The sequence below is a fragment of the Acinetobacter sp. MYb191 genome, from assembly GCF_037572605.1.
Taxonomy (GTDB): domain Bacteria; phylum Pseudomonadota; class Gammaproteobacteria; order Pseudomonadales; family Moraxellaceae; genus Acinetobacter; species Acinetobacter johnsonii.
Genome location: NZ_JBBGZP010000006.1, coordinates 1 through 115,343, shown reverse-complemented (window position 1 = coordinate 115,343; position 115,343 = coordinate 1). Strand labels below are relative to the sequence as shown.

96 protein-coding genes, 2 rRNA genes and 1 pseudogene (1 of these 99 running past the window's edge) are annotated in these 115,343 nt (G+C 43.3%); 43 read left to right on the top strand and 56 right to left on the bottom strand.

The window, feature by feature from the left end:
- Positions 1-432: the 5' portion of an orotate phosphoribosyltransferase gene (gene pyrE, locus WH214_RS02140; protein WP_004691742.1), read on the bottom strand. The gene continues 219 nt to the left of window position 1, outside the view; the window shows 432 of its 651 coding nt (coding positions 1-432); its start codon is at positions 430-432; its stop codon lies off the left edge, out of view.
- Positions 433-471: 39 nt separating this feature from the next.
- On the opposite strand from pyrE, the gene WH214_RS02135 reads away from it, so the two are divergent.
- Together WH214_RS02135 and WH214_RS02130 are read left to right on the top strand one after the other, a co-directional pair.
- Positions 472-1,290 (top strand): exodeoxyribonuclease III, encoded by an 819-nt coding sequence (locus WH214_RS02135; protein ID WP_339422011.1) that lies wholly within the window; start codon positions 472-474, stop codon positions 1,288-1,290.
- A gap of 452 nt (positions 1,291-1,742) precedes the next feature.
- Positions 1,743-2,093: a Spx/MgsR family RNA polymerase-binding regulatory protein gene (locus tag WH214_RS02130; RefSeq protein ID WP_087011903.1), complete on the top strand. Its 351-nt coding sequence runs from the start codon at positions 1,743-1,745 to the stop codon at positions 2,091-2,093.
- Between the two features lie 49 nt (positions 2,094-2,142).
- Here WH214_RS02130 and WH214_RS02125 read toward each other — a convergent pair whose 3' ends face one another.
- Positions 2,143-2,580, bottom strand: coding sequence for a DUF2147 domain-containing protein (locus WH214_RS02125; protein WP_004691748.1), 438 nt, complete (start codon positions 2,578-2,580; stop codon positions 2,143-2,145).
- Positions 2,581-2,735: 155 nt separating this feature from the next.
- Here WH214_RS02125 and WH214_RS02120 point away from each other — a divergent pair, with 155 nt between their 5' ends.
- Entirely contained in the window at positions 2,736-3,647 is a 912-nt protein-coding gene (locus WH214_RS02120) for an alpha/beta hydrolase (RefSeq protein ID WP_238893253.1), read from the top strand.
- Between the two features lie 72 nt (positions 3,648-3,719).
- On the opposite strand, the gene WH214_RS02115 is transcribed toward WH214_RS02120, so the two are convergent.
- Entirely contained in the window at positions 3,720-4,286 is a 567-nt protein-coding gene (locus WH214_RS02115) for an FMN-dependent NADH-azoreductase (RefSeq protein WP_339422010.1), read from the bottom strand.
- 226 nt (positions 4,287-4,512) lie between these two features.
- Between WH214_RS02115 and WH214_RS02110 the strand changes: the two genes are divergently transcribed.
- Positions 4,513-5,745: a GGDEF domain-containing protein gene (locus tag WH214_RS02110; protein WP_339422009.1), complete on the top strand. Its 1,233-nt coding sequence runs from the start codon at positions 4,513-4,515 to the stop codon at positions 5,743-5,745.
- Here WH214_RS02110 and WH214_RS02105 read toward each other — a convergent pair.
- From WH214_RS02105 to WH214_RS02085, 5 genes are all read right to left on the bottom strand, one after another.
- Positions 5,742-6,380 carry a glutathione S-transferase family protein gene (locus WH214_RS02105; RefSeq protein ID WP_339422008.1) on the bottom strand — a complete coding sequence of 213 codons (639 nt, stop codon included), beginning with the start codon at positions 6,378-6,380 and terminating at the stop codon, positions 5,742-5,744. The genes WH214_RS02110 and WH214_RS02105 overlap by 4 nt on opposite strands.
- 17 nt (positions 6,381-6,397) lie before the next feature.
- Entirely contained in the window at positions 6,398-8,224 is a 1,827-nt protein-coding gene (gene dsbD, locus WH214_RS02100; RefSeq protein WP_339422007.1) for a protein-disulfide reductase DsbD, read from the bottom strand.
- Between the two features lie 19 nt (positions 8,225-8,243).
- The gene (locus WH214_RS02095) at positions 8,244-9,014 is read right to left on the bottom strand and encodes a transporter (RefSeq protein WP_104221638.1); all 771 of its coding nucleotides are present in this window, start codon (positions 9,012-9,014) and stop codon (positions 8,244-8,246) included.
- Positions 9,015-9,028: 14 nt separating this feature from the next.
- Positions 9,029-9,571 (bottom strand): hypothetical protein, encoded by a 543-nt coding sequence (locus tag WH214_RS02090; protein ID WP_004978318.1) that lies wholly within the window; start codon positions 9,569-9,571, stop codon positions 9,029-9,031.
- Between the two features lie 139 nt (positions 9,572-9,710).
- The gene (locus WH214_RS02085; RefSeq protein WP_004691760.1) at positions 9,711-10,085 is read right to left on the bottom strand and encodes an HPF/RaiA family ribosome-associated protein; all 375 of its coding nucleotides are present in this window, start codon (positions 10,083-10,085) and stop codon (positions 9,711-9,713) included.
- A 330-nt stretch (positions 10,086-10,415) separates the two neighbouring features.
- Between WH214_RS02085 and WH214_RS02080 the strand changes: the two are divergent.
- The 3 genes and pseudogenes from WH214_RS02080 to WH214_RS02070 all read left to right on the top strand — a co-directional run.
- Positions 10,416-10,623 (top strand): annotated as a pseudogene (locus WH214_RS02080) (purine permease); the annotation flags it as partial.
- 153 nt (positions 10,624-10,776) lie between these two features.
- Entirely contained in the window at positions 10,777-11,526 is a 750-nt protein-coding gene (locus WH214_RS02075; protein ID WP_339992770.1) for an outer membrane protein OmpK, read from the top strand.
- A 49-nt stretch (positions 11,527-11,575) separates the two neighbouring features.
- A complete protein-coding gene (locus tag WH214_RS02070; protein WP_339422006.1) occupies positions 11,576-12,130 on the top strand; it encodes a GNAT family N-acetyltransferase in 555 nt (184 codons plus the stop codon).
- Here the strand turns inward: WH214_RS02070 and WH214_RS02065 are convergent.
- Positions 12,119-12,625 (bottom strand): DUF1877 family protein, encoded by a 507-nt coding sequence (locus WH214_RS02065; protein ID WP_339422005.1) that lies wholly within the window; start codon positions 12,623-12,625, stop codon positions 12,119-12,121. The two genes, WH214_RS02070 and WH214_RS02065, sit on opposite strands and share 12 nt — an antisense overlap.
- 196 nt (positions 12,626-12,821) lie before the next feature.
- Between WH214_RS02065 and WH214_RS02060 the strand changes: the two genes are divergently transcribed.
- Positions 12,822-13,544, top strand: a complete 723-nt coding sequence (locus WH214_RS02060) for a hypothetical protein (RefSeq protein WP_339422004.1) — start codon at positions 12,822-12,824, stop codon at positions 13,542-13,544.
- 73 nt (positions 13,545-13,617) lie between these two features.
- On the opposite strand, the gene urtE is transcribed toward WH214_RS02060, so the two are convergent.
- From urtE to WH214_RS02025, 7 genes are all read right to left on the bottom strand, one after another.
- Complete coding sequence (urtE, locus tag WH214_RS02055; protein ID WP_339422003.1) at positions 13,618-14,316, bottom strand: urea ABC transporter ATP-binding subunit UrtE; 699 nt, start codon at positions 14,314-14,316, stop codon at positions 13,618-13,620.
- Positions 14,317-14,326: 10 nt separating this feature from the next.
- On the bottom strand, positions 14,327-15,145 hold the full coding sequence (gene urtD / locus WH214_RS02050) for an urea ABC transporter ATP-binding protein UrtD (protein WP_004691767.1): 819 nt from the start codon (positions 15,143-15,145) through the stop codon (positions 14,327-14,329).
- The gene (gene urtC / locus WH214_RS02045; RefSeq protein WP_339422002.1) at positions 15,142-16,215 is read right to left on the bottom strand and encodes an urea ABC transporter permease subunit UrtC; all 1,074 of its coding nucleotides are present in this window, start codon (positions 16,213-16,215) and stop codon (positions 15,142-15,144) included. The genes urtD and urtC overlap by 4 nt, the downstream gene beginning before the upstream one ends.
- A 4-nt stretch (positions 16,216-16,219) precedes the next feature.
- A complete protein-coding gene (urtB, locus tag WH214_RS02040) occupies positions 16,220-17,851 on the bottom strand; it encodes an urea ABC transporter permease subunit UrtB (RefSeq protein ID WP_339422001.1) in 1,632 nt (543 codons plus the stop codon).
- 96 nt (positions 17,852-17,947) lie between these two features.
- Positions 17,948-19,231: an urea ABC transporter substrate-binding protein gene (gene urtA, locus WH214_RS02035; protein ID WP_339422000.1), complete on the bottom strand. Its 1,284-nt coding sequence runs from the start codon at positions 19,229-19,231 to the stop codon at positions 17,948-17,950.
- 376 nt (positions 19,232-19,607) lie between these two features.
- Positions 19,608-21,488, bottom strand: a complete 1,881-nt coding sequence (gene parE / locus WH214_RS02030) for a DNA topoisomerase IV subunit B (protein WP_159152751.1) — start codon at positions 21,486-21,488, stop codon at positions 19,608-19,610.
- A 14-nt stretch (positions 21,489-21,502) separates the two neighbouring features.
- A complete protein-coding gene (locus tag WH214_RS02025; RefSeq protein ID WP_201701906.1) occupies positions 21,503-22,078 on the bottom strand; it encodes a YqiA/YcfP family alpha/beta fold hydrolase in 576 nt (191 codons plus the stop codon).
- Positions 22,079-22,318: 240 nt separating this feature from the next.
- On the opposite strand from WH214_RS02025, the gene WH214_RS02020 reads away from it, so the two are divergent.
- Positions 22,319-23,650, top strand: coding sequence for a PGAP1-like alpha/beta domain-containing protein (locus WH214_RS02020; RefSeq protein ID WP_339421999.1), 1,332 nt, complete (start codon positions 22,319-22,321; stop codon positions 23,648-23,650).
- A 56-nt stretch (positions 23,651-23,706) separates the two neighbouring features.
- On the opposite strand, the gene WH214_RS02015 is transcribed toward WH214_RS02020, so the two are convergent.
- Complete coding sequence (locus WH214_RS02015; RefSeq protein ID WP_058870537.1) at positions 23,707-24,222, bottom strand: disulfide bond formation protein B; 516 nt, start codon at positions 24,220-24,222, stop codon at positions 23,707-23,709.
- Positions 24,223-24,241: 19 nt separating this feature from the next.
- Positions 24,242-25,819, bottom strand: a complete 1,578-nt coding sequence (gene gshA / locus WH214_RS02010; protein WP_339421998.1) for a glutamate--cysteine ligase — start codon at positions 25,817-25,819, stop codon at positions 24,242-24,244.
- A gap of 225 nt (positions 25,820-26,044) precedes the next feature.
- Between gshA and WH214_RS02005 the strand changes: the two genes are divergently transcribed.
- From WH214_RS02005 to WH214_RS01985, 5 genes are all read left to right on the top strand, one after another.
- A complete protein-coding gene (locus WH214_RS02005) occupies positions 26,045-26,584 on the top strand; it encodes a DUF924 family protein (protein WP_201952922.1) in 540 nt (179 codons plus the stop codon).
- A 38-nt stretch (positions 26,585-26,622) separates the two neighbouring features.
- Positions 26,623-27,192 (top strand): CC0125/CC1285 family lipoprotein, encoded by a 570-nt coding sequence (locus WH214_RS02000; protein WP_339421997.1) that lies wholly within the window; start codon positions 26,623-26,625, stop codon positions 27,190-27,192.
- Between the two features lie 16 nt (positions 27,193-27,208).
- Complete coding sequence (locus WH214_RS01995; protein WP_339421996.1) at positions 27,209-28,516, top strand: DUF445 domain-containing protein; 1,308 nt, start codon at positions 27,209-27,211, stop codon at positions 28,514-28,516.
- A 112-nt stretch (positions 28,517-28,628) separates the two neighbouring features.
- Positions 28,629-29,786 (top strand): methionine aminotransferase, encoded by a 1,158-nt coding sequence (locus WH214_RS01990; RefSeq protein ID WP_339421995.1) that lies wholly within the window; start codon positions 28,629-28,631, stop codon positions 29,784-29,786.
- Between the two features lie 124 nt (positions 29,787-29,910).
- Complete coding sequence (locus tag WH214_RS01985) at positions 29,911-31,278, top strand: MATE family efflux transporter (RefSeq protein WP_131230859.1); 1,368 nt, start codon at positions 29,911-29,913, stop codon at positions 31,276-31,278.
- 97 nt (positions 31,279-31,375) lie between these two features.
- On the opposite strand, the gene WH214_RS01980 is transcribed toward WH214_RS01985, so the two are convergent.
- Positions 31,376-32,215, bottom strand: coding sequence for an SDR family NAD(P)-dependent oxidoreductase (locus tag WH214_RS01980; RefSeq protein WP_087011941.1), 840 nt, complete (start codon positions 32,213-32,215; stop codon positions 31,376-31,378).
- Between the two features lie 203 nt (positions 32,216-32,418).
- Here WH214_RS01980 and WH214_RS01975 point away from each other — a divergent pair, with 203 nt between their 5' ends.
- From WH214_RS01975 to phoR, 3 genes are all read left to right on the top strand, one after another.
- Positions 32,419-33,117 carry a TetR/AcrR family transcriptional regulator gene (locus tag WH214_RS01975; protein WP_339421994.1) on the top strand — a complete coding sequence of 233 codons (699 nt, stop codon included), beginning with the start codon at positions 32,419-32,421 and terminating at the stop codon, positions 33,115-33,117.
- A 214-nt stretch (positions 33,118-33,331) separates the two neighbouring features.
- Positions 33,332-34,042, top strand: a complete 711-nt coding sequence (gene phoB, locus WH214_RS01970) for a phosphate regulon transcriptional regulator PhoB (protein WP_004691794.1) — start codon at positions 33,332-33,334, stop codon at positions 34,040-34,042.
- A gap of 9 nt (positions 34,043-34,051) precedes the next feature.
- Positions 34,052-35,410 (top strand): phosphate regulon sensor histidine kinase PhoR, encoded by a 1,359-nt coding sequence (gene phoR, locus WH214_RS01965; protein ID WP_004691795.1) that lies wholly within the window; start codon positions 34,052-34,054, stop codon positions 35,408-35,410.
- 96 nt (positions 35,411-35,506) lie between these two features.
- Here the strand turns inward: phoR and asd are convergent, their stop codons facing one another.
- From asd to pncB, 3 genes are all read right to left on the bottom strand, one after another.
- Positions 35,507-36,358: an archaetidylserine decarboxylase gene (gene asd, locus WH214_RS01960; RefSeq protein ID WP_339421993.1), complete on the bottom strand. Its 852-nt coding sequence runs from the start codon at positions 36,356-36,358 to the stop codon at positions 35,507-35,509.
- Complete coding sequence (locus WH214_RS01955) at positions 36,355-37,203, bottom strand: sulfurtransferase (protein ID WP_339421992.1); 849 nt, start codon at positions 37,201-37,203, stop codon at positions 36,355-36,357. The genes asd and WH214_RS01955 overlap by 4 nt, the downstream gene beginning before the upstream one ends.
- A gap of 163 nt (positions 37,204-37,366) precedes the next feature.
- Positions 37,367-38,578, bottom strand: a complete 1,212-nt coding sequence (gene pncB, locus WH214_RS01950) for a nicotinate phosphoribosyltransferase (protein ID WP_339421991.1) — start codon at positions 38,576-38,578, stop codon at positions 37,367-37,369.
- A gap of 299 nt (positions 38,579-38,877) precedes the next feature.
- On the opposite strand from pncB, the gene dtd reads away from it, so the two are divergent.
- Positions 38,878-39,318 carry a D-aminoacyl-tRNA deacylase gene (gene dtd, locus WH214_RS01945; RefSeq protein WP_332476279.1) on the top strand — a complete coding sequence of 147 codons (441 nt, stop codon included), beginning with the start codon at positions 38,878-38,880 and terminating at the stop codon, positions 39,316-39,318.
- A gap of 105 nt (positions 39,319-39,423) precedes the next feature.
- Here the strand turns inward: dtd and WH214_RS01940 are convergent, their stop codons facing one another.
- The 3 genes from WH214_RS01940 to serB form a co-directional block, all read right to left on the bottom strand.
- Entirely contained in the window at positions 39,424-39,903 is a 480-nt protein-coding gene (locus WH214_RS01940; protein ID WP_004691804.1) for an SCP2 sterol-binding domain-containing protein, read from the bottom strand.
- 150 nt (positions 39,904-40,053) lie between these two features.
- Complete coding sequence (aciT, locus tag WH214_RS01935; RefSeq protein WP_004691806.1) at positions 40,054-40,389, bottom strand: ciprofloxacin tolerance protein AciT; 336 nt, start codon at positions 40,387-40,389, stop codon at positions 40,054-40,056.
- 410 nt (positions 40,390-40,799) lie between these two features.
- Positions 40,800-42,020, bottom strand: coding sequence for a phosphoserine phosphatase SerB (serB, locus tag WH214_RS01930; RefSeq protein ID WP_131230867.1), 1,221 nt, complete (start codon positions 42,018-42,020; stop codon positions 40,800-40,802).
- Between the two features lie 77 nt (positions 42,021-42,097).
- Here serB and WH214_RS01925 point away from each other — a divergent pair, with 77 nt between their 5' ends.
- Complete coding sequence (locus WH214_RS01925) at positions 42,098-43,351, top strand: hypothetical protein (protein ID WP_004691810.1); 1,254 nt, start codon at positions 42,098-42,100, stop codon at positions 43,349-43,351.
- A gap of 54 nt (positions 43,352-43,405) precedes the next feature.
- Here WH214_RS01925 and ppk1 read toward each other — a convergent pair whose 3' ends face one another.
- The 3 genes from ppk1 to pncA form a co-directional block, all read right to left on the bottom strand.
- Positions 43,406-45,469: a polyphosphate kinase 1 gene (ppk1, locus tag WH214_RS01920; protein WP_339421990.1), complete on the bottom strand. Its 2,064-nt coding sequence runs from the start codon at positions 45,467-45,469 to the stop codon at positions 43,406-43,408.
- Positions 45,470-45,614: 145 nt separating this feature from the next.
- A complete protein-coding gene (locus WH214_RS01915; RefSeq protein WP_339421989.1) occupies positions 45,615-46,589 on the bottom strand; it encodes a bile acid:sodium symporter family protein in 975 nt (324 codons plus the stop codon).
- A gap of 70 nt (positions 46,590-46,659) precedes the next feature.
- A complete protein-coding gene (gene pncA / locus WH214_RS01910; protein ID WP_339421988.1) occupies positions 46,660-47,298 on the bottom strand; it encodes a bifunctional nicotinamidase/pyrazinamidase in 639 nt (212 codons plus the stop codon).
- Between the two features lie 520 nt (positions 47,299-47,818).
- On the opposite strand from pncA, the gene dapA reads away from it, so the two are divergent.
- The 7 genes from dapA (at position 47,819) to WH214_RS01875 (ending at position 53,582) form a co-directional block, all read left to right on the top strand.
- Complete coding sequence (gene dapA, locus WH214_RS01905; protein WP_004691815.1) at positions 47,819-48,718, top strand: 4-hydroxy-tetrahydrodipicolinate synthase; 900 nt, start codon at positions 47,819-47,821, stop codon at positions 48,716-48,718.
- A 13-nt stretch (positions 48,719-48,731) separates the two neighbouring features.
- A complete protein-coding gene (locus WH214_RS01900; RefSeq protein ID WP_005401459.1) occupies positions 48,732-49,340 on the top strand; it encodes a hypothetical protein in 609 nt (202 codons plus the stop codon).
- Between the two features lie 36 nt (positions 49,341-49,376).
- Positions 49,377-50,096, top strand: a complete 720-nt coding sequence (gene purC / locus WH214_RS01895) for a phosphoribosylaminoimidazolesuccinocarboxamide synthase (protein WP_004691818.1) — start codon at positions 49,377-49,379, stop codon at positions 50,094-50,096.
- A gap of 431 nt (positions 50,097-50,527) precedes the next feature.
- Positions 50,528-51,313 (top strand): ABC transporter substrate-binding protein, encoded by a 786-nt coding sequence (locus WH214_RS01890; RefSeq protein ID WP_004691819.1) that lies wholly within the window; start codon positions 50,528-50,530, stop codon positions 51,311-51,313.
- An 84-nt stretch (positions 51,314-51,397) separates the two neighbouring features.
- Positions 51,398-52,087 (top strand): ABC transporter permease, encoded by a 690-nt coding sequence (locus tag WH214_RS01885; protein WP_339421987.1) that lies wholly within the window; start codon positions 51,398-51,400, stop codon positions 52,085-52,087.
- The gene (locus WH214_RS01880) at positions 52,084-52,797 is read left to right on the top strand and encodes an ABC transporter permease (protein WP_004691821.1); all 714 of its coding nucleotides are present in this window, start codon (positions 52,084-52,086) and stop codon (positions 52,795-52,797) included. Before WH214_RS01885 ends, WH214_RS01880 begins: the two co-directional genes overlap by 4 nt.
- Positions 52,798-52,805: 8 nt before the next feature.
- Positions 52,806-53,582 carry an ABC transporter ATP-binding protein gene (locus WH214_RS01875; RefSeq protein ID WP_004691823.1) on the top strand — a complete coding sequence of 259 codons (777 nt, stop codon included), beginning with the start codon at positions 52,806-52,808 and terminating at the stop codon, positions 53,580-53,582.
- 143 nt (positions 53,583-53,725) lie between these two features.
- On the opposite strand, the gene WH214_RS01870 is transcribed toward WH214_RS01875, so the two are convergent.
- The gene (locus WH214_RS01870) at positions 53,726-54,193 is read right to left on the bottom strand and encodes an Lrp/AsnC family transcriptional regulator (RefSeq protein ID WP_339421986.1); all 468 of its coding nucleotides are present in this window, start codon (positions 54,191-54,193) and stop codon (positions 53,726-53,728) included.
- An 86-nt stretch (positions 54,194-54,279) separates the two neighbouring features.
- Here WH214_RS01870 and WH214_RS01865 point away from each other — a divergent pair, with 86 nt between their 5' ends.
- Positions 54,280-54,900, top strand: coding sequence for a LysE family translocator (locus tag WH214_RS01865; RefSeq protein ID WP_339421985.1), 621 nt, complete (start codon positions 54,280-54,282; stop codon positions 54,898-54,900).
- A 98-nt stretch (positions 54,901-54,998) separates the two neighbouring features.
- On the opposite strand, the gene WH214_RS01860 is transcribed toward WH214_RS01865, so the two are convergent.
- Both WH214_RS01860 and WH214_RS01855 read right to left on the bottom strand, forming a co-directional pair.
- Positions 54,999-56,276 (bottom strand): replication-associated recombination protein A, encoded by a 1,278-nt coding sequence (locus tag WH214_RS01860; protein ID WP_339421984.1) that lies wholly within the window; start codon positions 56,274-56,276, stop codon positions 54,999-55,001.
- A 99-nt stretch (positions 56,277-56,375) separates the two neighbouring features.
- Positions 56,376-56,828 carry a YcgN family cysteine cluster protein gene (locus WH214_RS01855; protein ID WP_004691829.1) on the bottom strand — a complete coding sequence of 151 codons (453 nt, stop codon included), beginning with the start codon at positions 56,826-56,828 and terminating at the stop codon, positions 56,376-56,378.
- Positions 56,829-57,030: 202 nt separating this feature from the next.
- On the opposite strand from WH214_RS01855, the gene WH214_RS01850 reads away from it, so the two are divergent.
- The 8 genes from WH214_RS01850 to ahr all read left to right on the top strand — a co-directional run bounded on the left by WH214_RS01850 (position 57,031) and on the right by ahr (position 62,197).
- Positions 57,031-57,189, top strand: a complete 159-nt coding sequence (locus WH214_RS01850) for a DUF1328 domain-containing protein (RefSeq protein ID WP_004647174.1) — start codon at positions 57,031-57,033, stop codon at positions 57,187-57,189.
- Between the two features lie 166 nt (positions 57,190-57,355).
- Positions 57,356-58,096 (top strand): dienelactone hydrolase family protein, encoded by a 741-nt coding sequence (locus tag WH214_RS01845; RefSeq protein ID WP_234950961.1) that lies wholly within the window; start codon positions 57,356-57,358, stop codon positions 58,094-58,096.
- A gap of 74 nt (positions 58,097-58,170) precedes the next feature.
- Positions 58,171-58,533: an HIT family protein gene (locus WH214_RS01840; RefSeq protein ID WP_004691832.1), complete on the top strand. Its 363-nt coding sequence runs from the start codon at positions 58,171-58,173 to the stop codon at positions 58,531-58,533.
- A gap of 108 nt (positions 58,534-58,641) precedes the next feature.
- On the top strand, positions 58,642-59,676 hold the full coding sequence (gene mutY / locus WH214_RS01835) for an A/G-specific adenine glycosylase (RefSeq protein ID WP_339421983.1): 1,035 nt from the start codon (positions 58,642-58,644) through the stop codon (positions 59,674-59,676).
- Between the two features lie 84 nt (positions 59,677-59,760).
- Positions 59,761-60,303, top strand: a complete 543-nt coding sequence (locus WH214_RS01830) for a M23 family metallopeptidase (RefSeq protein WP_171304179.1) — start codon at positions 59,761-59,763, stop codon at positions 60,301-60,303.
- Positions 60,304-60,318: 15 nt separating this feature from the next.
- The gene (locus WH214_RS01825) at positions 60,319-60,564 is read left to right on the top strand and encodes a hypothetical protein (RefSeq protein WP_004691836.1); all 246 of its coding nucleotides are present in this window, start codon (positions 60,319-60,321) and stop codon (positions 60,562-60,564) included.
- 19 nt (positions 60,565-60,583) lie between these two features.
- Positions 60,584-61,138 carry a DNA-3-methyladenine glycosylase I gene (locus WH214_RS01820; RefSeq protein ID WP_339421982.1) on the top strand — a complete coding sequence of 185 codons (555 nt, stop codon included), beginning with the start codon at positions 60,584-60,586 and terminating at the stop codon, positions 61,136-61,138.
- 36 nt (positions 61,139-61,174) lie between these two features.
- Positions 61,175-62,197 carry an NADPH-dependent aldehyde reductase Ahr gene (gene ahr, locus WH214_RS01815; protein WP_339421981.1) on the top strand — a complete coding sequence of 341 codons (1,023 nt, stop codon included), beginning with the start codon at positions 61,175-61,177 and terminating at the stop codon, positions 62,195-62,197.
- 29 nt (positions 62,198-62,226) lie between these two features.
- On the opposite strand, the gene WH214_RS01810 is transcribed toward ahr, so the two are convergent.
- Positions 62,227-63,678, bottom strand: coding sequence for an aminotransferase-like domain-containing protein (locus WH214_RS01810; protein WP_339421980.1), 1,452 nt, complete (start codon positions 63,676-63,678; stop codon positions 62,227-62,229).
- 99 nt (positions 63,679-63,777) lie between these two features.
- On the opposite strand from WH214_RS01810, the gene WH214_RS01805 reads away from it, so the two are divergent.
- On the top strand, positions 63,778-64,179 hold the full coding sequence (locus WH214_RS01805) for a hypothetical protein (protein WP_339421979.1): 402 nt from the start codon (positions 63,778-63,780) through the stop codon (positions 64,177-64,179).
- A gap of 48 nt (positions 64,180-64,227) precedes the next feature.
- On the opposite strand, the gene WH214_RS01800 is transcribed toward WH214_RS01805, so the two are convergent.
- The gene (locus WH214_RS01800) at positions 64,228-64,875 is read right to left on the bottom strand and encodes an START domain-containing protein (RefSeq protein ID WP_224467963.1); all 648 of its coding nucleotides are present in this window, start codon (positions 64,873-64,875) and stop codon (positions 64,228-64,230) included.
- Positions 64,876-64,934: 59 nt separating this feature from the next.
- Positions 64,935-65,756 (bottom strand): 4-hydroxy-tetrahydrodipicolinate reductase, encoded by an 822-nt coding sequence (gene dapB / locus WH214_RS01795; protein WP_339421978.1) that lies wholly within the window; start codon positions 65,754-65,756, stop codon positions 64,935-64,937.
- Between the two features lie 197 nt (positions 65,757-65,953).
- Here dapB and WH214_RS01790 point away from each other — a divergent pair, with 197 nt between their 5' ends.
- Positions 65,954-66,193, top strand: coding sequence for a hypothetical protein (locus tag WH214_RS01790; RefSeq protein WP_339421977.1), 240 nt, complete (start codon positions 65,954-65,956; stop codon positions 66,191-66,193).
- 64 nt (positions 66,194-66,257) lie between these two features.
- Here WH214_RS01790 and dnaJ read toward each other — a convergent pair whose 3' ends face one another.
- The 4 genes from dnaJ to WH214_RS01770 form a co-directional block, all read right to left on the bottom strand.
- Positions 66,258-67,373: a molecular chaperone DnaJ gene (gene dnaJ / locus WH214_RS01785; protein ID WP_279736383.1), complete on the bottom strand. Its 1,116-nt coding sequence runs from the start codon at positions 67,371-67,373 to the stop codon at positions 66,258-66,260.
- A 104-nt stretch (positions 67,374-67,477) separates the two neighbouring features.
- Complete coding sequence (locus tag WH214_RS01780; RefSeq protein ID WP_004978426.1) at positions 67,478-67,855, bottom strand: hypothetical protein; 378 nt, start codon at positions 67,853-67,855, stop codon at positions 67,478-67,480.
- Positions 67,856-67,986: 131 nt separating this feature from the next.
- A complete protein-coding gene (locus WH214_RS01775; RefSeq protein WP_339421976.1) occupies positions 67,987-71,124 on the bottom strand; it encodes an efflux RND transporter permease subunit in 3,138 nt (1,045 codons plus the stop codon).
- Between the two features lie 2 nt (positions 71,125-71,126).
- Positions 71,127-72,227: an efflux RND transporter periplasmic adaptor subunit gene (locus tag WH214_RS01770; RefSeq protein ID WP_339421975.1), complete on the bottom strand. Its 1,101-nt coding sequence runs from the start codon at positions 72,225-72,227 to the stop codon at positions 71,127-71,129.
- A gap of 151 nt (positions 72,228-72,378) precedes the next feature.
- On the opposite strand from WH214_RS01770, the gene WH214_RS01765 reads away from it, so the two are divergent.
- The 4 genes from WH214_RS01765 (at position 72,379) to WH214_RS01750 (ending at position 78,552) form a co-directional block, all read left to right on the top strand.
- Complete coding sequence (locus WH214_RS01765; RefSeq protein WP_339421974.1) at positions 72,379-73,005, top strand: TetR/AcrR family transcriptional regulator; 627 nt, start codon at positions 72,379-72,381, stop codon at positions 73,003-73,005.
- Between the two features lie 205 nt (positions 73,006-73,210).
- Complete coding sequence (gene ppc / locus WH214_RS01760) at positions 73,211-75,895, top strand: phosphoenolpyruvate carboxylase (protein ID WP_339421973.1); 2,685 nt, start codon at positions 73,211-73,213, stop codon at positions 75,893-75,895.
- Between the two features lie 301 nt (positions 75,896-76,196).
- Entirely contained in the window at positions 76,197-77,498 is a 1,302-nt protein-coding gene (locus tag WH214_RS01755) for a solute carrier family 23 protein (protein ID WP_339421972.1), read from the top strand.
- Positions 77,499-77,646: 148 nt separating this feature from the next.
- Positions 77,647-78,552, top strand: coding sequence for a LysR family transcriptional regulator (locus tag WH214_RS01750; protein ID WP_087011991.1), 906 nt, complete (start codon positions 77,647-77,649; stop codon positions 78,550-78,552).
- Here the strand turns inward: WH214_RS01750 and WH214_RS01745 are convergent.
- The 5 genes from WH214_RS01745 to ilvD (WH214_RS01725) form a co-directional block, all read right to left on the bottom strand.
- Positions 78,549-79,286, bottom strand: coding sequence for a sulfite exporter TauE/SafE family protein (locus WH214_RS01745; protein ID WP_087011993.1), 738 nt, complete (start codon positions 79,284-79,286; stop codon positions 78,549-78,551). The two genes, WH214_RS01750 and WH214_RS01745, sit on opposite strands and share 4 nt — an antisense overlap.
- A 160-nt stretch (positions 79,287-79,446) precedes the next feature.
- The gene (locus WH214_RS01740) at positions 79,447-81,549 is read right to left on the bottom strand and encodes a TonB-dependent siderophore receptor (protein ID WP_339421971.1); all 2,103 of its coding nucleotides are present in this window, start codon (positions 81,547-81,549) and stop codon (positions 79,447-79,449) included.
- A gap of 130 nt (positions 81,550-81,679) precedes the next feature.
- Entirely contained in the window at positions 81,680-82,978 is a 1,299-nt protein-coding gene (locus WH214_RS01735) for a hypothetical protein (protein ID WP_062032097.1), read from the bottom strand.
- Between the two features lie 71 nt (positions 82,979-83,049).
- The gene (gene ilvD, locus WH214_RS01730) at positions 83,050-84,735 is read right to left on the bottom strand and encodes a dihydroxy-acid dehydratase (RefSeq protein WP_339992753.1); all 1,686 of its coding nucleotides are present in this window, start codon (positions 84,733-84,735) and stop codon (positions 83,050-83,052) included.
- Positions 84,736-85,170: 435 nt separating this feature from the next.
- Positions 85,171-87,000: a dihydroxy-acid dehydratase gene (gene ilvD, locus WH214_RS01725; RefSeq protein ID WP_339421969.1), complete on the bottom strand. Its 1,830-nt coding sequence runs from the start codon at positions 86,998-87,000 to the stop codon at positions 85,171-85,173.
- 471 nt (positions 87,001-87,471) lie between these two features.
- Between ilvD (WH214_RS01725) and fmt the strand changes: the two genes are divergently transcribed.
- Both fmt and rsmB read left to right on the top strand, forming a co-directional pair.
- A complete protein-coding gene (gene fmt, locus WH214_RS01720) occupies positions 87,472-88,431 on the top strand; it encodes a methionyl-tRNA formyltransferase (RefSeq protein WP_339421968.1) in 960 nt (319 codons plus the stop codon).
- A complete protein-coding gene (rsmB, locus tag WH214_RS01715) occupies positions 88,431-89,735 on the top strand; it encodes a 16S rRNA (cytosine(967)-C(5))-methyltransferase RsmB (protein ID WP_339421967.1) in 1,305 nt (434 codons plus the stop codon). The genes fmt and rsmB overlap by 1 nt, the downstream gene beginning before the upstream one ends.
- 87 nt (positions 89,736-89,822) lie before the next feature.
- On the opposite strand, the gene WH214_RS01710 is transcribed toward rsmB, so the two are convergent.
- From WH214_RS01710 to WH214_RS01650, 13 genes are all read right to left on the bottom strand, one after another.
- Positions 89,823-90,374, bottom strand: coding sequence for a hypothetical protein (locus tag WH214_RS01710; RefSeq protein WP_339421966.1), 552 nt, complete (start codon positions 90,372-90,374; stop codon positions 89,823-89,825).
- Positions 90,374-96,319: an SdrD B-like domain-containing protein gene (locus WH214_RS01705; RefSeq protein ID WP_445206342.1), complete on the bottom strand. Its 5,946-nt coding sequence runs from the start codon at positions 96,317-96,319 to the stop codon at positions 90,374-90,376. Before WH214_RS01705 ends, WH214_RS01710 begins: the two co-directional genes overlap by 1 nt.
- Before the next feature lie 161 nt (positions 96,320-96,480).
- Complete coding sequence (locus tag WH214_RS01700; protein ID WP_339421964.1) at positions 96,481-99,183, bottom strand: hypothetical protein; 2,703 nt, start codon at positions 99,181-99,183, stop codon at positions 96,481-96,483.
- 46 nt (positions 99,184-99,229) lie between these two features.
- Positions 99,230-99,724 (bottom strand): hypothetical protein, encoded by a 495-nt coding sequence (locus WH214_RS01695; protein ID WP_339421963.1) that lies wholly within the window; start codon positions 99,722-99,724, stop codon positions 99,230-99,232.
- Between the two features lie 501 nt (positions 99,725-100,225).
- Complete coding sequence (locus tag WH214_RS01690) at positions 100,226-104,071, bottom strand: prealbumin-like fold domain-containing protein (protein ID WP_339421962.1); 3,846 nt, start codon at positions 104,069-104,071, stop codon at positions 100,226-100,228.
- A gap of 4 nt (positions 104,072-104,075) precedes the next feature.
- Positions 104,076-106,733: a hypothetical protein gene (locus tag WH214_RS01685; RefSeq protein ID WP_339421961.1), complete on the bottom strand. Its 2,658-nt coding sequence runs from the start codon at positions 106,731-106,733 to the stop codon at positions 104,076-104,078.
- 15 nt (positions 106,734-106,748) lie between these two features.
- Positions 106,749-109,274, bottom strand: coding sequence for an isopeptide-forming domain-containing fimbrial protein (locus WH214_RS01680; RefSeq protein WP_339992748.1), 2,526 nt, complete (start codon positions 109,272-109,274; stop codon positions 106,749-106,751).
- Between the two features lie 444 nt (positions 109,275-109,718).
- Positions 109,719-109,862 (bottom strand): methionine/alanine import family NSS transporter small subunit, encoded by a 144-nt coding sequence (locus WH214_RS01675; protein ID WP_081313279.1) that lies wholly within the window; start codon positions 109,860-109,862, stop codon positions 109,719-109,721.
- A 10-nt stretch (positions 109,863-109,872) separates the two neighbouring features.
- Positions 109,873-111,351 carry a sodium-dependent transporter gene (locus tag WH214_RS01670; RefSeq protein ID WP_224467933.1) on the bottom strand — a complete coding sequence of 493 codons (1,479 nt, stop codon included), beginning with the start codon at positions 111,349-111,351 and terminating at the stop codon, positions 109,873-109,875.
- Between the two features lie 964 nt (positions 111,352-112,315).
- Positions 112,316-112,876 (bottom strand): DUF4256 domain-containing protein, encoded by a 561-nt coding sequence (locus WH214_RS01665; protein ID WP_445206341.1) that lies wholly within the window; start codon positions 112,874-112,876, stop codon positions 112,316-112,318.
- Positions 112,877-113,017: 141 nt separating this feature from the next.
- Entirely contained in the window at positions 113,018-114,376 is a 1,359-nt protein-coding gene (locus WH214_RS01660; protein WP_339421958.1) for an MFS transporter, read from the bottom strand.
- Positions 114,377-114,747: 371 nt separating this feature from the next.
- Positions 114,748-114,862: ribosomal RNA gene (gene rrf / locus WH214_RS01655) — 5S ribosomal RNA — on the bottom strand.
- A gap of 179 nt (positions 114,863-115,041) precedes the next feature.
- Positions 115,042-115,343: ribosomal RNA gene (locus tag WH214_RS01650) — 23S ribosomal RNA — on the bottom strand; the annotation flags it as partial.

Here is a 115,343-nt window from a genome sequence, read left to right as displayed (position 1 = left end):
CAAAATGGTGACTACTTCACGGATCGCTGTGCCCGCAGTAATCACGTCATCAATAATCCAGACTTTTTTGCCTGCAACAGATGCACCAACCAAGACCCCGCCTTCACCATGATCTTTGGCTTCTTTGCGGTTAAAACCCCAAGGCACACTCACCCCATGATTTTGTGACAAAGCCACTGCTGTTGCAGCAACAAAAGGAATCCCTTTGTACGCAGGACCAAAGACCACCTCAACATTGTTGCATTCTGTCAGTTTGGCTGCATAGCCAGACGCCAGTAATGACAAGGCTTCACCGTCATTAAGTAGACCGGCATTAAAAAAATAAGGACTCACACGACCCGATTTTAAAGTAAACTCACCAAATTTAAGCACGCCACGTGATAATGCGAGTTCGATAAAAGCTTGAGGGTTAAATGTCGCTTGCGTTGTCATGCGGTGCTCCGTATTTTCAAATTGAGGTAAGACTTGCGCATGATACCAAAGAGTAGCTATCCAAGTGATCAAAAAATTTTACGTGTGGTTTCAATTAACGTAAATGGTCTACGTTCTGCAGAAAAAAAAGGGATTTTTGATTGGATTGCCACATCAGATGCTGATGTGATTTGCATGCAAGAATCTCGCATCACCCACGAACAATGGACCGATAAATTTAAACCTGAAGGTTGGCATACTCACCTGTTCCCTGCTGAACGTCCAGGGTATGCTGGCACTGCTATTTATAGCCGTTTGCCGTTTGTTTCAGTTACGGATGGACTTGGTTTTGAATTAGCCGACTCTCAAGGCCGCTTTATTTCGGCTGAGTTTGACTTAGGCTTAGACCAAAACGTGCATATTTGTTCACTCTATTTACCATCGGGTTCTTCTGGTGAAGAAGCACAAGTACGTAAGGACCACTTCTTAGACGAATACAAACAAATTTTGAAAGAATGGCGCGATGAAAATAAATCTGTAATTGTCTGTGGTGACTACAACATCGTGCATAAACGCATCGACATTAAAAACTGGTCAGGCAACCAAAAAGCCTCGGGCTGTTTACCACACGAACGCGCTTGGCTCGATCATATTTATGATGAACTTGGCTATGTCGATACTTTCCGTGAAGTGCGTCCAGAGGCTGAGCTTTATTCGTGGTGGTCAAACCGAGGACAAGCTCGTGCGAAGAACGTGGGTTGGCGTATTGACTATCAAGCGTGCTCACCTGACTGGAAAGCCCGTACAGTCAATGCTTGGGTCTATAAAGAAACATGGTTTAGCGACCATGCACCTGTCATTATTGACTACAAAATCTAGAAAAATTTAAGTATTTAGCTCATATTCAGTGAACAGATGTTTACTGAATATGAGTTTTTGACCTACATTATCTGCCGTTTTTTGAGTCTTTTTCTGATCAATCAATCAGTGCATTATGTTTCCACGGCAAAGGGACGATGTCAGGATGACAGCACAAGGACAGGACGCCGTAGGATGAAATTAAAACGAACTATGGAAATAGTTGGTTTTCAAGGATGTGACAATGGACGTTGTAATGAGACCCGCATGATCAGGATGATTAAATGCGGGTTTTCTCTTTTTTAGTCTCTGCCTTTTTAATGCTTCTTCTTTTTATATTCTATTTTTCTTTGATTTGATTCTAAATCGCTTTTATGACAAGACGATGACGCTTTAAGCTTAAATCGCGACACTAGAGCTGCTCTGCTTTTTCCGTTACTCTAAACCCAGCTTAAAATTCAGAAGGGTTTTCCATGTTAAACGTGTATGGCATTAAAAATTGTAATTCAATGAAAAAAGCATTCGACCTACTGAATGAGTTAGGTTTAGCGTATGAGTTTCATGATTATAAAAAACAAGGCATTGATGCTACGACTGTCAAAACATGGCTCGATCAGATTGGGGCAGATGTGGTCCTGAATAAGAAAGGTACCACTTGGCGTAAGCTGACTGAAGCAGAACAAGACACTGCTTTAGCTTCAGAGCAAGGACTGATTGATGCCCTCACAACCCATCACAGCCTCATCAAGCGTCCCGTGATTGCAACACCCGATGGTTTTATTGTGGGTTTCAATGAAGATGCAATTCGTGCCTTGAAGGCTTAACAAAAAATAAAAAGCCGAGCAATTGCTCGGCTTTTTTTGTTGGATGGAATTAGTTCGCGCGAATCCAAGTTTGGTTACGGCCTAATGCAGCCACACCAATATAACCACGAAGCTCTAGTTTTTTACCACCAGCAGCAATGTTGCCTTTTAATTTATAAGTTTTACCCGTTTGCGGATCTAAAATTGATCCACCTTCATAGCTTGTACCACCCGCGTTTTTCAGACCATGTACAATCGTTAAACCTTTCAACGATTTGTTTTTGTATGGGCCTTCACACTTGGTACATGCATTTTCTTCACCTGGTGTCAAAATACCTTGAATACTCGCAGTTAAAGTTCCATTTTTTTGCTCAGTGAATTTAACCAAGGCTTTCGCTTGTTTAGTTTTGTCATCAATCGTTTTCCAAACAGTGCCATTCAGCGGATCTGCTGCATGAGCTAGAGCGGTTAATCCTAGTACGCTTAGTGCAAGTGCAATTTTTTTCATTTTTGTCATTTCCCTAGTCTAGTATAGACGACTATCATTATTAAAAAGTCACAACAATTTTTCAATTTTTCAATGTGACCAATTAGTGTAACCTTGTAAATTATGTTGGTAAATACACAAACTCAAGGTAAAACAAATAACAAAATGGAATAACTATGAAGATTGCCGATCCATGGAAACAAATTTTTACGGAGCAGTTGTTAAAAACCACGATTCGAACCCCAAGTCGCTTTAGTCTCCCACCCAGTAGTCAGCGTTTTCTTCTTGAACAAATGTGCCGTGCATTTCCGCTCAATAAGTCGATCCGCATTCGCCCTCTACGTCTCGCAGGCCTGCGTGCGGAAGAATTAAAACCTGAAACTGAAGCCACTCAGCTCATTTTACACATTCATGGTGGGGCTTTCTTTTTAGGTTCAATGAATACCCATCGTGCTTTTGTCTCAGACCTTGCAGCCAGTACACAAATGCAGGTCATTCATCTTGACTATCCTTTGTCGCCTGAACATCCCTATCCTGAAGCCATTGATGCGCTGTTTGACGTTTATCAGCTGTTATTGGAGCAAGGTATACAAGCCAAAGACATTATTTTATCAGGGGATTCATGTGGTGCAAATTTAGCCCTAGCCTTGGCACTGCGCATTCGTGATGAGCAACGTCCTCAAGTCAGTGGGCTGATTCTGCTTTCACCATTTTTGGATTTAAGCTTAACCAGTGAATCTATTCGCTATAACAGCAAACTCGATGCGCTATTATCGATCGAAGCCCTTGAAACAGGCATCGACTATTATGTCCCAGAGCAAATTGACCCAGCCGACCCGCTCGTTTCACCCTTATTTGATGATTTAGCAGACCTCCCACCGACCCTTGTACAAGTCGGATCGAAAGAAATTCTCTTGGACGATGCCCAGCGTTTTAGAGATAAAGCGACCAAGGCAGGTGTAGATGTGACATTTAAACTATACACAGGCATGTGGCATAACTTTCAAATGTTTAATGCATGGTTTCCAGAAGCTAAAATGGCATTGGATGATATCGCAACGTTTGCTCAAGCGCTCGACCAAGACTAGACACATCCCGCATAAAAAAAGGTCAGCTTAACGCTGACCAAATGTGGAATCATGGGACTACAGTTATTGTTATTAGATCGCTTGCACCTGTGCTAAAGCTGCTGCAATGGCTTTGTCTTTCAACTCTGGCCCCATATTCACGCCTTCAGCACGAATGATTTCAACATCGGTCACACCGGTAAAATTAAAGACGGTTTTTAAGAAGCCTTCTTGGAAGTCAACAGGACTATTTTCACCATAGACACCACCACGACTACTAGCAATATAGGCTTTCTTGTCACCAGCCAAGCCGACAGGACCATTTTCCGTATATTTGAAGGTACGACCTGCAACACTAATGCGGTCAATCCAGGCTTTTAAAGTCGAAGTAATCCCGAAGTTATACATCGCCGCACCAATCACCACAACGTCCGCCTCTAAGTATTGTTGAATAATACGCTCGCCCAAAGCCGATTGTTCTGCATTTTGACCCATTAAAATTTCTGCATCTAAATGTGGAATCGGTTGAGTTGCCAAATCCAAATATTCAACCTCAACTTGCGCATGCTTTTCGCTGAGTTGCGAAACAATGGCTTGGCTCAACTGACGAGACACAGAAGCACCCGCCATAATACTTGAATCAATATGTAAAACTTTCATGGGAGGTTCCCGCATAATCTTTATTGAATAACTGCATCTTAAAAGAATCCTCCTCTTAGAATAATTGGTTTATTTAAAACACTATGTTGCAAAAATAGAACACTTTTCCCTTTTTATAGGGATATTTTTTCTATGATTTTAGATGCTATCTTTGAATTCAATTTTAAGAATTAATTACACTATTTAAATTAAAAAGAATATGAAAGTATGAGGATAAAAAGATTGAATGAATTCACTAGCCTCCAGCTCTAAAAAATTAAATAAAAATAAACTTTCTCACTATTTACTGGAAGAGGAAGTCATCATGAATTGGAGTACCTTGAAGAAGTGCATTCTGATGTTGGTATTGGCTTGCATTATTCATATTGCTTGGCTTGGCTGGGATAGCTTTATCCTACTGAACCCACAATATTGGCAGGTGGTCAATCTCGATATTGTGCGTATCCAATTCGTACTGAACTCTATTTTTTTACTGATCTTGTCAGGACTGATTTATCCCTGCTATGTCCTACATGATCGCGTCTGGGTACAGCGTTTTTTACCCTATGTCGCAATCGGCATTTTTGTCATTTCTCTTTGCCAAGACAGTTATTTCGTTGGCGTATTAAGCCCAATGACCATGATTGCCTACATTTGTTTACTGACCGTGGGCTTAGTCCTGTTTAAACGCAAAATCATTTATATCATGCTAATCCCCGCAACCAGCTTTTTGGTCTTCTCGGGCTATCTCAGTTTTATAGATGTCGTGCCCTACTCGCCACTTTTCACCATTAACGGCAAGCTGTTTTATAATGGGTTTTGGTTATTTTCAATGCTGTATTTCATTGCCCCCATTCTTGTCACTTGTCTGATTTTATTTGAAATCTTACTCAGCCAATGGCGGCATCGTGAGCGACTGATTCAACACTTAAGCCAGACCGACCCACTCACCAATGCCTTAAACCGCCGCAGCATTAACCAAAGCTTAGATGAGTTGCATCATAATAAAAATTGCCCCTATGCCATCGTGCTTTTAGACCTCGACCACTTTAAAAATATCAATGATCAATTTGGACATCATATGGGAGATACGGTTCTGATTGCCGTAAGTCAAAAATTAGGTCTTCATTTGCGTGAAAGTGATGTAGTGGGCCGTTTTGGGGGTGAAGAATTTATACTCATTTTAAAGCAGTCCTCTGCCCTTAAAGCTCGTCAAATCGCGGAACGTTGCCGTGCAGCCATTGAAGATTTAGTGATTCAAAATGAAGATGGACGTGCAATTCGCATTACTGCCAGTTTCGGCATTGCCCTAGCGACGGATAAATTGAAACCGCAACAACTTTTGGATCAAGCAGACAAAGCACTGTATGCCGCTAAAGCTAGTGGACGTAATCAAATCAAATGCTATTTAGAAATCAATCCCTGTGAGATCAAATATAGCGCCGCATGTGGCGACACACAGCACATTTCACCCAACTAAACTGCTTCTGCCCGTGCCGCATCGACCCATTGTGTAACCGCAGGATGCTGCATAATATGGTGCATATACTGCTGACTGCGTTCAGATACAGGTAATGCATAACTCTTGAAACGCATCACTACAGGGGCATAGAAGGCATCGGCGATAGAAAAATCACCAAATAAAAAGGAATGCTCATCCGCACGCTGTGCCCAAATCTGTTCAATTCGTTGAACATCCGCTCTTAATTCTGCATGCTGTGCCCACAGAGCTTGACCCTCAGCTATGCTGTACTGCGCTTGAATATTCATCGGACACAATTGGCGTAACGCCATAAAACTACTGTGCATCTCACAACTGATACTACGTGTTTGTGCTCTCAAATGGGCCGGTTTAGGCCACAGGGCTAAATCTGGATTTTGCTCGGCCAAATATTCACAGATGGCTAAAGAATCCCAAATCTTAAATTCACCCACATCCAATACGGGCACTTTAGCATTGGCATGAATGTGGGAAAGTTGCTGCTTAAAAGTGGGGGCTTCTGCATCAAAGCGAATGAGGATTTCTTCAAAATCCAGATCAAATGCAGTCAAGACCAACCATGCTCGCATCGACCAACTGGAATAATTTTTATTAGCAATATATAAACGTTGCATACCCGCTCTCCTTCAGGTTAAAAACGTTGTAATTGAGCTAGTAGTTCAGCCTCAGTAAATGCACCCGTTAAACGTAAACCACGAATTTCTTGTTGTGAGGCATCTAAGAATAAATAGGTCGGTGGTCCTAAAATATCCCACTGGTTTAAAAGCACTTGATGGGTTGCATCGTAGTGGCTTAAATCTAATTTGATTAAATAATACGGTGCAAGTGCTTGCTGTACCGTTGCAGATTTTAATATACGGTGTTCAATTGGCTGACAAGCAACACACCAATCGGCATAAACATCGATAATGATCTTTTGACCTTTTGGTGCTTGTGCCAAGAGCTGCTTAAACTCCGCTGCCGTCGCTGCCACATGCCAACGCGCAGATGCCTCTACTGGTGATTCAAAGAAACGCTGACTCTGCTGATATTGGCTATAAGCAATATACGTCCCGCCAATAACTAAAGCCACGATGTATAGCATGCGCAACTGAGTTTTATGCCACATCAAACGATACAATACATAGATAATAAAGCTTAAACCCAGCAGCAGACTCAGGGCTTGCATCCATGTTTCAGAAAGCAAAGGACGCACAAAATACAGCGCTAAAGCCAACATGATGAAAGCAAAGAATACCCGAACCTGATTCATCCACAGCCCAGCACGAGGCAATACCTTCGCTCCCAGCACGCTTGCCAGTAACAGCGGTGTCCCCATACCAAAGCCTAAGGTGAACAACAAAATGGCCCCTTGCCACTGACTTTGTGTCTGTGAAATAAATAATAAAGCACCTGCCAAAGGCGCCGTCATACACGGTCCAACCAACAGTGCAGAGATCATGCCCATAATCGCGGCGCTGATCAGGCTTCCACCCTTTTGCATAGACTGGATATGATCAAGTTTATTCACCACGGCTTGCGGCAGTTTAAGTTCAAACAAACCAAATAGATTGAGCGCGAATAAAACAAACAGGATGCTAAAAGCAATCAGGGTAGATGGCTGTTGTAACCAACGCTGGAAGTTCAAACCTGCAGATGAGGCCACCAAGCCCAAAATGGCATAGACCATGGCCATACTGCACACAAAGACTAAGGCAATCATCCATGCTTTCAGGCCTTTGCTATCGCGAATAATTAAAGAGGTTAAAATCGGCAACATCGGTAAAGAACACGGCGTAAACGCCAGTAATATCCCGAGGCCAAAGAACAGTAATAAACCATAGGCCAACGAGCTTTTGGCTAACTCTTCAGACCAAATTTGGTCTTGTGCAGCCATCGTATCAGAAGCTGTTGCGGCGGGTTCAGCAGTGACCGTTGGGTTGATCGGCTCAAATTGCGGATTCGATTGCGCGGCTAAATCTAACAGTCGTTTTGATCCACCCGCTTGGTCTTGCAGACTAACCAAGCCATTAACATCGGTTTTAAACTCAATGCTTTGCGGTGGATAGCAAATGCGATCTTTGGCACAGCCTTGCCAAGTCACCTTATAAGTTTGTGAAGCCTGCGTGTCTAAGTCAAATTGTACTTGTTGATAATAAACTTGGGTGTGTCCATAGTTTTCATCATACAGATCATGCGCAGGCGGTAGCTCAAGCTTAAGGGGCTGACCCGCCTGTTGCACTTCAAATTTGTGCTGATACAGATAATACTGTTCAGGGATATTCCAGTGCAGTTGAGCCGTATGCTCAGTCGTGGATTCCACTGTAAATGGAAAAGCATCTTCAGCTGAAAGAAGTGGAGTTTCCGCATGAACGTTTAGGATACTGGCCCAGATACACAGATTGATGATCAATACTGACAGCGCTAGATACCACGTTTTGCCGCTCATCCCCTGTTTCAGATGAAGATGCTTTTTCATAATATGTTCTTTTTTCTAATTAAAATAAGTATGAAACGCCAAGTCCTGAATAATAACTTTTATCTGAACCATTTAAGTCAACACCAACACTTGCGTCCAACTGCATCCGATTATTCACCGCATACATGACACCTGTACCGAGCGCATATTCATTGTCTTGACTTTCTGCTTTACGGTAAACCAATTCAGAAAAACCACTGAGTTTATCGGTAAATTGGTACTCTAAAGTCGGAATTGCAGAAATGGCCCAATCACTATTTTGCACTTCATAACGCATGGTGATGGATGTCGACACGAGGTCGCTATAATCGTATGCCACCACAGATGACAGGCTATAAATATCATCTTCATTGGTGAAACCATCATTACCTGTGGCAATAATCGCTTCAGCCAGTACCGCCATACTCAGGCGCTCATCATCCAAGGGAATCGCCGCTTTCACCCCGACACTGACATCACCCAAGCCGTCTGTTTCAGACTTATGGCCAGCCACTTTCACTTGTTGCCAAGAGGGTCCAGCCCAACCCAATTGCAATTCGATGTTTTCAGCTAAACCTGTGCGCAATAACATATCTGCATTTAAGCTGGTGGTTTTGACTTTTTCACCATCAGCCGTGGTCGATTCAGCATAGTGCGCATTGGCCAAACCCTGCTCCCAAGCCAACTGCCCCACAGGCGTAATCCCTGTCCCTATGCCTGAACCCGGACGGTCAAAGGAAAAATCTGCGGCCATCGCATTCATACTGAACCCAGCGGCTACACATAAACCTAAATGTTTTAATTGCATCATGATGATCTCGCTGTTTAAGCTAATTCTTTTGTCATTTTTGCACCATGCTGACGAAGCAACTCTAAGGTTTGCTTTTCTTCAGCCAATGCTTCGGCCCAATTAATTTCGTCAAATTCACAATCAAAGAATAAATCGCTAATTGAAGATAAAATAGTTAAACCATCTTCATCTTTGGTGTTTGGATCGACTTTTTCGTCCAACAAACGTTTGACCGCAGGCGCACATGCAGCACTTGCCGCATCCCAAAGTGGGCCATAAATTTCTTCTGTATCCCACAAATGCAAGTTTGCTTTGCCATGAATCAGTTGTTCTAAAATGTCTAAATGTACCGCTAGAGTCTGTTGTTTTTCTTGTTCTGACAGCGGTGCGCCTGCTTCATACGCTTCGCAAATCGCTTCCCACCATTTGAATAAGCCGTCTGACCAAACAGAAATCACAGGTCCTTTTTCAGGATCGATAAAATTGAGACTTAACCCATCGGTCAATAGACGTTGAACTTGTTGAAGATCTAATTCTTCAAGTGCTTGCACGAAAGCTTGTTGTTGCGCGGTTAACATGGAGATGACGCTCTTCAATTCAGTTTATTCTATTATGCCGAATAAACGGGACATTTGTTATCCGTAATGTTGGATAAAAGTGAGTGCCCAGCATTAAAAAAGCCCCTGATTGAGGGGCTTTTTTTAAATTCGGTGAGGTTTAATCTTCCTCATCATCAACTAGGCCATCATCCTGATCTGCATATACAGGTTGGCCAGCACGTGGTTTATCATTTTTTTCAAAGGTATGTTCTAAACTACGTTTAAGGCGATCGATCGCACCATGAATCGCAGTATCGACATTATGACCTTTATGATTTACAACCACGGGTTTTAAACCTGCTGGACGCGCTTCAATCATACATTGAATGTCGTCATCTCCGCCTTTATGGCTATTGGCATCACTTAGATGCACTGAAAAGTGGGTAATGCGCTCACTGTGACGTTGAAATTCTTGATTCAGCTCTTCGCGTATATAACTAATTAAACGGTCACTATTTTGAATGTTTTTATCTGTACGGATTTCTATGTTCATAAAATAACATCCTCTCTCTTTCTTTATTCGACTCTTTTTTTGTACGAAGATTTTTATCTCTTGGCACACTTGTAACTTACTGTTTTAACAGTATTCGAGCATCTTCAATTGCTTTGGAATGTAACCTCCATCGATTGAATGATGAACACTTTTGAGTCTGCAGATCTGTGTCCTTCTCCTTTGAATATCGGGCCTAACTGAAAATTATGCAAGTGATATTTTTAAAAAAATATGAAAAGGATACTTATTGTGACAAGCCCTTACTTGCATGGCTAAAAACAGATGGATTTGATTCCATCTTCTAACTATTCACGTGACTTCATTGGCTAGAATGAACAAAAAAATCTCATGATTATGACAACTTCAATTACGGCAGGAATGACTGCAAACATCGATCATTCATTCTTTGCAAACATCCCCCAAATAAGTGCAAACCCTGTTCCATTCTAGGATTTTCCCGAGCTGTATCATGTCGATATTGCTAAATTTATTATTCAATCACCTAACATTTTTTCCAAGAAGGTCCATATCAAATTAAGTGTCATGCCTGAAAGGCAACATTAAACCATTTGGTAAAAAAAGTATAAAAAATGGCTCTTTTTGATATCTATTTTCCATGACGTTCGTCAAATTTGGCTTTATTTTTGCTTAATAATCGGTATCCTGTATCCGATTTTTTGGGGAAATATTCATGAAACTGACTCAAATTGCTGCTTTCGTAGCATTATCTTCTGCTGCGGCAATTTCTCAAGCTGCGCCGATTTGGCAAGACTTTAGCATCACTGGTTTATATGGTGAAAACTATGCTCATCCTGTAAATATGGATGACAACAACCACCACACGACTGCAACTGTAGAATATACTGCTAAGTTAAAATATGGTGATTTTTTCGGCTTTGCTGACCGTGCTCACAATGACTTTGAAAACAGCACATATTTCGAGCTTTCTCCTCGTTTAAGCTTAAGCGCAGTGACAGGGACTAAATTAGAAGCTGGTCCGATCAAAGATATTTTAATTGCAGGAACATGGGAAGCGAACAGCTCTAACTACCCAGGTGCAGACTTCAATAACTACCTCTATGGTATTGGTTTTGATCTTGCTATTCCTTATTTCCAATATGCTCAGCTTAACTTCTACAAAGCAGACAATGAAAAAGGGACTACTGATGACTACCAAATGACTGCTGCCTACGGTATCCCAGTTAAACTTGGTTCAGAAGATTTTCTTATTGACGGCTTCCTTGACTGGTCAACAGGTGAAAATGCAACTCATGCAAGTGAGTTAAACTGGACAACTCAATGGAAATGGAATGTAGGTAAACACATTTCTCCAGATACACGTCTTTATGTGGGTGTTGAGCACTCAGTTTGGAACAACAAATACGCCATCAAAGGTTTAGACCAAAATGACGTAAGCGCATTAATCAAATACCACTTCTAATTCACTTTTGTGAATATCCAAAAGCAAGACTTCTGTCTTGCTTTTTTTTATGCAAAAGCAGCATGATACCCCTCCCAACGCATACAACCTTGCCCTCATGTCTTTTCTCATTCGTCCAGCTACTGAACACGATCTGCCCGCGATCCAAAATATTTATAATGCAGAAGTCTTACATGGCATGGCCACTTGGAATGAACATGCCTATGATTTAGCGCATTTCCAAAAACAACTACTACACTTTCAACAAAACCAATTTCCATTTTGCGTGGTGGAAGACCAAGAAACGCAGGCTATTGCTGGCTTTGCAGACTATGCCACCTTCCGTAATTTTTCAGGCTATCGTTATACCGTTGAGCACTCGATTTATATTTCACCCAACTATGCCCGTCAGGGCTTAGGTCAACAGCTTTTAGCGTATTTGATTGAACAAGCAAAAATGCAGCACATGCATGTCATGGTTGCAGGGATTGACCACGCCAATCTGGCTTCAATTGCTTTGCATGAAAAGTTTGGCTTTGTACAAACTGGCTATATGCCCCAAGTCGGACAAAAGTTTGGGCAATGGCGTGATCTGCTGTTGATGCAACTGCTGTTAAATCAGTGAGGTCGGGACTAAATTGTCACTGGTGACGCTGATCACGGCATACGTATGCTTGGCCACATGTTCATAAAAGTTTCTGAGCTGAGCAAAGACTAAACTCAACTCGGCAAATTGCAATTCAATCGATTCGGTCTGGATGCCATGCTCCTGTTCTAAGCGTTTCAAACACGTGGTTTGCATATGTTTTTTAAAGTCATCGATATCAAGTTTTACTAAAGCCTCTTGAACTTCAACTACACGAACCGCGGTGTTATAACGTACCTCTGTAAGTTGTTTTTGGCGCTCTGCCAAGTGATGCTCGGCTTGCACACTCAAGGCCAGTAATGAAGTGCCAGACTTAAAACTGCCTTGCAATAAGGTCTGTAAGATTTTCCAGTTTTTACCTAAAAGCAGGTGTGACTCGATGTGCTCCGAATTCAGCACATCGTCGACAGAAATAGATTCTAAAATCAACGTTTCCAAAGCATTGGGCTGAATACTTAATAATAATGTGTCCATATGGCTGCTCTTATTGTTGTTGCTTTGCATTAGCTTAACGCGTCTAAAAGCACACTGCTCAAACAATTTGTATGAGTAATTTTTCAGTTTCTATCATCCCTCTATCTTGAATAATTACGAGCCCCTAAAGATTGTCCCTTTACTTCGAATAGCTCCCTATGTTTTATTCAAAGCATAACGAAAATGGAATCAAATCATGCTTAAGTATCCATTCTTGATTGGGCTTTTGACTGTAAGCACACTCGCTTCAGCAGACGATACCTTTGAACAAGAACTTCGCCAAGGTTGTGCTAAAGTCAAAACCTCTGCCAGCACTGGTAAGAAATTTTATGATCAAAAACAATATCAAAAAGCGTTAGAGCAATTTCAGTATCAGGCGACGTGGTCTTCTTTTTGTTTAATGAATCAACCTGAAAGTGGTGTATCCCTCACTGAACGTGATGTCGAAATTGCCAACAACAATGTCGGTTTAAGTTATAGCAAGTTGGGAAAACCGCTTTGGGCTAGAGCATGGTTTTTGCGTGATGCTGAGTCTAAATCCAGTCAATTTAATTTAAAGCAACTGCCACCCCCTAAACAGTCAGCAACACTGGCAGGTAAATATGTGCAGTATGCAGGCTTTGGGCAGTGGAATCAGATTAAGGTAAAACCGCTTAAGAATGTATATCAAATTGAATTTAATGGTCTTTATATGGGATTACGCAGTCTCATCTATGGACCCAATATTGGCGAATTTGAAACCACTATGCCGCTTAATCGAACTCAAGCACAATATCAGGTCGATGACTGTAAAATTAATTTAAAGTTCGCCTTCGATCCCAAAATGGGACACACCATCCGTGTCAATGAAACCAATATCATGAGCTGTGGTTTTGGGCACAATGTTTCGGCAGACGGTATATTTCTAAAAGTAGACTAAGATCGCGATACAACATTCAACATTTTCATCATTCTCACCCCCTCCCTTTGGAAGAGGGGGAGAATAAAAAAGCTTAAATCGCTACCAATTCTCGAATACCTTTTGCAGACATTTCACAGCCTGCCCCTTGCGCAATCACTTGTCCACGGGCCATGACGGTATATGCATCGGCCAGCTCCTCGGCAAAATCATAAAACTGCTCGACCAAAACCACCGCCATGTCGCCGCCATCCGCCAGTTTACGAATCACTCGGCCAATGTCTTTGATAATAGAAGGTTGAATGCCTTCTGTAGGCTCATCCAAAATCAATACCCGAGGCTCTGATGCTAAAGCACGCGCAATCGCCAGTTGCTGCTGCTGCCCACCCGATAAATCCCCACCTCGGCGGTGCTTCATTTCATCTAAAATTGGGAAAATTTCATACAAATGCTCAGGCACTCTTCGAGTTTTCGCTCCCTTAAACTTGGCCATGCCAATCAGGATATTTTCTTCGACAGTTAAGGTTGAAAAAATATCACGCCCTTGCGGCACATAAGCCAAACCTGCACGCACACGTTGCTCGGGACTCATTTTCGATATGTCCTGACCATCAAGTAGAATCTGTCCGGACTTGATCGGTAAAATCCCCATTAAACATTTCAGTAAAGTGGTTTTCCCTACGCCATTCCGCCCCAGCACCACGGAGCACTCTCCCACAGGGGCCTGAAATGAAACATCTCTTAAAATATGACTGCCACCGTAAAATTGATTGACGTCTTTGACTTCTAACATGGTCGTCTCCTTAACGTCCTAAATATTTCTCAATCACATCCTCATTGGCCTGTACCTCAGCCAATGTACCTTCGGCTAAGATCGCCCCTTGAGCCAGTACCGTCACTTTTTCACTGATGGTATCGATAAAACTCATGTCATGTTCAACCACCACCAAGGTGTGATTTTTCTTTAACTCTAAACATAGCTCAGCGGTTCGTTCCGTTTCGGCATCGGTCATACCGGCCACGGGTTCATCGAGTAGAATCAGCTTAGGACGTTGCATAAGCAACATGCCGATTTCCAACCATTGCTTTTGTCCATGTGACAACAGCCCCGCAGGTTTGTGTACCCATTCTTCTAGGCGAATTTGCGCCAATGACTCATCTAAAGCCAGCTGTGCATCTGGGTCAAGTTTGCTAAAAAAGCTTTTCTTCACGCGCTTATCTTTGGGTGCAGCGAGTAGTAAGTTTTCCATCACACTAAAATTTTCAAACACCGTGGGTTTTTGAAATTTACGCCCAATGCCTGCTTCCGCAATTTGCTCGGTACTCATCTTGGCCAAATCATAGTTTTGCCCAAAAAAAGCCGAGCCTTCTGTCGGTCGGGTTTTTCCCGTAATCACATCCATTAGTGTGGTTTTACCTGCCCCATTGGGCCCAATGATGCAGCGTAGCTCCCCTTCTTGGATGTATAGCGATAAATCATTTAAGGCACGAAATGCATCAAACCAAACACTAACTTTCTCCAAGTACAGTGCAATCCCATGACTGAAGTCGGCGCCTTGTTCTTTGGGACGTCCATAGCCGTCTGAAGCATGGCCACCATGAGGTTGTATTAGCTCACTCATTCGCTACGCTCCTTTTTAAAACGGTCAAACAGACCAATGACACCTTTGGGTAAGAAAATGGTGACTACAATAAATAAAGCACCCAAGATCAATAACCATGCTTCTGGATAAGCCACGGTGAAATAGGTTTTTACGCCATTAATTAACCCTGCACCCAAAATTGGGCCAATCAAAGTTCCGCGCCCACCCGCAGCCACCCATACCGCCATTTCAATCGAATTGACGGGGTTCATTTCACTCGGGTTAATAATGCCAGCCTGAGGCACATACAAGGCTCCTGCAATACCTGCAATTACTGCGGACAGCACCCATGCAGAAAGCTTGTACCACAACGTGCGGTAACCCAAGTACTGCAAGCGGTTTTCACTGTCCCTAATTGTCCCCAGCACACGACCGTAGGGTTTATTCATTAAATGACGCAACCCCACAAAGCACAACATCAACACCAAAGCCGTTAGGGAACATAAGGTGGCACGCATAGGAGCAGAAGTGATGTCCATGCCTAAAATAGTCTTAAAGCCTGTAAACCCATTGTTTCCGCCAAAGCCTGTTTCATTACGGAAAAATAACAGTGCCGCAGCAAATGTCATGGCCTGCGTAATAATTGAGAAATACACGCCTTTAATTTTCGAGCGAAAGGCAAAGAAACCAAAGATGAAGGCCACCATACCAGGCACCAACACCACCAAGGCCAAAGCCCATAAGAAATGATTGCTGCCCACCCAATACCACGGCAGTTCAGTCCAGCTTAAAAACCGCATAAAGTCAGGCAGGCTATCACCTGCCGTCTGGCGCATCAGATACATACCAAAGGCATAACCACCAAGCGCAAAGTACAAGCCATGGCCTAGGCTTAAAATGCCTGCATAACCCCAAACCAAGTCTAGCGCCAAAGCCACCAGAGCCAAACACATGATTTTGCCAATCAAGGTGACCCAATACGCAGAGAGATGAAAGGCTGAATCTACTGGTAGTAAATGTAACCAAGGCAGGATCAACATCACCGCAAAGCAGACCGCAATAGCGAGTGCACTATAAGGTTTATCGGAAAATAAAGAAGTGATTTTCATGCGCTTACTCCACAAAACGGCCTTTGATGGCAAACAAACCTTGTGGACGTTTTTGAATAAACAAAATCACAAGAACCAGTAGAATAATTTTTGCAAGAACAGCCCCCATCCCAATTTCAAGGACCGTACCGCTGATCCCTAAACCAAGCGCCGCCAGCACAGCTCCCCAAACTTGCCCGACACCACCCACCACAACAACCAAGAAAGCATCGATAATGTAGTTCTGACCCAAATCAGGCCCAACATTGCCCACTTGTGCTAAGGCACAGCCTGCTAGACCAGCTAAGCCTGAACCCAGCCCAAAGGCCAACATATCGATACGACTAGAGCGGATACCGACAGCACGTGCCATTTGACGGTTTTGTGTTACGGCACGAACAAACAGACCAAAGCGGGTTTTATTGAGCAGGTAAACCAACAGCAGTAGCACCACAACCGTAAACACAATAATGGCAATCCGGTTATACGGCAGCATCAAACTTGGACTCAGCGCTATCCCCCCCGATAACCAAGAAATATTCGAGACTTCAACATTTTGTGCGCCAAAAATCATCCGTACCAATTGCATCAAAATCAGACTGACGCCAAAAGTCGCCAACAGCGTTTCCAACTGACGACCATATAGTGGTCGAATTACCGTCCGTTCAATCAACATGCCAATCAGTGCACTTACCACAAACGCCGCAGGAATAGCTGCAATTAAATACCAATCGACATAACTGCCTAAGTATGTCTTAAACAAGCTTTGCACCACATAGGTGGTATAGGCCCCTATCATAATCAACTCACCATGCGCCATATTAATCACACCAAGCAGACCATAAGTGATGGCTAAACCGAGCGCTGCTAGCAGTAAAATACTGGCTGTACTGAAACCTGAAAACACATGTCCAGCCCATTCACTGGCCTGAATCCGTGTTTTAATCTGACTTTTTGCATCCACCAACACGGCTTTGAGTTCTGGGTTTAAATTTGATTGAGTTAAAGCCTGCTCAACCAGTGCCAGCACCTCGGGACGGTTGGAGTCGGTAAGGACTTTAGCAGCCTGAATTTGGACTAAAACATCTGGACTTTCAAAGTCGAGGCGTGCTTTGAGCTGCGCCAAGCGCTGTTTGACTTTATTATTTTGTTCATGCAGATAGAGCTGATTAATCTGCGCAACATTCAGTTCAGACAGATTATTTTCTAAAATATCAATGGCTGCTAAACGTTGGGCAGATTCTTCAGATTTTAATTTGGCCTGTGCCTGCCCAAAGTTTAAGGCTTTACGTAAGGTGTTGACCAAAGTTACCTGAGACAAATCCCCCGGCCAAGTTTCAATCACTTGCTCATCGGGATAACGCAATAATTTTTCATTATTTTTTAAGATATACGTCGTGCCTGCACTGTCCCGATACAGCTCATCCCTGTCGATCAGTGCCACCAATCGATCAAATTCTTCAATCGTCCCTGGCCATTGGTTGAGCATGGCACGGCGCTCAGCAAACTCAGCTTTGACAAAACGTTGAATCGTATCATTCGATGCTGATACGTTTTGGGTCTGAGCAGAAAGTTGAGCCTCTTCAGCCCAAACACTGCTGCTCACAAGCTGTGCAATTGCGCACATCAGTGCAGCACAAAAAAATTTAAGATTCATAATATGACTTCCTTAAGCTTGCTTAAAACATCCCGCATCGGGATGTGCTTACTGAAAAGCCCACAGCGATCGCAGCAGGCTCAACGCTTAAGAAAATTATTTAGGAATGTACGGACTCCAAGGTTCCGCCTTAATCACATTTGGTGTTTTATAGACCACGTCAAACTGACCATCACCACGAATTTCACCAATCATCACAGGTTTTTGTAGATGATGATTTTCAGCATCCATTTTTAAGGTATAGCCTGATGGTGCTTTGAACTCTTGACCAGCCATCGCAACGCGAACTTTATCAACATCGGTGCTGCTTGCTTTTTCAACCGCTTGTTTCCACATATTGATGCCCACATAGGTGGCTTCCATCGGATCATTGGTCACGATTTTGTCAGCATTCGGCAGCTTATACTGCACCGCATACTGCTTCATTTTATTGACAAATTCGGTGTTGGTTGGATTTTTCACCGACATGAAATAGTTCCAAGCAGCCAAATGTCCAACCAATGGTTTGGTATCAATACCACGGAGTTCTTCTTCACCCACAGAGAAAGCCATGACTGGAATATCCGAAGCTTTAATGCCTTGGTTACCCAGCTCACGATAGAACGGTACGTTAGAATCACCATTGATGGTTGAAATGACCGCGGTTTTCTTACCTGCAGCAAATTTTTTCACATTCCCAACAATGGTTTGATAGTTACTATGACCGAAGGGGGTGTACTCTTCCATGATGTCCGCATCGGCCACACCTTTGGACTTCAAGAACGCACGTAAAATTTTATTGGTGGTGCGTGGGTAGACATAGTCCGTACCGAGTAGAACAAAGCGCTCTGCTTTACCGCCCTCTTCGCTCATCAAATATTCCACCGCAGGAATCGCCTGTTGGTTCGGTGCGGCGCCTGTATAGAAAATATTTTTCGACTGTTCCTGCCCCTCATATTGCACGGGATAGAACAATAAACCATTCAACTCTTCTACCACAGGTAACACTGACTTACGCGATACCGATGTCCATGAACCAAAAATCACCGCGACTTTATCTTGGGTAATGAGTTGACGTGCTTTTTCAGCAAATAAAGGCCAATCAGATGCTGGATCGACCACTACAGGTTCTAATTTTTTACCCAGTACCCCACCATTGGCATTAATTTCATTGATGGTCATCAATGCTGTGTCTTTGAGAGAGGTTTCAGAAATTGCCATGGTGCCTGAGAGCGAGTGCAAAATTCCGACTTTGATGGTGTCAGCACTACTCACTGCCGCTGTTGGCTCAGACGTTGCTGTTTCCGCTTTCTCCGCAGGTTTTGAACAACCTGTCAAAGCAATAGTCCCCATCATTGCAGTTGCAAGGAATGTTTTAGTGAGTAATTTTTGTTGGAACATCTTGATTTTCTCCAAACTTGAAACTTAGGGTGCATTTTGCAATGCATGATTGTTATTCGCGCTATGAGTGCCAATTCAATTTCTATGCCAAGCAGGGTTTTATGATGTGAAAATCATTATCAAATTTTTAATTATCTTAATATTTTTCAATCATTTATTAATTTTTAAATACACTGTATTTTAGGTAGATTTTCGCCCAAATGACTACTTTTCTGCATACAAACTTGTATACATCATTTGTTCCAAATCAATTCATTTCGCCTAATTCAATCGATTGATCTAAAAAATTCTGCACAGATTAAGCGCAATTTTATTGCTCATCTGCAAAGCAAAAAGCCCGCAATGTGCGGGCTTTTTGTTTTGTCCTTAATCGTACTTAAACCACCAACTCGGCCAAGTTACCTTTCTGCTCTAACCATTCTTTACGGTCACTCGAACGTTTTTTTGCCAGCAATTTATCCAATAAACCTGCAGTAAAATGACTGTCATCCAAATCTAATTGCACCAAACGGCGTGTGTTTGGATCCAGCGTGGTTTCACGCAGTTGGCTTGCGTTCATTTCACCCAAACCTTTAAATCGAGTAATTTGCGGGTTCTTGGTTTTGCATTTTTTTAACATGCTTTCAAGCTCATCATCGTCCAAGGCATAGTGCACATCTTTTGCATCATCAATTCGATACAGCGGTGGCATCGCCACATACAGATGTCCCTCTTCAACCAAGATCGGAAAATGTTTCACAAACAAAGCACACAGCAGCGTCGCAATATGTAGACCATCCGAGTCAGCATCGGCCAAGATACAGATCTTGCCATAACGTAATTCGGATAAATCATCCGACCCCGGATCGACCCCGATCGCAATGGCAATGTTATGCACTTCTTGCGAAGCCAAGACTTCATCGGAAGAGACTTCCCACGTATTTAAGATTTTCCCACGAATAGGCATGATCGCTTGGAAGTTTTTATCACGTGCCTGCTTGGCTGAACCACCTGCAGAATCCCCTTCCACAATGAACAGTTCAGACTCTTCTAAGGTATGTCCAACACAGTCTGACAGTTTGCCGGGTAAAGTCGGCCCCGCCACAATTTTCTTACGTTCAACCTTTTTCGCAGCTTTCAGACGACGACCTGCTTTTGAGATCGCCATTTCCGCCAACTGCATGGCAATATCGGAGTTTTGGTTCAACCACAGTGCAAAAGCATCTTTAGCAATGTTTTGAACAATGCCTGACGCTTCACGGCTGGATAAACGCTCTTTGGTTTGGCCTGAAAACTGTGGCTCTTGGAACTTCAACGATAAAATATAGTTCACACCATCCCAAACATCTTCAGCCGACAGCTTCATATTGCGTGGCAGCAAATTACGCAGTTCACAAAACTCGCGCATCGCATCGGTCACACCTGAGCGTAGACCATTCACATGAGTCCCGCCCTGCGCAGTGGGAATTAGGTTCACATAGCTTTCTTGGACCAACTCACCGCCATCGACATTCCAACAAATGGCAAATTCGGCACTGGCACGCTCAGCATCTCCTGTTGCCACAAAGGCTGGATGAGGCAGAATCTCACGATCTTCAATTTCATCCATCAAATAATCGACGAGGCCATTTTCAAACTGCCAAACGATTTTTTCGTCATTGATTTGGTCGACATAATTGATTTGCAAACCTGCCGCCAAAACGGCTTTGGCTTTTAAGTTGTGCTTCAGCGCTTTCAGGGCAAATTTCGGGGAATCAAAATATTTTGCTTCAGGCCAAAAGTGAACGGTGGTTCCTGTCGCACGCTTCGGAGCTTTGCCTTCTAACACCGTCAAGGGCGCAGTCGGTTCACCGTGCTCAAAGGCCATTTGGTAGAGGTTGCCTTGACGCTGAACTTCTACTTCGACTCGGCTAGATAAAGCATTCACCACGGAAATCCCAACACCATGCAAACCGCCTGAAAACTGGTAGTTATCGGTACTGAATTTACCACCTGCATGCAGCTTGGTCAGGATGATCTCGATCCCGCTTTGACCATATTCGGGGTGAATATCGACAGGCATGCCACGACCATTGTCTTCGACTGAGAGCGAACCATCTTTATAAACAGTGACGGTAATTTTGTTGGCATGACCGGCCAGTGCCTCATCGACTGCATTATCAATAACCTCTTGCGCCAAATGGTTTGGGCGTGTGGTATCGGTATACATGCCGGGACGACGACGTACCGGATCTAAACCAGATAATACTTCAAGCGATTGAGCCGTATATTGAGACACGTTGTACTGTTTCCTTATTTTAAGCAGTCCGATAAAAACTGTAATGCCATCGGTATTTTGTCTGCGAAATCTTCCATCGCATGATTGCCTTGCGTTTCCGAGATCACGAGCGCTGCGCCATTATAATAGCGCTGTGCTTCACGATAATCCAAAACTTCATCGCCTTGTTGCAATAACACTAAAATTTTGTCTGCATCTTGCACAAATGGCAGCTCAATCTGCTCTAAATAGTCCAATTGCGCATCATCGAGCGTCCAATGTTCATTGACTTTATAGGGCAGTTGCGTCGCACCAAATAGATCTCGGAACAAATGCCATGGTTGCATAGCTGGATTGATCAGCACAGCCGGTACTGCCAACTTCGCGACCAGTTGTGTCGCATAAAACCCACCTAAACTACTGCCCACCAGCACTACCTGATCCAGCTCCTGAATCAAGGCGGCCAATTTTTCTAAGGCCAAATGTGGCGGCATGTTCAAGTCTGGCAAATGCACGTGCCACTGTGGACGAGATTCGCAATAGCGTTTCAGCAATTGACCTTTAATCGATAAAGAACTGCTTTGAAAGCCATGTAAATAAATAATATTCATGCTGTACATTTACTCTTCTACATCATTTTTATTGAACTCAAAAGAGATGGCATCAGCCGACTGTATTATTTTGTATGGATATAAAAATTGTCAGACAAAAAAATAAGGTCATCTGTGTATTCATCGCTATTGTAAAAGTTGTTCGAGATGAATTAGATAAGCTAGAGTGCTAAGAATTTATACCGTGATCGTTGAAAAAAATAAAGTCCCTTTGGACACAGAAACACAAGGGTAGAAAAAATGCCAAGTTTAACGCCTCTGCACGAGACCTATTGTAAATGGGATCGTACTCCTCCCAGCCAAGCCGACCTGCTTGAAGGGATTGCTCAGTTGGTGACAACTCGCTTAGGTGACGTCGTCCACGATTTAATTCAGGCCATTCAGCGTGAAATTTTAATCAGTTTATTTGGGATGAATGAAACCAGTTCCAAGAAGTTTCTGTCGACACGGTCGATTGAAAAAATTTACCAATTTTCCTTCAATACCTTGCAAAACTACGGTAGCTATTTATTGGCGCCAAGTTTGCGTCATATCATTGAAAAATTTCCAAATTTGCATCGCAAACCCTTAACCCCAACCATGCATTATTTAGTTGGTGCAATCAACGGCATTTTGGGCGACTATTTACTGAAATATCACAACCCTGTGGCGCTACCGATGGTGTTTTATGATCATTACGGTGCTATCCAGCAAGGCGAGTTGTCTGGTCGCGTGGTGATTATGGTCCATGGTCTATGCATGAACCATTTGTACTGGAGCACGGCGCGTTATGGAGGTATAGGGGAAAAGCTGCTGGCGCAACGCGCGCAAAATACCATGCTATATCTCAACTACAACACGGGTCGTCGTATTTCAGCCAATGGGCGTAGCTTTGCCAACTCACTACAAGACTTACTCAACCGCAACCCACGGATTAGCTCAATCGATCTGATTGGGCACAGTATGGGCGGACTGGTTTCACGCAGTGCGCTGTTCTATGGCAAACAAAATATGCAAAGCTGGATTCATGTGGTGGAAAACATGGTCTGTATTGGTTCTCCCCATCATGGTGCGGCTTTAGAACGCTTTGGCTTTCATTTGCAGGACAAACTGGGACGTTTCCCATTTGTCAAAATTATTGGGCATATCGTCAACATTCGCAGCAACGGTATTTTAGACTTACGTCATGGCAGTGTGCGGGATGATGACTGGGAACATAATGAAGCGCGTATTGGTCATGTTGATGACAACCGTAAACCTGCTCCATTGCCCTCCCATATCAATACCTTCTTGGTGGCAGGTACTATTGAGTTTGAACATCGCAAATATCGTGCGCTCAATGTGATTGGGGATTATTTGGTCAGTGTAAAAAGTGCCTTAGGCGAGCATATGAATCCACGCTTTCAACTGAAAGTTCCCGATTCACATAAAGCCATTTTCTATGGCTTAAACCATTTTGAGCTACACACCCATGCCAGTGTTGCCGAACAAATCGTAAATTGGTTCTATCCAAATCCAACTGAAACGGAATATGGTCAAGTGCATGAATATATGATCGGGTTGGATGACTTAGAGGGCATTGCGCTCACCTAGGCCCCCTCATTCACCTCATAAAAAAGCCAACATCACGTTGGCTTTTTTTATCTTTATTATTTTTTCTTCGCGTGGCTTGGATATTTACGCAACAATTGCCACAGACTAATCAACGCCAGTGCCACAAAAAACACCAAAGACCACACAGGTAAAGACTGACCCAAGAAAGTCCAATCTACCAGTGCACATTCACCTGAACCTGTTAAAACTTGCTCAAACACAGCACGCAGCGGCAACGTGTCTAACCAATAATCCAAGCCTGGGCCACAGCTCGGCACTTGATCAGGCGGTAAGCTCTGTAACCACACGTGACGTGCTGCCACACCTGCCGACCATAAGATCGATAGGCTGCCTAAAAATGCATAAAAGCGTTTAAAACCATTCGATGCAGGGTTATGCAAAAAAGCAATCAGCGAAATAATCCCCAGTCCAATCAGTCCCACACGTTGGAACACACAGAGTGGACATGGGTTTAACTGTAGGGGGCCGTGCTCTAAATACAAGGCAAAGGCCATCCCGATGATACTGGCTAAAACCAAAACACCACTCACGAAGCGATAACTCCATTGCATGGTCAATCCTCTTAATTTTTTATCTAAATTGTGCAAGGTACTGTTCAAAACTCAGTTGACTGTCTTGCTCTAATTGCTGTTGTTGTTGCAGTGATTGCGTGGCTAAATCGTCAAAATAAGCCCATGTCTCTGCACTCAACTGATGACGCTCATAACTCGATGCATGTTGTGCGGCCATTTGGCTACCAAAGCCCCATGTCCCACCCGCTTCCAGAGTATCTTCGATCATCTGCGCCGACAAAGTATCATCAACTTCAGCGACTCTCTGTTGCATGACTGTCATCGCTTTACTATACAGTGTGGTGTCATAGCACTGATCTAACAATACAACCAGTTCTTGCATAGCCTCTAAATGAGACTGACTCCATGCTTCAATTGGAAACGATTGCTCACCCACAGCAATTGCAGCATTCGGTGCACGACCACGATTGACCACTTCCGCTTGGTTTTTCTCGATTTGATCTTGCTCTGCGGCTAATAAATCTGGGCTATCCAGCAGTAAGCAATACAGCGCCAACACTTCTAAGAAACCTGCGGTATCTTCATTGATCCCAATTGGGCTATATGGGTTCACATCCACCGCACGCAGTTCTACATAACCGACACCACGATTGCTCAGCGCTTGTGATGGCGTTTCACCTGCTTGCGGTACTTGCTTTGGACGCACCAAACTGTAGTACTCATTTTCAATTTGCAAGACATGATCATTAATCTGAATCGGCTCGCCCTGCGCATCGTTGAGACCTAAGCGACTAAACGGCGCATAAGCGGTTTTGACTGCCTTTTGTAGGCCTTCGAGATAACCGTCGATATTGTTGTAATGAATACCAAGCTGCTTTTGTGCTGAGTTTTGATAACCAAAACGTCCCATGCGTAAAGCAGTCGCATAGGGTAAATATAACGTCCCACGCAGCAATGGCAATAAATGATGTTCACGTCCTGTCATAAAACACTGGCAGACCGATGGACTTGCCCCGACCAAAAACATCACCAACGGCGTAAGGCGAATAAAGTTGCGGATCAATCCAAAATAGCGGTGACTACGATAGTCTTGTGCAGATAAGGCTTTTAGTGCTTCATCTGTTTCATGTTGTTGTAATTGTTCAAACAGTTGATCTGGAAAAGATAAGTTATAGTGTAAACCTGAAATGGTTTGCATACGACGACCATAACGTACCCCTAAACCATGGCGGTACAAGGTCTTGAACTTCCCAATATTTGAGCTGCCATATTGGGCTAAACGGATTTTATCGTCATTGTCATCCAACATGCAGGGCATGGACAGCGGCCAGAGCTTTTCACCATGTTCCAAATGACGATGCGCCACACTATGAATGTCTTTTAAATAATGCAACGCCTCAGCAATGCTGGGCTGGGGTGGCGTAATAAATTCTAATAAAGCTTCTGAATAATCTGTCGTGATATGCGGATGAGTCAGCGCAGAACCCAAAGCTTGCGGATGATCGGCTTGTGATAAAAAGCCATCACTTTGCATGCGCAAACTTTCGCGCTCAATCCCGCGTAACATCCCTTGCAAAAGTGATGAATTGACCCAAGTCGGTAACACAGCTGTAGATTTAGATGCGGGTTGACCCATTACAATCTCACTTTTTGGAAGAAACAATTACAACGACGAATAAAATAAAATCATCAGTTTATATCAGTATAACGTGATTTTAATTCGGCACATTACACCCAGTCCTATTTTCAAGTAAACCATCTGTTCTATTTTTTCGGAAAATATTTATCACAAAGTTACGCTATTAGACATGTCAAAAGTGTGATTGTATTGAAGAATAAATGCTAAAGAATTGTAAACTTTATGAATTATCAAGAAATTTTAGATTTTTGGTTCGATCCCAAAAACCAAAGCTGGTGGTTTAGCCAAAATGATGCGTTCGATGCACTCATCGAAGAAAAATTTAAGACAATTCATCAACAAGCGGCGCATGCTGAGCTATGGTCTTGGCGCAGTAGTGCTGAAGGGCGTTTGGCTGAAATTATTGTGCTCGATCAACTGTCGAGAAACCTGTATCGCAACAGTTCTTTGGCCTTTGCTCAAGACGCCTTGGCCTTGGCTTTGGCGCAAGAAGCCATCACGCTACAACTGGATGCAGCGGTACCACCCATACAACGCAGTTTTTTATATATGCCCTTTATGCATAGTGAATCGAAAATTATTCATCAATATGCTTTAAAATTGTTCGAAGACTTAGGCAATCCGATTAACCTCGATTTTGAACAGCGTCACAAAGAGATTATCGATCGTTTTGGACGCTATCCGCATCGGAACCAAGTCCTTGGCCGCAATTCAAGCCAAGAAGAACTGGATTTTTTGACTCAGCCCAACAGCCATTTTTAACTGTTCGGCTTCTCCCTCTGTGCTAAGGAGTCTATCTCATGAAGAAAATTTTAATCGCCTGTGCACTGGCGACGGGTCTAAGTTTAGTAGGCTGTGCTTCTACCCCCTCAAAGCCCTTAACCTTCGACCAGTTAGGTCGGTTTAGTAATACGCCATTAAACACCTCGACTTATCGCATCAGCTTCCAAGCGCGCCCAAATATGAGCTATGGCACGGCTGAAGAAATCACTCTGGTCAAAGCTGCGCAAACCACAGTGCAAAATGGTTATCGCTTCTTTAAAGTACTGAATGACCCGAGCAACCAGAACCAACCACCAAGGCAGGCCGTGGTGTATTCAAACCCAATGCCTTACTACCCATATGGTTATTATTCTCGCCATCCAGCCTTTTGGCCTGATCCGTTCTACGATGTACCACGTGTAGTCGACATTGACCCCGTGCAAGTGTCATACAGCATTCAATGCTTTAAAGACCAAAAATCGGCACCAAGCGATGCCTTTGATGCCACGCTGATTTTAAAATCGCTGGGTGGAAAATACGGTTTGAGCCCAACCGGTGAAGTGCTCCCACCGCCTGAACCGAGTAACCCCGCGTCGACAAGCAAATAAAGCATAGAGCCTGCCTATGAATGAACCTCAATCCGTCCCATCGAGTCTGAAACGCAGCAAACGTTTTGCCACCATTGCCTTGATCACGGCAGTGGTGACATGGCTGCTGCTGATGGTCGTTGCCAAGTTTGTCCCCACAGACAAAGTCTGGATCATTCATATTTTAATGTTATCCGCCGAAGCAGGTGTGGTCGGCGGCTTGGCTGACTGGTATGCCATTACTGTGCTGTTCCGTAATCCCTTTGGGAAAATGCCGATTCCAAAGTTTTTACGCGATCACACCGAAATTATTCCCCGTAACAAAGACCGTATTGCAGAGTCTATGGGCCGCTTTGTACAAGAGAACTTTCTTTCTCCACAAGTGGTGGAAAAAAGCCTGCAAAGTACCGACCTGTCTTTGGCGGTTGGTCAATGGCTCGCCAACCCACAAAACAACCTACAAGTCACTCAAGTCATTCAACAAACGGTGCCTAAAGTCTTTGAGTTTGTGGGACAAGAACAAATCGGACGCTTTATTCAAAGTAACAGCGTGCAATGGGTGCGTAACACTCAGGTCAATCATTTGGCCAGTGAAATGCTGCGTGCAGTACTGGAAAATGATTTCCATCAAGATGTATTACAACGCGGACTCGACTTGGCGCATGACTGGATGACCCAACATCCTGAACAAAGTCGTGAGTTAACCCGAACCTTGTTCAAAGAACTCGGGGTCTGGAAACTGGCCAAAGGGGCCAGTTGGATTGGCATCGATGTGCAGCAAAGAACCATCGACTCACTCATTCAACGAGTCGAGTCGATGTTGGCCGATCCTGAGCATCCGTGGCGTCAAAAGATTGAAGCGATGGGGCACGCGCTCATGCTCGAACTGGCAGACACTGACAGTAGGGCCAGCCAGCGTTTAAACCAAACCAAAGATGCCCTGCTGGATAGCCCACAAGTCCTGAATTTTATTAGCGGTGCAGTGGTCATTTTATGTGATGCCATTAAACAAGACTTACAAAAACCAGATTCTGGCATTGCTCACAACATCCGTGTATCCATTCAACAAATTGGGGAAAACATCATCTCCAATCAAGCCGTCAGAGACTTGCTTAATCAACGCCTCAGTGGCATTGCGGTCAATCTCAGCGACCAATACAGCGAAAAAGTCATTCGTTTTATCAGCGAACGTATTCACGAATGGGACTCCAGTGTGATGATTGACAAGATCGAAAATGAAGTCGGTGGCGACTTGCATATGATTCGGGTCAATGGTGTGGTAGTCGGTGCATTTATTGGCTTAGCACTGGGGATTATTCGCGCGGCAGTTGAACAGCTCTTATAAAAGCAATCCATAAAAAAGCATGCTTTACCCCTGTCCTACATGCAAAATTTGCATAAGTAAAAGGGGATGAATATGCTATTTTGGGCTGATATTTAGACACTTTTAAGCATTCATGATTCAGTTGCCTTCATCTAAACTGCCTGCACAAGGCGTCACTATTTTCAGCACCATGACTGCCATGGCGCAGCGCTTAAATGCCCTAAATCTATCCCAAGGTTTCCCAGACTTCGAAGCCCCCGCTGAACTGCTAGATGCTTTAGCACAGGCCACTCAAAGTGGTTTCAATCAGTATGCTCCAGGCGATGGGGTCTGGTTGTTACGCGAGCAACTGGCGCAGCAATTTGCACAACGCGATCAGATTCAGCTCGACCCGATGACTGAAATTACCATCACTCCGGGCGCAACCATTGGCCTTTTTGCCACCATTCAAGCCGTAGTCCATGCGGATGATGAAGTCCTCATTTTTGACCCCAGTTATGACAGCTATGCGCCAAGTGTTGCGTTAGTTGGTGGTAAAGCCATTCATATTGCGCTCCAACCCCCACATTTTTCAGTCGATTGGGAGCAGGTCAAATCAGCCATTACGGCCAAAACCAAACTGATCATTATCAACACACCACATAACCCGAGTGGTGCCATTTGGAGCAAGCAAGATTGGTTGACGCTGATTGAACTGATTCGCGACACCAATATTTTAGTCCTGTCCGATGAAGTCTATGAACATCTGGTATTTGATGGTCAACGTCACTATTCGGCGCTGTCTTTTCCTGAACTGCGTGAACGCAGTGTGGTGGTGGGTTCCTTTGGCAAAACTTTTCATGTGACCGGTTGGAAAACGGGCTACTGCGTTGCTACACCTGCGCTGATGCAACTGTTCCGCCAGGTCTATCAGTTTGCCAACTTCTGCGGAGTGACCCCAGTACAACTGGCTTTGGCCAATTATATGCAGCAACATCCTGAGCATATTCAAAACTTAGCGGGCTTTTATCAAGCAAAACGCGATCGTTTTATTGAGGGTTTAACCGGTTCACGCTTTCAATGGTTGCCTTCGCAAGGCACTTACTTTCAAAATGTCGACTACAGCCACATTCGTCCCGATTTAAACGATGTTGAATTTTGCCGCTTTCTGGCAGAGCAGCATGGCATTGTTGGCATTCCTGTTTCGGTGTTTTATCAGCAGGCGCCAGAGGCTTTGCGCATGATTCGTTTTTGCTTTGCCAAGACCGATCAAACCTTAGCTCAGGCAGCTGAAATTTTGCAAAGCGTATAAATTTTTTTCAGCTTTGCTTTTGCACAAGAACCGACTTCGCTTACTGAAATACATCGGCTTTTCAACACTGAACTATGCTAGGGTAAGCCTTAGAAATGTAATAAAAATAACCTCAGGATGACTTATGTCAGCACACACCCCATTGGTGCAACAACAAAAGCTATGGAAAGCCTTTTTTATTTTCCTGATGCCTTTGATTGCCACCAATATTCTGCAAAATCTGTCGGGTACAATTAATACCATCTTTGTCGGACAGATGATGGGGGTGCAGGCGATTGCAGCGGTTGCAGTGTTCTTCCCCATCCTATTTTGCTTAATGGCCTTCGTAATTGGACTATCCGCGGGGTCGACCGTCTTGGTTGGTCAAGCATGGGGCGCACAGAATATTGAAAAAGTCCGTGCGGTAGTCGGCTCCACTATTTTTATGACCCTCATTGGTGGCAGCTTTATTGCATTTCTTGGGGTAATTTTTGCACGACCAATTTTATCGGCTTTGGGTATCGATGAAGACGTCATGCATCTCTCGTTACCTTATGTGCAATGGATGTTGGCAGGTAGTCCCCTCCTGTTTGTATATATTATTTATACCTCAATTTTACGCGGTGTCGGAGACAGCACGACACCTCTGATTGCTTCTGGCATGACCATCTTGATTGGGCTTTGTGTCACACCCGTTCTGATTGCGGGTTATTTTGGCTTTCCCAAACTGGGGATTGTTGCCCCTGCCATTGCGACCATTTTAGGCTTTGTTTCCGTGCTGACCTTTTTATATTTCTATTTGAACTATAAACAGCACCCACTCAGACTCGATGCACAACTGCTACGTCATATTCGTTTTGACCGTCAACTGAGTAAAATTATTCTGCGCTTAGGGGTTCCAACGGGCATTCAAATGATCACCACCTCAGTTGCGGGTCTTGTGATTGTGGGTCTAGTCAACCGCCATGGGGCCGATGCGACCGCAGCTTATGGCGCGGTCAATCAGGTTCTGAATTATATTCAATTCCCTGCCCTATCTATTGCCATTGCTGCATCGATTTTTGGTGCGCAAGCCATTGGCGCAGGCAAGTCAGAATTATTGGCCAAAGTCACGCGTACCGCGCTAGGCATGAACATCATCATTACAGGTTCCTTGGTGGTCTTGGCTTATCTTTTCTCCAAATACCTCATGGCACTGTTTATCACTGACCATGCAGTAGTTGAGCTAGGGCAACAGCTGTTGTTCATTGTGCTGTGGTCCATTTTATTCTTTGGTGCCAGTGCCATTTTTGCCTCTATTATGCGGGCCAGCGGTACGGTCACCATGCCCATGGTGATCAATATCGTTGCGATTATTGCGATTGAAGTGCCCTGTGCCTACTTATTTAGTGAATGGTGGGGACTGCAAGGGATTTGGTATGCTTATGCGCTGGCCTTTGTCAGCTTATGCATCATGCAAGGACTTTATTATCAATTTGTTTGGAAGAAAAAGACCATTGAAACGCTCATTTAAAGCTAAATGAATATTTGATAGAAGACGTTTTTGATCACAACACTTTTTAACATAAGCATAAAAAACCCGCCAATGCGGGTTCTTTTACATCACAACATTAAGACTTTCTTTGGCTTAATTTGGTCGCAAAAGCCGTCACTTTTTGGTAGCCCGTCGGTAAGATACGCTGAATCAAATCTAGCGTTTTCGCATCATTACCAATCAATAAACGACGCTTGTCTTTTTGTACCGCCTCTAAAATTTGACGTGCCGCTTCTTCGGGTGGACAGCGTAATAATTTATTAAAGGTCTGTGCAGATTTCTCAGGGTTCATCCCGATGCTACGCAAGCTGTCATTCACTTTGGCTGCATTGGCAATATTGGTTCGAATCCCACCTGGATGCACGCACAATGCGCTCACGCCACAGTTTTCCATATCTAACTCTTGGCGTAATGACTCGGTAAAGCCACGCACCGCAAATTTAGTGGCATTGTAAGCAGACTGAGTCGGTTGAGCGGTCAGACCAAATAAACTTGAAATATTGATGATATGCCCATCGCCTGTTTTTTTAATATAAGGCAAAAACTCTTTGGTGCCATAGACCACACCCCAGAAATTAATCCCCACGATCCATTCCAGCTCTTCATAGGATGCACCTTCTACGGTTGAACCCAAAGCAACGCCGGCATTATTAAAAATCATATTCACAGAACCATGATTTTGTACGGTTTCTTCAGCCCACGCTTGCATCGCTAAGCGGTCTGAGACGTCTAATTTTTTCGTGGTGACGCGTACATTGCTGCCTTGTAGCAGTTCAACTGTTTTCGCCAACCCTTGTTCATTGACATCACTCAATGATACATGACAGCCCGCCTTGGCCAATAAAAGTGCCAATTGTTGGCCAATACCCGATCCTGCACCTGTAATTGCCGCGACTTTATTTTTAAAATTCTTCATGAGATTGTGGTTGTCCTTTATCTTTGTACATCGACTGTAGATGCTTTTTTTATAATTGACAATATCAATTGTCATAAATTTAATAGCCAAAAGTGTCAAGTCCATGAAAACCAGCTAGAGATTAAAGCCTACGCATAGGTAGAGTCGTGGTTTATTGCTAAACTATGCAAAACCTTGGCTTTAAAATAGGGCGATGAAATCTGATGACGGCATCTGAACCAGTACAACAAAACAGCGATAACAATAAAACCAAAGAAAGACAATTCAAGGGCTTATCGCTTTCTGAACGTAAACAGCTGCGTCGTGAAAAATTGATTGAAGCAGGAATTGAAGTCTACGGCACTCACGGCTTTTTTGCCGTGACGGTGAAAGATATTTGCAATGAAGCCAAGCTCACTGAACGTTATTTTTATGAGTCGTTTAAAAAAAGTGAGCAATTATTTCAAACCATTTTTTTAAAGCTGATCGATGAGTTACAGCACAATGTCATGCAAGCCATCATGCAAGCCTCTTCAGATCCACATAAAATGATTGATGCTGGACTGCGTGCCCTGCTTACCACCTTAAAAGACAATCCCCGCATGGCGCGTATTATTTATATCGATGCGATGTTGGTCCAAGAATTACATAACCAAGCCACCATTCATGAAACCATGACCCGTTTTGACCGGATGATTCAAGCCTTTGTCATGCTGATGATGCCGCAAATTAACCGGTCCGAACGAGAAATTTCGCTGGTCGCCACAGGCCTCAATGGCTATGTTACACAAATTGCGATCCGTTGGGTGGTCAGTGGGTTTAAACAATCCTTTGAAGAAGTTTTAAGCTCCAGCCGTATTGTATTTATTTCACTCCTAGAAACCTTTTCAGACCCGAATACACGGGCAAAATTGGATGTCTAAGACTTTTCACTTGAATGCAATCGGCATTTCCGAATGCAATTTAGATTAAACTTCCATTAATTTTGAATCCCAATATGACGATTTTTTGTCACATTTTTTTGCAAATTTCATCAATCGTCTGTTTTTTGCAATGATACTGTCATAATTAATCTTTGTAATAAGCCTGTCATAAAATTAAAACGGCCTGCCGTTACCTACAATAGGATATTGCGTTGTGAAAGATGACTACATTTTAATCGTCGATGATGAACTTCCCATTCGAGAAATGATTCACACCTCGTTGGATATGGCAGGCTTTCAATGCTTACAAGCCGAAGATGCAAAACAAGCCCACCAAATGATTGTGGATCAGCGTCCTGCTTTGATCTTGCTCGACTGGATGATGCCTGGTGGCGTCAGTGGTGTAGATTTATGTCGCCGTCTCAAGCGCGATGAAAATCTCTCTGAAATTCCAGTGATTATGCTCACGGCACGTGGCGAAGAAGACCATAAAGTTCAAGGTCTAGATGCTGGTGCAGATGACTACATGACTAAACCGTTTTCGACCCGCGAATTAGTTTCACGGATTAAAGCCGTTTTACGCCGCGCTAACGCGCTCAGTGGTGAAAAATCGATTGATGCCAATGGCTTAATCTTAGACCCTGTCAGCCAACGGGTCAGCTTTGGCAATAATTTCCTCGACATGGGGCCAACCGAGTATCGTTTATTGGCCTTCTTCATGACTCATCCTGAGCGTGCCTACACCCGTGCACAACTTCTTGACCAAGTCTGGGGCGGAAACGTGTATATTGAAGACCGTACCATCGACGTGCATATTCGCCGCTTACGTAAAGTGCTTGAGCCTTATGCTGCAGATCGCTTTGTGCAAACAGTTCGGGGTACAGGCTATCGATTCTCTACACGTGCGGATATCGCCCTAGGTTAATTTTGTTTTATGTATGAACCCTACCCGGTCCCTGAACTCGCACGCGAGCATAAAAAAACGCGATACAGCAGTTTATGGGGCTTTGCCAAACAGGACTTACGTCTCCTTGCCTTTTTCTTGCTGATTGCAAGCTTGATTGGCTTTGGCGTCGGTTATTTTTGGACGTGTATCTCCTTTGCTTTTGCTGTTTTTTTTATTCTGCAAATGCGCTCTTTGTATTTGGTCAATGACTGGATTTCCAATCGTCCCTACGAAGTTCCACCCAACCTTGGGGGCATTTGGGGGGCGTTATTGTTCAATGTTTATCGGGCACAGCGCCAAGAACGGATTGTACAAGCGGAAATGGTCGGGTTGATTGATCGCGCGCAGTCGTCATTGGTCGCTTTACAAGAAGCCGTGGTGCTGATTGATGACATGCAACAAATTGAATGGTGGAACCCTGCTGCAGAACGGTTATTAGGCATCGAACAAAATGACCGTGGGCGTAATATTTTGACTTTATTACGCCAACCGAGTTTTGTGGATTATTACAATAATATTGATGCTGCACCAGATGGCTTAAAAATGAAGTCATCCAGTTTTGATGAACATTATGTTCAAGTCAAAATGACCCGTTTTGGGGGTGAAAGTCGCTTACTGGTCGCCTATGACGTGACCCGTATGCACAATCTCGAACAAATGCGTAAAGACTTTGTCGATAATATTTCACATGAACTACGCACACCGCTGACGGTACTCAGCGGTTATATTGAGACCTTTACAGACCAAGAAGACCTCAACCCACGTTGGAAGCGGGCCTTTGACCAAATGCAAGCACAGGCCAAACGCATGAATGCCTTGGTGAATGATTTGCTCTTACTGTCACGCCTAGAAAATGACAAGCAAATTGCTAAAAATCAAATCATTGATATGCCTAGCTTAATGAACCAACTTTATGACGATGCACATGCCTATAATATTGATTATGGGCATACGCTCAATCTCGATATCGACAGTCATTGCGACTTAATCGGTTCAGATATGGAGTTGGCCAGCGCTTTTAGTAACCTAATTACCAATGCCATCAAATACACGCCGAAAGGTGGAACGGTGACCATGGGTTGGCATGACAATGGTGAACAGGCTTATTTTACCGTGGAAGATACTGGTATAGGCATTGATCCTAAGCACTTACCTCGTTTAACCGAACGCTTCTATCGTGTTGACAGCGCGCGCAGTCGACAAACGGGTGGCACAGGCTTAGGACTAGCAATTGTGAAACACGTATTAATGCAGCACCAAGCACATTTAGAAATTGAATCCAAAGAAAATCAGGGCTCTATTTTTAAAGTGATTTTCCCCAAAGAACGCACCTATAATCCTGAATAAGCCTTTTTTCAAAAGCATGAAAAAAGCACCGATATCGGTGCTTTTTTTGTCTCTCACCGTCCGTTTAACAAGGACGGTGACCGAGAGCTGAAACGATTAAACTGTATGTCCCATCGCTTCACCCATCACCACAGTCGAGTTGGCTTTAAAGGCTGCATCCCACGTCATTTTGTCTTTTTCAAACAGTACCACAGCAGTTGAGCCTAAGTAAAAGCGACCCAGTTCAGCACCTTTGTCCAAGAACAGGTTATGCTGATTTAGCTCTAAACGGCCAGTAGGCTTCACTTTTCCTGTCGCAACAGTTTCAATCCCCGCCACAATCATGGCGCCAACGAGGACCACGGCCATACGGCCGATTTCCGTATCAAATAAACAAACCATACGTTCATTGCGGGCAAACAGGCCTGGAATGTTTTCAGCAGTGGTTTGATTGACCGAGAACAATTCACCCGGTACATATAAGGTTTCCGTCAATGTGCCTGCAAATGGCATATGCACACGGTGATAATCTTTAGGCGATAAATACACCGTTGCAAACTGACCATTTTTAAATGGTTCAGCCAACTGCGGATCTGCAATTAAATTATCAACGGTGAATTTTTGTCCTTTGGCTTGGAAAATATCACCTTCCACAATTGAACCCAACTGTGAAATCGCGCCATCCGCAGGCGATACAATACTGGTCGCATCGGTATCAATATCACGTACACCCTCTTTTAATGCACGGGTAAAGAACTCATTAAAGGACTTGAACTTCAGTGCATTGCTCTGCTCGGCAATCGACATATCAATGCCGTACTGTGCTTTAAACGCAGTGATGACCGCATTTTTCACAATCGGATTTTCGCTGGCTGCGACTCTACCCACGACACGTGATAACTGATGTTGGGGTACAACACGTTGAGCTTGAATGAAAATTTGTTTTTTTAAGCGTGATGTGAGGCTCAAGACGGCATCTCTCCGGTAATGATAGGACTGTCGAGGCGGTTGCCCCATTCACTCCACGCACCGTCATACGCCTGAATATTCCAACCCAATAAACGACCTAAAATATAAGCCAGTCCTGAACGGTGATGTGACTGACAGTACACCACCACAGGTTCATTTAAGTTAAAACCCAATTGTTCTAAGCGTTGCTGCGTGCGTTCTAAAGGGTGCAATCTTAAATGATTTTCACGGTTAAGGGCAGTACTCCATTCAAAATGTAGTGCATTTGGAATGTGACCACCGCGTCGCGCTGCAAGACGCAGACCAGTATATTCTTCTTCTGTGCGGCAGTCCCAGAGTTGGACTTGGCTGCTTTGAACTTTCTCTAATAACTCAGTATACTCAATTCGATACTGCTGTATTTTGGCTTGATCGACCTGTACCAAAGTACGGACAGGTTCAAACTGCTCCACTTCAGAAGTGGTTGGAAGTCCTGCTGCAAGCCATGCATGAATTCCACCATTCAGCAAGCTGGTATTTTCAAAACCTAGGCAGTGTAAATTCCAAATCAAACGCCCCGCCCAAGCGCCACCTTCATCATCGTAAACCACCACATGATGCTCGGGTGAAATATTCAGATAACGAATCAGTTCCTGTAAACCTTCTACATCAGGAAGTAGACCGGTGGCTTGTTCGTCTTGGCGCACCAAAAATTTCGGCTTTAAATGCAAAGCATGTGGAATATGTAACTGGTCATAGACTGAAGCACGGCTTAAATCGACGATGCGTAATTTGTCATTACCTAAATGCGGAACCAGCTGCTCTGCGTCTATCAACAAGCCAAAATCAAAGGCAGAATGTGTCATATTATTTCGTATGTTTTCAGATCATGCTTTGATCTTAGCACAACTCATTTTTACAATTATTCTGATTTTTTGCATTCTTTTAGCAGAATTAGAGATATCACTATTCGTCAGTTTTTTAATACAACCATGCCAGAACGGATTCTGGCATGGTATATATTTTGGATTAATTGGTTTCTGCTTCAGCAATCTCAAAAACCTGACGTAAATACGCCAAAAAGGTGTCGTTATCCGTCATGGTTTTACCCGGACTGTCCGAAATTTTCGCAACCGACTGGCCATTACACTCGACCAGTTTAAGCACAATATTTAAAGGAGTTTGTCCCATATCATTGGTCAAATTGGTGCCAATCCCGAAGCTGACTTGGAAACGGTCTTTGAAATAATTGTGCAGGCCCCATGCTTTCTCTAAATTCAGTCCATCACTAAACGTTAGCATTTTGGTTTTACTGTCAATTTTCAACTTTTTATAGTGGGCATAGGCCTTATCGCCCCATTCATACGGGTCACCACTGTCATGGCGCAAGCCATCGAACAATTTGGCAAAGTACAAGTCAAAATCACGCAGGAATGCATCCATCCCCACCACATCCGTCAAAGCAATACCTAAATCACCACGGTACTCTTGTACCCAAGTTTCCAGTGCTGATTTTTGGAAATTACGTAAACGTACATCCAACGCTTGGAAAGCTTGTAGGAATTCATGCGCCATGGTCCCAATCGGGGTTAGACCCAATTGCTTCGCAATTAAAACATTACTGGTGCCACGGAAAATATGCGGTGCAGCTTGATTAAACACTTCAATCACATGTTTTTGCCACGCCAAACTATAACGTCGCCGCGTACCAAAATCAGAAACTAAAAATGGGGGATCATTTGGCGTTTGCGATGTTTCATAGTGTTTTAATAAAGCCACTTTGGCCTGTAAGCGACGTTCGCCCTCAGCCATGACCTCTTCGCTTCGAATACGGCGGAAATACAGCTCATTGACGATAGCAAGCACAAAGATTTCAAACATCATGGCTTGAACCATCGGCCCTTCAATTCGAATGTCTAAACGGCCTTGATGATCAATACTGGCCACAATAAAGCGGCGTTTGAGTTGAAACAACTCTAAATAATCGACAAAATCACTTTTGATAAAGCGCAAACCACGCAGGTATTGCAGCTCATCGTCTTGAAAACGTAATTGGCAGAGCAAATCTAATTGATGGTTTAAATCATCAAGAATGTCGACCAAAGGATAAACCGTGTCATCCAAATTGCGACAACGGAACTGGTACACACTATGCGCTTGGGGAAACTTATGCAGAACCACCTGTAGCATCGTAAATTTGTACAGATCAGTATCTAATAAGGATTGGATGATGGCAGACATATCATTTTCGGTTTTTAGCAACTTATTGCATTAAAGCACATTTTTTTAAACTGCATAGCCATGTTTTGGTAATTCGGTCTTGCTATTCGACCAATTACTCGATAGATCCTTGTTTCACTCCATTCGGAATCCAAGTGTTGCTGTCTTTGTTGCTATCGCTCTTGCTTATGCTCTTTTCCTGAAACATTGCTATGTATATCAACGCAATTGCCTTGTTTTTTCAATCGATGTTTCTCCTGTGCTGCGCTAGGTTTGCTACAATTTCAGTCTGCACAATCAAATGGTAGATAGAATCAGTCATGCGGGCCTTATTACAACGCGTTCTCGAAGCCAAAGTGGTGGTCGATGGTGAAACCACAGGTGAAATTCAACACGGTATCTTGGTTTTCTTAGGCCTTGGGAAAGAAGACACTTTAGACAAAGGCAAAAAACTGATCGATAAAATTTTAAAGTATCGTTTTTTTGACGATGAACAAGGCAAAATGGGCTGGAATGTCAGCCAAGCTGGTGGGGGTATTCTTCTGGTTTCTCAGTTCACCTTAATGGCGCAAACCCAAAAAGGTTTACGTCCTGACTTTGGACCAGCCATGCCACCGAATGATGCTCAAGCCTTATACGAACAACTGGTTGAATATGCCCAGACCCAGTTTGAGCATGTGCAAACCGGTATTTTTGCTGCCGACATGAAAGTACATTTGGTCAATGATGGACCCGTGACTTTCAATTTAGAAGTCGAATAAAAACACCATGCATAAAAAAGCCCTCGATAGAGGGCTTTTTCGATTTCATTGCGCTCAATCTGCCTTTTATAAAGAAGATGGAATCGAGAAGTTGAAAAAATCTTTTTACTTACCGGTTTTTTCTTTCAAAAATGCGCGAGCAGCTTTAATTTTTGCTTTCACAGGCTTTGGTAGCTTTGGTGGAACCAATTTTGCAACTTGGTTGAACCAAACCAATAGACCAAAATCACCTTCCATTTTAATGCTGCCGTTTTGCATGCCCGTCATAAATGCGGTTGGGTCGCCTTTGATTAAAGTTTTCACACCCTGCTCACTGTCCGCAAACTGTAAAATAAAATCGGCTTTTTCAGCATCACCTGAAACAGTATCAATCTGACCATTGTTCACAATAATTTGGCGTGCCATACCCAGATCCGTACCAATTTGAATACGGAACTGACGTTCATGAACTAATTCAATAAATTTTGGACTAGTACGCGCCAGCTGTTTCATACGAAGTGCCAAACCTGTAACCATTAAATCCAGCGGATCCGTGCTGACATCAACCAATGGAAGTTTAACCACAGGAATTGAAGATAGTTTCATGACATGAAAGCCTATTGTAATTGTTGATAAATTGACTGTTTTCAATGCTACCACAAGTTGCCATTTTTACCGCTAGGCTTTGTATAACAATCATGTAAGAACGTAAAAAAGATGCTCTAGGCATCTTCTTTTACGGTATGAGGTTATGACTTAGCGGCTAGAACACTGCTGTTGGTCATCTTCATATACAGGTGTATGTTCAATACAACGGCGCTGCGCCAGTGCACGTTCTGCGCGACGATCTTCACGTAGAAGCAACATCGTCACAATAAGCATCGCTGAAGTTAAAGCAGTTAAGTAGCTATAAGTGATCGGCATTTCAAACACTGCTTGCACACCTAGGCGAATGACTTCCAATATTCCCCAAAACACCATACCCGCCACCATAAAACTCAACCAGCGACGATAAGGCGAAAAGAAAACAGCAATCAACGCAGCGGCGACTAAACTTAAGCCAACGATGGTTGCTAAATTCGCTGTTACCATAAAAACCTCCGTCTAAGATAAATTCAGGCAACTGGTACACTGTGCTGAACTCATCCCCGATACCGTTTAAAATTAATGGATTGTGTAGCTTTCAAACTCTATGCATGCATTATGAGCAGTTTTGAAAAGAAAAAAAGGCTTGTATTTTTAGAATGCGACATACCTTGTCGCCATATTATATTGTCATTACATTTTTTTAGATTTGAACTTTTCCAAAACAAAGACGCGCTCAGTCTTGGCGTGTCATTACAAAATAAAACCCGTATTTTCAGCGCTTAAAAATATTTTTTCCAATTCTGTTGATCGTTGTTTTTATCGACATTTTTCACTGACCGCTCATCGTTTTTCGCTTAAATTTGCAACAAAAAAACGCAGCTCAAAGGCTGCGTTTTTGATAACACCGAGATGCTTTAAGCACGATTTAAGTCTTTATCGTGCACACCCAATAAATACAACACCCCATCTAAGCCGACACTTGAAATAGCTTGATTGGCGTTTTGCCTCACCAGCGGTTTCGCACGGAAAGCGACACCTAGGCCAGCGATCGACAGCATCGGTAAATCGTTCGCACCATCGCCCACTGCAATCGCTTGCTCAAGAGAAATGCCCATCTTATCGGCTAACTCACGTAATAATAATGCCTTACGCGCACCATCCACGATATGCCCTTTAACTTCACCTGTGACTAACCCATTGTCAACGTCTAAGACATTGGCATGGACTTCATCAATACCAAGTTTGGCTTGTAGATACTCTGCAAAGTACTGAAAACCACCCGACAAGATAGCCGTGCGGTAACCTAATGCTTTTAAAGTTGAAATTAAGCGTTCAGCACCTTCTGTAACGGTCAGACGTTCTGCAATCTTAGGTAAGACAGAGGCATCCATCCCTTTGAGCAGTGCCACGCGTGCACGGAAGCTTTGCTGGAAATCCAGCTCACCCTGCATTGCACGTTCTGTGATTTCAGCGACTTGTGCGCCCACACCCGCTTCTATCGCCAACTCATCAATCACTTCTTGCTCAATTAAGGTCGAGTCCATGTCAAAACACACTAAACGGCGGTTACGACGGTAGGCATTGTCTTCTTGTACCGCCACATCGACATTCAGTTCATGTGACAAACGTAAACAGGCTGCACGCATGGCTGCGGCATCCAGCATTTGACCACTTAAACCGAATTGAACACAGGCGCGTTTCGGCCCATCGACTTCGCCATTTAAGACGGGACGACCTGACAAACGGGTCACAGTTTCGATGTTGAAACCTTGGTTAGACACAATATTTGTAACTGCTTGTAAGTGAGACGCCTCAAGCTCTGGCGCCAAAGCCGTGACGATATAACGCGTTCGTCCACCTTCGCTCACCCACTGGTCATATTCAGTTGTAGTGATTGGTTTAAAACGTACAGTTAAACCAATATCATGTGCTAAAATTAGAATTTCCTTCATTGCCAAAGCTGTTGCGGTTTGGTCATCTGAAGAAATAACAATACCTAAGGTCAATTGGTTATGAATAACTGCTTGTCCGACATCTAAAATTTGTAGTGAATGAGTGGACAATACCTGCATTAATCGAGTGAACTGATTCGGCTGGTCTGGTCCTAAAAATGAAATAAGAATGATTTCTCGCATGAATTGACTCGGGTCTGAGCTACGACTATTGTTAGAATCATAATCGAAATTGAATATATTTTCTTTGGAAGTTTACGTTGAATGCGCCTAGACAAGGGCTATTTGCTAGCCTATTAATTGTAAGTTTTGCTTTACATACCTTTTTATTGGTATTGGCAACGACTCATCAACTGAATGAAAACCGTGCCAACCAAGGCCAACTGATGACCTCTCAATTGGTCACAGACAGTCTTGCAGAGCTGGAGCCTGCCAACACGGTTTCACTTGCGCTTTTGGTGGATCGCTATGCGACCAATCCAAGCGTAGCTTCCATTCGCATTTTGGATGCCAACAATCAAGTCTTGGCCACAGGTGGCCAAGTTCGAACACGTGATGGCGAAGTGTTTGTCCGTGATGCGCTGCAAAATGAAAAGAAAGTGGGTAGCATCGAAATCACGCTCATTAAACCAAGTATGGGTGAGATTTTACGTACTCAGTGGTTAGCGATTTTATTGTCCTTAGCGATTCATGGTTTACTGTGGTTAGCTTATCGCGCCATTGCGCGCCCAAGCCGTACCGAATATTTGGCACGGATCAATAACGAATCCCGCTTAAAACACGAAATTCAAGTTTTAACCCAAACCCTTGAACAGGAAAAACACCATACGGCGGTCGCGATTGCTCAAGCACAACAACAAATCAAAACCAGTGCGAAGCCTAAAGAGCAGAAACCCGTGATCGTGGATAATCATTCGGTTGCGCTCAATATTCAATTTTATGACCCGAAACAGTTGATGGACTCGGTGAATACAACCGTGTCTATTCCATACTTTAATTTGTGTCAGATTTTCCTCAATAAAAGCACAGAACTTTGTTTAAAACACTACAAACTCAACAGCTCGGACATCACTACAGTTCAATCCTTTAATGAGCATGGTGCCACCCTCAGCATGTCGACAGACACACCCAATGCAGTGCCATGTTTAATGATGATCAGCAGTGTGTTCCAACTGCTATCCGAGGTTTTATATAAACGTTACCGCGAAGAAAAGCGCTTTGTTTTGCAAACACGTTGTGGCATTTCAACCGCAGTCGATGCAATGCAACTGTCTGCGAATCAAGCTGCTGAGCGTTTGGTCCAACAGTTATCGGCCAAAGAAAGTGCCGTACATTTAAGTAACGAATTATTGAAAGACATTTCTGAAAGTTACCAATTGGTGAATTTACCTAATCCAACCAATGTCTTGACCCGTCATGCCTTTATGGTCAATGGCATGGGTGCTGAGTCTGCAGAGTTGGCGCAAAGCTTAAGAACGGAAATTTTAAAAGCAAAACAATCTAAAGCCTCTTAATTACATCCAATCATAAAAAAGCCTGACATGTGTCAGGCTTTTTTATGGTAACTGTTAAATTTTGAGTTGCTTCTGCGCAATTAAATGTTGCTGCGCACTATACCTTTGCTCTGGATCGGAATAGGCCACTTTAAGCCAATGACCATCGGCTTGTAGCTCCCAAGCATTCAAACAATCATTTAAGTAACTGATTAATCCGTCTTTATAAATCTGCTTTTTCAAAACGCGATCTAATATTGGAAAGCAGGTTTCAACACGCGAAAATAAATTACGTCCCATCCAGTCTGCGCTGGCACAGTACAGCTTTTTCTCACCGCCATGCTCAAAACAATACACGCGGGTATGTTCCAGAAAACGGCCCACAATCGAACGCACACGAATATTCTCAGACATGCCTTGGACCTGTGGAATCAAACAACAGATCGAACGGATAATCAGATCGACCTGTACCCCTGCTTGTGACGCACGATACAGTGCGGCAATTAACTGAGGTTCCGTTAAAGCATTGACTTTAATGATGATACGCGCCTTTTGACCGGCTAGCGCAAACTGAATTTCTTGCTCAATCAGTTTTAACAGTTCACTGTGTAACGTAAAAGGCGCATGTAACAACGCCTTCAACTTGGCCATTTTTCCCATTCCCGTTAGTTCTTGGAACATACGGTGTACATCTTCACAAATGTCAGGCTGTGTGGTCATCAACCCATAGTCGGTATACATACGCGCATTACCCGCATGATAATTGCCTGTGCCCAGATGGGCATAACGGATCAACTGAGCATTTTCACGGCGCACGATCAAAATCATTTTGGCATGGGTTTTATAGCCGACAATGCCATATACCACCACCGCACCCGCTTCTTGCAAAATATTCGCTACAGTAATATTCGACTCTTCATCGAAACGCGCCCGTAACTCAATCACAGCTGTGACTTCCTTGCCATTTCGTGCTGCTTCTGCCAAGACCTGTACAATTTCAGAGTCAGGTCCACTGCGGTAGAGCGTTTGTTTAATCGCCAGCACATTTGGGTCTTTCGCTGCTTCTTTTAATAAACCAATCACAGGCTGAAAAGAATCAAAAGGATGATGCAATAACACATCCTGTGCTTTTAAGGTATCAAAGGTACTTTTTTGTTTACGCAAAACTTTGGGAATGACTGAAATAAAAACTGGATGCTTCAATTCAGGTCGGTCACAACTGGTACTGAGGCGTGAAAGATTGATCGGCCCATCAATGCGATAAAGCTCCTGCTCAGTTAAATCAAATTCCTTGAGCAGATAAGCAATCACCGCTTCGGGGCAGTCATCTTCGATTTCTAAACGCACCGCGCGACCAAAACGGCGTGAAGACAACTCATCTTTCAGTGCCACCGCCAAATCATCAACATCTTCCGACAAAATCAGATCAGCATTACGCGTCACACGAAAAGCATAACAACCCGTGGCTTTCATCCCTGGAAACAGATCGCTGATGTGCTGCTGAATCATTGCGGTTAAAAAAATCTGCGTGTCGATATTGCCTGCCACGTTTTTCGGCATCTGAATTAAACGCGGTAATGAGCGCGGCGCTGGGACAATCGCCATTTCAATGCTTCGTCCAAAAGCATCTTTACCTTGTAAACTCACAATGAAATTCAGACTTTTATTCACGAGGCGAGGAAAAGGGTGTGACGGATCTAAGCTGATTGGGGTCAAAACGGGTTGAATTTCTTTGGCAAAATATTCTGCAATCCACGCTTTATGTTTTTCTAAAATGTCTTGGAACTGGATGAACTGAATGCCCTGCGCTTGTAACTCAGGCAAAATCGAATGATTTAAAACTTCAAACTGTTTTTTGACGGCACAATGAATGGATTCGGACAGGTCTTCTAATATCACTTCAGTGGGAACAGCATCGGGGGTTCGTGCTATCACATTCATATCGCGTTGTTTCATCAAGCCAGCAATACGAATTTCAAAAAACTCATCTAAATTACGTGAAAAAATAATTAAAAAAGTTAAACGCTCCAGCACTGGCAAACTCGGATCTAATGCTTGTGCTAAAACCCGCTGATGAAACTCAAATAACGATAACTCTCGGTTAAAATACGTCGCCGATGAATGCTGAAAATTATCCATACCCTCTCAATGCTGTTTGCAACAGTCTGTTATGAAGTGTTTGGCAGGGATGTTAGGTAGTCTTTATGACAGTTTAGTTACAACTTCATGCCAAATAGAAAATTCATCCTGACTTTATGCTTAAAGCTGCAACAGCGTACAGTATTCAAACCGACATATGTTCCTTTTCACTTTTTTTCTTGGCTGTAGCGTCTGCTTTCGCGGCCCAATAACTGGCTAAAATTGGCCCTGAAATGTTATGCCACAAACTAAAGATCGCACTGGGTACTGCCGTAATTGGCGAAGCGGCAAAATGCACAGCAGCCAAAGCCACGCCTAGTCCTGAGTTTTGCATACCGACCTCAATCGAGACCGCTTTACAGTCTGCATGTGGCAAGTGAAACATTCGTGCTGCTCCAAAGCCAAGTAAATAACCAATCGCGTTATGTAACGCCACCACAGCTAAAATCAATAAGCCTGATTCTAAAATTTGTGCTTTTGAGCCGCCAATAATCGCTGCCACAATCAGCACAATTGCGACCACTGAAATTAACGGCATCACCGAAATATAACTTTCGACTTTCTGTTTCAGCACGGCGCGTATCACCAGCCCTAAAATAATCGGGAACAGAACCACCTGTAAAATTGAACTCAGCATCGACCATGCATTAATTTCAATCCATTGGCTGGCCAACAGATAGAAAATCGCTGGAGTCAGAACGGGCGCCAATAAGGTCGATACCGTAGTACATGCGACAGACAAAGCCGTGTTGCCTTTCGCCATGTAAGTAATCACATTGGATGCAGTACCACCCGGACAACAACCTACCAAAATCACCCCGATCACAATTTCAGTCGGCAAGCGAAATAATAAACACAACAGATAAGCCACGCTTGGCATCACCACAAACTGAGCTGCTACCCCAATTGCAACCGCTTTAGGGCTTTGCATCACCCCTTTAAAATCATCCAATGTCATGGTCATGCCCATACCAAACATGATTAGACCCAACATCCACGTGATATAAGCTTTCATCCAAACAAAAGTTTCAGGGCTCAGGAGCGCAATGCCTGCAAATAACACGACCCATAGAGCAAAGGTTTTTTGAATCCAAGCGGTAAATTTTAAAAAAGTGCCCATGACCTTTCCCTACTGCATGTTTTTATAATGTCGATATTGGTGATTGAGGTGAGCCGATTGGCTCAGCGCATCAATTCACGGCATATTGTTGCACAATATCTTTGCAATACAGACGTTTCACACCATGGGCTAGCATTTCTTGCCATGCATGTTGTAAAGAACCATGTAAATCAATACCTTTGGTGGCATCAGCAATCACATAGGTTTGAAAACCGAGTTTACAGGCATCTATTGCCGTCCATGCCACACAAAAGTCAGTTGCAATCCCAACAATAAACACGGTATCAATCCCACGCTCTCTTAAATAGCCTGCGAGTCCCGTCTGGGATTTATGATCCGCTTCTAAAAAAGCAGAATAACTATCAATGTGCGCATGACATCCTTTACGAATGATCAACTGCGCTTTGGCAAGATCGAGATCGGGATGCAATTCCGCATCCTGTGTACCTTGTACACAGTGACGTGGCCAGAGCACTTGTGTGCCGTAGTCTAATTCAATCGTTTGAAAGGCTTGTTGATCGGGGTGATTGTCTGCAAAAGAAATATGATTTTCAGGATGCCAATCTTGAGTGAGTACAATAGTGTCAAAATAATCGCCAAGCTGATTAATTTTAGGAATAATTTGATCTGATCCTGCTACCGCTAAATTTCCACCAGGCGTAAAACCATTTTGTACATCCACCACAATCAATGCCATATTCTTCTGCATTATTCTCTGTCCTTTTTGTTCTACGCTCGAAGGCTAAGCTTAGCTTAATTTATAAAACAGTATTCATCCTCGCGGGTCAAAATTAAATGACCGCAGCCTTTAGTGCAATGGGTATTGCGGCAAATTGAAGCGAAAATAGAATATAGAATAAAATGCTGGACATTGATCTATAACGTTAAAAGGACGATATCATCGCTGTTTAGAGAGATCGTGTAAGCGTTAAAATCCTGACGTTTATAGAAGCTTATAACCCAATATTCAATTTGATCGGCTTCTAATGCTCGATTGAGATGCTTTTCTTTGTCTACCATTTGAACAAGCTGTATTTTTGTAGCGAAAGATAAAGTTTTTATACACTTTGACTAAAGCATATTGTTCTTCATGTTGTGTTCGTTCATAATTTGCATAAGCATTATTCAATGCATCAGCGCTTTGAAAATGCTATAAATTAAAATACGCACCCATCCAATCTTATGTTTTTCTGGCTTAACTGGATGGACAAATAGGATATTTTTTTAAAATGACTCAGCAAGCACAGACCATCCAAGGCTCAATTGTCGCAATCGTCACCCCTATGTTTGAAGATGGCAGCGTAGATTGGAAGGGTCTAGAGAAGCTCGTTGAGTGGCACATCGCACAAGGCACAAATAGCATTGTTGCTGTCGGTACAACGGGTGAAGCGTCTACTCTAAGCATGAAAGAGCATACACAAGTGATTAAAGAAATCATTCGTGTCGCGAACAAACGCATCCCTATTATTGCGGGTACTGGCGCGAATTCAACGCGTGAAGCCATCGAGTTGACTAAAGAAGCCAAAGAACTCGGTGCAGATGCTGCTCTTCTGGTTACCCCTTATTATAATAAACCGACCCAAGAAGGCTTATATCAGCACTATAAAGCTATTGCTGAAGCTGTTGATCTTCCTCAAATTCTGTATAACGTACCTGGTCGTACAGGTGTCGATATGGCGAATGAAACGGTCATTCGTTTGGCCGATATTCCTCAAATTGTGGGCATCAAAGATGCCACAGGTGATGTCCCTCGTGGTCAAGCCCTGCTCGAAGGCCTTGCTGGCAAAGCGATGACCGTCTATTCAGGTGATGATGCAACAGCTTATCAACTGATTCTGTCGGGAGCAAAAGGCAATATTTCTGTGACTGCAAACGTTGCACCCAAAGAAATGAGCGATGTTTGCGCGGCAGCACTGGCAGGCGAAGCTGAAAAAGCAGAAAACCTAAATACCCAAGTTGCAAATTTACACGAAATTCTATTTTGCGAATCAAACCCAATTCCTGTGAAATGGGCACTTCATGAAATGGAGTTAATCGAAACGGGTATTCGTTTACCATTAACACCACTTGCAGAACAATATCGCACACCGCTCCGTGAAGCACTCACAACGGCGGGTGTCATTAAATAAAGAGCACATCAATATGCAATTACGTTTAGGTCTTACTCTCGCACTTTCAGTCGTCAGTTTAGCGGGTTGTAGTTCCCTTGCAGTCAATAACGGTAGTTTGGACTATAAAGAAACAGCAACCTTAGAACCTCTTAAGTACCCTGAAGGCTCTATGGTTCGACCTGCAACGCCGTTGTATCCAGCTCCAACGGTTGAAGCACTCGCTCTTGAACATGCACCTGTACTTGAAAACAAGCGCGGAAACCGTTTTGCAATGCCGCGCCCTCAAGCTGCTCAAGTCATGTCGAATGCAGAATCAACGGAAACAGTTGATACAGCTGTGAGTCGCCCTCAATTGATTATTGACGGAAATAAGAATCCGCTGCTCAAAATTGAGGGAAATTCTGCTACAATTTGGCAATATACGCTTGCCACCCTCAGCAGCCTCAACCATCAAATTGTTGGTCAAAGCAAAAATGGTTATGAAGCAACCATTAAAATCGATCAACAGGTCTATGTGTTAAGACTGACCGCGGTCGGTAGCAGCAACAACCTCGCTGTGTTCAATGCCGATAACAGTTTTGCAGCGCCTGAAAAAGCCACAGAATTGTTAACCCAGATTTACCAAAATTGGCCAGCCTAGTCGTACTAGGCATTTTTTTTTGAAAAAGGTTCCCTCATGTTAAAACAAACCTTGCTCTATACTGGTAAAGCGAAATCTGTCTATGAAACAGACAGTGCAGACCACCTGATTTTAGTCTTTCGTGATGATGCTTCGGCATTCAATGGTGAAAAGATCGAACAACTAGATCGTAAAGGTAAGGTGAACAACCGTTTTAACGCCTTTATCATGGATAAATTGGCTGCGGCTGGCATTGAGACTCACTTTGAAAAACTTCTTTCTCCAACAGAAGTTCTAGTGAAAAAACTCAGCATGATCCCTGTTGAATGTGTAATTCGTAATTATGCAGCAGGTTCTTTATGCCGTCGCTTAGGTGTAGAAGAAGGCAAGGAATTAACACCGCCGACTTTCGAATTATTCTTCAAAGACGATGCACTTGGTGACCCAATGGTCAATGAGTCTCAAGCGATTGCTTTAGGTTGGGCAACTGCTGAGCAACTTGAGCAAATGAAAGTCCTCACTTACCAAGTGAACGAAGTGCTTAAAAACTTATTTGACCAAGGTGGCATGCTACTTGTGGACTTCAAACTTGAGTTTGGTGTATTCCACGACCGTATTGTTCTAGGTGATGAGTTCTCTCCAGACGGTTGTCGTCTATGGGACAAAGAAACCAAGAAAAAACTCGACAAAGACCGTTTCCGTCAAGGTTTAGGTGGTGTGGTTGAAGCTTATGAAGAAGTTGCTGCACGTTTAGGTATCGACCTTTCTGATATCTAATCAATTACAGATTCAAGAAAACCGAGTTTAAACGCTCGGTTTTTTGTTTTCAGCTTCACAGCTATACAGTACTTCAGTTTATTTGTGAGCTATTCAGCACTGAAAAATAGTCTTGTAAAACATTGAGCCACTGTTAAAAAATCAACAATCCTGTACGTCATAGCGCACAAGACTTAAGGTATATTTCAGCTATGTCTCAACTTCATTTTTTAATATGATAAAAACATATGAACAGGACGTTCTCAGATAAAAATTATTCCAACCGAAAAAATACCCTTATTTCCTCATCTCTCATGGCGACAAGATCCATCGATCCCCTAAGAGCAGAAAACTGGTATAGATGTTGCTTTTATTCAAAAGTACTCAGTAGGGTAAGTTCTATCTTCGTCTTATTTTGTAGATTTGATTTTTTACGGATGGCTATATTTAAAATGAAAAACTGGCAAAAAAAATTACTACTTTCCACTACATTCGTAGCCGTAGCACTAAGCAGTACTGTCCAAGCAAAAGAATGGAAAACCATTCGTTTTGGCACAGAATCTGCGTATGCACCTTTTGAATATAAAACACCAGACAATAAGCTGGTCGGTTTTGACATCGACTTGGGCAATGCCATTTGTGCCAAATTAAAAGCCAAATGCGTCTGGGTAGAAAACTCCTTTGATGGGATGATTCCTGCGCTCAAAGCGAAGAAATTCGACGGTATTCTGTCTTCAATGACGGTCACTACGGATCGCGCAAAACAAATCGCGTTTAGTAATAAAATTTACAACACGCCTACTCGCATGGTTGCAAAGAAAGGCTCTCCTTTACTCCCTACTCCTGCATCCCTAAAAGGCAAACGTGTGGGTGTACAACAAGGTACGATTCAAGAAGGCTATGCAAAAGCCTATTGGGCGCCTAAAGGTGTGAATGTGGTTCCTTATCCAAACCAAGACGTGCTTTACCAAGACATGGTTTCGGGACGTCTAGATGCAACATTACAAGATGCGATTATGGTCGATGCTGGTTTCCTAAAATCGGCCAAAGGCAAAGGCTTTGCTTTTGCAGGCAATAATGTGGTCGATGCCAAAACACTCGGTGTAGGTGCTGCAATCGGCTTACGTAAAGAAGATGTCGATCTGAAAAAGAATATTGATAAAGCATTAGCTGAAATTATTGCCGACGGCACCTATAAGAAACTCGAGAAAAAATACTTCTCCTTCAGCATTTATTAATTTATAGGGTGTCGGTTAAATACCGACACCCTATATATATTGCTGATTTATAAAATTTTATATTTTTACTCGGAGAAACTGAGTATGTTTCTGTCTGGCTATGGTCCCGTATTACTCAGTGGCACTTGGATGACCATACAGCTTGCTTTGTTATCACTGCTACTTTCGATCATTATTGGATTGTTTGGGGCAAGTGCCAAACTCTCTCGTATTAAAATCTTACGTCATGTTGCAACCCTCTATACCACGCTCATTCGTAGTGTTCCTGATCTGGTGATCATGTTGTTGTTGTTCTATAGCCTGCAACTTGGATTGAACTCGATTACCGAATCGATCCATATGGAGCAAATTGACATCAATCCCTTTGTGGCAGGGGTGATTACTTTAGCTTTTATTTATGGGGCCTATTTTACGGAAACCTTCCGTGGCGCATTTCAAGCCGTCCCCAAAGGGCAACTTGAAGCTGCATATGCCTATGGCATGACCCCATTTCAAGTCTTCAGGCGTGTCCTCTTTCCACAAATGATGCGTTTTGCCTTACCGGGGATTGGCAATAACTGGCAAGTCCTCATCAAAGCCACCGCCTTGGTGTCCTTAATTGGTTTGACCGACATCGTTAAAATTACCCAAGATGCAGGTCGAAGCAGCATGCAAGTGTTCTATTTCAGTATTGTTGCAGCCGTCATTTATCTGGCCATCACCACCCTTTCGAATTTGATTCTCATGTGGCTGGAACGTCGTTATTCTGCTGGTGTGAAAAAGGGACAACTATGATTGAAATTATTCAACAATACTGGCAGTCCTATCTGTGGACCGATGGTTTTCAAATGACTGGGGTCGCCATGACCGCGTGGCTACTGGTCTTATCGATTGCGATTGGTTTTGTTCTGGCTGTGCCTTTGTCAATTGCTCGAGTTTCTGAGCATGCTTTTGTACGTGGACCTGTTTGGTTTTTTACTTATATTTTCCGTGGTACCCCCTTATATGTGCAGCTACTGATTATCTATACTGGGATTTATAGTCTCGAATTTGTGCATGCGCATGAACGGCTCGATGAGTTTTTTAGAGAGGGGCTTAATTGCACCATTTTAGCGTTTGCACTCAATACAGCAGCTTATACCACTGAAATTTTTGCAGGGGCCATACGTTCGATTCCCTACGGCGAAATTGAGGCAGCAAAAGCCTTTGGAATGTCGCCTTGGAAACGCTATACCCGCATTATTATTCCCTCGATGCTACGCCGAGCATTGCCGTTTTATGGCAATGAAGTCATTTTGATGCTGCACGCAACCACCATTGCCTTCACTGCAACCGTGCCTGATATTCTCAAAATTGCACGGGATGTCAATGCTGCCACTTATGCCACGTTTGATGCCTTTGGCATTGCCGCTGTGCTGTATGCCTGTCTGGCATTTATCCTCATTTGGATCTTTCGTAAATTGGAACAACGCTGGTTGGCGTTTTTAAAACCATCGAATCATTAGGAGAAACAATGGAAAATTCAGCAAAACTGGTGATTCGAGACCTTTGTAAAAGTTTTGGCGATCATGAAGTCTTAAAAGGGGTTTCACTAGAGGCACGCGCAGGTGATGTGATTAGTATTATTGGTTCCTCAGGTTCAGGTAAAAGTACCTTTCTTCGTTGCATCAATTTTCTAGAACAACCAAGCCAAGGCAGCATTCAGCTCAATGGTGAACAGTTAGAGACCACTTTAGATAAAAATGGCGATCTCAAAGCGACAAATCCCAAACAACTGCAAAAAATGCGCACCCAACTGATGATGGTCTTTCAACATTTCAATTTATGGTCGCATATGACGGTATTAGAAAATATTATTGAAGGACCCATTCATGTCTTGGGGCTAAAGCGGAGTGAGGCGGAAGAGCGTGCGCGAAAATATTTAAGAAAAGTTGGGCTCGCAGAAAGTGTGGAAAAGAAATATCCATCTTTTTTGTCAGGAGGACAACAACAGCGTGTTGCAATTGCCCGTGCCTTAGCGATGGAACCTGAAGTGATGTTGTTTGATGAACCGACCAGTGCTCTAGACCCTGAACTAGTGGGTGAGGTATTGAAAGTGATGCAAAGTTTGGCTGAAGAAGGCCGAACTATGATTGTGGTCACCCATGAAATGGGCTTCGCACGCCATGTGTCCAATCATGTTATTTTCTTAGATCAAGGCAAAATTGAAGAACAAGGTGATCCGAAAGAGGTTTTGATTCACCCCAAAAGTGAACGCCTGCAACAGTTTTTAGAAGGTAACTTTAAATAATTGAATAGCCCTCAAGAGGTTGATGCAGCAATGATTCAACACTCAATGCTTAGTTGAAAAGATAAAGCTCATCCCACGAAGCGATATGTAGTCAGATAAAAACCGAGCAGTTTCGCTCGGTTTTTATCTTCCGATCTAAGCATTTATAGATTGGTGTATCGATTTTTAGTGGTATCCATCACCAAAAAACTGGTGATCGAGCTAATGGAAGGAATCGTTCCCAAAACATCAGTATGAAACTTTTTATAAGACTTAATGTCAGCCACTTCAACCCTAAGCAAATACTCAACCGAGCCTGTAATGGTATGACACTCTGTGACTTCATCCGTTGCAGTAATCACATCCTCAAACTGACTCAAGCTTTCCTTTGAGTGACAGGACAGCCCGATGGTCACATAAACCGTTAAGCCGATACCCAAAAGCGAACGGTCAATCACCGCTTTATAGCCTCGAATCACACCTACTCTTTCTAACTCTTGCACACGTCGTAAACAGGCCGAAGGTGACAAACCCACGCGTTCTGCCAGTTTAATATTGGTTAAATGTGCATCGCGCTCAAGCTCGAACAATATTTTTCGGTCTAATCGATCTAATTCAATCATTTGTTGCATAAAACTCAATATTAACGATCAATATACAACCAAATTGTGATAGATCAACAATAAAATGATATTTATTTGATTACTCCACCCCCTTTATGAACGCTTCACTGTTTGTCTCTTATCTGCTGTTCTGTGTCGTGATGACCTGCACGCCTGGGCCCAATAATGCACTGGTCATGCTGTCTGGTGCACGATTTGGCATCAGTAAAACCCTACCTCTGGTTTTAGGCATTGCCTTTGGTGTGGCCGTGCAACTCTTCGCCATCGGCATCGGGTTAAATCAGGTGTTTCTGGCCCTGCCCCAGCTCCAATTTATTTTAAGTCTGATCGGCACGGCTTATATTCTATGGCTCGCATGGAAAATTGCGTCCAGTGGGCCACTCAACATCGAATTAGAACAAAAACCATCGATGGGTTTTCTACAAGGGGCTCTTTTTCAGTGGGTCAATCCCAAAGCGTGGATTATCTCCATCAACACCATTGCCACTTATTTTGCTTTAAACCATCATGTCAGCGATATTCTTTATGCGGCCCTAATTTTAATGGTGGTTTCCATTCCATGTGTCGGGGTTTGGGCAGTCGGTGGCCTTTTCTTACGCCAATATCTGATGAAACCGCGCTTTGCCTTGAGCTTTAACATCACGATGGCAATCGCCTTATTGGTCGCTGTGTTACCTGCGGCATTAAAATTGATGAATACGCACATCGGAACATAAAAAAGCTACCGTGCTTAAAGAAAAAAACTGCTCAATGAATGTGACTAAATCCTATGCCCCAAAAGTAAAAAGCCTGATTTGTGAATCAGGCTTTTTTATTACTGCTGCTGTTGCTGTTCTTGTTGCCAACGGCGTTGCTGTAAACGCTCACCCTCAACCTCACGCTTATTGCGTGCCGACTCATACAGTTTGGTCCCTTTGAGCTCAGGGGGTAAATATTCTTGCATCACAAAATGCTCTGGATAGTTGTGCGGATACAAGTAGTCGACGCCATAGCCCTGCTCTTTCATCAACTTGGTCGGAGCATTTCTTAAATGCAGCGGCACAGGTAAATTCGCTGTTTTTTCAGCCAAGTCCAAGGCTTTATTGATCGCAAGATAAGTACTGTTACTTTTGGCACTGGTCGCCAAATAAACCGCACACTGCCCAAGAATAATTCGACACTCTGGCATGCCCACCGCTTGAACAGAACGGAAGCATTCTCCAGCAAGCAGCAGTGCATTGGGGTTTGAGTTGCCAATGTCCTCAGAGGCTGCAATCAACATCCGACGGGCAATAAAAACAGGATCTTCACCACCTTTGAGCATACGTGCCATCCAATACAAAGTGGCATCAGGATCACTCCCTCGAATCGACTTAATAAAAGCCGACACCAAATCATAATGCTGCTCACCCGATTTGTCATAACGGGCGATATTTTGCTGTGCAACTTTGACCACCATTGCATTGGTCACGATATTTTCAACGTCAGGTTCGAAGGTGCCCGCAATCAGTTCAATTAAATTCAAGGCTTTGCGGGCATCACCTGCGGCAAACTGCACCAGTGCTTCAAATTCTTCAATCTGAATATAACGCTCTTTTAAAAACTTATCGTTCTTAATTGCTTGCAGTAATAAAGTTTGAATCGCATCGGCATCGAGCGCATTTAAGGTATAGACCTGACAACGTGACAGCAGCGCGCTGTTCACTTCAAAAGAAGGATTTTCGGTGGTGGCACCAATGAGGGTAATTTTGCCTTTCTCCACTGCATTCAGTAAGGCATCTTGCTGTGATTTGTTAAAACGATGAATTTCGTCAATAAACACCACAGGTGGCATTAAATCTCCGCCATCAGCAATGATCTCACGAAGCTCTTTAACCCCCGTATTGAGTGCAGATAAGCTGACAAATGGTCGGTCGATCGCTTGCGCCAGCAATAAAGCAATAGTGGTTTTTCCCACGCCTGGCGGCCCCCAAAAAATAATCGATGGCAAATGCCCTTGATCGATCATTTGGCGGAGCGGTGCCTGCTCACCCAATAAGTGATCCTGCCCAATAATTTCAGATAAATCACGCGGGCGTAAACGTTCAGGCAGTGGAATATTGCTATCGGACATAGGGCTAGGACTTATCATGCGTTCATCGAATGCTTATGTTATGGCAAATTCAGGCAAATGACACAAGCTTTTCATGCAATTTGATGGTGCTTTTATCGACTAGCGAACCCAACGCACAATATAGTCTTCAATGTCGTCATCCTGAACCTCTTCTTCAGAAATACAGCGTCCTGCTGCAGACTTTTTGGCTTTCAGAATACTTTGACGTGAGCCCGTGTTCAAATAGTGCCATCTGGGCAAATTTTTACCTTCATGCAGACGGCGATAAGCACAGCTCGGTGGTAACCAATGAATCGTGTCTAAAAGTTCGGGCGTGAGCTGGATACAATCGGGCACATGCTGCTTGCGGTTCGGATAATCCCGACAACTGGCCGTTTGACAGTCCAGCAGTTTACAGGCCACTTTGGTATAGGCGACTTCTTGGCTTTCTTCATCTTCAAGTTTCACCAGACAGCATAGACCACAACCATCACACAACGCTTCCCACTCTGCTGAACGTAGCTCAGTGAGCGCATAATGCTTCCAAAACTCTGGTCTTAATTCGTTGGACATAACCACTGCCAATAAAACTGAATGCACTATTATAACCTATAGTCAGATGGCTTTCAGAGCTATCTAAAGTGTCAATATTTACATCATATTCATAAACTTAAAATACAAACAGAACACTTTTTAAACAAAAGCAACACAGTGTGTCCGAACCTTCTTTCTATACTAATAGAGTAATAAATAAGAACATCTATGGAGAAAAATTATGTTTCGTTGGGCGATTATCTTCGCAGTGATTGCACTGATTGCAAGTTTACTTGGTTTTGGCGGCGTAGCAGGTTTATCCAAAGACTTTGCGATTATTTTATTGGTGATTGCTGTGATTCTTGCGATTGTCGGATTTTTATCCCGTGGCAAAGTCTAAAGCACATTACGCTTAATCACTAAAAAGAAGGATTCAGATCCTTCTTTTTTTATATGTGCCTTTAAAAATAATTTCTCACATTTCTCATCTAGATCGGAATATTTTTCAAATCCTTGTAAAAGTTTTTATGCTTTAATCAGAACAGATCATCTATCAGGATTTGAGCATGACAATCAGTATTCAAACTCGAGAAATTCAATATAACGCAGCCGATGGACAACGCTTAGTCGGTTATTTTGCAGCACCAAGCTCTCAAACACCACATGCAGGTATCATCGTTGCACCCGAATGGTGGGGCCGAAATGAATATACTGAACAACGTGCTCGTGAACTGGCTGAACACGGTTATGCTGCACTAGCGATTGATATGTACGGCGACAAAAATGTCACCACAGATGCGAAACAAGCCTATGAATGGATGATGCAAACTTTTGCCGATGCAGACACCATCGTCAACCGTGCTCAAGCAGGTTTAGATACGCTTGCAGCCCAGCCTGAAGTGAATCCCACTCAACTGGCGGCGATTGGTTTTTGTTATGGCGGTAAAGTGGTTTTAGACTTAGCTCGCTCAGGCGCACCACTAAAAGCAGTGGCGACTTTCCACGCAACATTGGCACCCAAAGCCCCTGCGGTCGAAGGTCAAATTCAGGGTGAAATTTTAGTTTTACATGGTGAGTTAGACAGCATGGTCACGTTAGATGATGTTGCCAGCTTCCGTGAAGAAATGCATGCGGCAAAAGTGGACCATGAAGTAATCATTTTTGAAGATGCAAAACATGGCTTTAGCAATCCATTAGCCGATGAGCGTGCCAAAGCCAATGGCGTAGACTTGGGCTATAACCCAGAAGCCGAAAGACAAGGTCTAGATGCAATGTATGACTTGCTAGAACGCAATCTCAGTGCTTAACTAGAGCTGAGAATTCAAATATTTGATTTTTCAGATCCAACAGGATACATAATTAGATTTTAGAGGAGATAACAATGACTGAGACCCACTGCCAATATTGTAATTTTGATGAATATGACGTGCTTGATAAAAACGACTTTGGGGTGATTTTGCCCGAACCCAATGCATTGTCTAAAGGTCACTGTGTCATTATCCCTCTACGTCATGTGAGCTCATTTTTTGACATTACCGACAAAGAACGTAAAAGTTTAATGTCTTTGCTAGAACTGGCACGTAATGAACTCCAATTGCGTCATCAACCTTCAGGCTTTCATATCGGTTTTAATGATGGTGAAATATTTGGGAATGTGTCTGAACACTTACATATCCATATTATTCCACGCTACAAAGACCAAGAGCTAAAACTCGATGCACGTTGGGGCATGACGAAAGACTAAGTTTTTATGGTTTTAAATGGCGCGTAAGCGCCATTTTTTATGCACAAAAACTCAGGCTCAGAAAAGACATTCAGTTATACTAAGCCGAATTTTTTGCTTGTGCCTCAGATGTCTCCTTTCTCTTTTTCAGATGCGTTACTGACTTGGTTCGATGTTCATGGTCGACATGACCTGCCATGGCAAGTAGCCGATGATCCCTACAAAGTCTGGGTGTCTGAAATTATGCTGCAACAGACCCAAGTCAAAACCGTGCTGCAATACTTCGAGCGTTTTATCGAACGCTTCCCAACGGTTGAAGCTTTAGGGACAGCATCATGGGATGAGGTCGCACCTTACTGGGCAGGTCTGGGCTACTATGCCCGTGCACGTAATCTACATAAAGCTGCAGGGGTTGTGGCACGTCAGGGGCACTTTCCTCAAACTTTAGAGGACTGGATTGAACTGCCAGGCATTGGTCCATCTACCGCAGGGGCGCTGATGTCTTTGGGTTTACGTCAGTACGGCGTCATTATGGATGGCAATGTAAAACGCGTGCTCGCGCGTTTTTTTGCCATTGAGGATGATCTAAGCAAACCTGTGCATGAACGCAGCATGTGGCAACTGGCCACTGAACTCTGTCCAACTGAACGTAACCACGACTATACCCAAGCCATCATGGATTTGGGGGCAACCGTCTGCACCCCTAAAAAACCGCTGTGTTTATACTGCCCAATGCAGCAACACTGTAAGGCCCATGCACAAGGGCTAGAAACTGAACTGCCTTTTAAAAAACCCAAGAAAGCTGTACCTGTGAAGTCTGCCCAAATTTTGGTGCTGCGCCATCACAATCAATGGCTGTGGCAACAGCGTCCCAATAGTGGACTGTGGGGCGGTTTATGGTGTTTACCTATTTTTGAAAATCGTGATGAACTCTCGCAACTGTGCCAAAGTCTAGGACTGAAACAAGTCTCGCAACGCACTGAAATTTCGCATAGTTTCACCCATTTCACTTGGCAACTGGAAGCACTTTGCTTTGAGATCGATGCCGATCAGCTCGAACATTTAAGTATAGAATTGGCCAGCACATGGCTAGACATACAAAACGTCACAGAAATGGGCATCCCAACTGCGATGAAAAAATTGATCTCGGCAATTCAACTGTGACATAGTTGGGTGATCGATTGGGTTCACCCTGAGACTTTAAAATTAGATCACTGAAATAATAAAGGATTGTTCGTGCGTTATTGTTTGTCTCGCCTTTCTGCGCTTGCCAGTTTAAGTTTTGTAATTCTGTTACTCGCAGCTTGCCGCACCACGCCGCCTGCACCGAGTGGAAGCCAGTTACCTGCCTCACAAGTCCAACAGCTGAAAAACATGCGTTTAGCTCAGCAGCTGCCTGTACCCGTTCAAGGCATTAAACGTCATGGGCTCACAGATACTTGGGGAGCGTCCCGCAGTAGCGGACGGACGCATGAAGGCATCGACATTCTGGCTCCACGTGGAACAAAAGTTTTTTCTGCCACAGAAGGTCTCGTTGCAGACTTACGCAATAACAATTTGGGTGGTAAAGTGGTTTGGATTATGGGGCCAGCAGGCACTTGGCATTACTACGCTCATCTTGATGACCATAAACGTGGCTTAAGTGTCGGCGACTATGTCAAAAAAGGCGACCTGATCGGCTATGTCGGCAATACAGGCAATGCACGGCACACAGCCCCACATTTGCATTATGGACTTTATTTACAAGGTAAAGGCCGTGGTGCAGTAAATCCCTATCCTTATTTACGTTAACTTTAGGAATTTTTCATGTCAGAAGCGTTGATCAACCGTCTGGTCGAATTTGCTGAATCAGGCAATCAACAAAAAATCATCTTGGCAGGACAAAACCACCAAGGTTGGATCATGGAAATTACTGAAGATGCGCTTTTAATCAGCACTGGATTTGCTGAAAAAACAGGAAAAGATGTTTGGATTAACTTTTCCGACCTCGAACACGCCCAATTGTTTTATTGGGACAATCAACACGACCAATGGGCACCTTTTACCCTATAAAAAGATCAGGAGCATGTTCATGACCACTCAACGCTGCGGATGGTGCTCCTCAGACCCACTTTACATCGACTACCATGATCATGAGTGGGGTAAACCACTACATGATGAAAAGCAATTATTTGCGATGCTCTGCCTCGAAGGTCAACAAGCGGGGCTGTCATGGATTACTGTCCTGAAAAAGCGTGAACATTATCATCGCCAGTTTTTTCAATATTCCATTGAACAGATTGCGGCTTTGACTGATACAGATTTAGCCGAAAAAGTCCAAGATATCGGCTTAATTCGCCATATCGGGAAGCTGACCGCCATTCGTGACAATGCGATTGCATGGCAAGCCCTGAAACAACAAGGCATCAACCCCGTTGAGTGGCTCTGGAACTTTGTCGAGCAACACGCAATCAACAATGATGTCCCGGACTACCGCGCAGCACCTGCACAGACACCTCAAAGCCAAAATATGTCTAAAACCCTAAAAAAACAGGGCTTTAAATTTGTCGGACCCACCACCTGCTATGCCTTTATGCAAGCGGTCGGCATGGTCAATGACCATGAAAATAGCTGTCATTTTAAATAAAAGTACATAAAAAACAGGAAAATAAGGATATAAAATATGTCGGATAACACCATTCGTGCCTATGCGGCAATGCAAGCAGGCGCAGCGTTACAACCCTATCAATTCGATGCGGGTGAACTGCAACCACATCAGGTCGAAGTCCAAGTCGAATATTGTGGATTATGCCATTCCGATGTTTCGGTCATTAACAATGAATGGAACTCTTCGGTCTACCCTGTGGTTGCTGGTCATGAAATTATTGGCACCATCAGTCGCTTAGGCTCCGAAGCCAAAGGGCTTAAACTTGGACAGCGCGTCGGTATTGGCTGGACGGCAGAAAGCTGCCAATACTGTGATCCCTGTGTGTCGGGCCAACAAGTGCTCTGTACAGGAGGGCCGACAGCAACCATCGTCGGTCATGCAGGCGGCTTTGCCGACAAAGTTCGCGCAGGTTGGCAGTGGATTATTCCTTTACCTGAAGAGCTAGATCCTGAGTCAGCAGGTCCTTTATTGTGTGGTGGTATTACCGTTTTTGATCCGATTTTAAAACACCAAATTCAAGCCATTCACCATGTTGGCGTGATTGGCATTGGTGGTTTAGGGCATATGGCTATTAAGCTACTTCGAGGATGGGGTTGTGAAATTACGGCGTTCACCTCGAACCTCGACAAAACTGACGAACTCAAAGCCATGGGCGCAGACCATGTGGTGAATAGCCGTGATGTGGATGCGCTTAAAACCCAGCGAGGAAAATTTGATCTAATCCTCAGCACCGTGAATGTCTCACTCAATTGGCCTGCCTATATCAGTACACTGGCACCGAATGGCACGATCCATCTACTAGGCCTGCCCCTTGAGCCCATCAAGTTTCATGCAGGTAGTCTGATTGCTGGAGCAAAATCTATCACGGGTTCACCCACTGGCTCACCTGCGGCATTACGTCAGCTACTCAAATTCGCTGCACGTAAAAACATTGCGCCACAAATTGAACTGTATCCTATGTCACAGTTGAATGAAGCACTGGAACGATTACATTCTGGAAAAGCCCGTTATCGGATTGTCCTCAAAGCTGATTTTTAATCCATAAGCGCTTCAAAAGAGGCGCTTTTTTATACCGCTTGTTTTACCAACGTCGAACTGCTGAGTTGCGCTTTCACCCAATCAGCCAACAAGGTGACCGCTGCGCGAATATCTGTTGAAATTTCATGACCTGCATTGAGGCGGATACAGTTTTTATAACGCTGCCCTTCACCAAAGACTTCGCCTGGCACAATATTAATACCGTGCTGCTGAGCAAAATAGTACATATCTAATCCATCGATACACTCGGGTAGCTGTAACCACAGCGCATAACCACCTAAGGGTTGATTGATACGTAACTCAACTCCGTTAAAGGCATGCTGAATCATGTGTCGGTATTGCTCAACTTGCTGTTTCAAAATCGGCTTTAACTGCTGTAAATGCTCCCGATAAGCACGACTATAAATGAGATCGGCCAGTGCCAACTGCAAGGGTGTATTCACTGTAATATTTTGCATCAATAACGTAGCCTTCAAATGCGCTAAGCGCTGCGGAATACAAAACCAACCTACGCGATACGCAGTTGAAAGTGACTTGGAAACCGAACCACAGAAAATCACATAACCCTGCTGATCCCAATACTTAATCGGCAACGGACGACTCGAACTGAAACTACATTCACCATAAATATCATCTTCAATCACATAGCACTGATAGCGCGCAGCCAGTTGTGCAATTTTTTCTTTTTCTGCATTGCTTAAGCAAAACCCCAATGGATTTTGATAATTGGCCGTGAGTAAGCACGCTTTTGCGCCTGAACTTTGCATGACCTGCTCTAAACGTTCAAGATCAAAGCCTTGGGTATCGGCTGGAATTTCAATAATTTTTCGTTTTAACCCCGCCAACATTTGCAACTGACCATTAAAATTTGGGGTCGGCACAATCACGCTGTCCCCTTCCTTGCAGAGGTGTTGGATCATCACCGACAACGCAGGCATACAGCCATTGCTGATGTAGATATCATCCTGCGAAATATAGAAGCCATCTTCAGCCCAATGCTCAGACAAGGCCTGCCGCAAGCGAATATGGCCCTGCTTATCGCTATATAAAAAATCTTCAGGTTGACTGTGTTTCAAAGCACGTTGAATGGAGCGGCGGAGCGCCTCTACAGGCACATGTTTTGGAGAAAGCTGAATCGCTCCCAAATGGATGAGACGGCTATTAATGGAAGACTGTTGAATTTCCAGCTGTAGCTCTAAGTTAGAAATATCACGAGCTTGAGACAGAAAATCAGGATGCTGTGGTACGGGAATAGATGGGCTGGTATTTTTTTGATAACTGACAAAATAGCCCGACTTATTTTTCACATGAATATACCCCTGCGACTCGAGTAGCTCATAACAGCTCTTGGCGGTATTCAAACTGACCTTTTGTAAGTTGGCAAACTGGCGTAACGACAACAGCTTTTGCCCTGCGGGTAATTCAGCATTTTGAATTTTTTCAAGCAACTGTGCAGCCAAGCTTTGATACTGGAATGCCATTCATCTGTACCTATTTTTTTAACTTTTATGTATCTGTATCCATTATGCCAACAGAATTATGCTTCTGTCATTCGTTCACAATCATAAATAGGCACTTTTATGAAAAAAATAATCATATCTCTCTTTTGCTTATTGAGCTTATCGGCTTGCCAACCGCCACATATTTCGCAGCAAGTACAACAGCAGCATTTTATTTGTAAAGCCCTGATTGAAGGGTTTCTGAAAACGCAAAATTTAACTGATTATCAGTTTTTAAGTTTAGCGCCGAGCTTGACTGAAACCTCGACCCAACGAACCTATCAATATCGGTTGAACAATGAACGTGAAATGCAGATGAACTTGCCCCACCAGAAAAATTTACAGTTCCAATGTGACCAAAGCAGTGCTGAAAACTTCAAGATCTCGCTCACTGGTGAAGGACATGCCATGCTCAGTTTAATCCAGTTAGACCTGCCTAAGGCTTCAACCTTAGAGCTGCTGAACGCTTATCAACAGCCTTAAGTTTTAAAACATAAAAAGCCTGCATTGCAGGCTTCTCCGTCTTTAAAATTAACGTAAGGCAGCTGGTAAATGGGCAGGAGTGTCTTCTTGTTCCAGCAATTGATTTTTCATTTTTTGCAGCATTTGATAGGGTTGTTGTTGGACAAACATATTCACAAACTTCAGTGGTATCGATCCCTCAGGGTTGGCATAACCTGAGGTCGAAACCTTGACTTTATTTGATCCCAGTTTCTGAAAGGTCCAATCGCCCTCATAATGATTTAGGCGAACATAATCTGGATTTTTAAGGATGTTTTTATCAATCGCTTTATTTTTAATGCTAATAATGCCCTGACTGTCCTTGGTCATTTTCCCCTGCACCACCAAGTCGCGGTCTTTTAAAGGAAAAGGGAAATCCAGCACCATATACAGTTGAAACTCACCTTTTTTATCGTCGCGCGACAAGACTTTCACACTGCCCATATACGGCACCCATTTCACCGCATGGTCAACATCTAAGATCAGTGACACTGCTTTTTCAATCGGCACATCAAACGTGGTTTCGGCCTTATATAAAAAGACCGGGTTTTGCGCATTTTGATAGGTCCAAACTTTAATATTATTTTTATGAATACTGAGTTTGGCTTGATCCATAGGTTTGGCTTGTGCTGTCGTCATCACGGCAACAACACAAGCCATATACATGACTTTTTTCATTCTATTCTTCGTCTTATTTTAGTTTTTTATCTTGTTTTTATGGCGAATGAAGCAGGTTTTTAAACTTGAATATCGTTAAACCCTAGTACGTCTTTCATGTCATATTTACGTGCTTCACGCCCTACCACCCAAGCCGCAGCACGTACCGCACCCGAAGCAAAGTTCATACGGTTGGTCGCTTTATGGGTAATTTCAACACGCTCACCATCGGCAATAAACATAGCTGTATGTTCACCGACAATATCGCCGCCACGAATAGTTTGGAAACCAATACTTTGACGCTCACGAGGTCCTGTATGACCTTCACGGCAATACACTGCATCGGTTTTCAAGTCACGCCCTAAAGCACCCGCAATGGCCTCACCCATCATCAATGCGGTGCCTGATGGTGCATCGACTTTATGACGGTGATGCGCTTCAATCACTTCAATATCCACTGTGTCGCCAAAGACTTTAGACGCCAATTCCAACAGTTTAATCGAAACGTTGACCCCCACAGAATAGTTCGCTGCATAGACCACAGGTGTTTGAGTCGCAGAGTCATCCAAATAGGCTTTTTGTTGGTCATTCATGCCCGTGGTACCAATGACAATGGCCACCCCAGCTTCACGACAAATTTTTAAATGCTGAACGGTCGCTACTGGTGCAGTGAAATCAATGATCACATCACAATCTTTCACTACCGCTTCCAGACTACCCACGACCTTCACGCCTAGGCTGCCAATACCTGCAAGCTCACCTGCATCTGTACCAACCAGTGAGCTTTCAGGGCGTTCCACTGCCGCAGCCAGTTGATAGCCTGCTTCATGTACCGCTTGAATAAGGATGCGACCCATACGACCGCCGGCACCTAAGACACCAATGCGTGGAGCTGCTGACATAACATATTCCTAATCTAGCTTCAAAATTGCTCTTACTATAGCAAAACTGATTGCCCAGACTAAGGTTTGTTGGCCATTTTCATCGAAAAAATCGCTTTATTTTCAAACATGATTTCTCCAGCTTTTCACAAATTTGCAATCAATCTTACGCAGACTAGGTTCGCGTTTAAAAACAACTTTAAAATGAGGAAAATAGAATGAAAGCCAAGGTACTTTTTCTAGCGATGGCGTTTGGGGGCAGTTGGGCACAAGTTCAGGCTGAACCCGCTGTTCAAGCCGGCGACACCTTAGAAAGTTTGTCACAGGTAAAGATCACCACCAGCACACACCCTAAAGTACAGGCCGAACAACAAGTACAAGCCGCTGCACCTATGGCTGAAGACATGGTGTCGGTTGAAGAGATCGATCAACCTGAGCTGCCAGCAGAAGCGCAATAACATAAAAAAAAGCGGGAAAATATTCCCGCTCTTTTCAACACCAATTCAGACGTACCGTATTCAATTAATCAAACAGTCGGTCAAAGAAAGACTTCTTCTTTGGTGATGATTTGTGATCATCTCCATCTAAAGTTTCTTGCAACTCTTTCAACAGTTCACGTTGACGTGCTGTTAAGTTGACTGGCGTTTCAATCACGATACGGCAGAGTAAATCACCTTGCATACTGGTACGTACAGGTTTAACCCCTTTGCCACGTAAACGGAACATTTTACCCGTTTGTGTGCCTTCAGGAATTTTCAAACTCACACGACCTTCGAGTGTCGGGATTTCAATTTCTTTACCCAAAGCGGCATCGGCAATGCTCACAGGGACATCCATATACAGGTCTGCACCATCACGTTGGAAGATTTCGTGCTCACGCACCACCACTTCTACATACAAGTCGCCTGACTGACCATCACGAATCGCTTCGCCTTTACCCGTTAAACGAACGCGGTCACCGTTGTCGACACCCGCAGGAATCGTCACTTCTAAGGTTTGTTGACGGTCTTTAACGCCTGAACCATGACAGGTATTACATGGGTTCTTAATGATCTTACCCTGACCGCGACAGGTGCTACAGGTCTGCTGTACAGAGAAGAAACCTTGCTGCATGCGAACCTGACCTGCGCCATGGCACGTTTTACAGGTTTCAACATCGTTCGGGTTTTTAGAGCCTTTACCATCACAGGTTTCACACGGCGCTGGTGCAGTAAAAGTAATGGTTTTTTTCACCCCTCTTACTGCTTCTTCCAACGTCAGTTCCATCACATAACGTAAGTCAGAACCACGACGTGCACGCTGTTGACCACGACCGCCGCCGCCAAATGCGCCGCCGAAAATGTCACCGAATTGACTGAAAATGTCTTCTGCGCTGAAACCACCACCGAAGCCGCCTCCGCCGCCCATACCACCTTCAAAGGCTTGATGCCCCATACGGTCATACATGCTACGCTTTTCGCTATCCGATAAAATTTCATAAGCTTCAGCCGCTTCTTTAAATTTCTCTTCAGCTTCAGCATTGTCAGGGTTGCGGTCCGGATGATATTTCATCGCCAACTTACGGTAGGCTTTTTTAATTTCATCATCACTAGCGGTTTTAGCAACACCTAAAACCTCATAATAATCACGTTTAGCCATGTCTGGCGATGCTCCTCACGGAATTTATTTAATACTCAACTGTGGTCTGAAATTGGGTTCAAACCAAGTTTTACAAGGGGGTGTTTGAAAAAAAATCAGTAGAATTAGAAAACTGCTTTATTTTTCAAAAATTTAGACAGGCCTTTAAACCATGCATTTAGAAGGAAGAGAAATGCAATACAGCTAAAAACCACACCTGCAACCGTGCATGCAGTCACCCACAATGCGCTGTCCCAAGTGAAGAAAATAAGAGGAATAAACCACAGTGCTGCAAATAAAGCCAAAATACTATAAATCACAATATTGCGCATGACCCAGAGTGCTTGCGCTTGTAACCACACTTCAGCATGATCAATTTGCGTGACTTTTCGGGCATACCAATAGGAAAATGCGCCACTAATCACAGTAAACAAAGCCAAAAACATGAAGACATAAGAAATCGCGATAGAGCGGCGATACTTGGTTACATTGTCTTGCATCATGCGTTTAACCCCATTTGCCACATCGTTGGTTTTTTAATGTGTAGCAAAAAACTGCTTTATAAAAATGCCATAAATTTCAGGTGCTACTATATTGAAATTTTCAACGTTTCGCACCTGATATTGGCATAAATTTACAGCTTATGGCTAATTTTTTTTACTTTAAACCACTGCGCGTACAAGGCCGGTAAAAAGAACAGGGTTAATAGCGTCGCCACAATTAGTCCGCCCATGATCGCAACGGCCATAGGTCCAAAGAAAATACTTCTAGATAGTGGGATCATCGCCAGAACAGCTGCCAATGCCGTCAGCACAATTGGACGACAACGTCGCACTGTCGCATCGATGATCGCATCCCATGATTCATGCCCCGCTTGAATGTCTTGCTCAATCTGATCAATCAAGATCAGCGAGTTACGCATGATCATGCCCGACAAGGCAATGGTCCCCAACATCGCAACAAAGCCAAATGGTTTATTGAACAACAGCAGGAACAATACCACGCCGATTAAACCTAAAGGTGCAGTGAGCAAGACAATCGTGGCACGAGACATACTGCGCAGTTGAATCATCAGCAAAGTCATGACCACGGCCAAGAATAAAGGCATACCCGCTGCGACCGATTTACCCCCACGTGCAGACTCTTCCACTGTGCCGCCGACTTCAACCAAATAACCATTCGGCAGTTCCGCACGCAGCTGATTCATCTGCTCCGCCATTTCATCCACCGCAGTGGCCGGTTGTAACTTGGTCCGAATATCTGCACGTACCGTAATGGTCGGTAGGCGGTTACGATGCCAAATCAAACCTTCTTCAAAGCTATAATCAATTTTGGCAATTTGTGCCAACGGTACTGTTCCGCCATTTGAAGTTGGAACTGCAAGGCTCGCCAATGATGCCACTTCAACCCGCTCGGCTTGATCACCACGTAAACGGATTTCAATCAGTTCACGTTTCTCACGGTATTGGTTAATGGTGGCACCCGAAATTGAGCTGTTCAAGAAATTGGCCAAATCTAAACTAGACACCCCCATTTGGCGGGCACGGTCTTGATCGATCTCTAAATTGATCATCTTGCTTGGTTCACCCCAGTCCAAATGCACATTGGTGGTGTTGGGGTTAGCACTCAACATCGCCGCGACTTTATCCGCCCAAGCACGCACTTGGGTTAGGTCTTCACCCGATACGCGATATTGAAGTGGATAACCGACAGGAGGGCCGTTTTCAAGTAAAGAAACGCGAGTACGTACATCAGGCAATAACTGACGGATTTGGGTGTCTAAGGATTTTCGAATTTCATTGCGATCATCCAGTGAAGAAGCCAAGACCACAAACTGCGCAAAGCTGGCTTGTGGTAGCTGCTGATCGAGCGGTAAATAAAAACGTGGCGAGCCTGTGCCCACATATGCCACATAATTATCTATGCCTTCTTGCTTCGACAGGAACTGTTCAACTTTTTTCACCGCATTTTCAGTTGCCGTTAAAGACGCACCTTCTTCAAGTTTTAAGTCGACCAAAATTTCGGCACGATTCGAGGGTGGGAAAAACTGCTGTGGTACTAACTTAAACATCAACACCGAGAGTACAAAAATAGCCACAGTCGTCGCAATGACCGTTTTGCGATAGGTCACACACAGATCGACCCAACGGCGAAAACCTTGATAGAACTTGGTTTGATAAGGATCATGATGCTCACCTGCATGATGCACCATCGGCTGAGGCTCTGGCTGTTTGCGCAAGCGTGCCCACAAACGGCTATACCACGGCGCTTTTTGAATCAGCTCTTTATTAAAATCGGGCAGGAGTTTGTCACCCAAATAAGGTACAAACAACACCGCAGCAAACCAAGACACAATTAAGGCAATGGTCACCACTTGGAAAATAGAACGAGTGTATTCACCTGTACTGGACGCTGCTGTAGCAATCGGTAAAAAGCCCGCAGCGGTAATCAAAGTTCCCGTCAACATTGGGAAAGCCGTCGTTCGCCACGCATGCCCTGCTGCTTGTAGTCGACTATAGCCTTGCTCCATTTTGATCGCCATCATTTCCACGGCAATAATGGCGTCATCGACCAAGAGGCCCAGCGCTAAAATGAGCGCACCCAAAGAAATTTTATGTAGACCGACATCAAAAATATTCATGCCTGCAAAGGTCATGGCTAGGACCAGTGGAATGGAGAATGCCACCACCAGTCCAGTACGGAAACCCAGCGAGAAAAAGCTAACCAGCAAGACAATAATCACCGCTTCAGCCAAAACCTTCATGAACTCGTTGACACTACGCTTCACCGCGACAGGCTGGTCTGAAACTTTCTTCAGCTCCATACCTAAAGGCAAAGTTTTTTGCAGCTTGGAAAACTCGGTTTCTAGGTTTTTACCCAAAGCCAAGATGTCGCCACCTTTACGCATCGACACCGCAATGCCAATGCCATTTTCCCCCATAAAGCGCATACGGGGTTGAGCGGGTTCACTAAAGCCACGATAGACATCAGCCACATCGCTGAGCTGGATGGTTTTTCCATTGACCAATAAAGGCATACGTTGCAGTTCTTCAACGCTTTTAATTTGCCCTGTGACTCGGAGTTGAATACGATCCGATTCTGTTTCAAAAAAGCCTGCACTGGCCATGGTATTTTGCTGTTGCAGGGCTTGTTGTACCGCTGTTACAGGAATGCCTAACTGCGCCGACTTGGTGTTGGAAATTTCAATCCAAATTTTTTGATCTTGCAGCCCGACCAGATTGACTTTGGCGACATCTTTGACGCGTTGCAGTTGTAACTGTAAACGGTCGGCATATTCTTTCATCACCGCATAATCGAAGTCTTTACCCGTCAGTACATAAATGTTGCCGAAAGTATCGCCAAACTCATCATTAAAGAATGGTCCTTGTACCCCATTGGGGAGCTGATGTTTGATGTCTCCAACTTTCTTGCGTACGTCATACCACACATCCGGTATCTCACTGGAGCGCATGGCATCTCGTGCCACGAAAGTCACCATCGACTCGCCGGGTCTGGAGTAGGCCATAATGCGCTCATACTTACCCGTGGTCATCAGCTCTTTTTCAATACGGTCGGTCACTTGTTCAGACACCTCACGCGCCGTTGCACCCGGCCAATAGGTCTGTACCACCATCACTTTAAAGGTAAAAGGCGGGTCTTCGCTTTGTGCAAGTTTGGAATAAGACACCACCCCCACGATGCCCAGTAACAACATCAAATAAAGGACCAAGCCCTTATTTTTTAAGGCCCATTCCGACAGGTTATAGTTCATGCTTAACCTCCTGTCGCAATCTTGACCGTTTTATTGTCACGGCTAATCGGTTGAATTTTTTGTTTTTCACGCAGTAAATGCACCCCACCCACCACGACATAGTCCTTTGGCTGTAAACCTGAACGAATGGTAACGCTGTCTCGACCATACTCCCCCACGCTGACAGGGACTTTACGAATGCTGTTGTCAGTATTCACCACCCAGACATAAGCATTTTTACCTGCAGCGGAAACACTGGCTAAGGGTACACTCAACACATTGCTTTCAGTTGAGCTGAAAAACACCCGTGCACTCTGTCCCAGTTGAATCGTATTTTGTCCTTCACTCAAAGCCACTTTGACACTAAAAGTACGTGACTGATCTGCGGCAGGCGAAATTTCACGGACGTAGGCAGCAAAACGTTCATCGGGTTTAGACCACAAGGTGACGATTGCATCTTGTCCAACTTTAATCTGAGCAATGGCTTGTTCAGGCACACCAATCACCACTTCACGATCACCTGAAATGGCCAGTTGAAACGCGGGTTGCCCTGCTGAAATCACCTGTCCAATTTCAATATTACGCTCGGTAATCACGCCGTTTTTATTGGCGATCAGTTGGTTATAACTGGTTTGGTTTTGCGTAACGTTATAATTGGCTTGTGCTTGTTTCAAACTCGATAGTGCGGCTTTGTATTGATTTTCAACGCTGTCGTACTGTGAACGACTCACCGCATTACTCGGTAATAATTGCTTAAAGCGTTTGAGTTCATCCTGCGCATTTTTTTCAGCCGCTTGGGCACTTTCTAACTGTGCTTTTGCTGCATTGAGTTCTAACTGGGCATCTTGTACATCTAAGCGTGCTAAAACTTGTCCGACTTTGACTTGGTCACCCACATCGACCAGACGCTCCGTAACTTGTCCCCCAACACGAAAGGACAGTGCAGTTTGTTGGCGGGCTTGCACTTCGCCTGCATAGCTTTTTTGTTCTAGATGCGTGGTATTCGGTTGGCTCACCATTACCAAAGGCACCGACTCTGGTTCGGTCGTGTCTTTGCTACATCCCCATAAGGTGATACTACACACCACCATCATACTTGCCACAAGGGTCTGAATTTTGCTCATGAAGTCTGCTCTTCTTCCATAACCACCAATTAATCAGGCACAATATCCAGACTTAACTTGGTTATTTTTTAATTAATATACTGCATAGTACACTAATTAAAGATATGCTCAGATGTAAATGACTTTTTGAACTTTTTTTTTAGGAAAATGTGTGCAAGCTTCAGCAGGACGTCCCAAGGATTTAGAAAAACGGCAACGTATTTTGGAGGTGGCACGTCAGTTGTTTTTACAACATGGCTACCACGGCTCCAGCATGGACCATATTGCCAAGGAAGCGCACGTCACCAAACTCACGGTGTATAACCATTTTCAGGACAAAGCCAATCTGTTCAGCTGTGCGATTGAGGAAACCTGTGAAAAGCTGATGCTGGGTCGTTCATTTCAATTGCAACGTGCCGAAGACTTTGTGCCTATGCTCAAACAGATCTGTGCGTTATCAATGCATATTATTAACCTGCCTGAGGCCATCAAGCTGGAGCACCTATTATTACAGCTGGCCGCTGAACAAAACCCATTGCTAGAGAACTTCTATAAAGCCTCCCACCTCAAAATGCGGGCGATTTGGGAACAGTTCTTTGACCAAGCTCAAGCCTTAGGCGTTCTTCAGTTTGAACAGGTCAATGAGGTCATCACCTTATTAATGTCTCTGCTGTTTGGATATCGTCACCAAGAAATGTTACTGGGGATGAATGAAGTGCCAAATGCCGAACAACGCGAGCAACTGATTCAAGAAGCCATTGCGATTTTTTTATTAAAATACCCTTTAAAAACACCTTAAGATCCGGTTAATTAAATTTATATTTTTGACAATTAATTCAAATACTTGGAATTAAAAACCATCTTTATTTTAAAACAATCGCTCGCCCTAAGTTGTTCATTTGATTCTAAATTCAGCAATTAATCCCCTACTTTTGTCTGCCCCTACTTGGATTGTCATCGAATCGGGGTATAGTCAAATTAAGAACAACGAGGGAATAATAATCATGATTCAACAAATTGATGCTCCACTACGTGAAGATGTCCGATTACTCGGCAACCTATTGGGTGAAACCCTCAAGGAGCATGCAGGACAAGATTTGTTTAATCAGGTCGAGCAAATTCGGGCCTTATCCAAAGGGGCACGGGATGGTCAAGTTGAAGCCGAAAAGCAGCTGGAACAACTGTTTTTCAGCCTTGAAGATGATGAAATTCTGCCGCTGACGCGTGCCTTTACCCACTTTTTGAACTTTGCCAATATTGCGGAGCAATACCATGTGGTCCGTAGCCGTCGTCAAAGTGAATTTGATGAGACCGCACCCTCTCCAAATCCGCTCGACCACCTCTTTGCTAAATTTAAAAATAACGACATTTCAACCGATACGCTGTTCCAGCAAATCTGTGATTTAAATATTGAACTGGTTCTGACCGCTCACCCCACTGAAGTTAGCCGCCGTACTCTGATCCAAAAATATGATGGTATCAACGATGCCTTATTTAAAATGGATCAGCAAAAACTGACCCCTCGTGAACGCCAAACAGTCCTTGAAGACTTAAAACAACTGATCTGTTCGGCGTGGCAGACCGATGAAATTCGTCAACACCGTCCAACCCCAGTCGATGAAGCAAAATGGGGTTTCACCACCATTGAACAAACCTTATGGAATGCCGTGCCGAAGTTCATGCGTGAACTAGACGACATGGTGATTGAGCACTGTGGGCAACGTCTGCCTTTACATGTGGCACCTGTACGTTTCGCTTCATGGATGGGTGGTGACCGTGACGGCAACCCGAATGTGACACACAACATTACTCAAGAAGTCCTGTGGCTATCGCGTTGGAAAGCGGCTGATCTTTACTTACGTGACATTGAAGACTTGCGTTGGGAACTGTCGATTCAAAGCTGTAGCGATGAACTGCGCCAAGCCTTGGGTCAAGACCATCCTGAACCCTACCGTGAATATTTACGCGATACCCGCGAACGGCTAAAAGCTACGCGCCATTGGCTCGCAGAAAAACTGCGCGGTGCCGATGCCGATGACAGCTTGGTGATTAAAGCCAAAGATGAACTGTTACAGCCTTTACTGCTGTGCTATCGCTCTTTGATTGCCAGTAATCTGCCTGAAATTGCCAATGGGAAACTGCTGGACTTTATCCATCGGGTGAACTGTTTCGGGATTGAACTGCTGAAACTGGATATTCGCCAAGAGTCAGGACGTCATCGCCAAGCGATTTCGGCCATTACTGAATATTTGGGTCTGGGTAATTTTGAAACGTGGACCGAACAAGCGCGCCAAAACTTCTTATTGCAGGAACTACAAAGCAAACGTCCACTGTTGCCCAAGCATTTAAATGAACCTGCGCAAAGCTTAATTGAACAACCCGAACTACAAGAAGTGTTTGCCACCATGCGTACTTTGGCGGCACAGCCTCAAGAAAGTTTAGGTGCCTATATTATTTCGATGGCTGAATATCCAAGTGATGTGTTGGCGGTACTGCTTTTGCAAAAAGAAGCAGGTATCCAACATCCACTACGTGTGGTGCCATTGTTTGAAACATTAAAAGACTTAGATGGCGCCGCAGCCACCATGAATACCCTATTCAATATGCATTGGTATAAACAGCATATTCAGGGCAAACATGAAGTCATGATTGGCTACTCAGACTCGGCAAAAGATGCAGGCTTTATGTCAGCCAATTGGGCACAGTACCGCGCGCAAGAAGAATTAACCGCGATTGCAAAAACGCATGGCATACAACTCACACTATTTCATGGTCGTGGCGGGTCCATCAGCCGTGGCGGTGCGCCAACGCAACAAGCCCTGTTTTCACAGCCACCAGGCTCGATTTCAGGTGCAATTCGAGTCACTGAACAAGGTGAAATGATTCGCTTCAAGTTTGGCTTAGAAGGCATTGCGCTGCAAAACTTAGAGATTTATACCGCTGCCACTTTAGAAGCCACTTTACTTCCACCACCCGTCCCAAAACCTGAGTGGCGCGAGTTAATGCACAGCATGACCGATTTGTCGGTACAGGTGTATCGCCAAACCGTGCGAGAAAACCCACACTTCGTCAAATATTTACGTACAGTCACGCCAGAGCTTGAACTACAAATGTTACCGCTTGGCTCACGCCCTGCAAAACGTAAAGTCACTGGCGGCATTGAGTCCCTACGTGCCATTCCTTGGGTATTTGCGTGGACCCAGATTCGTTTGATGCTACCCGCTTGGTTAGGTACAGGCGCAGCAATTAACCAGGTGATTGATCAAGGACATAAAGCCACCTTAGATGAAATGCTGGTGGCTTGGCCGTATTTTCAAACCCTGATTGATATGTTGGAAATGGTGCTCTCAAAGTCTGATGCTCATGTAGCGCTGTATTATGAGTCGCACCTGACCGATGATGAGGACTTGAAAGTGCTCGGTGAACATCTACGTCAGCGCTTAAAGTATGCGGTGCAAACCCTGTTAGCGCTTAAAGGTGAGTCTAAACTCCTCAGCAGTAACGAAGTATTAGATCAGTCGATGAGAGTGCGCAAACCGTATTTATTGCCCCTGCATTTACTCCAAGCAGAGTTAATGAAACGTCGCCGCCGCTACCTAGAAGAGCGTCAGGAAACAAATACACCTGTAGATCATGCACTTATGGTAAGTATTGCAGGCATTGCTGCAGGTCTTCGTAACACAGGATAAAGTTTTAAGCCCGCTCCATTTAAAGCACATCAGCATGATGTGCTTTTTTATTGACCGCATGGTCAAACCTTTTATAATTTTTTTTATCAATCCGATCATAAATATTTATGAATGAGCGATTGGCTAAATTTACCAATTAAACCTTGATTTATCATTATTTTTAAAAATAAAAAGTTTTACCATGCGGTAAAAAGTTCTGGAAAGTCATAAGATTAGTTTGAACAATTTTTTGTATCACTGATTAAATCTTCTAAAAAACAAGAGTATGATGTGCACAATTTATCTTTAGAGTGCTCAAAAAATGTCCAATTGGTTTCCCAAATGGCGCCCGTACGAAGGTAATATCGATGCACGTCCTGTTGGCACAAGTGAATACCTCCCTGCTTCACAAAGTGCAATTTTAGGTGTGCAGCATGCCTTTGCCATGTTTGGAGCAACGGTTCTTGCACCTTTCTTGATGGGCTTCGATCCCAACCTTGCCATCTTAATGTCAGGGATTTGTACCATCTTGTTCTTTATTATGACGGGTGGCCGTGTTCCAAGCTATTTAGGTTCAAGTTTTGCCTTCATTGGGGTCGTGATTGCAGCAACGGGCTATACCGCATCGGGCACAGGCACACTCAATCCAAATTTAGCCATGGCGGGCGGCGGTATTATTGCCTGCGGCGTGCTCTATACCTTGTTTGGTTTTATGGTCATGGCAACGGGCACCAAGTGGATTGAAAAACTGATGCCGCCTGTGGTGACAGGTGCTGTGGTGATGATTATTGGTCTCAACCTTGCCCCAGTGACGGTCAAAGGCGTTGCGGGCAATTCCTTTAATATGTGGATGGCACTGGTTACCGTATTATGTATGGGCTCGATTGCAGTCTTTACCCGTGGTTTATTGCAGCGTCTCTTATTATTAATTGGTTTGTTACTGTCTTACTTGGTCTATTTCATCGTGACCAATGTTATGGGCTATGGCACAGCGATTAATTTTGCACCAATTCAGCAAGCCGCTTGGTTTGGTTTACCGACTTTCCATGCGCCTGAATTTAATGCCAATGCCATGATGATCATTGCACCAATTGCGTTAATTTTGGTGGCAGAAAACCTCGGTCACATCAAAGCCGTGAGTGCGATGACTGGTGAAAACCTTGATCCGCACATTGGTAAAGCGTTTGTTGCCGATGGTGTCGCTACGACATTAGCAGGCGGTGTCGGTGCACCAGGCATGACCACCTATGGTGAAAACATTGGGGTCATGGCAGTCACACGAGTTTACTCGACCATCATTTTTGCCATCGCTGGTGTGTTTGCCATTTTCTTAGGTCTATCTCCAAAGTTTGGTGCCATCATCCATACCATTCCGACCGCGATTTTAACTGGTGCGTCGATTGTGGTGTTTGGTTTGATTACCATCGCAGGTGCAAAAATCTGGATTGAAAACAAAGTCGATTTTTCACAGAACAAAAACCTGATGGTCGCTGCAGTCACCATCATTTTAGGTACAGGTGATTTTGCCTTACAAATTGGCAACTTTAACTTGGGTGGTATTGGTACTGCAACGTTTGCAGCGCTGTTCTTGAACTGGTTCTTCAGCTTAGGGCAAAAAGATTAATCTATCTGATATTTTGATTATCCATTTTGATCGCAGCCTTCGGGCTGCTTTTTTTGGTCTAATGCTCTGACTCCTATTACACCTAAAGGGATGTCTCAAAACGCAAAAAGGACTAAGATAAAGCAACATTTTCCGCTTTGACCCTGCCATGCGCCTTGATTTTTTTGATCTGCAATTGTTTATCAATATCCTGAGTACAGGCAGTTTGACCAAAGGTGCAGGACGTTCCGCCATTTCGTTACAGGCCGCCAGTGAACGGATTAAAAAATTAGAACACCATTTTGAAGTCAATTTATTTACCCGCCATGCAACAGGGGTAAAAGCGACCCTTGCTGGACAAACCTTTGCGGAACATGCGCAGCACTTACTACAACAACAGCAGCAATTACAACAAGCCATGCTGCCCTTTGCCCACAGTGCAACGAGCAACATTATATTGTGGTGCAACTCATCGGCACAGAGTGAGTACTTACCGCACTTGTTGCCGCAGTATTTAATGGAAAATCCGAAGATTCATATTGAATTAAAAGAAGCCGAAACCAATGACATCATTCAGGCCCTCAGTACAGGTACGGCGCAGTTGGGGCTGATCTCTGGTTTTTTTGATGCAGGGCAGCTTGAAACTCAAGAGTTTGCTGAAGACCCGTTGGTACTGATCTGCCCAAGCCAGCATCCACTTGCCACTGCGGCTCAACTGGAGCTGGGTGAATTATTGCAACATCCGTTTGTGGGCCTCATGCAATATCACTCCTTACAACAGTCAATAGAAGCGCAAGCCAAACGCTTAGGCTGTGACATCCACTATCGTCTACGGGTGCCGAACTTTGCTGCAATCGCCCAAGTCGTTGCCAATGGCGTCGGCATTGCGATTATTCCCAAACGGGCAGCCCTGCGTTTAAAAGCACAGTATGATTTTCAGCAGGTTGAACTCTTAGGCAAATGGGCCAACCGCAAGTTGCTGTTAGCCGCACAGTGTTTTGATCAGCTCCCCGCAGATTACCAACGCTTTAGTCAATTCCTCTTGAGCCAACATGACCAACTCATTGCGCATTAAAGCCAGCCCAGTTGATGTAAAACCATATAACTGCCAAATAGCACTAGGCCCACAAAGAACACCTTACGAAAGGCTTGTTCAGGGATGCGGTAGCGAATTTTAGTGCCCAACCACATTCCGAGCAATGCAGGAAGCAGAGCGATCAACGACAGTTGATAGTCAATGGGAGTGTCTTCAACAGGATTTAGATGTAAATACACAGCAAGACATAAAGTTGAAACGGTAAAGGCAAGGCCGAGCGATTGTACCAAATCATCCCGTTTCAAATGCAAGGACTGCAAATATGGAACCACGGGAATCACCACCACCCCTGTCGCCACCGTCAAAGCACCGCCCAAATATCCCATGATTGGTGATAAATATTTTTCATACGGGGCTAAGTTGGGCATGTTTTTGGCAAACAAACCATATAGACCATAAATGGCCAGCATCCCGCCCAACAGCGCTTCACTTTGAAATTCGCCATGTCCAAGTGTAGGAAAAACACTCCAAACTGAACCAATGATCATGCCCACCAGCAACGGCCAAAAGCGTTGTACCAGTCGCATTACACGCCCTTCTGCAAACAATTGCCAAAAGTTCGTGACCATGGAAGGGATAATCAGCAAAGTTGCCGCTTGAAATGGGCTAATCACCAAAGATAAAAGTCCCATCGACACGGCGGGCAAACCCAGACCAATGGTACCCTTAATCATGCCTGCGACAGCAAAAACAAAAATAACAAAAGCAAGCATGACGCTTCTCTCTAAACACTTAGCGCCATGCTATAAAATTTAAATCTGGGCTCATATCACTGTTTTTAGAAGTAAGCCTCAATCTTTGATTGAGGCTTACTGGAAAGAATGGTCTGGACTCAACTTTTATTGAATCAGGTATGATGTAGCGTGGTTTCGCTTAGTATTTAAAATTTAAGCTGAAGCGGAAAGTACGTGGATCGCCCCAATTCACCAATTGCGCATTTGGCGTGGTGCCGACTAGATACTCTTTATCAAACAGGTTTTTTACACTGAAATTTGCGCCCCAATTTTTAGCTTCATAGCCAGCACTGACGTCGTACAACGTATAGCTCGATAGCGGTACATAAGAAGTCCCACGTTGTGCTGTACGCTCGCCTTGATAATTCGCACTGGCACCAATATTCCAGCCCAGTTGCTCATCAGCAAAGAAGTATTGGGTTGATAAAGAGGCGGCATTTTTAGGCACATGGTTAATTCGTTTGCCTATATCACTGCTGGTGGTACTTTCTGTCGTTTCCGCAGTAGGAATATAACTATAGGTTGCAGTCAGGTTCCATTGATCCGTCAATGCAGCGGATAATTCCGTTTCAAAACCTTTGGTTTTTTGCTCACCGATTTGCACAGAATAACCGAGGGTAGAATCCGACTCAGTCACGTTCTGACGGGTTAAATCATAATAAGCCACATAGCCTTGCAACCGTTGATTCAACCCCTGAAACTTAACCCCAACCTCAAACTGCTCTCCCTCTTCAGGATCCAATAGTGTTCCGCCAGCGCCAGTGTCGCTCACAGGAAAGAATGAGGTTGCATAACTCACATAGGGAGCAAACTTATCATTAATCTGATACATCAAGGACGCATTACCCGTGAAAGCATTGTCCGAGTTTTTCAGCGTCGTATCATTGAAAAGGTCATCGACTTCGACCTGTGTCCAGTCATGACGACCCGATAAGCCTAAGATCCAATGATCATCAATTTTAAAATTATTACGCAGATATACGCCCATATATTGGGTATCTGTCATTTGATGCGATTTGGTCGTGGTCGCCTTTGCGATAGGCGTATAGATCGGATTATTGGCATTAAAGGATGACAAGCTGTTACTACGGCGCTCATAGTCACTGCGCTCATGCATCATGTCCAAACCAACCATCAAATCATATTGGGTTTTGCCCCAATCAAAATGACGCGACAAATTATGATCCAGCGCAAAATTCACATCGTCTTTAATCTGTCTTTCCACCGTCCGTTTGATGGTCGGTAAAGTGTTATTACTCCCCGCCAATACCGGATTGTTATCTGCATCGGTTTTGGTGACCGCAAAGTTTTGTTTAAAGGTCCAGCCATTATCAAAATAATGCGCATAGTTTGACCCTAAGCGCAGAACATCGACCGTATTGCTTAAGTTCGGCGCGCCAAAAAATAAGCTCTGTGAATAGTTTTTATAAGCGCCATTACTATAGGGAATCCCCTGCTGGCGAATAAAATCCCGATGCTGATAGCTGGCAATCACAGACAGTTCGTCTTTTTCACCTAAGTCAAAATTATAAGACGGTGCAATATAATAATTTTTATAATAAACATAATCAGTTGGATCATCTTGGTCAGAGGCATGACCCACCACACGAAACGCCCCTTTTTCGCTATCATTTGGCGCATAGTTGATATCAAATGTGCCATCCACAAAGGCATTGCTGCCATAGCTCACACTGCCCCGAGAAAAAGTTTCAGCTTCAGGACGTTTGGTGGTTAAGTTAACTAAGCCGCCCGGCAAGGCAAAGCCAAAACCCGTCGATGTCGGCCCTTTCACCACTTCAATCGACTGTAAACCACTGATGTCTTCTGAACGTAGGGCATTATCAGAAGTTTGAATACGCAAGCCATCGACATAGGTTTGTGCGCTGGAAACCTGCCCACGAATAATAAAGTCATCCCAACCACGGCGACCATACTGTCCTGCGGTGACCCCCGCTACACCCTGCAAGGCTTCAGACAGTGTTTTTGCTTGTTTCTGTTCGAGTTGTTTTTCACTAATCACGCTGATCGATTGCGCAGTTTCAAACAGCGGTGCATCTGAACGCAAAACAGCTGATGCAGTTTTTGCTGCATATGCCGTTTTTTCATCTACATCTTGGGCTTCAAATTGCAAAGTCGGTAAAACTTGGGATGATGCTGTTTCCAGTGTCTCGCCCTGAGCAAACGCTGTTGTAGTCATCACGGCCAGAATGGATAAGCTCAAAGAAGAAATATGAAAACGCATAACATCGATCAACAGACAGAAAGAATGCCAATTATAATCATTTTCATTTGCAAGCCTATTTATTAATAAAATTTAACAATGAATTTAATTGTTAAACCTCATTAACATTATTAATAAGCACTTAAATGACTCAGCCTTCGCTTTCATCCACAGGGTCAGCTTTATATTGATCTTCTAGCACATTACTGAAAATACTTTCAATCATCCAGACGCGATACAAACTATTAAAGACATAGCTCTGCCCATCCACACGCAGTTCAATCACGGGAAAATCAGGCTGGGACTTCATTTCACAGAGCATGTCATTTTCTTGAAGCTTGGCTTCCACATCTTCGGTGATCAATGCTGTGATTTCCAATTCTTGCATCAGTTGATCAAAATGCGATTTAAAGGATAAATCTTTGCCTTGGGTCCAAACGGCTTTCAAAATCCGATACATGGCATCAACGCGCTGCTCTTCAGGCACGCTATAAAATAACTGTGCCATCGCCAAAGTGGCTGCTTGCGTCGGACGGCAAAACGGTGTGAATTTGATTTCTGTCCGTTTGGATAAACGCGTTGCCAAACTCCAATCAAACCCGTCTCGACCGTGATAGCTGAGCGGATAGACATTGAGCTGAATATTATAATAATCGGCCAGTTCTTCTTTAATATAGGCCAATAACAACCATGAAATTGGATCTTCCAGCGCAACGTATAGGTCTAACTCTGGATCGAGCGCCTGAATTTCATTTAACTCTTCAGCATCACTAATCAAATGCTCACGCCAATCAATATGATTGATCAAGAAAATTGGGTTATCGGTAAATAATTTTTGTTGTTTTAAACGGCGCGTTAAACGCAGCAGATCATCGACGGCATGATACTGACGGTCACCGAGCTGGAAGTAACTGGCCAGTACCGCATCATCATTAAAAATACGTTCTGGAAAGTGTTGCTCTTGATGGTGACGGCTGGCCATCGCATATAAGGTGCGCAGCTTACCTTCTTGTTTTTGCCATAGCATGTGAAATACATCTTCCAGCAAATACAAAAAATCCTGCCCACGCAGCGGTGTATGCCGCAAGATGGTTTCCGCTTGGCTCAGCGCCTCTGGACTGGGTTGTTCTGGCGTTTCGTGAAAACTAAAACGGTGCTGGCGCGACAGAATTTTGGCATCATTTAAACAATAAGTTTGCCACTCCAAAGCCGACATTTGATTCGGGGGTTCTGCAGCCTGACTGGAAATGACCACCTTCAATGGTTTCAGTTCGTCCGCTAAAATTTCTTCAATTTGTGGTAACTGCTGAACCGCTAAATAGCTATATACATCGTCGAGGCGTAAATGAATACTCAAGCCTTGTTCTGTAGATACGACCGTTTGACGAATCGGTTTTTGATAAAACCAACGCGATCGAATCGGATCGAACCATCGACGCAACAGTGACATGAGCAAAGCCTCTAAATTAAACCCTTGAAAGTACTACAAGGGTTTATATCAATTCACAGCAAAATGATCAATTAGACATCTAAATTTAGATCAGTTACCGCGCCTTTTTCCGCACCAGTGGTCAGTTTTGCAAACTTGGCCAAAGCCCCATAACGATAATTCGGCTGCGGTTTCACCCACGCGGCTTGACGCGCTGCAATTTCTTCTGCCGAAACATGCCACGTCATTTCACGGGTTTCTGCATTAATCGAGATTTTATCGCCATTTTGCACCAAACCAATTGGCCCCCCTTCATAGGCTTCTGGGGTGACATGTCCAATGACAAAACCATGACTGCCGCCTGAGAAACGACCATCGGTGATCAGCGCCACTGATTTACCGAGACCTTTACCAATAATCGCTGAGGTCGGTTTCAGCATTTCTGGCATGCCCGGTCCACCTTTAGGCCCTTCACCACGAATCACCACCACTTCACCCGCTTGAACTTCGCCATCCAAAATGCCACGCATTGCACCAATTTCACCTTCAAAGACACGTGCTGGTCCTTCGAAATACAAACCTTCTTTGCCAGTAATTTTAGCCACAGCACCTGTTGGAGACAGGTTACCTTTAAGCACCACCAAGTGAGAGTCTTTTTTAATTGGCGCGTCGAACGGTAAAATAATCTGCTGACCTTCTGGATAGTCTTCAACCTCAGCCAAATTTTCCGCCAAGGTCTTTCCAGTGACCGTTAAACATGAACCATCGAGCATGCTAGCATTGAGCATTCGCTTCATCAGCGGTTGAATGCCCCCAATCGCAATCAGCTCAGACATCAAATATTTGCCAGATGGACGCACATCGGCCACCACGGGAATATCTTGCCCAATACGGACAAAATCATCCAAACTCAGTTCAACCCCAGCAGTATGTGCCATTGCCAGTAAGTGCAGCACGCCATTGGTTGAACCACCCAAAGCAATCAGCACTTTAATTGAGTTTTCAAATGCGGCTTTGGTCATGATATCGCGTGGTTTCAGGTCTAAGCGCAGCAAATTCATCACCGCTTCACCTGCTTTTTGGCAGTCGATCCGCTTGTCATCCGAAACTGCTTCTTGTGCCGATGAACCCGGTAAACTCATGCCCAAAGCTTCAATCGCAGAGGCCATCGAGTTTGCAGTGTACATGCCGCCACAGGAACCTGGCCCTGGCAGCGCCACTTCTTCAATCTGTTTGACTTGAATGGCACTGATTTCACCTTTGGCGTGCTGACCCACAGCTTCAAAGACAGAAATCATGTCAGTATGCCCGGCGCCGGGCTTAATGGTTCCGCCATAGACAAACACCCCCGGACGGTTTAAACGGGCCAAGCCCATGATGCAACCCGGCATGTTTTTGTCACAACCACCAATGGCAATCACCCCATCATAGGCTTGGCATCCCACCACCGCTTCTATCGAATCCGCAATAATTTCACGACTCAACAAAGAATACTTCATGCCTTCGGTGCCGTTAGAAATGCCATCTGAAATGGTGATGGTATTAAAAATAATACCTTTACCACCTGCTTGATTGACCCCTTTCTCAGCCTCACGTGCCAGTTCATTAATATGCATATTACACGGCGTGACATTGGCCCACGTCGAAGCAATACCGACAAAGGGACGAGTAAAGTCTGAATCTTTAAAGCCTGTGGCACGCATCATGGAACGTGCGGGCGCATTTTCAATGCCTTCATAAACAGGAGCTGAATGTTCGCGGATATTGTCTTTACTCATTGTATTTGTCCTTAGCGATGGCTGCGTATTGCTCTACAGTCTTGGCAATTTTTTCTGTTTTTATTGTATAGAAAGCAGGCTAGACATAAAAGTACAATGAGACTTTTGAGTCAATCCCCATCAAGCTCTTCACGGTCTTAACATATTGATCTTGAATCCATCAGGTTGTCTGATACACGGAAACGTCGTCCGCAACCTGCGTAGCCGATTCAATGGGCGGTTTTTTCAAAGCATTCTTTTAGATGCAGAAAATAAACAGGTTTTGCGGACGACCAATGGTTTTGCCTACTTTTGCCGAAACAAAAGTAGGTCGAACCGAAGGTTATCAACTGCAATTTGAGAAACCTATTTAAGACTCCATTGTGCTGAACCAATAACTTTTAAATAAAAAGCACCCCAAATGGAGTGCTTTTTTAATCAGTCAAAGACTACAGCTTAAATTTCACGTACCGCACCTTTAGATGCACTGGTGGTATGCATCGCATAGGCTTTTAAAGCTTTAGAGACTTTACGTGGACGCTGTTCAGCAGGTTGCCAACCTTTGGCTTCTTGTGCTTCACGGCGCGCAGCCATGGTTGCTTCATCCACCGCTAAGTGAATACTACGGTTTGGAATATCGATTTCGATACGGTCACCATCTTCCACCAAACCAATTGCACCGCCTTCAGCTGCTTCTGGAGACACGTGACCAATCGATAGACCTGATGAACCGCCCGAGAAACGACCATCGGTGAGTAAAGCGCAATCTTTACCAAGCCCTTTCGATTTTAAGTAACTGGTTGGATACAACATTTCTTGCATACCTGGACCACCACGTGGTCCTTCGTAACGAATCACCACCACATCACCAGCGGTGATTTTTCCACCTAGAATCGCTTCTACCGCTGCATCTTGGCTTTCAAACACACGTGCCGTGCCGTTGAATTTCAAGATGGAATCATCCACACCCGCAGTTTTCACAATACAACCTTCTAATGCGATGTTGCCATACAGCACTGCCAAACCACCATCTTGAGAGAAGGCATGCTCAGCATTACGAATCACACCGTTGTTACGGTCGCCATCCAATCGTGAATAATAACGGTCTTGTGAGAATGCGGTTTGCGTCGGTACACCGCCCGGTGCTGAACGGAAGAATTGATACACTTCTTCGTCTTCAGTACGGATGATGTCCCATTTATCTAAAGCGTCTTTTAAGGTTTTTTCATGCACAGTGGGTACAGACGTATCCAATAAACCTGCACGGTCTAATTCACCCAAGATCGACATGATACCACCCGCACGGTGCACATCTTCCATGTGCACATCTTGCTTTGCAGGGGCAACTTTACACAGCACAGGCACTTTACGTGACAAACGGTCAATGTCGGTCATGGTAAAGTCAACTTCTGCTTCATGCGCCGCTGCCAACAAGTGTAAAACGGTATTGGTTGAACCACCCATTGAAATATCAAGCGTCATGGCATTTTCAAAGGCTGCTTTGGTCGCGATTGAACGTGGCAACAAGCTGTAATCGTTTTGTTCGTAATGACGTTTGGTAATTTCAACGATCAACTGACCTGCTTTTTCGAATAATTTTTTACGATTCGCATGGGTCGCTAAGGTTGAACCATTGCCCGGAAGGGATAGCCCCAAAGCTTCGGTTAAACAGTTCATTGAGTTTGCAGTAAACATGCCTGAACATGAACCACACGTTGGACAAGCTGAACGTTCGTATTCCGCCACTTCTTCATCGGTGAAACTATCATCTGCTGCGACAATCATGGCATCAACAAGGTCAATCGCGTGTTCATTTCCACGGATTTTTACTTTACCCGCTTCCATCGGCCCACCAGAGACGAACACCACAGGAATATTCAGGCGCATAGATGCCATCAACATGCCCGGGGTAATTTTGTCACAGTTTGAAATACAGACCATCGCATCGGCACAATGCGCATTGACCATATATTCCACCGAGTCTGCGATGAGGTCACGTGAAGGCAATGAATACAGCATGCCATCGTGTCCCATCGCGATCCCATCATCCACTGCAATGGTATTAAATTCTTTGGCTACACCACCTGCCGCCTCAATTTGACGTGCAACAAGTTGACCTAAGTCTTTTAAATGAACGTGACCCGGTACAAATTGAGTGAATGAGTTGACTACCGCAATAATCGGCTTACCAAAGTCTTCATCTTTCATCCCCGTAGCGCGCCATAAGCCACGCGCACCCGCCATATTTCTTCCGTGTGTTGATGTTTTTGAACGATAGTCAGGCATTGTACTTTTCCAACATAGTTGTGCTTGAGATGAATGTCCACATTCACTCTGGCTAAAATCTGAGTTCTGAGAGTGTCAAACTGTCAAAAATTTAAACATAGCATATTCGCATTCTGCGTAAATCTCGTTTTTAGGCATCTCGACCTAAATTACCGAAGGCAGTAAGTTTGCGAGCTACATTTTAACCGATAAGCTGACATTCAATTGCATATGGAAACTACTATAACCCGTTCAATCGCCTTGCAATACAAAACTTCTATGAATAATTTTTAAATTTTGCATGAGTTTTATTTATATGAGATACAAATTTTGAGCGATGCGCTATCCAGGATCCTTGTGCTATTTTTTGAATAAAAATCTCGCACATCATTCAGTTAGAACCGCTCTATCAGCTTTTTATGCAGGATAAATCTGTAGCTGCTCGAGTTTTGCTATAATTGTTTTAATCTTCCCCTTTTTTCCGAGTATTTCTTGAAAATCATCTTTGCAGGCACGCCCGAATTTGCGGCTGTGGCTTTAGACGCTCTCCTAAAAACAGAACATGAAATTGTAGCCGTCTATACGCAACCTGACCGTAAAGCAGGTCGTGGGCAGAAACTTACCGCTTCAGCCGTGAAGCAGTTGGCTTTAGCGCATAATATTCCTGTCTATCAACCGCTGCATTTTAAGTCTTCAACCGAAGAAGGTTTGGCGGCTCAAGCAGAACTCAAAGCCTTAAATGCAGATGTGATGGTGGTGGCTGCTTATGGTCTGATCTTGCCGCAAGTGGTTTTAGATACACCTAAATATGGCTGTTTGAACATTCACGGTTCACTGTTGCCACGCTGGCGAGGTGCAGCGCCTATTCAACGCGCAATTTCTACTGGAGATACCGAAACTGGGGTCACCATTATGAAAATGGCTGCAGGCTTGGATACAGGCGATATGATGTATAAAACCTACTGTCCAATTGAAGCTACAGATACCTCTGCAAGCTTGCATGACAAATTGGCACAACAAGGGGCTGAAGCGACGGTCAAAGTTTTAGCCTCTGAAAGCACATTACAGCACTATTTAGACAACCGCGAAGTGCAAGATGAAGCTTTGACAGTCTATGCACACAAACTCTCTAAGGCTGAAGCGCAAATTGATTGGACTTCAACAGCGGTGCAAATCGACCGTAATATTCGCGCATTTAACCCATGGCCTGTCGCATTTATCGAACTGGATGAAAGCAATAATCTGCGCGTTTGGGGTTCGATGTTGTCTCAAGAAAATGCCCAAGCTCAAGCGGCAGGCACCATTTTAGCCATTGATAAACACGGTGTTCATGTGGCTTGTGGCGATGAACACGCAGTGTGTTTAAGCTCTCTGCAATGGCCGGGTGGTAAACCCCTAAATGCCGTACAAATTTTACAAACCCAAAAACTGAATATTGGACAAATTTTATAATGAAACAATCTCCCCACGCCTCAGGTAAGACTCTAAACTTACGTGCTCAGGTTGTTAAAACGTTATTGGCTGTCCAAAATGGTCAATCACTGGCATCGGTACTTCAGCAACACATGGCAATTGTGTCTGACAAAGACCGTGCCTTGTACCATGAATTAGTTCTTGGCTGTTTACGCCAATGGCATGCGCTTAAACAAGTGACTTTACCGTTGTTGACTAAGCCACTGGAAAACCAAGTCGTTGAAACCTGTTTATATGTGGGTTTATACCAATTGCTGTGTACCCGCGTTGCAGCGCATGCCGCGATTTCTGAAACGGTAGAAGCAGCCAAACAATTGGGTATGGAAAGCTTAAGTGGTGTGGTGAATGCTATTTTGCGACGTGCAACACGTGAAACGGAACAGTTCTACGATGTTCTAGAACAAGCCTCGAATCTGCCAAGTTGGTTATCCAAACGTTTGAAAAAGGACTGGGGCGAGCAACTGGCTGAAATCAGCTATGAGCTGAAACAAGTTGCACCCTTAACCTTGCGCGTCAACACCTTACAAGTTAGCCGTGACGAATATCTTGAAATTTTAGAAGATGAAGGCATTGAAGCACACGCGTGTGAACTTTCAAATGTTGGCATTGTGCTAGATGACAGTCTGCATATCCCAAGCCTGCCGGGTTTTGAGGTGGGTGGCTTTTCAGTCCAAGATGAACATGCACAACTCTGTGCAACCTTGTTGCCAGACTTAAATGGCAAATTTGTAATTGATGCCTGTGCAGCACCTGGCGGCAAGACAGCGCATATTTTAGAGATGTATCAGCCAAAAAAACTGATTGCACTCGACCAAGATGAAAAACGCTTAAAACGTGTCTCTGAAAACTTAGAACGTTTGGCTTTAAGCGAAGAGCCTGTGGAAATTATCACTGCCGATGCTGTGAAATGGACCTCGCCTGAGCTTGCAGATTGTATCGTACTGGATGCGCCTTGCTCTGCCATTGGGGTGATCCGCCGCCATCCCGATATTCGTTTGCTGCGTCAGTCAGGGGATATTGCCAAAACGGTACAACTGCAAAAGCAGATTCTTGAAAATATGTGGCAACAACTCAAAGTGGGTGGCACATTGCTGTACATCACCTGCTCGATTTTAAAAGCCGAAAATGAACAGCAAATGGTCGACTTCTTTGCTGAACATACGGATGCGAAAGAAATTAAAATTGATGCCGATTGGGGTGTTGAGCAGATTCATGGTCGTCAACTACTCCCACAAGTAGGGCGTGGCGATGGTTTTTATTATTGTCGCATTGAAAAGATTTAAAAATTAAAGGAGCTGAAAGGCTCCTTTTTTCATGTGTGTACTGATTGCAGTTGCTGCAATTTTTCTAAAAATCGAACTGCGTATAAGTTAAAGTGTGCCACAGTTTTCCGATAAATAAGTGGCTTGATCCATCAAACGTTCTGCTGAAGCAAAAATCTCACGCGAATGATGCCAACCTAATTCACGGTACTCAGCAGCTGCCCAAACCAAATTCACTTCAGCTTGTGCAAGTTCTTTATAGGCACATTGAAACCCAGTCTGTGTTTTTATCATTGCGGCACGCGTCCATAAATCACGGCGCATTAGTTGGGAAAACGGTAGCATTGGTGTTTCTACACTTAACGTTGCACGCTGATCTGCATATACAATCTCTAAGACCTTCTGATAGATCAGATCAATATTTTGACGCTTCGCTTTTTCACTATATTCATAGTCAGCATAACTCAGCCATGTTCCTGCTTTTTCTAACTGGTACTTGTCTCGTACGTCCGTCGCTTGCTCAACTGCAGTGTGCAATTGCTCATGCACCTGCTGCTGCGAAACTGGATAACTTGAACTAACAGGAACCTCTGCAGGATGCGCCACTACAGTACCCAAAGCCGCAAGCCACAACACATGTTTAGCATAGTATTTCAACATTATTTAGGCTCCAAGGCTTTATTGACTAAAGGCTTATTTTTGTTAAATAGGTTTTCGTCAAATTTGAAGCGGAAACGGAAATATGCACCATCCATCGTTGTATCACTATCAATTAGATCTTTATCTTGATAGCCCACAAAGTTATATCCACCTGAAACCCAAAGGTTCGACGCTAGTAGATAACCCACTTCAACCCCTGCCATCAACTTGGTTCCATCCGAAACACTGTTCCACATCACGCCAGCATTCACCCCTGCATCCCAACGCTCATTAATGTCATACATAAACCGGCTGTTGAGCATTTGAGTCATACCACTGGTTTGCAGTAGATCATAAGTTTCATCCAAATATTTAACAGCATATTGCCCAGATACATGCACCGAACGTGTTGGATGATAATTCATATGATGAGACATAATATAAACATTGCGCTCATATGGATCATTCAGCGTTGTTTCATTTTTCTCGTAGCGATATTCAATTTTGCTCAATGAGTCAAAACGATTGGTTGCCAAATCACGATATGCAGCACCGACCTGAACACGGTCAATCACACGATCGCCAGAATCTGCAGACTTATTGTCGGTAATATTCAAGACATTTTTAGCCAATAAAGTTACTTCGTCTGAATACTTATACGCTGTACCTAAAGTATTTAAATAGCTATCACTTTGATTAGACCAGCGCCCTTCTATACGTGCCACATTTTTCCAGCGTGGATTGGAAAGGTGTTCAAAGCCCAAAGTCGCTGCAGTGGACTCTAGTGAATCTTTATTTTCACCTTCAAAGACTTTTACTTTTTCAAAACTGGTATTAAAGAATAGACCTTCTTTAAGCTGCCAACGATTACGCACACCCATCGCGGCTTCAGCTTCACGTGCGCTCATACCATCACGTACACGATATTCACTAAACACAGAGCCATCACGCATATATTCACTGTCTAAACCAAAAACGGTGGTATTACGTTTTTGCGTGTCATTGAGTTCGTATAATCCGCCTATACTCGAAATGAATTCATGGCGCGCATAGGCATGAATATTTTTATAAACTTGTGCATCACCGCCCACAGCAAATACACGGCGGTCGCTATCCGCGATGTCTTGCTCATATTCTAGGAAAGCACTTGAACCATCAAAAGGGAGTGCTGTTTTTAATTTAGCGCGCACAGTGGTACCGTCATATGGTGTTTCAACATTTTGGGTCGAAGCACTGGCTGCATTGGCCGACTCATTATAATAACGTGCACCCAGCTCTAAACTTACAATACGGTTAATCGCTTTCTCAATCGAAGCACTCACGCCATGACGAACACCTTCATTCACGCTATCTTCAGTCCGTACCGCTTCAACACGTAAAATACCAAACTGATCTAAACGTGCATTAAGTTTGACTGCACTTTCTTTACGCCCCGAACTGATTGAAGACGCCGCATTACGGAAACCTTCATCTGCTTGTTGATGGTAGGCACGTAAATCGACCTTGTCATTTTTGTATTCCAATTCAACGCGTGCCGCTGTGCCATCACCAGACGTGTCTGTACTATTTGACGCATTCACGTCTGTCAATTGGTCAAGGTTTAGGGCATCGTGATCAGAATATGCATATTCCGCAATCAGTTTGGTCTTATCATTCCAATGAATGACGGTATTGGCACTGGCAATTTTCTCTTGATCCATAGGATCATCATTTTGAATATAAGAGCCACCCACCGTCACTTTATCATTGAGTTTATAACGGCCATTCACGCCAGCAACGGTATATTCCTGCCCCCCTTGATCCGACTCTACCGTAATCCGTAGATAAACAGGATTCAGGTTTTCATCAATACTGCTTAACGGTGAGGTCAGGTAAATACTGTTGGTATAGGTATCTACTTGATAGTCGCTGAAGCGATTTAAAGTACGCTGTGCAATAATCAAACCTGGATTGTTACGATCACGAACAATCACTTCCACCTTTTCACTATTTTCTAAAATATCGTCGGTATCAATACCTAAAGAATATGGACCAGAAACCCCCATTGCACGTAATTCATTCACGATTTGCGTTGCATTGGTTCGTGCTGCAAAGCCCGAAACTTGGTAACGATCCCCTTCAACAGTTGACTTCAGACCTGTCAATGAACGGCTGTATTGACCCAGTGAAAGCCCTTCGTCATTTTCTGTACGTGTAACATAGTCCCCATACATGGCATAAGAACGGCCTTTATCCACACGGACATAAAGTTTACTGGTGGATTGTGCATCGAAGCCTTTCGCTGATGCATCGCCATACACGGGGTAATATTCATCTGGACGGATATCACGGAATAGGCGCTGATTATTTTCTTTGCTCGAGTCATAAGCCAAAGTCAGTAAATAATCTCCGCGCACCTTCCCTTTCAAGAATAAAGCCGCACGACCACGAATGGCTGTTTCACCATCCCCTGAACTGGATAAATCATTCAGTTCTTCTTCGAAGCCATCTTGTGTTGAGCTTTGCGATAAATTTTTTGGGTCGAATTTGTTCAATGCAAATGAACCTTCGATAATCCCCGCAACCAACATTGGGCGTAATTCTGCTAAAAAGCGAACAGGAGCTGTCTGCTCATAAATACCACTACGAATACGCAGTACACCTGAACCCGCTTCTAATGGCGCAAGAACTGGGATAACCAGTGAGCCACCTTCAGCAAAAACTTGAATACCCGGTTTATCTGGATCTAAATCTTTAAGTTGAACCGTTCCCACCGATGTTTCTATCGTAATTGGGGTACGTGTTGCAACAGCCGTACCATTGCGGTCAAGCACCTTAACAACAACTTGATAAACGTCTTTGCCATTGGCATAAACCACTTGTTCTACAGGCTGTGCAGCCAGTTGACTCATCGCATCTGGTGCGATTACTATCACTTGCTGTTGGTCACGTAAATTGCCAAAGCTGTCGTACTGGCGAACTGCAACTGTGTTTTTGCCTGCAAGCAGCGGCACACCAATAAAATCTAAACCAGCAACACCATGCTCTTGATAAGCTGCTTTTTTACCAATACGTTTTTCCGAAATTTGCTCATCATTCACAAATAAACGAATGTCGGTTCCTAAAGCACCCTTCACCTGGATAGTTGCTTGTTGAGCAGGCAGCACTTGCTGTTCATTTAAGTTTAAAATTGCAAGTTGGTTCGACTCAGAACGTTGTAGTTCTTGCTCTAAATCTAAAATCGTTGGTGTTTTAACTGGTTCAACTTGAACCGTTTTAACGTCTTTAATCTGTTCTTTTTTATATTCAATATTACAGTTTGCCGAGGCCCCTGAAGCACTAATACAACCACTTGCAGGCTGACCTTGAACATCAGTCACATAACTGCTCTGTGCATCTACGTTTAAATCTTGGCGTAAGGTTTGCTCAAGTGCATCAAGTTGTGCATCAATTTTGCTACGACGCGCTTCAATTTGTGTTGCCAACGCCTGACTACATTCGCCTGCGGTATCTGCAATCGCGAAATCGGCACGGTGCAATTCACCACGTTTTAAGTCCACAAATCGGCTGGCTGGATCACCCGCTTGACGGTTACTGATCAGTACCAACTCAGCATTATTTGGTAAAGTGGTATTGTCGACTTTAAGAACATGGGTAATCGGTTTAATGCCATAGAAGTTATATTTCCCTTCACGGTCAGTGACCACAAAGTTACCATCTTCCATATAAATACGCACACCTGGAACACCAAGCTCGCCCGCATCTTGCACCCCATTACGGTTACAGTCAGTAAATACTTTACCCACTACGAAACCATCTGGACTAAATACTCCTGGTGTCACTTTGACTGCCGCTTGTGCTTCATTTGAAGTCGTATTTTTATTGTCCTGCGCGTAAACACGGTTAATCCCATCGCCACTTAAAGCATTTGGCCCGACATACACACGGTATTGAACTTTTGCTTCTTGTTTCGGTATCAGTGTCCCTAAACCTAAAGTTAAATAAGGACCTTTACCACCCTGTGGGTCGTTACTCTTTTGACCATTGACACGCGTAGTGCCTGATACATACACAAAGCCACGTGGCAAAGTATCTTTCATATTGACGTCATACAGTGTTGAGTCACCCATATTGGCAACCGTCACCATATAATCTTTAAAGTCACCAATCTCAGCTGTTTTATCGCCCACCACTTCTTTTTTAATGACCAATTTGTCATTAATTGGCGTCACAATATCAACTGGGTCGATTGGGATATCAATATTGAGTGCAGCATCACCTGTTTTTAACGTGAAGTTTCCGCCATAAGACCATGAAGCATCGACCACACGCTGATCAAAATTATTATAAATGGTTTTGTCACTGGTAAATTTATAGCGGGTTCCACCCGCAATCGTCGACGTGTCGATATATAAGCTATAAGTACCGTTTTCGACATAAGGGTAAATAAACTCACCATCACTATTAGTGACTTGCTTTGCAGGAATAGCAACTTTGTCCCCTGTGGTTTCATCTAGTTTATAAGCAACATTTTCAGCAGGTTTGCCATTGGCATCCAATAGCGTCACGGTTGCACCCGCAACAGGTTGATTGGTTTTGGCATCAAAAACCACACCATATGGATCAATGAGTACATTGGTATCCACATCACTGATACTGGTTGTGGAGTTACCATTTTCATCCAAGCAATCCGTTAAGCTCACAATCACTTGATCGCGCTTAACCGTTTGTAGAATTTGATCATTCTGCTGTGCTGTCGCAGACTCCTGAGTAGGTAATGAAAAACGGAATATGCCTGTGTTGATGCCTGTTTCAACACCCTGTACATATTCAATATCACCAGTTTTCGTCGATTGAACTTTGATTTTAACTTTGTCTACACTGCTGCGCGTGGCATTACACATGGTACTATTTGCTGCAATATACAACGGCTTACTTAAACTGCCAGTCGCTAAAATATTAGAATAATCTTTGCTGTTATTAGTGATGGAAGAGCTTCCACCCACTGTGGTGACCACTTCATTCGACAGAGTCTTTTTAATATTTGAGACTAGGCCATGCTCAACACTAAAGATGTTGGAAATCGATGTACGACTAATATTAGAGTTCATCGTCACAACCAGTTCGACCGTTTCAGTCGCATTGGCTGCTAACGCTTGCGGATAAGCCACCACTAAAGTATTGATGAGTGATTTATCGTTCGGGATCTGCTGAGTAAATTTATCTTGCCCTAATGGATATAGCACCAAAGCTTTTGAGTTATTTGCTTTTGCTGATTTAAACGTGGTGTTGGCTGGTAACTCGTCCAATAACACCACAGCATTAATGGTTTGACCATCGACCTCAATCGGCTTAGTACCCGAATTACGCGTAGATGTATTTTTAATGGTTAAGGTATAAGTTAAATCGTAAGATTGGCCCGCTTTGGGTTCGAAACTACTTTTATCGACAGCTTTGGTTGCCGTTAACTGAGGTAAAAAACTAATTAAGCCGTTAACAGCATCTGCAATAGCTGTTGGATCTTGAATAACATAAGCACGCAGCGGTAAATCAACGTGTTGACTATCATTTAAAGAGCTAGATGAATCGGCCACGACCCATAGGTCAACTTTTTGACCGCTTTCTAAACTCAAATGCCCTGTCACCAATAAGTCTGAACGATCAAACTCACCATTTTGATTACTGTCGACATAAATTTTTATATTGGATAATTCTGGAACCGAGTTTTTATCAATTGAAATATCGGCTTGTGTATTACTGTGATTGGTTAGAGTGTTTAACCAAATAACTTTTGCACCCGCATTGATTTCCTGACGAGCTGGTGAAGTCAGGCTAATAACATATTGGGGATTAATTGTGACTTGAACAGTATTGGAAACGGCCTGACCAATCAAACCGTCCTTTTGTACAAAACTTGCATACGCAGTATTGGTGATATTTTGCCCAGCAGCAGGCACCACAGCATAAGCTTGATTTACCAAAGCCATAGCGGTCGCTAAGCTTGAGAAAATGAGCTTGATCTTATGATTATATAGCGGCTGAACTCGTTTAATCACGAAAATACCCCAATACCAAGTAAAACAAGGTTAAGGGATAGGCATCTTGACAATGCCTATCCACAAAAATAGTTATTAATGTTATGTCTTAATTATTGTCCATCGACCTTAACGCTGAACTTCATTGTGACCGTTTCAGAAGGTGCTAAAGCAAACTCAGTTGATTTCAAATTGTTTGCTGTATTCGATACCGTACCTTTTGATGCAGGATCTAGTGCAGCTGCTGGTGTTGTACCTAAAGTGGTATAACTTGGCACCGCATCCGTGATCACAACTTTAGTTACTGCTTGGTTACCTTCATTCACCGCCTTAATTTGGTAAATGATACAAGCACCAGGTTTAGCTTGAAGCGTTGATGTTCCGAAATTGCCTTCTTCAACACCATTACAATCAGCGTCTAGCGCTTGTAATTTTTCCAAACGGACTTGACCAATGTTCACTGTAGTTTTATCAGTTACAGTGACAGCTGCAGGGGCAGCAATACTGTTCAATTCACCTGTCGGAGTGATGGTTACAATAGATAGATCGGCCTGACCTGCAGTTGCATTACTTGGTGCTTCAACTTTCACCAAGATACTTACGCTTTCATTTGGCGAAAGACCATCTGCACCATTCGTCGCTGTTAGCCACGCATTAAGATCAGCGCCAGTAACCAACTCACTCGCGTCAGCAACACCATTATTGTTTTTGTCCACATAAACTGAGGTTACAAAGCCACTATTTGATGGGTCATGCGTGATTGCAAATGGAAGTGTACTCCCCCCTGTCACACCTTCTACAACGTTACCGTTGTTGGTCAAAGTATGCTTATAAACAATCGTACCACCTGGAGCGACTTGACCTTGTTGATCAGCTAAGAACGACAGTCCACGCACAGCTTCTACAACCAGACGATCTTTCATCTTGTCGGTTAGGCCAGTGGCAGGAGAGTTAATCGTGAAGACAATATCTTGGCTATTTGCAGGCGTTGCATTTGCAGAAGGCGTCACTTTGGCACAGAAATAAGCCGTTGCATTTGGCTGAATTGCACCTGTGTTGGTCACTTTAGTTGAAGAACACACCCCATTTGAATCTGCAACAAAGTACTCAACTGTCCAACCTGATGGTAATGGTTGATCTGTACCGAAGTTATAGTTGTCTGCAGTTGAACCGCCATTGGTCACAGCAATCGGGAATGTTCCTGCAACACCTGGTTTAGTCGTTACTGTCGTTACAATATTCGCTGCAACATATGCACCTTCACCTGTAAGTGCAGTATCATTTTCTATATAGTCTTTATTACCCTTACCATTACTCAAATCGACTTTAGACGTAGTGATGTCAGTAATACGTAAAGTGATCTTATCGGATAAAGTGCCATGTACAGGTGTAATGGTTAGGATTGTATCTAGGCCAGGGGCTGTAATCGGCCCTGTATAACCATTTGGCAAAGTAATACGTGCAGAAATTTCAAGATGACCACCAGAAGCCAATGGACCACTATCTACACTTGCGTCACCATTGGTGTCTGTTAATGGTGTATTACCATCTGATTTTAACAATTCAACGATAGAACCTGCTGGTAGCTTAGATTTATCGACTTTAATGTTATATGTCTCAGTCACATTACCTAGGTTATGAATCCAAATATCTTCAGTTGAGCTTGAAGCACCAAATAAGATAGGTGAACCTTGAACAGCAGTGGTAGAGATTAAGTCATCTTTAGAACCCGCGACTTCAGCATCTGAGTAAGGGTCTGTTGCTAAATCATTGATCGTACCAATATAAGTCGACTGAACTGTGACATCATACGGGTTCGTAGGTTGTGGGCTTTCTGTACCTGGACCATCTGGGTCAAATGTTGCGATGTTAGTAATTTTACCCGCTGGCGCACTTGCGTTGACTGTTACTTGGAATGTCAATTTTCCTGTGCTGTTACGTGGTACTGATGCCAATACCAACTGCGCTTTACCATTGGTAAATTCGTACTTCGCTGCTGTTTCGTCACCAGTAGCATCTGTCAATGCCGCTGTTTGACCACTCCAACGCGCAGACCCAGCAACGTACGTCACACCTGCTGGCAGGATATCTTCAATGGTTAAATTAGTTGCGTCAGCATTACCTGTGTTTTTATAGGTCAACTCATAAGTCACCGTATCGCCACGAGTTACAGCAGTAACATTGGCAGATTTCGTGACTTGAATCACCGCGCCACCCACGATTTTCACTGTATCCGTGTTCACTTTGATATCACTTGAACCGATGAACGTGCTTTCTGCTGATAAAGTCAATTTACCCAAGTCATTTGCCTGAGCTGTTGATGCTGTTGTACCCACAACCACTAAACCTGCAGACTCACCCGCATTTAAGGTAATAACCTGACCCATTAAATTGGTGTTGTTATCAGGCACGCCGTCTTTATTCGCATCTAAGTAAATCGCAATATTTGAGAAATCAAATGCATCACCAGCGATGTTTGCCAAACTTAATGTGAACTTATCTGTTCCATTACCAGTGTTGGTCAAGACGTGTGATAGGGTCACCACACCGTTCGGGTTCGCAGTCGCACTACGGTCTTGTTCAAGTGTGAAACTGCCCACTTGTAAAACAGTCGTTTTGACTTCATTCGATGTGACAGTACGTGTGGTCGAAGTACCATCCACATACGATGCCGTTGCAATGTTACTAATGTTCGTACCCGCAGCTGGCGCAGCCGCATATGTGGTGCCTGTAGCAAAGAAAGCAAACCCACCTAAGACTGTCGCAATTGACAAATAAAGGTTATTTCGCTTTGTTGTTTTCAAATTCATAGACATGAAAGTCCCCCGACTCCATCGGAATGATGTGTGTAAAATTGAGAAATTAATCGTTTGCAGTATTTACTTTGGCTTGTGCACTAACCGTTACGGACTTTTTCGCTGGTAACTCTACAATCTGCCACTGTAAAGCGCGGTATTCTTTCAATGGAATATTGACCAATTTTCCATCTACTTTTTTCTTTAATGGCATTGCTGAAAAGTTGACACCATCCGTGCTCGCGAGTGCACCTGAAGGCAGACTTGCACCCAAATATTGAGTATCGGCAGGAATCGGTAATGTCGCTTTTAAGCTTTTGATGCTACCTGTCGTGTTGTTGGTATACGTCGCACGATACTCAATCACATCCTGCGGTTTAATTGAGTCTGCAGCTTTAAATTGTGCATTCCCCTTATTGTCTACAACTTTTTTGAACGCTTTAAGCTGAACAGAGACAGGCTCATTATTGGTCGCTGCTGTTACCGCCATTGCACTGGCAGCAACCCCAACAAACATCAAACTAATTGTCATTTTTTTCAGCATAGAATTTTTGTTTAACATGATTTTATCCACTGCGAACCAATGCGAATTTTTTGTGACACTAATCACTTTTTTATAAATTAATGCAACAAATCTCAAAGCAATATTAAACAAAAAACACACAAACAACCATACATTATTTAAAAAAAATGTTAACCAGTTCACCTTAGGCTATTTCATATTGATACAAAAAATCACAAAAATAAAATCAACTTATTGATATTTATTGTTTTTTTAATTTTAAATTAAATTACATACAGAAACATTTGCAAGAGATACAAAAAATTACAACTGACAGAAAAAACTTAAATGCTCTTCGAAAATCCTAAATGTTGTTTTTTTGAGAGAATTATCTGGATAAAATAGATGCTATAACTGTCTTTAAATCACTCAATTAACGCTTATCATTTAATATATTTTTCAAATAAATACGCAGAAAATCATAGTCCTATATATCAAAAATGAGCAATAAAAAGCCCCTTCGTGTAGATCTCAGAAGGGGCTTGTCATATCACAAATTAACTAATCGGGAATCCGTACACAGAAACCCACTTGTCCCTTTTGTTTCGGTGCCAACACACCAGGAATTGTCCATTTCAACTGCCCTGCATTTGCTTCAGTTTGACAACCAGAAGCTGTACACGACATCGTTCCATAAACCGTACCCACGGGAACACTATCTTTTAGAACGATATCGACTAAATTTTTGTTTGAATTATTGATATAGGTCATTTGATATTCCAAATAATCCCCTTTCGCAGCTTGGTTTGACACAGTAAACGGCGTAGTATTATTGCTAGGTGCAGGACATGCTGTCGTTTTACGGACCAATTTACTAATACTTAAGCCTGCTGTCCCAATAGTCGTAATGTCATTCACACTATTACTTTCTTTTGCCGTAGCACTGCTATAAGTGGCTTTTCCATTGACTTTAAAACTCGCAATAAACCGATCACCACCTTGCGCTGTGGTTGGTGAAATCACTCGCTGAATCAAACAAACTTTTTCATTGGCTTTGATGGTGCGACTCGTCAGTAAACTCTCACCTTGATCTAACTCCGCATTACAGTTGCTGTCCACGTAAATTAAACTCTGCCAAGGCTGATTATTTGCAGGTTGCTGCTCTTTGCTTTCCATTAAATTGAGCACATTCATCACACTTTTAGCCGTCAATTCATGCGGATAATCCACCACATCTCCAGCCACAATGGTTTTTTGTCCATTTTGACTTAAGACCAATTGCAACTCAGCATCACCAAATAAGAAGCCTTCATAACTGGTGACATTATTTGCTTTTGGAATCGTAAACTGATCATTTGTGCTATCTGCTGTCGCTGTAACATTACTTGCTTTTGCAGAACTTACTGAATCATAGCCTGTTACATTTCGTTGTACGAGGCAGACATTACTGCGTCCAGAAAAGACATCTTGTAATGTTTGGATTCTAAACTCACCATTGGCATTGCTTGTAGCAGAGGCCAAAACGGCTTTGCTACTACAATCTTGCAATTCAATAACACTGCCTGCTATTCCCAACTCACCCGCATCTACGGCACCGTTATAGGCCTTTGATGTATCTGAGGTTGTACCACTGTTATCATTAAAAACGCGGCCAGAAAACACATAGCCTGCGTTCTTACTATTCGTCACGCGGCAGATAAACTTAGACGCAAATTTCACATTTGCTGCTGGAATAGTTTGAGTCAGTCCACTTAAGCTTCCCAAATTACCTGAGCTATTCCCTGAAACAGCGGCATTGCTATCGATACATTCCACACTCTTAAGTGAATATAAAGTTGAAGCTGATTCAGCAAAACTAATCACTGTGTTTGGGGTCGCGTAGGCTACCGTTGAACCTTGCTCAACAGGTGATGTACTATTTTTTAGGCGCACAGACTGTGCCGTACCAACAACAGTTGTTACCACTTCTCCACTGGTAATGATTGCAGCATTGGCATTGCTCAAATTTGAAAAAGAACTAAAGTTGAAACTGTCGGTGCCATTTTCAGACACTTTATTCATTTCAAAAGTTGGCTTTAAACAAGCATTCACTTCATTTAAACCAATACCAATATCATCTCCTGCCATACCAGAACCCGCATAACTCTGGAATTCTGTACGAACAACTTTCACACTACTTACTGTAGTTGGTAATGTAATTGTAAAATTAATTGAACCAGGATCTGTTTGGTAAGACGTTAAAGCATAATCCGCTTGTGCAACTTGAGCACCATTTAAGGCATTGAACGATGCTGTAGTATTTGAACTTTTACCCGGTGTGGTTAATACAGCATACACAACACCATCTACCAACACTCGCATGGTCGCACCTGTTGTGTTGGTTCGTGGATAACCATATGACCAACTCAAACGCCCTCTCACCTGTAAAGCACCATTTGCACCTGTGCCATACATGATGCTATTTGGAAGAACTGTTGGACTACTACCTGCTGTTTTTAGATTATTCTCAAAAGCCGTTAATGTATTGTCTGCATCATATTTTCTAAAAGTGGTATCAGACACAAGATTCACGGCCTGACTCGCTGAACATTGATTTTGAGAACTCCCTGTTGTTACAGGCGTATTCTGCATAATCGTCATGTTTGCTGTAGCACTGTTATTTGCAGAGTTGCGATCAAAAACACTCGTAGAAATAGATGCAGTATTGGCAATAGAACCGGCTTTATAAGCTAACCCTGATATGGTGAACTCTAAATAATTGACATCTTTCCCATTTGCAGGAAGGTTCAATCCAGTTGCAGTTAAGCTATTGCTACTTTCTGAACTGGTCATTGTCGTTGGGCAAACAGCGGTTCCATATTTCGTACAAGTCCAAGTTAAACTCGCAATATTTGCAGGAACAGTATCTATTAATGTGGCATCTGTAACTGCTAATCCACCATTATTCCAAGCCTTAATCGTATACTTAACAACCTCACCTGTATTGTATGTAGTCTTATCAGAGACCTTTGAGACTTCCAAATCTGCCGATGCCAATACGGTATCTTGGTCTGCTGTCGTACAAGTGCCCGTCGTTTGGTTAAACGAACGGGTAATACCGTTTGCATTTAAAGTTGTACAACTTACCCCTGTTGAAGAACCTAATGTTGGTACTTCTACTGTAGCAGTATTTGTTACCGTACTACCTGCCGCCGCGTCAACACGGGCTGTGACTAAAATTTCATAGAACTCACCAGAGGCTAAGCTTCCCGTGTCAATAGAAGCTAAATCAGTTAAATCTGGAGCCACGGTACATTTATTATTGGCAACTGTACTGCAGGATATGGCAGTCACTGTTAACCCTGTCCCAATCACATCCTTGAGTAATGTTCCTGTATACGTATCTGGGCCATTGTTAGCCACACGAACAGTATAAGTCGTTGTAGCCCCAGAATAGACTTGAGTTGTATTATTGGTTTTTGAAACAACTAAATCACCTACCATAGAGTCAACACTGGAAGCACTAAAAACAAAAGCATCTCCAGAGTCTGAACTCCAGCCCAAGGTGCTATTCCCCGTGTAATCAGACGCAATATAAACTCTAAATCTTAATGTTCTTATACTATTGCTATTCTCAACTTGTACGCTACCACTGGCCCCACCATTTGCTCCAGTACCATTATGGTTTGAATTATTGTTTCCCCCTGTGGTCGCCCCATATAACGAAGCAGAGTTCGTAATGTTAAGTCCATTAACACTTAAATTACGACCAGATAAACGTCGGATTGTTGTTCCACTCGGAGGACTACTCAGTACAAAATTCGTGGTAATCCCAAATGCTGTATTCCCATTAGAACTAATAGCAACCCCACCCATACCAGATAAGTTAATGACTGGATTCTTGACATCACGGTTAAATGTCACCACTACATCACCAAAGTAATAACCTAACCCCCCCTCTCTTGATGATGTATTACTTCCGTTTGAACTGCCCAAAATACCGGCTTGAAGCAGTACACGCGTACCATAGTTAAGGTTAGCATCAATACCCGTTCCCATAGTTGGGTTTAGACGACTTGAGGTAAAATCAGAACTGACTGGGCTACCCTGACCATTTAGCGGAATAAAAATCTGCCGTTCACTTGTACTTGAGCTACTACTCCCCCCAAAGACCAACCCGTTTGTATATTGCTGATTTTCGAGTGTGTATGTAACTGTGGTTTTTGGAAAATAACTTGGGCTAAAAGTATTTGCCGTTGGGTTATCAGCATTAAATAAATATGTATTGGTTTGAGATGAAGTTGTTGGTCCTGTTCCTGCTGTGCCACTTGCCGATGAAATTTCTAAAGTAGGAACAGCAGCAATTGCGACCGAATTTAACACCAATCCAAGACCTAGGCTTGCTGAGAATGCAATAATGCGCTTCATTGACTTAGTTCCCCACATATTTCACCCCAAATTCTAAGCTATGACTTTCATTGCTTTTTATTGCCGCAACTGAACCCTTAATTGCACCTGACTGTCCAAGTGCTGGTGCAGTTAATGAACCCACTTCACAGGTTGTACAACTTGGCGCTTTACTCATCACCATCGCCTCAGGCGTATAGTCATAAAAATTAAATCGACCAATTGCCGAAGCACCCAAATTCTTCACGGTTAATTGATACAGAACACATTGCCCAGACCCATCTGAATTACGTGTAATCGGCAATACATTTGAGGTATACGCGCCATCTGCCACGCCATCACAATTATTATCTTTGGCTTGTAACTTGCTCAAACGGACTGGTGCACTAGTGATGGTTGTAATGTCTGTCGCTGTGTCTAATATCGTACCCGCACTATTTTTTAGGCTAATCACAGAGGTATTCGCCACTCCGACCGTGTTATATGCGGTATTCTCAACTTTATTAAAAATACGAATCTGTGCTTTGCTGCTAAGAATAGAAGCATTCACAATAGATAAGTTTTGAATAATCGGGTCAGACGCATCTAACTGCCCATCATTATTGGCATCATAATAAAGTGTTGTGGTAAAGCCAGTTCGATCATTGGCAACGCTTAAATTATCCGTTGCTGACAATACAGACGTTCCCCACGGTTTTAAGGTGTGGGTATAAACAATACTGCCTCCTGGGGCAATTTGCCCACGTAAATCAGGTTCTAAACTCACCCCACCTTGACTCGCATTTGAGTTAATCGTAATTGCATTTTGAATAACGTCATAACCATTACTTGGCGCTGAGGTCATCAAATTAGACGAAGCCACTTTAAAATAAATTGGAATCGGTTGGGTTGTGGTCTTGGCATCCGCCCGAATTTCGACCACAGCGCAATAGAGCTGTGATTCGCCATTATTCAACAGTCGCGTTGAAGCAATTTCCACTCCAAGCACTGAACAGTTTGCCGTCGTTGTAGAAAAATAGCGAACTGAACTAATTTCAGTAGGCAATGCAACCGTCGCAAAATTATTATCGGCATCGGCACTAAAACTATATGCCGTCGCTTGACCTGTATGACGTACAGTGAATGGGAACACCACCGTTTGATTATTCACCCCAGCTAAAGTTTTCCACGGCGCCCCCCCGCTCGACACATTGCCATTTCCTGTACCATTTGCCGTAGTTTCAGGACTATTGATCAGGTCAACCAACCGAGAGGCTGTACTTTGAATCAGTGATGTACGATCTTGTACCGTATCTGTTTTGGTATTGTCTAAAATCGATTGTGCTTTAGGCACAATGTTATACGTGGTATTGGCTGTATCTATATAGTCTGCAGGGAACGTGACTTTCACAATTATCGGAAGTTTAGCGCCTGCATCTAGCGTTCCCGTATCAACAATACCGTCATTATTACTATCAAACAGTGGAGTGACGCCATCTGCACGATAGAATTCCAATACACTACCTGTCGGTAAATTATGGCTGTTAAAAGTTAAATTGAACCGATCTGCTACCGTTCCTGTATTCCACACATAGTTCTCAAAGCTAACCGATCCACCACTACTTACCGCAGATTTAGTCAGTAAGTCTGCGCCACTCACACTATTTACATCCGCATTAATCACCACCCCATAAATCGGTTTAATGTTTAATACTGCGGTGTTGGACTGCGTGGTTAAATTTGCTGTAGTAGACAAACTATCATGGTCATAATCCATATTGGCAAAGTTGGGAATCTCACCGGGTGCAGTACGAGCAACCCGAACACGGAACTCAATATAGCCTTGCGCATTCGCAGGGACATTGGTGATTTGCGCACGAATAGTTTTACCATCCGTATCGAGGTAATAATTGATTCCTGTTGGATCATTACTGCCTGTCGCAGAATTCAGTGCTTGCCCATTCCAGTTTTCATTACCCATGACATACGTCAACTGCGTGGTATCCAACAAGTCACTGATATTCACTACACCGCTGTTATTACCATTATTGAAATAGGTTAAACGGACGGTTGCGATATCCCCATTCACGACGGTTGTTTTATCAAAACTCTTGGTTAAATTTAAAACTGCCTGATCCGTGATGCGAGATGTATCAATGTTATTTTGAGTCAGACTGGGTTGTTGTGTAGAGGTCGCTGTGAGTTGAATCTGACTGGAGCTATTTACGGCTGCTGATGAAGGAATAATGGCTTTAATAATCAGTGCAACCGTCTCTCCAGCATTTAAGCTATATTGGCTAATCGGAGTATTATTGTCTGCAACACCATTTCGATCGGCATCTAAATAAATTTCAATATTGCTATGGGTAAAACTCCCCCCTGCAATTTGACTGCCCAACAAATTATAAAGGTCGCGTTCGTTCCCAGTATTGGTTAGAACATGGTGATAATAGACCGCCTGCCCTGGACGCACATATTCCGTTCGGTTATCTTTCAAATTCAAGTTATAAACAGGAATCACCGTGGTTTGAACCAAATTGGAACGTGCCACTTGAACCACGGTAGAGCCTTCTTCTTTGTATTCACCCACAGCCATGTTACTGATGACCAGAGCATCAGCAAAAACCCAAGTCGATGCTGTTGCCCCCAACAAGCACAGCATGGCAATACGGATATTTCGAATCATTTTCTTTTCTGCAAACATTTTCCGAGCCTACTCTTAAGGGTTAACACGAATAACAAAGTAGAAATTGGCTTCTTGGTTTGGATCTAAACTACTCACCAAAGCAGAAACTTTGTCACCAGAAGATAAGTTTGTACCTGACGGAACAATTACAGGCGTTCCTACTAGGCTGGTATAAGCTGGAACAACATCATTAAACTGCACATTCTTCACCACTGAACCACCATCATTTTTAAGTGTCAGCTTATACACCACACATTGATTTGGCTTGACCAAAACCAACTGAGTTGAATAGCTCAAAGATGCTAAATTAGTGGTTGTACAGCTACTATTCGCTGCTTGTGTTTTAACTAACTGTAAATGCCCCGTTGCAACCGTGGTCACATCTGTATTTTTTAAGTTATCTAAATGAATGCCGTTAAAGTCAGATACTTCAACCACGATATCTGCCTGACTCACCACACCTTCTGTTGCAGAAGGAGCCGCCTGAACTTTAAGTAAAAGTTGAATGTCAGCCTGCGCCAATAAGCCCGCACTGCCCAAAAGCTGATTTAAACTGGTTGTTGCGCTAATAATTTGGTCTGCACTATCAATCTGACCATTTTTATTCGCATCATAATAAAGGGTATAAACAAAGCCATCATTTTTAAGTGGTACAACTTTCAAATTCACTTGAGAACCTGCGTTTTCACCTTCTGCCATATTGCCCAAATTCTTTAAAGTATGCGCATAGACAATCGTGCCGCCCACACTTACCTGCCCCTGCTGATCATTGGTCAGGGTGAGTAAGCGCGCGACATTACTTTCAATTTGGTTCTTAATCGAGTCCGCTTGTTGATTAACCGGTGATTGAATCGCAAACCAAATCGGTGTTGTAAAATTCTGTTGGCTTGCGTCAACATCAATCACTGCACAATATGTCTTGCTTGCTCCTGCACCTAAGGTTCCCGTATTGGTAATTTGCTTACCCATCGTTTGACAGCTTGCATCACCTTCATAAAATTTGACGCTAAAACCCATTTTAGCGGTAAGCGCAATATTGGCGACATCAATCGCGCTAAAGGATGCATACAAATTATAGTTATTGGCTTGGGTTGAATTATTCTTTGCCACCAAAGGAAAAACCGCTTTACCCGAAGTAGCTTTAACCGTACGTAAGGGTTGACCGGCGTTATCCACGATCCCTACGCCTAAACCCGATTGGTCAGCATTATATAAATCACTGCTGCTGGATGTAGCAGTTAAAGCTGTAATTTGGTTACGAATCGGGTCAGAGACTGTACTTGAAGCAATGGATGTTGCAACTACATCAATATTGATAGTGTTGCCACTGCTGGTACAGCCTGTAGAGGCCGATACCCCAACCTGAATTTGTTTTACTGCCGCATTTGAAATCGAACCTGTGTCGACTTTACCGTCCCCATTGGTATCCGTAAGTAAAGTTTTTCCATCCTGCGTGTAAAAATTAACTGTGGCACAGCTAGGTAGATTGTTATTGTTTGAGCTATAACTTAAATTATAAGTATCTGTGGTATTGCCGATGTTCCAAACATAGTTATTAAAGAAAACTTCTTGCCCTGGTTTCAAACTGGCTTGAACCACTAGGTTATCGGGACTGCCATTCGGGTTACCAAGGTTCGTTGCTGAACTGGATTTATTATTTAAAACCACCCCATAGACAGCAGCTAAGTTGTAAATGACGGTATTGGAGAAACTGCTCAGTTTTACCGTGGTGCTATCTGTATCGTATTGTACAAAACCTGCCGTGTTTGGAATTTTATTTGTCGCACCTTGTTTGACTTTGGCTTTAAAAGCTAGTGTGCCTGATGTGAGTGGTGCAACAGCCGTAATACTGGCTTCTAGACTCTTCCCATCAGGTTTAAGTTGATAGGAAATTCCCGTATTGGCAGATCCTTCTGTATCATTTGCATCGGTGAGTGCAGTGCTATTCTGATTCCAAACTGCCGACCCTGATACATATTCTAAAGAATCATCCAACACATCTTGCAGCACGACACGACGTGTTGCTGTCCCTGTATTCCGATAGGTCAAAGTATAGGTAATCAAATCACCAATATTGCCTTCACTTGTACTTTGCGCTTTAACGAGAGAAATCACAGCATCATCGACAACGCGAATCGTATCTGTGACTTGTGCAGAAAGCGTAGCATTTTGCTGGCTCACAGCTTTGAGGTCTAAACTACTGAGCTGATTAAAGGAGACATTTGTCGGGATACTGCCCACAATCACAACTGCTAAAGATTGACTCGCATTGAGCTCAATTGAACCTACCAATAAGTCTTCAGTATTATCTGGTAAACCATTTTGATCGCGGTCTGCATAGACCTTTACATTACTTAAATCAAAATTATCCGTACTACTTTGTACTAAACCCAATGTATATCGATCAGCAGTATTACCTGTATTGGTTAAGATGTGTGGCAGATTCACAGCCCCACCAACCACACCATATTGGTTTTGGTTTTGTACTAAAGTCAGTGAGTACGTTTTTTGCACTTCCAATGCCACGGGATTGGAATTGACCAATAAAACATTCCCCATCTCATCGGTATAGTCCCCATATGCAACGTTATAAATATAGCTTCCCGGTTGTGTAAATGCATGTGCTTATAATTAAAAAAAAAAAAAACACGACAGAGCAGAAAATTTCTTTTTGTTAATTTTCATATGAATTAGCCAGCAAAAGTACAAACTGTGTCACAATTCTATACTATTTTGTATCATAGTTGTTATTGTGATTGCATATTTATTAGATAAAATTTGTACAGGATACTTTTTGTTCTTTCTGGCCGTATGAATTCTTATTTATTTCAAGCCAAATTGATCCAAATTAACTCATCAAAAAAAACTTATCGAAGCATTGTTGTATAGCGCTGATGTGCGATAGCTCACTACACCCTCGTTAAAAAAACGCCCAATGAGCTCATCGGGCGTTTTTTAATAAGTAGATACCTATTTCAGGGCGACTAAACTTTAAATCCAGTATTACAACGTATGCTGGTCTTTCACTTCTTCAAGAACCTCATCGAGTTCTTCAGGGTTTTTCATCAAGTGGAGAATAGACAACACAAGTCCACCCCATAAAAACACCATTGAAATGATCATCATCACGATTGCCGAAGTATTCATTTATGCTCTCCTAGCGATCTTTCATTTTACTGAGTACGATTGCAACGACACCACAGAAAATCACGCTGCCCCATCCGAATACACCCTGTAGACTCATACTATAACTATCATAACCATTTTTCAGTAAGTTAAATATGGTCATGCTCAAGGTCGTTAACAAGATCAATGAGGTGATTACCGTTAAAGTAAATGCCCAGCCTTTGCCCAATTGAACCGTTGAAATACGGTTTACGTGATCACGAAGCTCAATCAATGCAGAACGCTTAAACCACGCCACACTGATAATCGACAATAATGCACCACCGATAATCCCGATGTTATTGATAAAGTGATCCACGATATCTACCAGTTTAATCGCATTCACACTGGAGAATAAGATCACTGAAACCAGTGCACTACCACCACCAATAATGGTAACAGCTTTTTTTCGGCTCCATTTTAACTTATCCTGCATCGCTGCAATTGGCACTTCCAAGATACTGACCATGGAAGAAATACCAGCAACAAATAATGACGAGAAGAACAATAGACCGAATAAATCAGCACCCGCTCCTAAACTTGAAATGATTTTCGGGAAAGCAATAAATGCCAGACCAATACCGCCACTCACTACATCTTGAACTTCTTTGCCTGCGGTATGCGCCATAAAGCCCAATGCAGCAAAAATACCAATACCCGCCAAAATTTCAGTTGAAGCATTGGCAAAACCAACGATCAGCCCCGAACCAGTCAAGTTGGTCTTTGGCTTTAGGTAAGATGCATAAGTCACCATGATCCCGAAACCCACGGAAAGCGAGAAGAAGGTATGACCATATGCCGCCAACCACACTTTATAGTCCATCATCGCAGACCAGTTCGGTGTAAAGAATGCATTTAAGCCTTCTGCGGCACCGGGTAAACGAAGTGATTGCACTACTAAAATAGTGAATAAAACGAATAACAACGGCATGAAAATCTTATTCGATAATTCAACACCTTTTTTAACCCCACCAAACAGAATAATTAAGGTCAGTGCCCAAATTCCCACGATTGGCCAAAATAAATGGCTCACAAACTGAAAATCAAAACCTGTTGCTTTCGAAGTTTGTAAGTAGGTATTAAAGAAGAAACTTTCAGGATCACTGCCCCATGCCTGACCAATCGAGAAGTAAACATAGCTTCCCGCCCACGTCAGTACGCTGGCATAGTACAAACCAATGATGATACACACACAGACTTGCCACCAACCCAGCGTTTCACCGCCTTTAAACAAAGCCCGATAGGCTTTAGGTGGTGACCCCGAACTACGGTGTCCCGTTGCATAATCTAAAAATAACAGAGGTAAACCAGCGGTAATTAAAGCCAATAAATAAGGAATAAGAAAGGCGCCGCCACCATTTTCATAAGCAACATAAGGGAAACGCCAAATATTACCTAAACCTACAGCCGAACCTACAGCTGCAATAATAAAACCAGATCGTGATGTCCAGTTTTCACGAGTTCCTGACATAAAACACCTAAACCTAGGTCCCTTTTAATTGCTTTTTATTTGGTTATCTCGCAACAAAAAAGAACCATTTAATATTAATCTTGAGTGTTTGATTTAGCTTCGACCTTTTGGGTACAAGGTTCTAAATGACAAACAGAGGAGTTTTCACAAAACCTTGGTTAAAGTGTGTCGATTAAACTTCCCTTTTATATGGTTCAACAATACTCACTTTTATAAAAATATTCTGTAATTTCTACTTCAAATATTCCATTTTTATAATGTGTGCTGATTCAACCGTTCAATTAATCAGCTTATTTATTGTACAAAATTAGTTATAAATTAACAAACTTTTTGGAATGATTTATTGCGCCTATTTTCCTTCATAAAATTTCAAGATCCTGCATCGATACTCAACCTACTAAAAAAATCAATCTAAAAGACGCTAAAGCTATCAATCTCCTGCATAAAAACATTACTTTTCACATTTTTATTCAAATATTCACTCCATCTAGAAAGATTGATCATCTTTCTGATGAACATCACATGCATAAATACGGCTTTTTAATATTATTCCGTACTTACAGTGCAGTCGTATTTAAAACTGCGCGATACCAGTGATGCTCTATATTTAAAAGAGAAACCACCAAAGCCAGTCATTGCGTAGAACATCATCAGTTTCACTAGATCAATCCAGCATTCATCAGACTATTTAAAAGATGCTGATCTAAAGCACTAAGCAAGAATTATAAGCCATTCACTTTTGTCAGCTTAGGCTTACAAATAGCGTGGTTAAAATGCTGTATGAACAACAGCCATCGCCATGTATATTTAAATCATCAGGAAACAGGACGTTTCCCAAACTTAAAACAACAATAATCAGTTTAAGCATCAGGATGTGAGATATGACAGGAGTTGTATCTAAACACTGAAATACAAAGAAACCTCGACAGGATGTCGGGGTTTCTTTTTATCTATATTTCCACAGTTAAAGCTGAATATAAGTCCGAAATCCTCGACTCGCATAGTACGAAGCAGCGCCATTATGATAGGTAAACGTACGACCATAGCGCTGATCACAAAAAATTGCCCCGCCTTGCTGACGTAATTCAGCTGGAGTTTCAACCCAACTGGATGTTTTCAAGTCGAAATTAAAAATCTGCTGTAAAGCATAATACTGTTGTTCCGTCATTAAGCTTAAGTCATAAGCCTGTACCCAATCTAGCACTGTATGTTCAGGCGGATGGTCTTTACGACTCAATAGTGCCTCTCGGTCATAACACATGCTCCGTCGCCCTTTTGGGGACTCAATTGAACAATCAAAAAAATACACATCTTGTGTATTCGGTAAAGCCACGACATCGGGCTCACCACCACTTATTTCCATTTGTTGTAACGCATATAGTTTTTCAGGAGACTGCAAAAGTTGTTCTCGGACAAATGCCCAACTAATTTGCATATGACGTTCAGTATGCTGTTGAAACCGTTGTTCTAAGGTATTGAATAAATGTTTAGTTTGCTCAGGTTCGAGTTTTTTCTGCTGCTTAATCATTGTTATTGTGCTGCCCTATTTAATGCTACCTTTAGCATAGCACTCTCCTTCAAACACGACCAAATATCACCCAACGGTACACCGATTTTGCAAAAATAAAGGCCCTCAAAATGAGAGCCTTTTATTTTTAGGATTTGATTAAGAAGATGCTTTGATTGAACTCGAAACTTTCACCTGAGTTTTAACTGCTTCTTCAGCACTATTTAAACGGATAAAAGAAACCGCTATCGCAGCAAGCACCGCAGGAATCGCCACAGCAATAAAATTCAACTTATGTGGTAATTCCATGCCCAACAATACACCAATGACAATTGGACCCACGATTGCACCCACACGGCCAATGCCAGATGCCCAACCCAACCCTGTTGAACGAACAGCTAGCGGATAATATTGCGCCACATAGCTATATAGTAAAATACTACAACCGATTGAAGCGGCTCCTGCAAGTGCAACCAATAAATAAATTACAGGTTGTGGTGAATTAAAGCCTAAACCCACCAATGCAAATGCCCCGACAGTCAACATGCTAATAATGACAGGTTTCAAGTGGAAACGATCCGCAAGCACACCACCACCAGCAGTGCCAATCACCGCACCAATGTTCAAGGAAAGGAGGAACATTAAACTGCTGCCCATCGAATAACCCGCAGCCATCATCAGTTTTGGTAACCAGCTTCCTAGGGCATAAACCATCAATAAGCACATGAAGAAGCAGCACCAAAATAAAACTGTACCCATACCACGGCCATTTTTAAACAAGGCAGCGACAGATGCATCAGGGACTTTAGCTTCATTCAGCACTAGAACAGTAGCTGAAGTTACAGTCTCTTCAGGTACCAGACGTTGAATAATGCTGCGTGCCTTTTCTGTTTGCTGGTCTTTCACTAAAAAAGTGACTGATTCAGGTAAAAATTTCCATAAAATCGGAATAAACAGTAATGGAATACCAGCAATGAAAAACATGATCTTCCAGCCAAATGTTGGCGTAAATGCAACACCTAGTAGTGCTGCCATAATCCCACCCATTGCATAGCCACTAAACATCGCGGTCACCAAAGTACTACGAAACTTCTGCGGCGCATATTCCGAAGTTAAAGCAACCAAATTCGGTAATACACCACCAATCCCAAGACCCGCAATAAAGCGTAAAATACCAAATTCAGTCGGGTTTGAAGCAAAGCCACCCGCAAAAGTGAACCCACTGAACAACGTAACACAGATAATAATGACTTTTTTACGGCCAATTTTATCGGCCAGCATCCCAAATAGCATTGCACCAAACATCATGCCTGCTAGGGCAGTACTGGCTAGCATTCCCGCTTGAACAGCCGTCATACCCCACTCTTTCATTAAAAGCGGTAAAGCCACACCGTTAATTGCTAAATCATAACCGTCAAACAAGACGACGAATAAGCACCACAAAACAACCGTTAAATGAAAAGGCTTAAACTTAGCCTGATCGATTACAGCATTTACATTCATTGTTGTCGCTGTCATTTTTCCCTCACCTCCAATTGTGAGCTTTATTATAAAAAGTGAATTAAAATTCACTTTTACATAAAATGAATTATAATTCAGTTTTTGTCTATAAATAAAACAATTGAAACAGCATTTTTTGGAAAAATTAGACTAAAGTTGTATAAAAATGACGTAAAATAATTTGCACTACATCAAATTCTTTGATAAATGGTAGATATTTCACATAATTTTAAATTATATAAATGTATTTTTGTATAATTTAGCGTGTATTCTCCGCTCTAATTCTCTTCTTTCCCACTTAATATTTCTCTTTTTCTTTATTATTTAATATTTTCAGCATAAAAAAAAATCCCCCTCAGCGATTAGCGGAGGGGGATTTTGAATTAATGAGCTGGCGATGACTTACTCTCACATGGATAACTCCACACTACCATCAGCGCTAAGAGGTTTCACTTCTGAGTTCGGGAAGGGATCAGGTGGTTCACTCTTGCTATTGTCGCCAGCACAACTGTTTATGACTATTCGTTGGGTCTTATTTACACATTGTGTATGCCTAACTTTCATCAAATGAGTTATTAACAGAACATCTGAGTTAATTTAATTTGCACATTGTACTTAGCTTTATAACTAAATCAAGTTGTTTGCAGTGATTTGAACCACAACACCAACTGTTTGGGTGTTGTATAGTCAAGCCTCACGAGCAATTAGTATTGGTCAGCTTCACATATCACTATGCTTCCACATCCAACCTATCAACGTCGTAGTCTTCAACGGCTCTTTAGAGGACATAAAGTCCTAGGGAAATCTTATCTTGAGGTAGGCTTCCCGCTTAGATGCTTTCAGCGGTTATCCCTTCCGAACATAGCTACCCGGCGATGCGACTGGCGTCACAACCGGTACACCAGAGGTTCGTCCACTCTGGTCCTCTCGTACTAGGAGCAGATCCTCTCAAATTTCCAACGCCCACGGTAGATAGGGACCGAAC

Bases quoted from the DNA above. Each gene is read 5' to 3' on its own strand.
- WH214_RS01810 (WP_339421980.1), bottom strand. From the start codon at position 63,678: ATGGCATTCCAGTATCAAAGCTTGGCTGCACAGTTGCTTGAAAAAATT.
- serB (WP_131230867.1), bottom strand. From the start codon at position 42,020: ATGCGAGAAATCATTCTTATTTCATTTTTAGGACCAGACCAGCCGAAT.
- WH214_RS01685 (WP_339421961.1), bottom strand. From the start codon at position 106,733: ATGTTTGCAGAAAAGAAAATGATTCGAAATATCCGTATTGCCATGCTG.
- dtd (WP_332476279.1), top strand. From the start codon at position 38,878: ATGCGGGCCTTATTACAACGCGTTCTCGAAGCCAAAGTGGTGGTCGAT.
- WH214_RS01775 (WP_339421976.1), bottom strand. From the start codon at position 71,124: ATGAACTATAACCTGTCGGAATGGGCCTTAAAAAATAAGGGCTTGGTC.
- WH214_RS01750 (WP_087011991.1), top strand. From the start codon at position 77,647: ATGCGCCTTGATTTTTTTGATCTGCAATTGTTTATCAATATCCTGAGT.
- WH214_RS02110 (WP_339422009.1), top strand. From the start codon at position 4,513: ATGAATTCACTAGCCTCCAGCTCTAAAAAATTAAATAAAAATAAACTT.
- WH214_RS02005 (WP_201952922.1), top strand. From the start codon at position 26,045: ATGAATTATCAAGAAATTTTAGATTTTTGGTTCGATCCCAAAAACCAA.
- WH214_RS01980 (WP_087011941.1), bottom strand. From the start codon at position 32,215: ATGAAGAATTTTAAAAATAAAGTCGCGGCAATTACAGGTGCAGGATCG.
- WH214_RS01825 (WP_004691836.1), top strand. From the start codon at position 60,319: ATGTCAGAAGCGTTGATCAACCGTCTGGTCGAATTTGCTGAATCAGGC.
- WH214_RS01990 (WP_339421995.1), top strand. From the start codon at position 28,629: ATGATTCAGTTGCCTTCATCTAAACTGCCTGCACAAGGCGTCACTATT.
- pncA (WP_339421988.1), bottom strand. From the start codon at position 47,298: ATGCAGAAGAATATGGCATTGATTGTGGTGGATGTACAAAATGGTTTT.
- dapA (WP_004691815.1), top strand. From the start codon at position 47,819: ATGACTCAGCAAGCACAGACCATCCAAGGCTCAATTGTCGCAATCGTC.
- urtE (WP_339422003.1), bottom strand. From the start codon at position 14,316: ATGTTAGAAGTCAAAGACGTCAATCAATTTTACGGTGGCAGTCATATT.
- WH214_RS01855 (WP_004691829.1), bottom strand. From the start codon at position 56,828: ATGTCCAACGAATTAAGACCAGAGTTTTGGAAGCATTATGCGCTCACT.
- WH214_RS01915 (WP_339421989.1), bottom strand. From the start codon at position 46,589: ATGGGCACTTTTTTAAAATTTACCGCTTGGATTCAAAAAACCTTTGCT.
- WH214_RS02115 (WP_339422010.1), bottom strand. From the start codon at position 4,286: ATGAAAGTTTTACATATTGATTCAAGTATTATGGCGGGTGCTTCTGTG.
- ppk1 (WP_339421990.1), bottom strand. From the start codon at position 45,469: ATGGATAATTTTCAGCATTCATCGGCGACGTATTTTAACCGAGAGTTA.
- WH214_RS01755 (WP_339421972.1), top strand. From the start codon at position 76,197: ATGTCCAATTGGTTTCCCAAATGGCGCCCGTACGAAGGTAATATCGAT.
- WH214_RS02125 (WP_004691748.1), bottom strand. From the start codon at position 2,580: ATGAAAAAAATTGCACTTGCACTAAGCGTACTAGGATTAACCGCTCTA.
- WH214_RS01705 (WP_445206342.1), bottom strand. From the start codon at position 96,319: ATGGCTTTGGTAAATCAAGCTTATGCTGTGGTGCCTGCTGCTGGGCAA.
- WH214_RS02130 (WP_087011903.1), top strand. From the start codon at position 1,743: ATGTTAAACGTGTATGGCATTAAAAATTGTAATTCAATGAAAAAAGCA.
- WH214_RS01740 (WP_339421971.1), bottom strand. From the start codon at position 81,549: ATGCGTTTTCATATTTCTTCTTTGAGCTTATCCATTCTGGCCGTGATG.
- WH214_RS02090 (WP_004978318.1), bottom strand. From the start codon at position 9,571: ATGTTAACCGCGCAACAACAAGCTTTCGTGCAAGCACTTGAAGAATTA.
- ilvD (WP_339421969.1), bottom strand. From the start codon at position 87,000: ATGCCTGACTATCGTTCAAAAACATCAACACACGGAAGAAATATGGCG.
- WH214_RS01790 (WP_339421977.1), top strand. From the start codon at position 65,954: ATGAAAGCCAAGGTACTTTTTCTAGCGATGGCGTTTGGGGGCAGTTGG.
- WH214_RS01675 (WP_081313279.1), bottom strand. From the start codon at position 109,862: ATGAATACTTCGGCAATCGTGATGATGATCATTTCAATGGTGTTTTTA.
- urtB (WP_339422001.1), bottom strand. From the start codon at position 17,851: ATGAATCTTAAATTTTTTTGTGCTGCACTGATGTGCGCAATTGCACAG.
- WH214_RS01985 (WP_131230859.1), top strand. From the start codon at position 29,911: ATGTCAGCACACACCCCATTGGTGCAACAACAAAAGCTATGGAAAGCC.
- WH214_RS02135 (WP_339422011.1), top strand. From the start codon at position 472: ATGATACCAAAGAGTAGCTATCCAAGTGATCAAAAAATTTTACGTGTG.
- WH214_RS01700 (WP_339421964.1), bottom strand. From the start codon at position 99,183: ATGTCTATGAATTTGAAAACAACAAAGCGAAATAACCTTTATTTGTCA.
- ppc (WP_339421973.1), top strand. From the start codon at position 73,211: ATGATTCAACAAATTGATGCTCCACTACGTGAAGATGTCCGATTACTC.
- WH214_RS01865 (WP_339421985.1), top strand. From the start codon at position 54,280: ATGAACGCTTCACTGTTTGTCTCTTATCTGCTGTTCTGTGTCGTGATG.
- ilvD (WP_339992753.1), bottom strand. From the start codon at position 84,735: ATGAGTAAAGACAATATCCGCGAACATTCAGCTCCTGTTTATGAAGGC.
- mutY (WP_339421983.1), top strand. From the start codon at position 58,642: ATGTCTCCTTTCTCTTTTTCAGATGCGTTACTGACTTGGTTCGATGTT.
- phoR (WP_004691795.1), top strand. From the start codon at position 34,052: ATGTATGAACCCTACCCGGTCCCTGAACTCGCACGCGAGCATAAAAAA.
- WH214_RS02065 (WP_339422005.1), bottom strand. From the start codon at position 12,625: ATGGACACATTATTATTAAGTATTCAGCCCAATGCTTTGGAAACGTTG.
- WH214_RS02085 (WP_004691760.1), bottom strand. From the start codon at position 10,085: ATGAACATAGAAATCCGTACAGATAAAAACATTCAAAATAGTGACCGT.
- WH214_RS01840 (WP_004691832.1), top strand. From the start codon at position 58,171: ATGACTGAGACCCACTGCCAATATTGTAATTTTGATGAATATGACGTG.
- WH214_RS01770 (WP_339421975.1), bottom strand. From the start codon at position 72,227: ATGAGCAAAATTCAGACCCTTGTGGCAAGTATGATGGTGGTGTGTAGT.
- WH214_RS01885 (WP_339421987.1), top strand. From the start codon at position 51,398: ATGTTTCTGTCTGGCTATGGTCCCGTATTACTCAGTGGCACTTGGATG.
- WH214_RS01820 (WP_339421982.1), top strand. From the start codon at position 60,584: ATGACCACTCAACGCTGCGGATGGTGCTCCTCAGACCCACTTTACATC.
- WH214_RS02020 (WP_339421999.1), top strand. From the start codon at position 22,319: ATGCCAAGTTTAACGCCTCTGCACGAGACCTATTGTAAATGGGATCGT.
- WH214_RS01870 (WP_339421986.1), bottom strand. From the start codon at position 54,193: ATGCAACAAATGATTGAATTAGATCGATTAGACCGAAAAATATTGTTC.
- WH214_RS01690 (WP_339421962.1), bottom strand. From the start codon at position 104,071: ATGAAGCGCATTATTGCATTCTCAGCAAGCCTAGGTCTTGGATTGGTG.
- dapB (WP_339421978.1), bottom strand. From the start codon at position 65,756: ATGTCAGCAGCTCCACGCATTGGTGTCTTAGGTGCCGGCGGTCGTATG.
- WH214_RS01845 (WP_234950961.1), top strand. From the start codon at position 57,356: ATGACAATCAGTATTCAAACTCGAGAAATTCAATATAACGCAGCCGAT.
- WH214_RS02075 (WP_339992770.1), top strand. From the start codon at position 10,777: ATGAAACTGACTCAAATTGCTGCTTTCGTAGCATTATCTTCTGCTGCG.
- urtA (WP_339422000.1), bottom strand. From the start codon at position 19,231: ATGTTCCAACAAAAATTACTCACTAAAACATTCCTTGCAACTGCAATG.
- WH214_RS02025 (WP_201701906.1), bottom strand. From the start codon at position 22,078: ATGAATATTATTTATTTACATGGCTTTCAAAGCAGTTCTTTATCGATT.
- WH214_RS02060 (WP_339422004.1), top strand. From the start codon at position 12,822: ATGCTTAAGTATCCATTCTTGATTGGGCTTTTGACTGTAAGCACACTC.
- WH214_RS01995 (WP_339421996.1), top strand. From the start codon at position 27,209: ATGAATGAACCTCAATCCGTCCCATCGAGTCTGAAACGCAGCAAACGT.
- WH214_RS02015 (WP_058870537.1), bottom strand. From the start codon at position 24,222: ATGCAATGGAGTTATCGCTTCGTGAGTGGTGTTTTGGTTTTAGCCAGT.
- WH214_RS01805 (WP_339421979.1), top strand. From the start codon at position 63,778: ATGAAAAAAATAATCATATCTCTCTTTTGCTTATTGAGCTTATCGGCT.
- WH214_RS01850 (WP_004647174.1), top strand. From the start codon at position 57,031: ATGTTTCGTTGGGCGATTATCTTCGCAGTGATTGCACTGATTGCAAGT.
- dsbD (WP_339422007.1), bottom strand. From the start codon at position 8,224: ATGAAAAAGCATCTTCATCTGAAACAGGGGATGAGCGGCAAAACGTGG.
- gshA (WP_339421998.1), bottom strand. From the start codon at position 25,819: ATGGGTCAACCCGCATCTAAATCTACAGCTGTGTTACCGACTTGGGTC.
- dnaJ (WP_279736383.1), bottom strand. From the start codon at position 67,373: ATGGCTAAACGTGATTATTATGAGGTTTTAGGTGTTGCTAAAACCGCT.
- WH214_RS02070 (WP_339422006.1), top strand. From the start codon at position 11,576: ATGCAAAAGCAGCATGATACCCCTCCCAACGCATACAACCTTGCCCTC.
- WH214_RS01680 (WP_339992748.1), bottom strand. From the start codon at position 109,274: ATGGGGAATGTTTTATTGGTCAATTCCAATCCCGTGGCATTGGAAGTG.
- aciT (WP_004691806.1), bottom strand. From the start codon at position 40,389: ATGGTAACAGCGAATTTAGCAACCATCGTTGGCTTAAGTTTAGTCGCC.
- WH214_RS01710 (WP_339421966.1), bottom strand. From the start codon at position 90,374: ATGTTGAAATACTATGCTAAACATGTGTTGTGGCTTGCGGCTTTGGGT.
- urtD (WP_004691767.1), bottom strand. From the start codon at position 15,145: ATGAGTGAGCTAATACAACCTCATGGTGGCCATGCTTCAGACGGCTAT.
- WH214_RS01780 (WP_004978426.1), bottom strand. From the start codon at position 67,855: ATGATGCAAGACAATGTAACCAAGTATCGCCGCTCTATCGCGATTTCT.
- pncB (WP_339421991.1), bottom strand. From the start codon at position 38,578: ATGTCTGCCATCATCCAATCCTTATTAGATACTGATCTGTACAAATTT.
- WH214_RS02120 (WP_238893253.1), top strand. From the start codon at position 2,736: ATGAAGATTGCCGATCCATGGAAACAAATTTTTACGGAGCAGTTGTTA.
- WH214_RS02105 (WP_339422008.1), bottom strand. From the start codon at position 6,380: ATGCAACGTTTATATATTGCTAATAAAAATTATTCCAGTTGGTCGATG.
- WH214_RS01670 (WP_224467933.1), bottom strand. From the start codon at position 111,351: ATGTCAGGAACTCGTGAAAACTGGACATCACGATCTGGTTTTATTATT.
- ahr (WP_339421981.1), top strand. From the start codon at position 61,175: ATGTCGGATAACACCATTCGTGCCTATGCGGCAATGCAAGCAGGCGCA.
- WH214_RS02095 (WP_104221638.1), bottom strand. From the start codon at position 9,014: ATGATGCAATTAAAACATTTAGGTTTATGTGTAGCCGCTGGGTTCAGT.
- WH214_RS01890 (WP_004691819.1), top strand. From the start codon at position 50,528: ATGAAAAACTGGCAAAAAAAATTACTACTTTCCACTACATTCGTAGCC.
- WH214_RS01660 (WP_339421958.1), bottom strand. From the start codon at position 114,376: ATGACAGCGACAACAATGAATGTAAATGCTGTAATCGATCAGGCTAAG.
- WH214_RS02000 (WP_339421997.1), top strand. From the start codon at position 26,623: ATGAAGAAAATTTTAATCGCCTGTGCACTGGCGACGGGTCTAAGTTTA.
- WH214_RS01975 (WP_339421994.1), top strand. From the start codon at position 32,419: ATGACGGCATCTGAACCAGTACAACAAAACAGCGATAACAATAAAACC.
- WH214_RS01940 (WP_004691804.1), bottom strand. From the start codon at position 39,903: ATGAAACTATCTTCAATTCCTGTGGTTAAACTTCCATTGGTTGATGTC.
- WH214_RS01735 (WP_062032097.1), bottom strand. From the start codon at position 82,978: ATGTCACTGTTGCGTCGATGGTTCGATCCGATTCGATCGCGTTGGTTT.
- WH214_RS01695 (WP_339421963.1), bottom strand. From the start codon at position 99,724: ATGTTAAACAAAAATTCTATGCTGAAAAAAATGACAATTAGTTTGATG.
- purC (WP_004691818.1), top strand. From the start codon at position 49,377: ATGTTAAAACAAACCTTGCTCTATACTGGTAAAGCGAAATCTGTCTAT.
- WH214_RS01880 (WP_004691821.1), top strand. From the start codon at position 52,084: ATGATTGAAATTATTCAACAATACTGGCAGTCCTATCTGTGGACCGAT.
- rsmB (WP_339421967.1), top strand. From the start codon at position 88,431: ATGAAACAATCTCCCCACGCCTCAGGTAAGACTCTAAACTTACGTGCT.
- WH214_RS01800 (WP_224467963.1), bottom strand. From the start codon at position 64,875: ATGAAAAAAGTCATGTATATGGCTTGTGTTGTTGCCGTGATGACGACA.
- WH214_RS01860 (WP_339421984.1), bottom strand. From the start codon at position 56,276: ATGTCCGATAGCAATATTCCACTGCCTGAACGTTTACGCCCGCGTGAT.
- urtC (WP_339422002.1), bottom strand. From the start codon at position 16,215: ATGAAAATCACTTCTTTATTTTCCGATAAACCTTATAGTGCACTCGCT.
- WH214_RS01955 (WP_339421992.1), bottom strand. From the start codon at position 37,203: ATGACACATTCTGCCTTTGATTTTGGCTTGTTGATAGACGCAGAGCAG.
- WH214_RS01875 (WP_004691823.1), top strand. From the start codon at position 52,806: ATGGAAAATTCAGCAAAACTGGTGATTCGAGACCTTTGTAAAAGTTTT.
- WH214_RS01745 (WP_087011993.1), bottom strand. From the start codon at position 79,286: ATGCTTGCTTTTGTTATTTTTGTTTTTGCTGTCGCAGGCATGATTAAG.
- WH214_RS01900 (WP_005401459.1), top strand. From the start codon at position 48,732: ATGCAATTACGTTTAGGTCTTACTCTCGCACTTTCAGTCGTCAGTTTA.